The organism is Clostridium sp. FS41, from assembly GCF_000954015.1.
GTDB lineage: Bacteria > Bacillota > Clostridia > Lachnospirales > Lachnospiraceae > Enterocloster > Enterocloster citroniae.
On sequence record NZ_JYHN01000017.1, the window covers coordinates 1 to 100,455 of the forward strand.

Sequence of the window (100,455 nt, forward strand, 5' to 3'; positions counted from 1 at the left end):
CCCCCCCGGAACACAGGTCAATACAGGATTGTGAAAATTATAAAAAAGGCTCTCATCATACAAATAGGGGCAGGATTTTCTCAAATCCTGCCCCAACTGTCGACAAAGAGTCTAATGTCAATATGATAGCTGAAATTTATAACTGATTATAACTGAGGACCTGCGGATACTAATGCTTTTCCTGCTGCATTGCCCTCGTACTTAGCAAAGTTCTTCACAAAACGCTGTGCCAGATCCTGAGCCTTGGTCTCCCACTGGGAAACTTCGCTGTAGGTATCGCGTGGATCAAGGATTGCAGGATCTACGCCTGGAAGCTCGGTAGGAATCTCAAAATTAAAGTATGGAAGCTGCTTTGTAGGTGCCTTGGCAATGGAGCCGTCCAGGATCGCATCAATGATGCCGCGGGTGTCGCGGATGGAGATACGCTTTCCGGTGCCGTTCCAGCCGGTGTTCACAAGGTATGCCTTTGCGCCGCTCTTCTCCATTCTCTTAACAAGCTCCTCTGCATACTTGGTTGGATGCAGTTCCAGGAATGCCTGTCCGAAACAAGCTGAGAAGGTAGGAGTCGGCTCTGTGATCCCACGCTCTGTACCGGCAAGCTTTGCTGTAAAGCCGGACAGGAAGTAATACTGTGTCTGCTCCGGTGTCAGGATGGATACTGGAGGAAGCACGCCGAATGCATCTGCTGACAGGAAGATAACATCCTTTGCAGCAGGAGCAGCGGAAACCGGACGTACGATCTTCTCAATATGGTCGATCGGGTAAGATACACGTGTGTTCTCTGTCACGCTCTTATCATCAAAGTCGATCTTTCCGTCAGCATCAAGGGTAACGTTCTCTAAAAGAGCATTGCGCTTGATCGCATTGTAGATATCGGGCTCAGAATCTTTGTCAAGATTGATAACCTTGGCATAGCATCCGCCCTCAAAGTTAAACACGCCGTTGTCATCCCAGCCGTGCTCATCATCTCCGATGAGAAGACGCTTGGGATCTGTTGAAAGAGTGGTCTTGCCTGTTCCGGAAAGTCCGAAGAAAATAGCGGTATTCTCGCCGTTTAAGTCGGTATTGGCAGAACAGTGCATGGAAGCAATGCCCTTTAACGGCAGGAAGTAGTTCATCATGGAGAACATGCCCTTCTTCATCTCACCGCCGTACCATGTGTTGACAATAACCTGCTCGCGGCTGGTGATATTGAACATGGCGGCTGTCTCTGAATTCAGGCCCAGCTCCTTGTAGTTCTCTACTTTTGCCTTGGAAGCATTGTAAACAACGAAATCCGGCTTAAAGTTCTCCAGCTCCTCAGCGGTTGGCTGGATAAACATATTCTTAACGAAATGAGCCTGCCATGCAACCTCAACAATAAAACGGATTGCCATACGGGTGTCCTTGTTTGCTCCGCAGAATGCGTCTACAACAAACAGTCTTTTGTTGGAAAGTTCTTCCAGAGCGATCTTTTTTACCGTATCCCAGGCTTCCTGGCTGGCCGGATGGTTATCATTCTTATATTCATCAGATGTCCACCATACGGTGTCCTTGGAATTCTCGTCCATGACAATAAACTTGTCCTTAGGTGAACGTCCTGTGTAAATACCGGTCATAACGTTAACGGCACCGAGTTCACTTACCTGTCCCTTCTCATAGCCCTCCAGTTCGGGTTTTGTCTCTTCTTCAAACAACATTTCAAAAGAAGGATTGTAAACAATTTCTGTAGTTCCGGTAATTCCATACTGACTCAAATCAACATTTGCCATCTTTCATTATCCTCTCTTTCATTTTATCGAAATCCTTCTCATTATCTCATTTTGTTAATTAAAAGTCAATATTTAAAAGAGTAAAATCGAAGATAATGTTCGGATATTTATACAATCCCCTTTAACGCACGGCTGAGGACTGTTTTTAGTATCTCCATGTCAATGGGTTTCGCGATATGCGCATTCATCCCCGCATCCAGCGATTCCTGCACATCCTCGGAAAATGCATTGGCTGTCATGGCAATAATGGGTATCTGCCCGGCGTCCTCCCGTTTCATCCTGCGGATGGCCTGGGCGGCCTCATATCCGTTCATCTTGGGCATACGTATGTCCATCAGGACAGCGTCATAGGTGCCAGGGGCCGCGTCCATGAAGGCATTTAATGCCAAAGCCCCGTTCTCCGTCACATCCGAATGCGCCCCCTGCATCTTAAGCAGTTCGCAAAGTATCTCGGCATTGATATCATTGTCTTCAGCGATCAGGAACCTGCGGCCTGCAAATATCTGGTCCGGTGCAGCCACATCATGGCCCGCTCCTGAGGATTCCGTGCCGGCTTCATCCCCGTCCCCATACTCACATTCCAGTTCAACCCTGAATGTAGTGCCCATATGGACCTTGCTCTCAACGGAAATATCCCCTCCCATGAGATCTACCAGTCCCTTGGTAATGCTAAGTCCCAGTCCTGTACCTTCCACCCTCGCCGTATTGCGTGTAAAGGGTTCAAAAATATGGGATAAAAACTCTTCCTTCATACCGATCCCCGTGTCCGACACCGTAAAACGGTAGCGGGCATACCCCTGGGGCCTGACCGGTGTTACTTCCTCTGCCAGGAAATCCACCCTACCCCCTTCCGGAGTAAACTTGACCGCATTGCTGAGAAGGTTTATGAGTATCTGGTTCATACGCAAGCTGTCACCGTAATAATAAGCGTGCTCAATCCCCCTGCTTTGGATGGTAAATGTAAGTCCCGCCGCCTTTGCCTGAGGTTCCATGATGGCGGACAGCTTTTCCAGCAGACCGGACATGGATATCTTCATATGGTTCAGGCTGATCTTAGACTGCTCGATCTTGCTCATGTCAAGGATGTCGTTGATCAGGCTCAAAAGATGGCTGGATGAGACTGATATTTTCTGAAGGCAGTCCTCCACCCTCTCCCGCTCATCCAGATGGGCCTTGGCCAGCATCGTCATGCCCATGATGGCATTCATAGGGGTACGGATATCGTGGCTCATGGTGGAGAGGAAATCACTTTTAGCCTGGCTTGCCTCCCTGGCAACGGACAGAGCCTCCTCAAGGGCGTTCTTCCTTCTGCGCTCCTCTGCCAGCATATCCGTCACATCCGCCCTGACAAGGCACACGGTGCGGTGGTTCTCATCCCCCCACAGCACATTGATCTGCTTATAGCGGATCCCGTCCTCCCCATGGTATGGAAACACAAAATCATACCCACCCGGTTTTAATACGAGCGTCTGCAGAATATATTCCAGGTTAAACTGGTTCAATGCATGATCCCTATCCTCACCAGGATCATACTGCCTTACAAATTTCTCTGTCGCCTTGTCGTAATCGTCAATTTTAAAAGGCGGAAGGTTCTCCAACACGGTCTGGCGTGTATGCATGGTCAGTCGGCCGGTGTACACATCGATGATCCCCACCAGTTCAAAGGTGTATGCCATAATGTTCAGGAATCCCTGCTGCTCCCGCACCGAATCCGTTATATCCGTGCGCACAAGGCAGACTCTGCCCAGGCGAAGGTCTATCTCCGATACTGTCATATTCTTGGTACGGATATCCCGTTTCTCATCCATGATGGAATATGAAAATGTATACGGCCCATCTTTTTCCAGGCGCCTGCGGATCTCACCCGGATCCAGGGAATTAAAAAACTGTTCCCTGTCCTTGGGCACGATCACCTGCCCCAGCATATAGCTGAGATGCCCTGAATGGCATCCTGACCGGCTCGGAAGACAGCTGGAGTTCTCATTACAGGTCAGAACCTTATAGGTGTCCTGCTCCAGGTCCAGGTCTATGACAAAATCGTAGCTGGTCACGGAAAGCTGGTGCAGGATCCTGTCATTGATCACCTGTTCCGTAATGTCCGTCACTGTCAGGATTCCCGTCACATCGCCCGTGTCAGGCGCATCTACCAGATTCACCTTAAACTGTACGTACCGGCCGGTGGTTTCATTGGGCAGCCTGATAAAACACCGGAGTATCTTCTCCGTATCATTCTCCTGGAAGGCTTTCATGGCGGGCGCATTCAGATAAGTATCCAGAAAGAGACGGCGGTCTGCTTCATCTTCCACCAGACCGGCAAGGCCGGTGAAGAAGGTCTCACGGTCATATCCGAAGGATTCCAGAAGATGGGAGTCCGTATGGTCACTGATCTCAATGATCCTGTTACGGGTAATATTGCAGTGGCCCATGACCAGTGCATTGGGATCCGTGGTCCCGTAATGCTGCATCAGCCGTTCCTTAAACTGCGTGCGCAGCTGCTCCTGCTCTTCACGCTCCTTTGTCACATCATGGTAAACCGCATAGAACCGGTTTTCACCGCCCTCACTGCGGAGCATGCTGAGTGTGTTTTTGACCCAGACATAGGTGCCGTCCCCCCGCAGGAGACGGTATACCATCTCAAAGTTGCTTTCACCCTGTTTAATAAACCCTGCTATATCGTCACCCACCTGTTCCCTGTCATCGGGATGGACACCCGACAGGGCATCCTGGCTGTAGAGCGCCCAGGCCTGCTCCAGAGACATACAGGTCAGAGCGGCAAATCCGTCCGACATATATTCAGGAATCATTTTGCCGTCCTTCTCACACCTTACAACGGCAATCCCGCCGGGCAGGTTCTTGATCACGGTCTGGAAATACTCTTCCAGCCGCTCCTTCTCCCTGCGTGTTTTCACCTCCTGGGTCACATCCCGCACATACTTTATATACGCCGGGATCCCATTCCAGTCGCTCTCCTTAAAACGGGTCACGTAAAAGCGGTCTGAGCCCTCCACCCGCATCTCGTGTTCCCGGCCGTCCTCCATATCTGATCCTAAGGTGCAGAACCTGCAGGGACTGTCCTTTCCATGAAGGGCCGCATAACATTTCTGGCCCACACAGTTTTTTGAATCCGTAAAAAGGACTTCATTTTCATTCACATACAGAAGATCATAATTCTCCCTGTCGATCACATAGATGGAATCCGCCATCTCATTGGCAATTGTCTGGAACAGCCGTGTCTCCGCGGACATACCCGTGATCACAAGATAGATCCTTGGGTCTTCATCCAACGGTCCCATATGCCTTCCGCTCATATGGATCCAGACCAGCCGCCCGTCCTTGTGGAGGATGCGGTAAAACACATCCAGCACCATGCCGTTACTGATCGTGTGATCCACAGCGTTTCGGACCCTCTTCTGGTCCGCCTCATAGACAACATCCAGGGCATCTCTCCGGATCAGGGTTTCATACTCATCCCGTGTATAGCCGGCCAGGGCAATGACCCCATCGGAAAGAAAGGATGCTTCATAGACATCCTTTTCTTTCCGGAATATGGCAATGCCTCCGGGAATGGAGTTGATCAGATGGTTCATTTCCATCTGTGTGTTTTTAAGGTCGGAAATGTTGTGGAACACGCAGTGCAGCAAAGGGCATCCCTGGTCTTCGCCGATCCATTTGATCTGTACCCGCACCCATACAATATGCCCGTCCCGATGCTGTTTGCGGAACTCAAATTCATCCACGCCTTTGCTTTGGACCACCTGCAAAGCCCTGGATACCACCATGGCCGTATCCTCTTTATAGGTCATCTCAGCCGCATCCTGCCTGATCATTCCCTGGTATTCTTCCACCGTATAACCGGTTAGTGCCGGAACACCATCTGAAAAATAGACCGTATCAAAGATATCCGACACCCGGTAAATAGCTACACCGCCGGGAATCGCGTTGATGATATCCTCCATCTTCGCCTTGGCGCCGGCCAGTTCCTTTTCCATCCTCACCTGGCTGCTCACATCGTTTAACACCCCGTAGAGCATAAGTTCCCCGCTGTCCTTCTGTTTTGCGGAACCCTCCAGCCGGATCCACTGGTAATCATTTTCCCTGTGATGGAACAGACGGAAAGTATGGGTAAACCTGCCTTTGCTTTGGATCAGCTTGGCCAGCTTTTCCTTCAGGATGCCGGCATCCTCAGGATGGACCCTGTCCCAGTCCAGCATCCGTCCCGAATCCGGACGTTTTTTGCCGGAGCAGCCCAGGATCTCATAAAAAGCAGGGTTGCAGTATCCGGGCAGTATCTGCCCCTCCTTGATCTGACAGATACAAAGACCGCAGGGAAAGCTGTCAAACGCAGTTCCCATATAGCCTTCACAAAAAGAGGTGCCCTCCATTGTCATTACCGCCCTTCTTTTAATCTTGCCCTAAGCTCGTCCACCCGCAAAAACTCTGTTTGAACGATCTGATACAGTGCCCCATAATCCACAGACGCTGTTCCCGCACGCAGAGGCTCCACAACAGCGCAGACCGCGTGAAAAAGAGGTGTCAGCCCCATGTTTCCCACAACCCCTTTCAGCGTATGGGCAGCGGAAAAAGCCTCCTCATAGTCCTGCTTCTCAAGGGCTTCCCCCAGCTTCTCAAGGTTATCATCCTTAAACAGCATGTCCAGGAACTTCATATACATGGCCTCATTTCCCATAAACCTTGCCATGGTGGAGTGGTAATCCGCCCCGTAGGCCTCAAACATTTCCCTGAATCCCCCCATTGTCATGCCTCCTTTCCAAAAATAAAGTCGTACAGAGTCTGGAACAGCCGATCCGGCTCAATGGGTTTTGCCAGATGGGCATCCATGCCCGCCGCCTTACTCTTCTCTATATCATCATCAAACGCATTGGCTGTCATGGCAATAATGGGGATCTCCCCGGCATCCCCGTTGCTCAGATGGCGTATGTTCCTGGCCGTGGTCAGTCCATCCATCAGCGGCATTCTGATATCCATCAGTATGGCATCATAATACCCTTCCGGCGACTTGCTGAACAGCTCCAGGGCCCGCAATCCGTTCTCAGCCGTATCCACCTTAAATCCCTTATCCTCCAGCAGCATCACGGCCACTTCCGTGTTGATCATATTGTCCTCTGCCAGCAGCACGCGTTTGCCTGTAAAGTCGTACTCCGATGACTCAGGCTGGCGGTCCTGTTCTTCCTTTTCCCCCCAGGGCCCTGGTAAAGGCTGATATCAGCGATGACTTGAACATGGGCTTGCTCATCAGCAGGTTCACTCCTGCCAGCTTTGCCTCGTGTTCAATGGTGACCCAGTCATAAGCTGTCATGATGATAATGGTCACATCCGGTCCCACAATACCCCGTATGCGGCGTGCCGTCTCAATCCCATCCATCTCCGGCATTTTCCAGTCTATGAGAATCATGTCAAAATATTTCCCATCGGTCCACAGATCACTTACACGTTTCACCGCCTTGCGCCCGCTGTCCACCCACTCCGCCTTGACCCCCATCTCCTCCAGGGTTACAATGGCGCTCTCACACACAGCCACGTCATCATCCACCACCAGGGTTTTCAGATGGGAGAAGTTATAGGTGGTCTTCTTTTTATTGTGGCGCAGCTTTTCTTCCTCCGTAATGCCCAGTTTCACATCCACCGTAAACTCAGTGCCGATTCCTTTGATGGAGCGCACAGTGATCTTTCCGTCCATCATATCCACAATGTTTTTAGAGATAGCCAGCCCCAGCCCGGTACCTCCGTACGGCGCTGTGGTGCCTGTGGATTCCTGTGAAAAAGGCTCGAAGATATGGGGAAGGAACTCCTCGCTCATACCCACTCCTGTGTCGTTTACAATGAACCGCAAAACAGCGTCATTTTTCGTTCTTCTGTGCAGCGCGGCAGACAGCGTAACCTTTCCGCCTTCATTGGTAAACTTAATGGCGTTGCTCAGGATATTAATCAGCACCTGCTGCAGCTTCATGGCATCGCCAATATAGTAATCATCCAGCACCGGGTCCAGGATGCATTCATAGTCCACTCCCCTGGCAGCGGCCTGGGCATAGCAGATGGAATTGATGCCGTTAAGGAATTCATCCGTGGGGATCTTCTCGCTCTTTAACAGCATTTTCCCGCTCTCGATCCGGCTCATATCCAGGATATCATTGATCAGGGAAAGCAGGAATCTGGAAGATATTCCGATCTTGGAGATGCAGTCCTCCACCTGTTCATCATCCCCAATGGACCTGGCCGCTATGGTACTCATGCCGATAATGGCGTTCATAGGCGTCCTTATCTCATGGCTCATCCTGGACAGGAAATCAGATTTAGCTGCATTGGCCTGTTCCGCGGCAACCAGCGCCGCTGCCAGGTCCTCCTTCTGCCGCTGCTCCTTGCGGACCACGTCCGTCACATCTGTGCGCACTACCCCAACCCGCCCTAAGTCCTGGTTAATATAAAACACCTTAAACCGCTTGATCCTCTGGACTCCGTGTTCATCCCTCATCTCCACAATAAAATTGTACATATCATGAAGAGCCAGCTGCCTTTGCATATAACCGAAATCCATCTTTTCCAGGTATTCGTTCCCGGCCTCCTGGTCCATATACCGGCTGGCCACATTGCGGATCTCCTCCTGGAAATATCCCTGCCTCGCCACGGTTGCCTTCTGGCTGCCGCAAAAGGATATGGGGTGGTGTGTGCCTTTATGGATATCGATCTCAGTTATGATATCATAATCCAGCTCCGCAATCTTATAGAGGAGCTGCTCCTGAAGTTTTTTCTCAGTGATATCAAAGGTGTAGAAAAATGCAATGATATCCCCTGTTCCAGGATTCAGGCATACCCTGAAGCTGGTATTGCTCCAAAAGGCCCCGCCATCCCTGCCTCTGCGCAGGAAATCAAAATGATAATCTGTTTTGCCCGAAGCAAAATCCGACAGCACCTTTTCTCTGCGCATGGCGCGCAGGATATCCTGTCCGTACTTGGCATCCACAGCGGAGGCCGACAGATTCTCAATGGTCTGTTCATAGGTATCCCCCACCTTGGCAATGGATGCCTCGGCTGTGGACAGATAACTCTCCAGATAATTCCTGGTAATATTGATCCTTCCCTGGATCAGTCCACCCTCTGTGGACAGCTCCGCAAAATAAGTCAGTTCATTCTCATACAGTTCCCTGACCCGCTCCTGCACCTGCTTCTCATCCGTGATGTCCACAAACACACAGTAAAAATACTGTTCTCCGTCTTCCCCGGTGAACAGCTGCGCTTTGATCGATATCCATTTTACACCGCCGTCCTTGCACACCAGGCGGTTTTCGTTGCGGATGGTATTCCCGTGCTCCAGCTGGGAGCGCAGCTTTCCCTCCATCACCGCCAGATCCTCCGGCCAGATGACCGCAGACATGCGGTTTCCCATGGCTGCAAATTCCTGACGGGTGTATCCTATAAAGTCAAACAATCCATCATTGGCATCAATGACGGAAAAATCAGCATCAAACCGGCAGCGGAATACGGCTCCCGGAATATTATTATAGATGTGGAGTATCTCCTTCTGTGCCTGCTTCTGGGCTGTAATATCGCTGCATACCGATGTGATGGCAGGCCGGTCGTCCTCTGAAACAGTCTTATGCCCTACATCATGGACCCAGATATAGGATCCGTCCTTTTTGCACATCCTGTATTCCACCGCATACTCTTCCCCTATGTCCAGCTGCTCTGCCATCAGCTGCTCCACCATGGCCCGGTCCTCAGGATGGATACAGTTTGCAAACTGTCCGCGGATCGCGTCCGTAAATTCCTTCTCATCCCCGTATCCCAGATATTCCAGCATCCTGCGGTTAATGAAATAAAAGGGGAACCCGTCCCCCACATAATACCCCAGCATACCGCCTGCAAATGCCTCGTTAAGAAGTTCCTGCCGCTGTCTGGCAATATTTTCCATCACCAGGGTCTGGGGATAGTGTTCCCCTTTTCCCTGGCTGCTGCTGGGTTCTGAAAAGTTCAGATCACAGACCAGCCACCGGCCCTTTTGCTGTTTTAACACAAAAAAGCAGCGCAGATGCCAGGCATATACGGAGTTCTTCAGGCTGAAGGCTGCTGACATGACATATACGTTTTCCCCCAGCTGCTGCTCATTAAGAACCGAAAAATCCACCTGGAAGGGTTCCGGTATCTCCCTTATATCCTCCCTCAGGTATCGGGCCATATCCTCCCTGCCATCCGCATACTCCTGTTCGCCGGTTCCCACAAAGTGTATGTCATCTGCCAGGAACTCCTCGGCCAGCCCCGCATCCCTCAGTTCAAACCAGCAGCGGCAGAACTGCCGGATCGTCTGATTCCCACTGTTCGGATTACTCATACTGTTTCCTCTTTCCACAAGCCGCAGCTCTCCTTGTTTGTATTTTTCTCAGAAGCTTCCGGTTTCCTGCGTTTTGACTGTTCCTGCAGCCGCGTGCCGGGCTGTGTCAGCGCCACGCCGGCAGATGCATAAAACAATACGCTGCGCTGTATCCGTTTGGACAGGCTCTGCATCAGGTGGGGTTTGCATATAAAATCATCCGCCCCCAGTTCCAATGCCATGTTTTCCAGTTCCGGGTTGGACAGGGCCGTGGTTATGATGGGAAGGTTCCACAATTCCTTGTCCCGCTGGATGGTTTTCAGCACCTGAAAACCATCTGTATCCGGAAGTGTTATGCTTAAAACAATTGCCGCTATCCCCCTGTGGTTCTTTATGTATTCCAGGGTATCATCACAGGTGGCGGTCCCCACCACCTGGTAATGCCCCTTGAATGCCTGTTGCACAGACTCCCGATAAACCGGGTCCTCGTCCGCCACCAGCAGCACGGGCAGTTCCTCCCCGGAGCAAGTCTCCTCCTCCGGTATCTGAAGCCCGCTTTCCTTATGAGCGGCCAGAAGGGCCTCAAAATCCTTGCAGGGCATGGGCCTTGCAAAGTAATATCCCTGTACAAAATCACATCCCAGCTCACTGAGCCTGAGCAGCTGTTCCTTGGTCTCCACGCCTTCCGCCACCACTCCCAGGTCCATCCAGCGCGCCAGGTTGATGATAAACTGAAGGATTCCCTGGCTCTTGGGCTTGGCCATCTCGTTATGGATAAATTTGATGTCCAGCTTCAGGATATCGATGGGCATGTCATTGAGCATATTCAGGGAGGAGTATCCGCTTCCGAAATCATCCATCTCAATAACAAAGCCCTGTTCGCGCAAAAGGGTCACTGTATCGATGATCTGCTTTGGGTTTTCCGTATAAGCGCTCTCTGTGATCTCCAGATGAAGGCGGGAAGGGGAAAGTCCGTATCGTTCAACGATCTGGATCAGGGTGGACACAAGGTCCTCATTGTAAATATCCGCCCTGGAAACATTCACAGACACGGATATGGGATAATATCCCCGGTCATCCCAGGAACGGATGGCGGCACAGGCCTTATCCCACACAAACTGGTCCAGTTTTGTGATAAAACCATTCTTCTCAAACAGAGGGATAAACTCTGCCGGGGATAAAAAGCCCCACTCCGGGTGGATCCACCGGACCAGCGCCTCCGCTCCTATAAGGTTCTCATCCCTGATCCTGTACTTTGGCTGGAGATAGACCAGGAATTGGTTCCGGGCCAGGGCCGTCTCCATGCTGTCCGTAATGGCCTGTTCCCTCAGCAGCTGGTTGCGCAGGGTATCGTCATAGATCGCAAAAAACTTGCCGTACTGGCCTTTGACGCTCCTGGCAGCCAGAAGGGCCCTGTCGCACATCTGCTCCACGGAAACCATGCGGTCCTCCACATAGTAGATGCCCCATTTCATCACAATGTTGTGGACCTCCAGCAGCTCATTGGTCTGGATATTGGCTTCCATGAACATATCGTTGGTATACTCCCATTTGTGCTCTATCATGCAGGCAAACTGGTCTGAATTCAGGCGGCCGCAGATTCCCCTGCCGCCCAGATTCTCCTCGTATGCCTTTCCAATCCCGCACAGCAGGCGGTCGCCTGTCTTCACTCCAAACACATCATTAATCAGCTTGAAATTCTCAATATCGGAACAAACAATGTCATAGTGGGTATCAGGGTTTCGCAGCAGGACGTTTCTCACCTGCTCATAGAAAAACTCCTTGCTGTACAGTCCGGTCAGCCGGTCATACTGCATCAGGTTGATCATGGCGGCTGTTTCCCGCAGCCGGATAATACCTGCCACGCGGTGCAGGATGATCTGAGGCTTATAAGGTTTAGCCACAAAATCCGTTGCCCCATGGGACAAAGCGGCAACCTCATCCGACTCGGCGTCATTTTGTGTTGTTACAATAACGGGAATGGAGGAATAAGCGGGATCTGCTTTCATGATTGAGAGAAAGGTGTAGCCATCCATAACCGGCATGATAATATCCAATAAAATAAGGGAAATCCCTTCTCCGTACTGTTTTAATATATCAAGGGCCTCCTGGCCGTTTTCCGCCTCCACAACATCATAATCTTCGGACAGAATCTGGCACAACAGGCTTCGGTTGAGCATATTGTCTTCCACAACCAAAATCTTTTTTCGTGAAAACATAGCTTTACTCCTCTTCTTTAGGATGAAAATACTGGCAAATATACTATTTATTCTATCATAGCAGGCTGAAAAACTCAATGATTCCTTTTGTTTCCGATCAGGGACAATGCCTATCTGTAAAAAGTGCCTGCCCGGGAAGGAAACTCCGGGCAGGCACTGATTAAAAGATGGATGGAGCCATTCTGTTTTTTATTCTACCGGTTAGCCAGCTCCTCCGTTATCTCCTCCCAGGAGATTCCCCTGTCAGCCATAAGCACCATCATATGGTAGAGAAAATCCGATATCTCATACTTGATCTCCTCAGGGTTGGGATTCTTGGCCGCTATGATGATCTCAGTGGCCTCCTCCCCCAGTTTTTTGAGGATCTTGTCAATACCTTTGTCAAAGAGATAATTGGTGTAGGATCCCTCCTTCGGATGTTCCTTCCGGTCCAGGATCACACCGTACACATCCTCAAACACCTTTAAGGGGTTTGTCTCCTTGTATTCCTTTTCAGCCAGGGTGGTAAAGAAACAGGTCCTGCTTCCCGTGTGGCAGGCGCCGCCGATCTGCTTGACCGTGGCCAGGATCGTGTCATTGTCACAGTCCAGCTTCAGGGATTTCACATACTGGAAATGTCCGCTGGTCTCTCCCTTCAGCCACAGTTTCTGCCGGCTTCTGCTGAAATATGTCATCTTTCCCGTGGCAAGGGTGGCCTCATAGGATTCCTCGTTCATATACGCCATCATCAGCACTTCCGAGCTTTTATGATCCTGCACGATCACAGGAACCAGCCCATCGCTGTTCAGCTTAAAATCCTTCCACGCCACCGTGCTCTCAAAGGTATCTGTCTCAATACCGGCTCCCTTGAGCATCTGCTTCATCTCCATGCAGGTATCCATGGATTCCTCTTCCAGGGTGAGGATGGCCCCCTTGACCAGAGGGCAGCCAAAATGGATCTTAAGTTCCCCCGCCATGTCCTGGACAGACTGGTGGCCTCCGCAAAAGATCAGGGCTTCATGCCCGCTCTCCCCAATCTCCCCCAACTCCTGAAGGGAAGGTACCTGGGCCGAGGTTTTAAGGATCATCACCGAGGCGCCCAGCTGCGCATATTCCTCCGCCTGGGGAATATATGTAATATCCGGAAGGTATGCATAGATCTTCTCGCTGCCGAAACGGTCCGCAGCCTCCTTCATCATGTCCACATTGTCCTCCCGGCTCACATCCAGGAATACGGCGCTGGCTCCGGCGTAGAGATACTTCTTTACGTCCTCCAGCCTTCTCACACGGCCTCCTGCCAGGATCGGTTCATCCACGGTTCTGGCAGTCTCCTTTATCAGACCGATCACCGCCTCGTGATCCTCATCATTCTCAGAATGATCATAGAGCAGCACCTGGTCGGCCCCGTTGTCACAGCCGGTCCTTGCCAGGTCCGTAAGGGGTTTCCCATATTCCGCCTGTCCGTTCCAGGAATAAGCCTTTCCTTCCTTTATGCCAAATCCCAATATCAGCTTCTTATAATCTGTCATTTGAGTATCTCCTAGTTTTCGTAGAGTCTGACTGCTTCCTTCAGGTCGATTCTGTTTTCGTAAAGAGCTTTTCCAATAATGGCTCCCCTGATCCCTGCCTCATGCAGATCCTGAAGGTCCTTCATACAGGATACCCCGCCGGAGGCTATGATGTCAAGTCCCGTATCCTCTGTCAGCTGCCTGGTTGCCTCCACATTGGGACCTGACAGCATACCGTCCCTGGATATATCCGTATATACAATATGCCGGACTCCAAATTCCTTCATCTTTATGCAGAGATCCCGGGCGGTTACGGCGCTGACCTTTTCCCAGCCCTCCACCGCCACCATGCCGTCCCTGGCATCCACGCCAGCCACAATGGCATCCTCCCCGAACTTTTCCACCATGTCCTTTAGGAATTCCGGATGGGTAGCCGCCTTGGTTCCAATGATTACGCGCCTTACCCCCAGGTCCAGCATACTGCGCACCGCCTCCTCCGAACGGATGCCTCCTCCGATTTCAATAGGGATGGTTACGCTGTCCACGATCTTCTGAATGGCCTTTGCATTGACCGAGTGCCCTGCCAGCGCTCCGTCCAGGTCCACCAGATGCAAAAAGGTGCCTCCCTGAGCCTGCCACCAGGCGGCCACCTTCCATGGCGCATCGGAATACACGGTAATATCCTTAAACCCGCCCTGCCTTAAGCGTACACACTGTCCGTCCTTCATGTCAATTGCCGGATATAGCTGCATATGAATCTCCTCTTTCCTCTTCTTTTAAACGGATCTTAAGATCCTGATTCAACTTTTCCAAATATTGCCCAGTCCTTCTGCCGCCGGCCGCAATATGGGCGTAGCCATCCTCTGTGACAATAATCACAAGCCCTCCTGTATTCTCCACCCTGCTGATCCTGGTGTAAGGGATCACATCAAATGCATAAGCCGCAGTTATGACAAAATGCTCCGTCAGGTAAATGCCTGCTCCCTTTGCATATTCCTCTGTGCAGGCCAGTTCCCGGTCCGCTGCCAGAAGTTCACCGCCCCTTCCTGAAAGCCGCCTTCTCTGGGCGCCCAGACGCCTGAAATACAAGATCATGTAAATGCCCCCGGCAGCGGCCATAAGAAACGGCAATACATAAAACAGGATTGCACGGGGATACTGCTCCAAATACGTTCTTGGAACCGTGTCCAGGTAATATCCGCCCACAATTTCCGACAGGTCCTCCATTGTAATGGGAATCTGTGATTCCGACCACAGCCGGCTGTAGGATTCCCTGGCATATCCCAGAAGTTCCGGCACCACAGGCTCCCCATATCCGTACACGGCCACGGCCGGGGGCTGCTTGGCCCCGGCGTCCCCATATGTATACTCCATAAGGGCCATCAGTTCTTTTGGAAGTTCTCCCCTTACGGAAATGATGTAGGGGCGGAACATAAAATCAAAGCCGAAATAATAGTCATCCGCCTTCTTCACATGTTCCGCAAAGCTGTCTGTCAGGTACTGGAGTTTTACATAGCTGTATCCCGCCGGTTGGTCAGATTGAAAGGGTACCGGCTGGTTTAACTCTTCCCTGTACCTCTCCCTTAGATCCCCATCCAAAAGAAGGCAGGCCAGGGCAGAAGACAATCCCAGGATGAGGAGCACTGCGCCAGCCAAAAGTCTTATATCCCTGTATCTCAGATGATTCATTTTCCTGGATAGGGAAGGTATCCCCGTTCCCTGTTTTCCCAATTCCATCCCTCCCCCAAAGCCCATCCAAGCAGTACTCATATGCATGCGGACGGTACTCATATGTAAGCAAACGGTACTCTGGTGCGGGCGAACGCCCGGTCCCTCCTACAAGCTGCCCTTGGTGGACAGCACGCCTGTCAGTCTGGGTTCCGCCGCAACCGCCCCGTCCAGGGCCTTTGCAAAAGCCTTAAAGGCCGCTTCAATGATATGGTGGTTGTTCATCCCCGACAGCTGCTTAACATGCAGGTTCATCTCAGCCGCATAGGACACCGCATAAAAAAATTCCCGCACCATCTCTGTCTCCAGGTCCCCCACCTTTTCCCTGTCCAGGTTCAGGTCATAGACCAGATAAGGTCTTTTACACAGGTCCAGGGCGCACAGCACCAGGGATTCATCCATGGGAAGGATCTGGTAACCGTAGCGCACAATTCCTTTTTTGTCCCCCACCGCCTGCCGGATGGCCTGGCCCAGCACGATTCCGGTATCCTCTACGGTGTGGTGGGTGTCCACCTCCAGATCCCCCTCCACGGTCACGGACAGGTCAAAGAACCCGTGCCGCGCAAAACTGTTTAACATATGGTCAAAAAACCCGATCCCTGTGTGAATGTCCCCTGTTCCGCTTCCGTCCAGGTTCAGGGTCATATGGATCTTTGTCTCATTTGTATTCCTTACGATCTCAGCTATCCTATCCATGTCTTCTGTCTCCTCTTAAGGATATTTGCCCTCAGCGGACAAGGGGGGACACACGCCCCTTGTCCGCTGAGGGTATGGTCACTCAAAACGCACCCGTACGGAGTTGGCATGGGCCGTCAGATGTTCGGCCTCTGCAAAAAGTTCAATCTCCTTATGTGCTTTTTCCAGGGCTTCCCTGGAATAGTAGATGATGCTGGATTTCTTGATAAAATCATCCACTCCCAGGGGTGAAAAGAACTTGGCCGTACCATTGGTGGGCAGGATGTGGTTGGGACCTGCAAAATAATCCCCCAGCGGCTCGGAACTGTATTCACCGATAAAGATGGCGCCTGCATTCTGAATCTTTGTCATGACCTCAAACGGATTCCTGGTCACGATCTCCAGGTGCTCCGGCGCAATACTGTTGGATGCCTCCACTGCCTTTTCCATGGATTCCGCCACCAAAATATATCCGTAATTGTCCAGGGACTTGCTGATGATCTCACTTCTGGGAAGCACCTTTAAGAATCCCTCCACCTCCAGGGACACCTTCTTGGCCAGATCCATGCTGGTGGTCACCAGGATAGCGCTGGCCAGTTCATCGTGTTCTGCCTGGCTTAATAGGTCCGCTGCAACAAACCGCGGGTTGGCGCTGTCGTCCGCGATCACCAGGATCTCGCTGGGTCCCGCAATGCTATCAATGCTCACATGGCCGTATACCGCCTTTTTGGCCAGGGCAACGAAGATATTGCCCGGTCCAACGATCTTATTCACCCTTGGGATGGACTGGGTCCCGAAGGCCAGGGCTGCAACTGCCTGGGCGCCTCCCACCTTGTACACCTGGGTGGCACCGGCCAGATGGGCGGCTGTCAGGGTCACAGGGTTCACCTTTCCATCCTTACCCGGAGGTGTCACCATAACGATCTGTTTCACTCCCGCCACTTCCGCAGGAATGATGTTCATCAGCACGGAAGACGGATAGGCGGCTTTTCCGCCAGGCACATATACGCCCACGCTTTCCAGGGCGGTCACCTTCTGGCCCAGGATGGTCCCGTCAGGCTTTGCGTCAAACCAGCTGTTCCTTTTCTGCTTTTCATGATAACTGCGGATATTCTCCATGGACTGTTTCATCACGTCCAACAGCCCTGCATCCACCTGCTCCATGGCTTCCTGTATCTCCGCCTCCGTCACCCGGATACCGGAAGCGTCCAGATAAGCATGGTCAAACTTTGCCGTGTACTCAAACACGGCTTCGTCCCTGCGGTTTCTCACATCATTAACAATGGCTTCCACGGTTTGGGTATAGCTGTCATAATTGTTGGGATCCCTTTTTAACATATCCGCCAGGATATTTTCCATGGATCGATCATCTAAGGTTATGATTCTCATTCTGCTTTCTCCTCCTTATGAGCGCATGAATCCTTCAGTATGGCCTGGAAATCCTTGATTATCCTTGTAATGCGCTCATTCTCCGTCTTCATGCTCACCTGGTTCACCACCATGCGGGCGGACAGGCTGCACACTTCCTCCAACACTGCCAGGCCGTTTTCACGCAGGGTTGAGCCGGTCTCCACAATGTCCACGATCACCTCGGACAGCCCTACAATGGGGGCCAGTTCAATGGAGCCCCCCAGCTTGATGATCTCCACGGTCTGATACTTCTGGTTGTAGAAATAATCCTTTGCTATATTAGGGTACTTGGTGGCAACCCGGATCAGCTCGTGGTGCTTCAGGCTCTCCCTGGCCGACTCGGGACCGCATACGCACATCCTGCATTTCCCCACTCCCAGGTCCATGACCTCGTAGAGCTTGCGGCCCTCCTCCAGTATGGTGTCCTTTCCCACAATGCCGATATCGGCGGCTCCGTACTCCACATAGGTGGGCACGTCACTGGCCTTGGCCAGGAAAAACCGGATCCCCAGCTCTTCATTTACAAATATCAGCTTCCTGGAATCCTTATCCTTCATCTCATCACAGGAAATGCCGATCTCCTCAAATAATTCCATGGCCTTCCTGGCCAGTCTGCCTTTTGCTAACGCTACCGTTAAATATCTCATCTGTTCTCACCAGTCCTTACATTCATCAATCCCGTGTCACTCATACGCGGAAACAGGAATCTCATCCGCGCTGTGGTTCACCATGTCCATGGCCGTGACCACCAGGCCCTCCCCCTTTAAATACAGGAGGTTTCTCATATGCCGCTGTGCTGCCATGGCCTTATAATCCTCGATCTCCTTGTCCGGGCGCCGCTTCATGGACTGGACAGCCAGACCCTTGTCCTTAAAGTACCTGCCCAGCCGTATGGCATTGTCCCTGGCGGACGCCTCGTAGAGGATCACGGTATTCACCAGCGTCACCGGGGTGTCGATCTGCTGTCTGGACAGGGCTGCCATAAGCTGGTCCACCACAATGACAAATCCCACGGCCGGGGTATCCTTTCCAAACTGCACCAGCAGTTTGTCATAGCGCCCGCCTGTGACGATATAATCACCTGTCCCATATGTATATGCTTTGAAAATGATCCCCGTGTAGTAATGGTATTTGCTGAGCATACCCAGGTCATACGTCACATAACCGGCCAGCCCATAGCTTTCCAGAATGTGGTGCACCTGCTCCAGCCGTTCAATGGCGGCCAGGGCGCATGGGTTGGCTGTCAGTTTCTTTGCCTCCATGATCTGCTCCAGGGAGCCAAACAATTCCGGGAGTTTTAAGAACACCTGCTTTAATCCCGGGTCGATCCCCTGGTTCTTTAACAGCTCCTCCACCCCAAAATCGTTCTTGTTTTCAATGAGCTGATTCAGCTCCTCCTCCACATCCCCGTTTAACCCGGCTTCCTCCAGAAGGCTTCTGTAGAATGCCACCTGGCCCAGCTCCACCTGAAACTCCTTTAATCCGGCCGCTTTCAGGCTGTCTATGACCATGGCGATCATCTCCGCATCTCCGTCCGCGGAGTCATCTCCGATCAGCTCCACCCCGGTCTCCGCCCGCTCTTTCAGCCGTCCCTGGTAGCTGCTGTTGTTCTTAAAGGTCCGTTCCAGATAACAGAGCCGCAGGGGCATGGTATCATCCATAAAATATTTGGCCACACACCTTGCCACTGCCGGAGTCATATCCGGCCGCAGCACCAGGGTACTGTTGTCCCGGTCAAAAAACTTAAACATCTCACGGTCGGAAACACTTCCCCTGTCCTTGCTGAATATGTCAAAATATTCAAAACTCGGGGTCTGGATATGCTCATATCCATAGAGATAGAATGTATTCAATATCTTATCCTGTACTGCCAGCTTCTTTCTGCATTCCGCATTGTAGCTGTCCCTCACACCCTCCGGTGTGTGGATCAAACGGTTATTTCCTGCCATAATGATTCATCCTTTTTTATTGATATTGTGTTTTTACTTCTATGTAGTAAAGTGCTAATTCGGTAACGTGATTGTTCCATTATAGGGGATAATGGAGTGATTGTCAATATTTCATTTTTGTCTTCCGTAGAATATGATCATGCTCAGCTGTGCCTGGGAATCTCCCATGTTCCAGTAGCCATGGGGCACATCCGCCTTAAACCGTATGGAATCCCCCTCAGACAGCTCCCAGCGCCGACCATTGGCCTCAATCCCCACATTTCCCCGGAACACTGTGATAAATTCTTCCGTTCCCGCCAGATGGGGCTGGGCACAGAGCTTCCCCTCCGGCTCTATGACGATCCTGTACGTCTCAAACATTTTCCTGTCATCAAAGGGGAATATGGGATAATTCACATACCCTCCCCCGTCTTCCCGGATGGGGAGGATGTCCTGTTCCCGCACCACGGTCATCTCCTCCATACTGGTTTCAATGAGGGAGGAAAATGAAACCTTATAGCCATTGGCAATTTTCCAAAGCACGGAAATGGTAGGATTTACATCCCCCTTCTCAATTTGGGCCAGCATGCTTCTGGACACTCCGGTAACCCCGGCAGCCCCGTCCAGGGTCAGCTTTTTCTCCTCCCTCAGGCGCTTGATGTTCCGGCCTACTTCCAGATTAATATTAATATCCATAAACTCCTCCAAACAGTCTTTTTGCTTGACATTATGTTGGACTAATAGTACAATATAGTAGATTCCAATATATTGGACGGTATGTCTTATTATAGTATACTTTTATTTCCAATTCAGGTCAATCATTATGTAAAATGTATGTTCAAAATCTCCTGGTACTCAGATTTGCGAGATGATTTTCTGTCAGCCGCAGAGATGGGTGCAGGTGAGACTCCAAGCGTACACCAAATGGACAGGAGGAAAAACAGATGGAATTCAGATGTTCCCAAAGTACGGAGATCGATAGGTGCTGGGAGATCATACAGGAAGCGCGTCAATACCTGAAGGATCAGGGGATCGACCAGTGGCAGAACGAATATCCCGACAGGAATTCGGTGGCCGGGGATGTGATGAAAGGAAACGGATATGTCATAACGGAGAACGGCCGTATCATAGGTTACGCATGTATTTCCTTTGACAAGGAAGAATGTTATGAGACCCTGAGAGGAACCTGGAAAAGCATTCAGCCCTACGGTGTCATCCACAGGCTGGCCATTGGCAATTCACACAAGGGAAAGGGCCTGGGATCCCTTATGCTGCACCGGGCGGAAGAGCTGTGCAGGTCCAGGGGAATCCACAGCATCAAGATCGACACGGACCAGGACAATGGCGCCATGAGACATCTGCTGGAAAAGAACGGATATGAATACTGCGGCGTGGTCACCTTTGACAACAGTGATAAGATCGCCTTTGAAAAGCTGATCTGATCCATTAAACATGGCAAAGACCCGGTCCGGGAACATCAGTTTCTCCGGTCCAGGTCTTTTTGGATCTCCTCCAAATAGTGCACCAGCATATCCCTGTAGGTACGTATCCGCCACTGTTTGTCCACTTCATCATATGTAAAGCTTTTTCGCCCTCCCGCCTCCATCCGTTCCCAGAAAGCAAGCACCTGGTCAAAGGGAAGATAATACATCTCATTCATTCCCGTGTAGTACAGGATGATGAAGGAGATCCCTCCCTGTTCCTCAAACTCCTTCATGAACTGGATCTGGTGGGGGTGTATGTTCTGAAGGGGAAATGTCTTTGCCGCGCATTCCTTGGCGTCAAAACACACCGGGATCCCCTGCACGGTGCCGATATAGTCCACCGTACTCTTTTGGTCAAAGTACGCCAGGGTAATGTGCCTGCTCGCCTTGTCTATCTCAATGGGGGTAATGGGAGTGGGTATCTTCTGGATCAGCGCCAGATGCTTTTCCCTGTAGCTGTCATTGGTATGATTGATCAGATCCTCCAGGGTAGACCCCCTCAATCCCCTTGTATTCCATGTTCCCATGCTGCATGTTCCTTTCCGTCTGTTTCTGGAACAAGTATATCAGAACATCTGTTTTTTCACAAGTCCGGCACCATATAGTTTTCTTTCACCTTAACTCCCAGCCTTTGTTACAGGCTTACCCGTCTGCACAAACTGTTCCCACTGCTCTTTACTTCCCGCAAACACGTTCAGATCAATAAATTTCTCCTGACCGGAATATCCCTTAAGCCTTCCCCTATTTGCGTACTGCCAGAACGTCCACTCTCTGTCGGTCTTAGGTCTGCGGACCACATTGCGGATCCAGAGGGGATACGCTTCAAATCCGCCTTCCAGGTACATTTCATAGGTTTCCTCCGTAGCGTAGATGACCGGAGTCACTCCATAATGCTCCCCCAACATCTCCAGCATGAGTTCCAACTGTTCTGCCGCCTGGCTGACAGGGGGAGGATTGGATCTCTTATCCCCGTAAAACTCAAAATCCACCACAGGCGGAAGCATTCCTTCCCGCTTTCCCACGGTCTGGATAAAATTCTGTGCCTGACTCTCTGCCGGGCTGTCAAAACTGAAAAAATGGTAAGCGCCTGTATACAGACCTGTCCTGGCCGACTCCTCCCAGTTTTCCTCAAAGCGCGGATCCCTATGGCGGCTCCCCTCCGTGGCCTTTATATACGCAAAGGAAATGTCCTGGGCGCTGAGCACGGACCAGTCAATATCCCCCTGGTAGTGGGACACATCAACTCCGCGTACCGAATAAGTTCCGGCCCCGGGGCGGTTGAGGAGAAACCATCCGTTCATCACCCCATAATAAAAAATACCGCCGCACACCGACAGGACCACTGCCACGCAGAGAATAGACCGCAGGTATCCGGCCCCTTTCCCTGCCCATGTGCTATGGCTACCATTCTTTTGTTCCATCCTGTCTCTCCCCATACGATCTCTCCCCCTACTGCCCTTTTACATCCACGATCCTTACATACCGTCTTAATGGGTATTCTCCGTCATGGGCCTCTTCCATTGACACAGCCGACACACTGCCTGCCCCTGTAATACGAGTCACCCCGCATCCGGCCAATCCTGCCCAATAGGAGTGATATACTGCATGGCGATCCTGTTTTCCGGATGGACGTCACACAAATAGATGACGGCCAGGAACAGCCACTCCAGCGGCTTCATAAGTATATAAACACAGTCAGCTCCAAAGGATGTCCTGATATGGCGGGCCAGGGGAAATCCGTATCTGTCATAGACATGCCGGACCGCGCCGTGGAACCCGGGCGCACGTTCCATTATGATCTGCTCAAAGGCATTTGCAATACAGAGCTGTCTGTTGACAATAACACGATGGCCATGACGGACGCCCATGCGGACGGGATGGACCACCTTTGGATGGCCTCCTGCCGCCACCGTGCACAGATAGTGTTCGTCATACATCACATTGGGAGGGGAGACCTTCTGGGACAGATTCCACTGGCTGGTCTGTGTCCACGCCTGAATGACGCTGTCCGGCTTTTGTCCGAATAAAGTGAGGAGCATGATCAGGATCCCCAGCAGGGGCAGCATAAAAAGCAGGGCCAGCCATGGCCAGTTTCCGGAATTCTGCAGCACGGCCTCAAAGCGTCCCGCGACTTCCGGACTTCCTGCCGTTCCATTATTCGGCTTTCCTGCCATCTCTTCCCCTTTTCCCTTCTCTCCTCTCCCCTCCGTACGGCCCGGATTCAGTTCCTGCCACTGCAGCAGCAAACGCCGGATCACTTTTACGGCAATGAGGACACAGTTTACAGGAAACAGGTACAGGTAGATCCCTCCCCTGCCCGCCACGCAGGTCTGTATGGTCCACATCACACACATCAGGCATCCGATGTACATGGCTGACATGGAAAGTACGGTCACAAGGGGAGGCAGTTCCTTTAACGGGATCATGCGAAGGATCATATATCCAAGGATCCCCACTCCGGACAGCACTGCTATGGTTGGAAATGTCCAGGTGGCAATGGGTGTATGGAACTGGCCATTGTACAGCACCTCAGGCCAGTCCGCAAATACGATCTCCGTAACTTCCGAGATATACAGCCAGCTTAGCAGAAAACCGGCCAATATGGTGGCAATTTCCGTCAATGCACTGATGGACCGCTGAAAGGGACTCAGAGTCTTTTTGACCATAAAATATAGATTGCACACGGTTAACAGCAGGGGGTAGACTAAGGAAACCAGCAGGATCAGAACCATAAACAACGCCATATATCCTTCCGTCAGCCGGTTGGGCCCAAACGGCCCTCTTATAAACAGTAATGGGCATCCCAGTACCATCATGATGAGAAGCACCACCACAGGAGCCAGGACAATGCTTAACAGGGTATGCATTTTCACAAAAACCAATAAACGTTTCATACCAAAATCCTCCTCATATGGCTTCAGTATATTGTGACCCAGGTTTCAAGTCAATGGAAGATCTGGCAAATTAAGGATATATTCAGAAAATTGAAAATATTGCACACAAACGATCTGCTATAAACCAGGAGCCGGCTTCCGTTTGGAAGCCGGCTCCTCTGGATATACTTATGATCACTTCTTAACAGGAAAGAATATCTCCGTCTCCCACTCCTCAGGCGGCAGGTTATGGAAATGATTTTTGACATAGATCTCGTAGGGCATTCCATCCGGCCGGTATCCGTTGGCGTTGATCCATGATACAATGGCGCCGTAAGCATCGGGAAGCCCTGAATATGCTCCTTTGTGAACGGTGGCGGCACAGAAACGCTTTGGCATGATGCAGTCCGCCTTATCCCTTTCCGTGATACCCACGGCAAGCTCTATATCGCTGTAGGCCGGATCAAACTCCTGGTCATGGTAGATTGCCATTGTTATGCCGTTGGCGGTGAGATGTTCCCTGGCGATCTTTTCATACAGTTTCCCGTAATAGTTTCCGAATTCCTCCACCGACATATTCTGCCTGCTGGTTACCAGCACCTGTTCCTCTGTTTCTTTGACCTGGATTTCATAGTTATTCTGATAGCTCATAATGTCACCTGTCCTTTCAAACTCTTCCAGATGGATTCCCATTTCCCTGACCGTAACGGAAAGATAGTTCATCTGCTGCTCCAGCCGGAATTTCTGTTTCCTCAGCTGCCCCAAAAGACTCCCGGCATCCTTTGTGTCCAGCAAGCCCTGAATGTCGGTAAGGGAAAATCCGTACCGCTTCAGCCGTCCGATCAAAAGCATGGTACTGATCTGACTGTCCTCATAATACCGGTATCCATTGGCCTCATCTGTTTTCCTTGGCCTTAAAAGACCGATCTTTTCATAATGGCGCAGCGTTTTTACACTTACCCCGCATATCTTTGACATCTGTCCTATGGTCAGCATTTCCCTGTTCCTCCATCTGTTTTTATTCATCTGATCCGGATCTGAACCAAGTATAATCCCATCCCTAAGGGCAGGGTCAAGAGGTTTTTTTAATCCATAAACGTCAGCTTCAGAATGCACCCTTGTCAAAGCAGAACACCGCAATATTATACCACATAACAGAAAAAGGACTTCCGCTTTCCGCGAAAATCCTAATGATTTCTGTTGTTTTTACGCTTATTCCTCGGACTGGAATCTGAGAGCCTGCTCTGCGATCAGGTCCTTATCCTCAAAATAGTTGATCTTCATGGCCCTCTTCATCTCCGCCAGTGTCCCGGCTGCCTTTGCCTGGGCTTTCCTGCTCCCCTCTTCCAGGATACGGTATACGGCAGGAATATCCTTTGCAAACTCCTTACGGCGTTCACGGATGGGGCGCAGCTCGTCCTGAAGCACGTTGTTTAAAAACTTCTTGACCTTTACATCCCCAAGACCGCCTCTCATATAATGGGCCTTCAGCTCATCCAGGTTCTTGTAATCCGGAAGATACTCTGCGAAATGCTCATCGCGGCAGAACGCATCCAGGTAAACAAACACAGGATTTCCTTCCACCTGGCCCGGATCCTCCACGCGCAGATGGTTGGGGTCGGTGAACATGGACATGATCTTCTTCTTCACATCCGCCTCGGAATCAGCCAGGTAAATGCAGTTGCCCAGGGATTTGCTCATCTTGGCCTTGCCGTCAGTGCCCGGAAGGCGCAGACATGCCTTGTTGTCAGGAAGCAGGATATCCGGCTCCACCAGATTACCTCCGTAAACAGTATTAAACTTGTGCACGATCTCCCTGGTCTGCTCAATCATTGGAGCCTGGTCCTCGCCCACCGGAACCGTAGTTGCCTTGAAGGCAGTGATGTCGGCTGCCTGGCTGATGGGATAGGTGAAAAATCCCACCGGGATGCTGGCCTCAAAATTACGCATCTGGATCTCAGACTTAACCGTGGGATTGCGCTGAAGGCGGGATACGGTCACCAGATCCATGTAATAGAAGGTCATCTCACACAATTCCGGTATCTGGGACTGGATAAACAGCACGGACTTGGACGGGTCCAGTCCGCATGCCAGATAATCCAGGGCCACTTCTATGATGTTCTGACGCACCTTTTCAGGGTTGTCCGCATTATCTGTCAAAGCCTGCGCATCGGCTATCATAATATAAATCTCATCAAACTCTCCCGAGTTCTGAAGCTCCACCCTGCGCTTCAGTGAACCCACATAATGTCCTACGTGAAGCCGTCCTGTGGGGCGGTCGCCTGTAAGTATAATTTTTCCCATTCCAAAAATCCTCTCATTCCATTCTTTTTGGTACGCACACATTTTGTCGCTTGTATTATCATAACCCGAACAGGAGCTCCTGTCAAGAATCACCAAATGATCCTTTTTCTGCCTTTTTAAAGCTTCCCTGTTGGTGTGACGGCAATCCCTTCCCCCTTTAAAACCCTGGCAAACTGACCGGGAAGAGGTGCGATGAATTCCCTTCCCCCAAGATAGTCAAGTGGCGCCGGAAGTTCCTTTGGAAGTTCCAGCCTCCAGGAGTGAAGCAGCTGGGACCGGACTTTGTATTTCTTTTTCATGTCATCATTTACCTGTCTGCTTCCATACTTGTAGTCACCTGCAATAGGATGTCCCATTGATGACAGATGGGCGCGTATCTGATGGCTGCGCCCGGTGATCAATGTCACCCTCAACAGGGTAAACCTGTCGTTTCCGGCCAGGGGAAGATACTCCGTCATGATCGGCACACTGTCCTCCACCTCCAGAGGGTAGATGGATACGGTATTGGTCTCCTCATTCTTTTTCAGGAACCCGGTGATCAGCTGCTTGCCCTCCACCTTTCCGGACACAAGGCACTGGTAATATTTGTGTATGCTCCTGTCCTTAAACACCTCATTCATGATCTGAAGCCCTGCCAGGGATTTTCCCGCCACCACCAGGCCGCTGGTATTGCGGTCCAGGCGGTTGCAGATGGAAGGCTTAAAGGTCCGCAGCTGGCTTATGGGCAGACCCCCTGAATCGATCAGGTAATTCAGGATATATTCATTCAGGGACATATCCCCTTCCTTTGCCTTTTGGGAAAGCATACCCGAAGGCTTGTTCACCACCAGGATATGGCTGTCTTCATAGACAATATCCAGGTTCCCGGAACTGTTTTTTTTAGTATCCGGTAAGGCTCGGCCCGGGGTTCCAAACAAAGGACCGGACAGGGCCGAGCCCTGAAACTTGCTTATGGTCTCATCCGAGAGGAACAGCTGTATCTCATCCCCCTCTGCCAGATGTTCGGAGCCGTCACATTTCTTTCCGTTTAAAGTAATGTTCTTTTTGCGCATCATTTTATAGAGAAAACCTTTTCCGGCCTGATCCAGGTATTTGGCAAGAAGCTTATCCATGCGCTGTCCGGCTTCATTGGGTGTCACTGTCAGTGTCTGCATATGTGATGTCTCCTTTATCTTTTGCAGTCCTTTACTTTGGAATTGATCACATCCATCAGCATCAGGATAAACCGGTGGGGAAAGACCTTGCAAAGCAGATCAAATGCCTTCATGGTCAATCCATATACGGAAATGTCCCTCCCCGCCACGCTGTCCCGGATCGCCTTGGCCACCACCCGTCTGGGATTAGCCATGACCAGGCGCTTGTACAGAGGTATCTCGCCTGTCGTCTCAGCGATATCAAAGAATTCGGTCTTTACCGGGCCGGGGCATACTGCCGTCACATAGATATTCCTGGATTTCAGTTCCTGGTGCAGGGCCCTGCTGTAGCTGAGCACAAAGGATTTGGTCGCCGCATAAATGGCAAAACCGGGCTGTGGAAGAAAAGCTGCCGAGGACGCAAACTGGATGATCCTGCTGTTGCAGGTCATATAGGGCAGGACCATCCGCGTCACCGCGCACAGGGCCTCACAATTCAGGCGCACCATATCACGTTCGTCTGTGAGGCTCAATTCATCCACCGCGCCGATCTTTCCAAACCCGGCGGCATTTACCAGGAATTTCACCTGGGGCATTTTCTCCTCAAGGGTGCGTTCCAGTATGCCCAGGTCCCTGTCCTTTGTAAGGTCCAGGGCAAATTTGCGCAAAGGCGCTCCCACCTGACGGTCCAATTCCTCCAGGCGCTCCATTCTCCTGGCAATGATCCAGATCTCATCAAACCCGTTGAAATGCTCCCATAGCTGAATAATCATTTCCCTGCCCATTCCGGAGGATGCCCCGGTTATTACAGCAATTTTCATTTTATCAGGATCCTTTCTTTTTATGAACGTTACGAATGGCTTTCTTTGGCCGTTTCACGCCCTGACGGCTCCCCTGACCGGCAGAGGCTTTAACAGGTTGTCCGTTTCTGTCCCTTAGGGGCTGTGCGTTCCTTGGCCTTATTAGGCATTTTTTGTCAAACCCGATCAGGTCTGTCCTTCCCGCGCTGCGCAGTGCTTCCGCCACCAGGTCGTAATTCTTGGGATTGCGGTACTGGATCAGTGCGCGCTGCATGGCCTTTTCATGGGGATTCACCGGCACATATACCGGCTCCATGGTCCTGCAGTCGTAGCCCGTATAATACATGCAGGTGGAAATGGTGGAGGGCGTGGGATAAAAATCCTGCACCTGTTCCGGCATGTAACCCAAATCCCTGAGATACTCTGCCAGCTGCACCGCCTCCTTCATGGAAGAACCGGGATGGGATGACATGAGATAGGGAACCAGATACTGCTCCTTGCCCAGCCTTCCGTTCATCTCCTTGTATTCCCGTGCAAACTGCCGGTACACATCATTCTTTGGCTTTCCCATCATCTTAAGCACCCTGTCTGCCACATGTTCAGGCGCCACTTTTAACTGGCCGCTGACATGGAACTCACAGAGTTCCCGGAGGAACTTCCTGCTGGGATCAGCCAGCACATAGTCAAACCGGATGCCGGAGCGGATAAACACCTTTTTCACCTTTGGCAGGGCCCGCAGCTTCCTGAGAAGGGAAATATAATCCGTGTGGTCCGCTTTCAGGTTTTTACAGGGCTCCGGGAACAGGCACTGCCGGTTGGGGCATGCGCCTGCCGTCATCTGCTTGTCACAGGCCGGAAAACGGAAATCCGCAGTGGGGCCGCCCACATCATGGATATACCCTTTAAAATCAGGCTCCTCTATGAGAAGCTTTGCCTCATCCAGAAGGGATTCATGGCTTCTGGCCTGGATGATCCTTCCCTGGTGAAAGGTCAGGGCGCAGAAGCTGCAGGCGCCAAAGCAGCCCCTGTTGCTGATCAGGCTGAATTTGATCTCCCGTATAGCGGGCACGCCTCCCAGCTCCTCATAGGATGGATGATAATTCCTCATATAGGGAAGATTATAGACATCATCCATCTCTTCCCGGCTCAACGGCTTGGCCGGCGGATTCTGGACCACATACACCTTTCCCTCATATGGTTCCACCAGACGTTTTCCGGAAAATGGGTCCGTATTGCTGTACTGCACATAAAAGCTTTTGGCATATTCCTTTTTATCCAATAACAGCTGGGTGTAATCCGGCAGCAGTTTATAGTCGTACACTGACTCCAGGCTCTTTGTCTTATAGACCGTGCCGTCAATAAAGGTGATATCTTTTACATCGATCCCGCTGTCCAGGGCATCTGCGATCTCCACAATGGAGCGCTCCCCCATTCCGTAGGAAATGATGTCCGCCTTGGAATCCAGAAGCACGGAGCGTTTCAGTTTGCCCGACCAGTAATCATAATGGGCCAGGCGGCGCAGGCTGGCTTCAATCCCTCCAATGATGATCGGCGCATCCTTGTACACGGACCGGATCAGGTTACAGTAAACCACCACCGCATAGTCCGGCCTCTTTCCCATAATGCCGCCCGGGGTATAGGAATCCTCTTTCCTGCGCTTCTTGGACACGGAATAATGGTTCACCATGGAATCCATGTTCCCTGCCGATACCAGGAATCCCAGTCTGGGACGTCCCAGTATCTCAATGCTCTTTTTATCCTTCCAGTCCGGCTGGGCAATGATCCCCACCTTATATCCATGGGCTTCTAGCATCCTGGATATGATAGCTGTGCCAAAGGACGGGTGATCCACGTAGGCGTCACCTGATACATACACAAAATCACATTGCTTCCATCCCCGGATGCTCATGTCATGCCGGTTCATAGGTAAATAATCATTTTTCATCCTGCCGCTCCATCCAATAATTCGTAATAATCCTTAATATAGTAATCCGCCAGCTGCCGTTTTTCTTCCCTCATATCCTGGGAAAATGCATCTTCCACTGCAAACACGGTCATTCCCGCGTTCTTGCCCGCCTGGATTCCCGCAGGCACATCCTCAAATACCACACAGTCTGAGGGCTTCACATGGAGCCGGTCCGCCACACTCAGATAGATATCCGGGGCCGGTTTGCCTGCCGCCACCTCGCAGGCCGTGGTCACCACCTTAAAATACCTGCGTATATCCAATGAATCCAAGACCGCGTCCACCATGGCCCTGCCATTGCTGGTGGCAATGCCGGCCACGATCCCATTCATGCTTATATAATCTAAGAATGCCCTTGCCCCCGGTTTTAAAGGCACCTCATTCTTGTATTTTTCAATGGACATCTGTACCCACGCTTCCTTGATCTGTTCCAGGGAGTCCTCCAGACTGAAGCGCTTTTTAAAATAAGCCGCTGTCTCGGAAAAGCTCATGCCCTCAATCTCCTTCTGCAGATCCTCCGGGCACTCCAGATCGAATCTTGCAAGATACTCCACATCAATGGCTTTCCACATCCACATGGAATCCACCAGTGTGCCGTCCAGATCAAATATCACTGCTTTTTTCTGGTTTAACTTCATTTTTTCCATTTCCTCTTTAACTAATCAGACTTTTTCTGGTTCCTGCAATCCTTAAGGCTCCGTATCTCTTCCTCGCTCAGCGGCCGGTACTCCCCCGGCTCCAGATCCGGATCCAGGCGCAAGGGCCCCATGGATAGGCGTTTCAAATAAACCACCTGACATCCCAGAGCTTCAAACATCCGCTTTACCTGATGGAATTTTCCCTCCCGGATTGTGAGAAGGACCTCCTGGCCCTTGTCTTCCCCCGCGTATTCAAACTTCGCGGGCAAGGTCCTGGTCCCATCTTCCAACAAAATCCCCTCCTCCAGGCGTTTAGCCGCGTCCTTTGGAAGGGTTCCCGATAAGCGGGCCATATAGACCTTGTCCACATGCTTTTTGGGGGAGAGCAGATTATGGGCCATCTCTCCGTCATTGGTGATCAGGAGAAGCCCCTCCGTATCCACATCCAATCGTCCCACTGGAAAAAGATCCTGCCTCAAAGCATCCCCGATCAGCCCAACCACTGTCTCGTAATGGTTGTCCGTCCTGGCGGACACCACCCCCTGGGGTTTATTTAACATATAATATTCCATTTTTGCATATCCCACCAATGCTCCGTCCACTGTCACCTGATCCGCGTCCGGGCATATCTTTAAGTCCGTGGCCTTTGCCACCTGTCCGTTTACCTGGATACGCCCCCTTTTTGCCATGTCCTTGATCTGGCTGCGGGTACCATGGCCCATCTCTCCCAGAAACTTGTCCAGGCGCATCACACCGGATTTCTGTCTGTTTTTATCTGCCATCTATTTCACCATTCCTCCTGCTTCCGCCTTGCAGCGCTCCAAAATCCTTACTGCCAGCGCCAGCCGGGATAATATTTATTCTTCAGGCTCATACCCGTGCCTTTGGCCCAGCCCATGGGATGATCCCCCATGGAGACAAGGCACCATCCCTTTAGCGGCCCTTCCTCCCGGGTCAGGGTAAGGGTCTCCCCTTTCAGATAGCGCAGTACCCTGTCATCTTCCGGTTCCAGGCGGATTGTGGTTTTAAACTGGCCCGCTCTGAGAGCCATGGCCAGGGCCTGTGAAGGCTCAAATCTCCCTTTTTTCACTTCCCCCAGCAGCAGGCCGGTGCGCAAAAACCTAAGAGGCAGGTTCCACTCCAGCCCTTTGGGAAGGTAGTAAACACTGTCCTGATGTATCCTGATCCGGCTGTGGTCAAAGGTTACGGAAATGGATTCCAGAAAATCCATCAGTTCCTCCTGATGCTTTAACATGCCGGGGATTTCCCTTGTCCGGCGGGGTGAAGCCGTTTCCCCGTCCTTCTTTCGCAGCAATGCCAGAAAATGTCCCTCTCCCTTTACGCGGTGGGGAAACAGCCTCATACACCCATCCAGCCCTATTCCATTGACAGCTCCCGGAACCCGGGACAGATCCAGGGCGCACAGTTCCATCTGCGGATATTGGTCCAGGATATACTCAATGTTCTCCTCATCCTCGGTTCTGGAAAAAGTGCAGGTGGAGTAGAGAAGCATTCCTCCAGGCTTTAACATATCCACCGCCTGACAGGCGATCTGACGCTGCAGCGGTGCATAGTAGGATGGGCCATGGACGGTCCAGTCCTTTACCATGTCTTCCTCCCTGCGGAACATTCCCTCCCCGGAGCAGGGGGCATCCACCAGAATCTTATCAAAAAATCCCCTCCATACCAGGGCCAGTTTTTCCGGGCTCTCGCTGGTCACACAAATATTAGGGATTCCGGCCAGTTCCAGGTTCTTAAGAAGAGCCCTGGCCCTGGAATAACTGATATCATTGGACACCAGAAGTCCCTGGCCCATAAGCCTGGCCCCCAGCTCCGTGCTTTTACCGCCCGGCGCCGCACACAGATCCAGCACCCTGTCTCCCGGCTCCACAGGAAGCATGGCTGCCGGGGTCATGGCACTTGGCTCCTGGAGATAATAAAGCCCGCAGTAATAGGCCGGATGCTTGGAAGGCCTGACGCTTTCCTTTGTCCCATCCTCCTGGCCATAGTAAAACCCTTTGCCTGTCCAGGGCACGGGTTCCATTGTCCAGGGCACCATGGCCTTCAGTTCCTCCGGGCCGATCTTCAGGGTATTGGCCCTAAGTCCGGGTTTCCAGTTCTCCTCAAAGCTTTTCACGTAATCATTGTATTCATCTCCCAAGAGTTCCTTCATTTCTGCCAGGAACCTCTCCGGGAGATTGCTTATATCTGTCATCTTCTCTTCCTCATCCATTGCTTCTTCCGTCTTTGTGTGACATTGTACCACAGTTCCCCTGTTTGCGCCACCGTATCCCTGCGGAACCTGCCCAATGAGCCTAGAGTGTGTTTGAAAATTGCTTTCTGACATCTGCGCGTCACAGTTTGTGGGGGATTCGGGCCAAATGAAGGCGGCGTAGTGGGCTACGCTAACTGAATTTGGCCCAAATAACCCGCGATATGGGGCGTGCAGATGGCGGGAATGAATTTTCAAACACGCTCTAGTATGTAAAAATCAGTCTGCGCTTTTCCAGGTATTTTAAGATCCAAAATGGATTCACACTCATTTCTTCATTGTGGTCCGTCTTTATATAGATCCCCAGATGCAGATGGACGTCAAAATTCCCGGTGGTCCCTTCCGTCTTTCCGTATCCCGTGTCTCCCATATAACCTAACAGTTCACCTGCTTTGACCTGGTCCCCCTCCTGAAAATCCCTTGCGTAATCATAGAGATGGGCGTAGTACAGATACGCCCCTCCCGGACATCTTATTCCAATGCGCCATCCGCCCATTTCCAGCCATCCGATCCGCTCCACCACCCCATCGCTCATACTCACCACCGGATAATATCCTCTTGGCATCTTGGAACCCATGATATCACAACCCTCGTGATGTCTCTGGTTCCGGCTCTCCCCATCTGTCCCGTAGCTGCGCCCCTGCATCCAGCCATCCTCAAAAACCACGTCCGGCGTCTGTTCATTTAAAGCTTTGGGAATCGGAAAATACTTCAGATCCCCCAATACGGTTTCATATGCATGTTTCATTTTCCTGTAATCCGCTGGCCTTGCGGCCAGAAGGAGACGGTTACTGCAGGATGTGTCCTCCACCCTGGTCAGGTCATAGTCGTGTTCGATCATGAGCGTGGTAAGGGTATCGTAATCAATGGTTTTCTGACCAGCCATTACATTTCCCAGCTTCATGGACCTGAAATCATCGCTTTCCCAGGTATAGGGCCCCAACTGGTAGTAATCCGGATTCATAATCAGATAATTGGTAATGGAACACTGGAACACGGCCAGGATCAAAATAAGAATCAAAGGCATAGCCCGCCACCCTTTACAATATATTGTATAAATCATTGTATTCAGGTGCTTATGAAAAAATCCATAAAGGGCATACTGTCCGTTCTGTGCCTGCTCATGCTGCTGTTTAATCCCGGACTTGCACTGGAAGGTGCCAGGCAGGGTATCATGCTTTGGGGAAACGTGGTCCTTCCCACTCTGCTGCCTTTTATGATATGCTCCGGCGTCATTGTTGCCATGGATGCCATCCATATACTGACAGGCCCGTTCAGGCCCATCCTGTCCGGCATACTGAAGCTGTCCGGGCAGGGGAGCTATGTGCTCATGAGCGGCCTCTTATGCGGCTATCCCATGGGGGCCAAGACCACCAGCGACTTCCTGGACAGCGGCCGTATCACACCGGAGGAAGGAAAATATCTTCTGGCCATCAGCAATCATCCCAGCCCCATGTTTGTGCTGGGATATGTGATCGCACAGATCCGGGTGATTCCGGGTATCTCTCAGGGCTGTCCCCTTTGGGCAGTGGCAGCGGCCCTGTATCTGCCGGTCATCCCCATATCCATATTAGCCAGAAACTGCTATCATTACAAGAGGAAAGATTACCCTGTATCGGATAAGAAGGATTCCGGGGAGTATCCCTTTTCCTTTGACGAACACATGATGGGCTGCTTTGAGACCATGACAAAGATAGGCGGTTATATCATGCTTTTCTCCATCCTTGCCCTTTACCTGACCGTATTTCCCTTTCAGACACCGCCGCTGGTCCGGCCCGCCCTTTTGGGAGCCGTGGAGATCACCACCGGCATACAGGCCATTGCCCAGTCCGTCCCCGGCATGACCGGCGCTCTGCTCATCATCGGCTCCGCCGCCTTTGGAGGCTGCTCCGGTATTTTCCAGACAAAGAGCGTATTAAAAAATGCCGGACTTTCCATCCGGCACTATATGCTGTGGAAACTGATGCACAGCGGATTATCCTGTATTCTGTTCTATGTACTGGTCATGCGCTGATCCGGCTACATCTGGTTCTGTTCCTGCTCCGGCTGCTGGATCTCCTGTTCTTCCTGACGGACGATCCCGCCTGAAAGTTCATTGCGGTTGGAGGATACGATATCATAACTGGACTGCATGGACGCCATGAACGCATCAAAACGCCCCTTTGCACCCTCCATACTGTGGTTGATGATGGTCTGAAGACTGCGCAGCATGTCGTCCGTGTATTGGATGGAGCTCTGACGGATGCCGTTGGCGTCATTCACCGCCGCATCCACAATGGCCTGAGCCTGGTAATTGGCCTGCTGCACCACTTCATCCGCATGGGCATATGCCCGCTGCATGATCTCGTGCTCATTGATCATCTCCGATGTCTGTTCGCTGGCCTGGGCCACCATGGAATCCGCCTGCTTCTTGGCATCCTCCAGCATGGCGTCCGCCTGGGCCTGGGCTTCGCCCAAAATGGTATCCTGCTGGCTGATGATCTTCTGGTACTTTTTGATCTCATCCGGGATCCTAAGACGCAGTTCTACCAGCAGTTCCTCCAGCTCTTCCTTATTCACAATGATCTTGCTGTTGGATAATGCCTGGAATTTACAACTGTCAATATATTCTTCAATCTCGCTGATCAACTGCTCAATTCTACTCATCATATTACTCTTCTCCTTATCCTGATAAAGGCAATATCCGCCCGGCTATGCCCGGCGTCTTTCCTCCAGCTTCTCCCTTACCCTGTCAGCAATGACCGGATGGAGGAATTCACTGATCTCTCCGTCATATTCTGCAATCTCTTTTACAATACTGGAACTCAAATAGGAATACTTTAAGTTCGTGGTCAAAAATATAGTATCAATCTCAGGCGCTATCACCCGGTTGGTCTGTGCCATCTGAAGTTCATATTCAAAATCCGTAATGGCGCGCAGTCCCCTTACCACAATGCCTGCGCCGCTCTGGCGTACAAAATCAATCAATAATCCTTCAAAAGACTGTATCTCCACATTCGGCAGGGACGCAGTCACTTCCTTTAACATATTAACACGTTCCGTGTCAGAAAACAACGGGGATTTTGCCTTATTGTTCAATACCCCGATGATCAACTTGTCAAACATTTTTGCCGTGCGTTCAATGATATCATAATGTCCCAATGTGACCGGGTCAAAGCTGCCCGGATATACCGCTGTCTTCATCTACTCTCCCCTGCCTGCAAACACATGCTTGTTGGTTTTGTACTCTTTGCTTTTTATCATATGGTAGCCATAATCCTTAAGCCAGTCAAACTCCGTTTCCCTGGATGCTTCTATTATAAAAACCGTATCCTCCGTAACCATGGCGGAATGGGCCAGGTATTCCAGCACCAGACGTTCATGTCCATGGCCGTAGGGCGGATCCATAAACACCATGTCAAATTTGTAATTTCGCCCTTCCAGCTTCTTAAGGCCTGCCAGCACGTCACAATTCATGACCAATGCCCTGTCTTCCAGCTTGGTTCTCTCAAGGTTCTCCCTGATACACTCTATGGCCTTTGGATTATTCTCAATCATCACCGCCATGGCTGCTCCACGGCTTAAAGCCTCTATCCCTATGGCGCCGCTGCCGGAAAAGAGGTCCAGGAACTTACAGTCCCCTATCTGGGGCTGCAGCATGTTGAACAATGTTTCTTTCGTTCTATCAGTGGTAGGTCTTGTATCCATTCCCTCCACTGTTTTTAAAAGCAGCCTTCTGGCGCTGCCTGCGATCACTCTCATTCATAACTCCCATTAACTGCTGCTTTCCAGTCACAGCAAATTTCATACCAAACAAGTATAATATGAAAATCAGAGATACACAAGGGGTTTTAGGCATTTTTTAACATTTTTTCCTTAATTAGAGCTGGGAAGTCCCTTGGCGATCCTGCCGGTAAATTCAGCAATATTCATGGTCTGCATGTAAATCTTTCCCGGGCCTGTAAGCTTGGTAAGGAACAGTCCCTCTCCCCCGAACAGGATATTCTTGACTCCCTTGATGGTCTCTATCTCGTAGGATACCGTTGGTTCAAAAGCAAACACATTACCTGTGTCCACCTTGATCACCTCGCCCGGCGCCAGTGTCCGCTCGATCACATCCCCGTCCACTTCCAAAAACGCCATGCCGCTGCCCTTAAGCTGCTGAAGGATAAAACCCTCCCCGCCAAAAAATCCGGCTGAAAGCTTTTTGGTAAGCACCGTGCTCACCTCCACTGTGGGCTGTGCGCAGAGAAATGCCCCCTTCTGGCAGATCAGGCTGGTTTTTCCCATGTCAACAGGCAGTATTTTTCCCGGCACCGTGGATGCAAATGCAATGAAGCAGTCCGGCCTGCTGGCTGTGTAGGTTGCCATAAACAGGGATTCCCCTGTAAACATCCTTCCAATTCCTTTCATCAGTCCGCCTTTTATGTTGGAATCCAATGCCAGTCCATCGCTCATCCATGCCATGCCTCCGGATTGTGTATACATTGCTTCCCCTGTCTGCAGCCTTACCTCCACTGCAGGCAATGTCTCTCCCAAAATCCTGTAGTCCATCTCTCATCCTCCTTTGTGATCGTATTTCAGTATAGCACAAGTGATTGAGGATTTCTTTACATATATCTTAATAATCGTTTCACTCTGTCATCGGCTTCCCTGAACCATCTGTCCTGGGGATTGACGGACAGTACAAAACGGATCTTGCCTGACAGGGACATCAGATATCTGGTCTCCCCGTCCTTTCCCATGTCCAGGTATGTTCTTTCATTCCTGCGCTTTAAATGTTCCTGTACCCCATATTTCAGGCAATAATGGACGTCCCGCCTGAGTTCCCTGCGGTAGGAGGAGGGAACCTGGAGCTTTTCATTGACCACGATCCCGGTCACTGTCTGCCGCTCCTGCCTGGTAAGGACCTTTGTCTTGGACCGGTTCAATTCAAACCCCATGGCGCCCAAAAAACCGTTTGCCTTGTTCATAACCTCGGATACATCAAAATCCCCTGAAAATGTCATGTCATCACAGTAACGGCTGTATATGACTTCCCGCTGCCCGCACCAGGCAGCCATGTATCTGTCAAAGGGTCTCATCACAAGGTTTGAGACAGCCGCCGAAGCCGGCGAACCCTGGGGAAGCCGGTCGTTATAACAGCAAAGGGAAGTCAAAAGAACCCCCACGGGCTCGGGGAAATACTGTCTTCCAAATGCCCTTTGCCCCACCATGGGAAATGTAATACTTCCAAAAAAGTCTTTGATATCCAGCTTTAACACCACCTCATGACCCAAATGGACCATTGCATTCCCTCGAATGGAGGCGCCCTTGTGGTAAGCGGTTGCACAGCAGGGGATCTCATAGCCTTCCAGGATATGGTGAAGGATATTCCTTTGAATGGTTTTCAACAAAGGGTCCGGCGCCATGACCCGCCGCACCCCGCCTCCCTTTTTGGGAATCTTAAGACAGGTGTAATGCTGTTCTGTGTGATTGCTGACAGCGTACAGACAGGAGATGATCCGTTCATCGGTCCACTCCTCCCCCTCCAGCAGAGAAAAAGACAGGATCATTTCCCGGCAGTGCCTGGGGGTACAGTGTTTCCATAAATCTGTATCATACATATTGAAACCTCGTATCATCCGCGGCAATTATATTGATCGCCGGTATCATCTGTGGCAGTTCATTTTATGCAGCATAAAACAGCAGGGATCATACGAAAAAGGATACCGTAAGATGCGCAGATGTACAAGCCCCAGGCGTGTGCACATGAAATGTGCGGTTGTACCTCGGAGCAGATTGCGGTCTTGTGGCCCTGCTATGACATGTCCATGACAGCGACTCGCTGCCCGGCCGGTCCCGCTGTGGTACCGGAAACACTATGATCCACTGCTGCTTTATGATTGTTTATTCTACCACACATGTTTCCCGGTTGCAAGATAACACGCCCAAACTCCGTGCCAGGCCCCACACACCGCCTACTATTGTTCCTATTGCAGACTCTTTCCTCCCTTTTGCAGGCTCCTGGCCGCAAATCCGCCTGCCATCCGGTAGTATGTTTTTTTAGGAAGTAAGTCCGCCAATGCCTTTATGAATTTCCCCGTCCTGTCAGGTATACAGACGACTTTTCCTTTTGCAAAGCTTTCCATGGCTTCCCTCACCACGTCTTCCGGCCTGCGAAAAGCAAACATCCCCTTTCTGCTCTTATCCACCTTCATACCCGCGCTCTCATGGAAATCCGAGTCAATAAAACCCGGACACACTGCCTGGACATGGATACCATATCCAGCCAGTTCCATGTGAAGCCCTTCAGTCAATGTGACGATAAAGCGTTTTGTGGCCGCATAGACCACATTTTTAGGCACCACTGCAAATGCCCCGTCCGATGAAACATTAATGATCCTCCCCCTCCCTTCTCTTTTCATCCCCCCCCAGGACATGATGGGTGATCCTGGCAACCGCAGTGGTCTGCAAATAGATCAGCCGTTTAATATCCGCCGCATCCGTGTCGGCAAATTCCGTGCACAGGCCAAATCCCGCATTATTCACCAGTACATCAATCGCCTTTCCCTCCAATTGATTTAACAGCTCACTGACCCCTGTCTCCTCTGCCAGATCCGCCAGTATGACGATCACCTTGCATCCATATGTATTTCTTATTTCATCTGCTCTCCTTTCAATGACCTCCTTCCTTCTTCCCGTGATTATTAAGTGATACCCTTCCCCTGCAAACCATTTTGCATAGGCCAGCCCCAGGCCGCTGGTCGCTCCTGTGATCAGTGCATATTGTTCCATAATAGTACCTCCTTGTATGGATCGTTAATGAATGAACTTTGTTCATTCATTATTTGAAAGAAATCCCGCCTTGGCGGGGTCTGTGACAATAAAAACTATGACTCCACAAGACTCTCTCTTATGGGTTCAGGACTTTTGCATATATTCGCCTAATACAAGCCACTTTTTCCCGAGATGAAAACCCATCGTTTTCAATAACCGGTGCTGCACCGAACAGCAGATAGGACGCGGTCAGGGATAGATTCTCCACTTTCACCATTCCTTTGTCCCTCATTCTCCCAAGCCTGCTTTCCAGATATGGGCATATGGCCTCGCACAGCCGGATGGACAGCAGCATCTGAAGGTGGCGGTTTTCCTTTTTATGAAAAAAATGATGATACCGTTCCCTGCCGTCCATGCCAAGGAATAACTGCTCCAAGCTGTCCAGGAACTGCTCCAGGGATTCTTCCGTTTTGCCTTGGTCCTCTTCCAGCGCACGGATCATGGGCAGAGTGATCTCTTTTACATACTGCTCGACCACCGTGTCATATAAAACGTGTTTGGACTCAAAATACCGGTAGCACAATCCCGGCACCACATTCATAGCCGCCGCAATATCTCTCATGGTAGCTGCCTCATACCCTTTTTCCATAAAAACCTTCATGGCCGTATCCAATATCTCCTGCCTTCTCACCTCCGGTTCCTTCGATACCCTGGCTGTTTTTCTCTCCATTGTAAACTCCCTCTCTTCTATATAGATAGCTGTGGATTTCCGCCTGTCATTTCTCCCTAAGGATAACACTTTGTCCACCGCTTGCAATGAACATTGTTCACTCGTTTTGTACTCTGCATTCCTTTCCACGCACATTTACCGCGCTGCTTTCCGAACCTGTCTTATATTTACATGAGCCTTCAACCATAATAAGAAGGACTTCATATTTAATTTTAATTGACTCCCATTTTTTAACAAATTACGAAAAACCTTCTAGTGTATTATTTCTGAATCATCACATAATAGGATTGTAGCACAAAACAAGCCATGAACAACTCAAACAAAGTCATGGCAAATAAATTACAAGGAGGCGTTTTATTATGTCTAACAATTCTAACAGAACAAACGTACCAGAAGCAAAGGAAGCAATGGACAAATTCAAGATGGAGGTTGCTAACGAAATCGGCGTACCGTTAACCAACGGATACAACGGCAACCTGACTTCTGCACAGAATGGTTCCGTAGGCGGCTATATGGTTAAGAAGATGATCGAGTCTTACGAGCGTCAGCTGGCAGGTAAATAAATCCTCCGATACTGAAGGGTTTGTGAAATAAGTTCTCTTCATTGCTGACAACAGCAGAAGATCCCCAGGCTATGTTTTCACATGGTCTGGGGATTTTCATTGATACGAGCACGTAAGCGGCCGCAGTCCGGCCGCTTACGTGCGAATCATGCCAGGCTTGGCGAGGTCTTTTCGGACCTTGTACTTTGTATTTTCTAAAATCTTTTATTCTACGATCACAACCCTGCCAATCCGCTCTTTCTCCGCCTTCTCATCATCCGCATATCCAAGAGCTGCCATTCCATAAACCACATGGCCCTGGGGAATGCCAAGGGATGAAAGCACCTGGCGTACAGCGGGGTCATCACAGATTCCCTGCAGCTGGTTGATCCATACAGAACCGATTCCCATGGAATGGGCTGCCAGGAAAATATTTTCCATCGCACACGCATTATCTTCCCTTCCAAACGGGCTCTCCCTGTCATTGGACGGAATCACAAGAACTTCCGGCTGGTACATATCATAACCTTCCCGGTTAAGGACTGTCCTGATCACTGAAGCCAGTTCCTGGATCTTTTCCCTGTTTTTGACCACCGTGAACTGCCAGGTCTGCTTTCCCATGCCGCTGGGCGCATGCAGGGCTGCCTGGATCACCTGCTGCAGGTCTTCATCCGGAATGGGTTTGTTTAAGAATTTCCTTGTGCTTCTCCTGGTAAGTATGGTATTCATTGTCTCATTCATTTTGTAACTCTCCTTTCACAGCGTTTGCATATATATTAAAGGTTCAGTTTTTCATAATTGGCGCCCAGGTAATCCTCTATTTTCCGTTTCAATTCCCTGTGCTCATCCAGTTCCAGGAGCGGATCTGCATCCAGCAGGTCATTCACTTCCTCCGAAACCCTTTTCAGTATATTGGCATCTGTAAAAATATCCGCCAGCTTAAATTCCATATCACCGCTCTGCCTCATGCCGAATATATCGCCCGGTCCACGAAGCTTTAAATCTTCCGATGCGATATAAAACCCATCATTGGATCGGTTCAATATATCCAGACGCTCCCCGGTGCTTTCATCATGGGAGCAGTTCACCATGATACAGTAGGACTGTGCCTTGCCGCGCCCCACCCGGCCTCTCAGCTGATGAAGCTGGGCAAGACCAAAGCGTTCCGCATTTTCAATCATCATAACCGTTGCATTGGGAACATTTACCCCCACCTCAATGACGGTGGTGGAGACCAGCACATGGATCTCTCCTGCCGCAAACCGTTCCATGACCGCATTTTTTTCCTTTGCCTTCATCTTGCCGTGAAGATGCTCCACCACAATGGAAGGAGGCAGTTCTTTTCTCAGAGTCTTCGCATAGTCCAGCACATTCTCCGCCTCGATCATCTCGCTGGCCTCCACCATGGGACAGATCACATAAGCCTGATGGCCCTCCTCCACCTGTTTCTGGATAAAGGAATATGCCTTGGGGCGGTATCCTGCGTCCACCACACAGTTTTTAATGGATTGGCGGCCGGCCGGAAGTTCATCAATCACAGATATGTCCAGATCACCGTAGATGATAATAGCCAGGGTTCTGGGGATCGGTGTGGCGCTCATAACCAGCACATGGGGTTCATTTCCTTTGCCGCTTAGCATTTCCCGCTGTCCCACTCCAAACCTGTGCTGCTCATCCGTGATCACAAGGGCCAGATTGTCATAGATCACCTTTTCCTGTATCAGCGCATGGGTTCCGATGATAATATCCGCCTCATGGTTTGCTATCTTTTCATAGGCCAGACGTTTTTCCTTTGCTGTCATGGATCCTGTTACCAACACGGGAACCTTAGAAATGCCCTGTTCCTCAAACAGCGCGGTCATGGATTCCAGATGCTGCCTGGCCAGCACTTCCGTGGGTACCATAAGGGCGCCCTGGTATCCATTATATGCAGCCTGCAAAAGGGCCAGAATGGCGATAATGGTCTTACCGGAACCAACATCCCCCTGAATCAGGCGGTTCATGACAAGGCCGCTCTCCATATCCCTATACACTTCCTCCAGGGCGCGCTCCTGAGCGCCGGTCAGAGCGTAGGGAAGTTTGGCCTTCAGGCCACTTACCTCCCTTGCCCGCTCCATGGTATAGGCGGAACGCTTGTCCTCCCTGTGTTCCTTCAGTCTTCTGACTCCCACCAGGAACATAAAGAATTCATCAAACACCAGGCGCTTCCTGGCAAATAAAAGTTCTGTCTGGTCCGCAGGAAAATGGATATGCTCCAGGGCATAATTAATTTCCGCAAGCTCATATTTTCTTCTGAGCCCGGCAGGCATATACTCCCGCTCCATCTTCCTTACTTCAAGGGCCTGCTGCTCGGCCCTGACAATGGTTTTATTGCTCAGTCCCCTGGTCTGCCCGTATACCGGCTGCATGGAGTGGACCACTGCCTCATATGCCTCAGGCGAAAACACCTCGGGCTGTTCCATGACCAGGCGTCCCCGCTTCTTTACCACCCTGCCCCGGAATACATATGTTTCCCCGGACTTCAGGTTAGCCCGCATATAGGGCATATTAAACCAGGTCACCTGCAGGGAGCCGGTCAGGTCCCTGAGCTGCACCGACACGATCTGCATATGGTTCAGGCGCAGCAGGTCCGCGCTTTTGACCAATACCGATTCCACCGCCATTACGGTCTGTTCCTTCAGCTGGCCAATGGGGACCGGCGCTTCATAGGCGTCATAAGCCCTTGGGTAGTAGGTAAGCAGATCATCAATGGTGAAAATGCCCAGCTTTTCAAATAATTTTCCTGTCTTTTCGCCAATCCCCTTTAATGAGTGGATCGGCTGTGAGTTTAACATTTAATCCATAAACCTCCTGAAGTAACCTTAGCGTGAAGCCTCCAGGGCATTCAGCCCCAGCTTGATGCATCCCATAATACCCTGGTCATCATTCAGGCTGGCCGGAACAATATAATTCTCCATGTCCTGCAGTTCCTTTGTGTTAATATAACCGTTCAGCTGCTCCAGCACCTTTTCCCGGATCATGGGGAACAGCTGCATCTGATGCATGACACCTCCGCCCAATATGATCTTCTGGGGTGAAAGTAAAAGGATGTAGTCCACCAGAGACTGGGCAATATAGTAACTCTCCAGCTCCCAGGCCTCCTTATTGTCCACCAGGTCCACTGCCTTTTTGCCCCATCTTTTTTCAATGGAGGGACCGCTTGCAAAGCCCTCCAGACAGTTCTTGTGATACGGGCAGATGCCTCCCTCCGGATCCTCAGGATGGCGTACCAGAAAAACATGTCCGCCCTCGGGGTGCAGCATACCGTGGAGAAGGCCTCCGTTTACCCAGGCGCCCACACCAACACCGGTTCCTATGGTAATATAGATCACGCTGTCCAGCCCTTTGGCGCATCCATAGGTCACTTCTCCCAGGCAGGATCCATTCACATCCGTATCCAGCCCCACCGGTACCTTCAGCGCATCCCTCAGGCCGCCGATCAGGTCCTTATGGCGCCATGCCAGCTTGGGCGTGTCCAGAATATAACCAAAGGTTTCCGATTTTGTATTCACATCCACTGGTCCAAATGCGCCCACGCCCAATGCTGCGATCTCTTTATCCTTAAAATATTCAATTAGTTTTGGAATCGTCTCCTCAGGTGTGGTGGTGGGAATGGAAATCTGCTCCAGTATGGTCCCGTCTTCCGTTCCAATGGCACACACCATCTTTGTTCCGCCTGCTTCCAATGCTCCAATTAACATATGTGCTCCCCTTTCATAAACAATACTCGATTCTTGCATTATACAATCTTTTCCTGATTTTGACTAGAGTGTGTTTGAAAATTGCTTTCCGGCAGCTGTGTGTCACCCTTGGCTGGAACTATCATTCCAATGCTGCCACCACTGCCCCATAATCCCCAATCCGATCCCCCAGCGCAGCGGGCACAATGGTACAGGCGGCAAGGGACTCAGGTAAGGCTTCCTTTCTAAGTTCCTTTTCCATCTCCTCTCTCATCAGCTTCCCTGACCTGGCAAATATGCTCCCCACCACAATCCGCTCCGGGTTAAGGATATCAATGAGGACTGCAAGGCCGCGGCCAAAGTATCTTCCTGAACATCCATAGACCTGAAGGGCATCCTCCATGCCGCACTCCGCCGCCTCTGCCACATCCTTTGCCGTAATGAAATCCAGCCCCTTTTTCCCTGAATAAGACACGTTTTTCCCCTCTTTAAGGGCTTCAGCAGCCATTCGTCTCGCCAGCTGCGCGATTCCTCCGCCGCTGCAAAACCCTTCAAAGCTTCCCGCTTTCCCATACCCCACCGGTCCATCCTGATCCAGCCGGATATGCCCTGCTTCCCCAGCCATGCCGCAGGCCCCCTGGTACAGCCTGCCGTTTAGGATCAGCCCAGCCCCCAGCCCTGTTCCAAAGGTCAGGAATATCATATGGCGGCAGCCCTGTCCCGCCCCGTATCTCCACTCGGCCAGTGCGCACGCATCTGCATCATTCTTAAGCCTTGCCGGCATTCCCAGTTTTTGTTCCATGTATTCCGTGATGGGAACCTCATCCCAGCCCGGAAGATTTGGCGGAGAAAGTATCACTCCACTGCCGCTGTCCAACGGACCGCCGCAGGAAATACCGATCACACAATCGTCCGGCAGGATGCCGTGGCGTTTCACCATCTCCCCTCCACGCAGGGCAAGGATACCCAGTACCTCTTGCCAGCTTCCCTTTGTGGGAACCGCGCACCGCTCCAAAAACTCAATTCCATCCGTTTTCTTTCTGCCAGTCCTTGCCAGAAGGACTGCTGATTTAGTTCCGCCTATATCCATTCCCAGTATATAGTTGTCTCTCTCAATGTTATCGCTTTCCATGTTATCTCCCATCAGTATGGTCTTTTATCCATACGGCCGCAAACCAATTTCCGTCAAGTAAAAAGCAGCTGCCGTATCCTCTAAAGGGCACAGCAGCTGCCTACATCGCGGTGATGTCATGTATGATCTTTTCTTACCGCCTGTCTGAATCTCCTGATCCGAGTCCGTTTCAAAGAACCATCAGCTCTTTCTGCGTCCCAACACGCGCAGCAGATAGATAAACAGGTTGATGAAATCCAAATACAGCTGAAGCGCTGCGAAAATGGATGCTTTGGCAGCCATCTCCGGCACCTGGCCGTAATATGCATGGTATGCCTGGATCTTCTTGGTGTCATATGCCGTAAAGATCAGGAACAGGAAAATCCCGATCATGGATACCGTTGTCTCAAAGGCGCTGAGGTCAATAAACATGGCCAGCAGCCAGAAGAACACCAGGAAGATCAGACCGCCCATCATAAACGGACGGATCTTTGCAAAGTTGATATTGCCAAACCAGCCGATCAATGCCATGATCCCGAAAAATACAGATGTGATACCAAACACGGTCCACAGAATGGTCAGGTCAAATACGATCAGGTACGCACAGAATACGATTCCGTTAAGAGCCGCATACAGGAAGAACAGGGCTCTGGCCATGCCAACGGACATCTTCTCGATCCTGGCTGAAAGGAATATCACTACGCCCAGCTCTGCAGCCAGCAGGATATAATGCCAGTAAGGGATCGCATACACATAAGCGATGGCCCTTGTCATATATCCCCCCACGGCTACCACAAACGTGATCAGAAGGCCCGCAAACATCCAGCCAAAGGTTTTAGCAGTGTAATGTCCCAGGGATTCTCCTTCTACCTGTACTTCATAAGACCGGTTCATCATTTCTTCATTCATACGTCATCTCTCCTTTATTTTTAAATTGCATAAGCGAATAATACCATTACCAAACCAATGATATAGACCACAAGGGCTATTACCATGGCAATAGTGCCAAGTATCACAGCTGCCCTGGCAATGTTATTCTTGGAAGAATTCCTGGCTTTCTGGCCAAAGGAAATGCCCAGGCCGCCAAACAGAATCCCCAGAATAGGCACCAAGAGCCCCATCACGATTCCCAGTATGGACAGGACCATGGATGGCACTGCATATTTTCCGTGGTCCACCACCGTTACGGTGACCACATGGTCCCCCGGCTGCTCCTGTCCCTGAGGAAGGGGCTGGTGGAGAAGGCTTATGAGTTCTTCCAGGCTTTCCCTGAACATCTTTTTGGGCAGGGCTCCCATAAAGCCCTTAAGCGGGTTCTCCCTGTGCTTTCCGATCCATGCCTCCAGGTGCAGGCTGCCGCCGGAATACTCATATCGTATAAAGCGGGCCGAGAGCAGGAATCCATCCCCCTCCTGCCACACCTCTTCACCTTTATGGGTCTTCTTTTTAAAACCATTCTTATTCAAATAATCTTCCATCAGAAATTGGACAAATTCCTGAGGCTGATTCAATCTCTCATCCCGAACCCATCGCGCCATGTCTTATGTTCTCCCTCAATCTCTTTTGTCTGCAGACCCCTGCCTACTCGGCAGAAATCATATAATAATAGATAGGCTGACCTCCGTACTGGAGTTCGATCTCCTTATCAGGATACAGCTGTGCCGCCCGGTGTATCAGGCTTTCTGCCGCGTTTTGAGGCACATCACATCCGTAATACACGGTAACCAGTTCGGAATCCTGATCCAGCATGGCGTCCAGCGCATCCATTGCAACGCTCTCAACCGACTTTCCTGCCGCCAGCATACCCTGGTCCCCAATGGCCATGATGTCCCCTTCTTCTATGTCCATGCCGTCTATCTTAGTGGTACGCACCGCATAGGTGATCTGGGCTGTTTTTACATTGAGCATTTCCTCAGTCATATTGTTCAGGTTTTCCTCTGCCGACAGGTCCGGCATAAAGTTCACCAGTGCGGTGATCCCCTGTGGCACGGTCCTGGAAGGGATGACAATGATGTTCTTATCTTCTGTCAGATCCCTGGCCTGCTGGGCCGCCATAATAATGTTCTTATTATTTGGAAGGATAAAAATATTCTCAGCATTCACCTTGTCAATGGCATTGAGCATATCCTCGGTGCTGGGATTCATGGTCTGGCCGCCCTCAATCAGGTAGTCGGCCCCGATTCCCTTAAAGATCTCGCTGAGCCCGTCACCGCTGGACACTGCGATAAAACCGTACTCTTTGCGTTCTTCCGGCTCCGCCTGTGTGTCTGCCAGATTCTGCGCAGCCTGCTCCCTGGCCATCCTCTCAGAATCCTTGATGACCCGTTCCTGGTGCTCCTCCCTCATATTATCAACCTTCATGCGGGACAGGGAACCAAAGGTCAATGCCTTCTCAAAAGCAAGGCCCGGATGGTTGGTGTGCACATGAACCTTTACGATCTCGTCATCCGACACCACCACCAGGGAATCCCCGATGGATTCCAGGTATGCTTTCAATTCAGTCTCATCCTGATCCGAGTATTCCTTTTCCAGGTTAATGATAAATTCCGTGCAGTACCCAAACTTGATATCAGCAGTATCAATGTCTGATCTGGACGCTGCTGCCCGGGGGGGTTCTTCTCTCTGTTCCGGTTCCGTATTCAGCGACAGGTCCACCGTCTTTCCCAAAAGGCCGTCCACTGCACCCTTTACCACCTGCATCAGGCCCTGGCCGCCGGAATCCACCACGCCCGCCTGCTTTAGTACAGGGAGCATCTCCGGAGTCTGGCTCAGTACGTAGTCACCGTGTTCGATGATCACCCTTGCAAATTCTTCTATATCATCTGTCTGGGAAGCCATCTCCAGGGCCTTATCCGACATGCCTTTGGCAACCGTCAGGATCGTACCCTCTTTTGGCTTCATAACAGCCTTATACGCTGTCTCCGTGCCTCTCACCATAGCATTGGCCAGGGTGGTGGTATCTATCTCCGTGACTGATTTGATCTCCTTTGTAAATCCTCTAAGGAGCTGAGACAGGATAACGCCTGAGTTACCTCTTGCCCCCCTCAGTGATCCGGATGAAATAGCCTTTGCAAGCTGGTCCATGGTGGGATTATCAAGCTCCGCCACTTCCCTGGCTGCCGCCATGATCGTAAGTGTCATATTAGTTCCCGTATCCCCGTCAGGGACAGGGAATACATTCAGTTCATTGATCCAGTCTTTCTTAGCCTCCAGGCCCTTTGCTCCTGCCAGGAACGCGTTCTTTAGCATTCCGGCATCAATCGTACTTATACCCACAAGTTACTTCCTCCTAATCAATCACTCTCACACCTTCCACAAAGATGTTGATCTTCTCAACCTCCATGCCGGTGAATTCTTCTACTCTATATTTCACGCTTTCGATTAAGTTGTCAGATACTGCGGATATGCTGACCCCATAGGATACGATTACATGAAAATCAAAGGATATCCTGTTATCATTAATAACCACATTTATACCATGAGTCAGGCTCTCTCTTTTCAACAGTTTGACCAGCCCGTCTTTCATGCTGACTGCCGCCATACCGACAATGCCAAAACACTCTACCGCGATGGTTCCTGCATATAAAGCAATCACGTCCGGGTTGATCTGTATTTCACCCATCTTATTGCTGATTCTTCCCTTCATACACATGCCTCCAATCTTTACATTGAGCATATAAGCGTCTGTTCTTTGGACGTTTATATGCGAAAGTACCCCGCCATACTCAGCCGGTTTTTTAGGCATTTGTATTGCGAAGATTCCTTTACTAGAGACAGTATACACTATTTTCTGAAAAAAAGAAATAAATTTTTGTTTTTTCACTTGCAAATTTTATCAGATTCTGGTATCATACATTTGTTGTGGATTTTTCTAAAACATAAGAATCCAAGTAACGTGCTAAGGAGGTGCAATAGTATGGCTAAGTGTGTAATCTGTGAAAAGGCAGCTCATTTCGGTAACAAAGTGAGCCATTCCCATAGAAGATCCAACAAGATGTGGAAAGCGAACGTTAAGTCTGTTAAAGTCAAGGTAAACGGTGGGACCCAGAGAATGTACGTATGTACTTCCTGCTTACGTTCCGGCCTTGTAGAAAGAGCTTAATGAAACAGAATTCAAGTCACGGATGAAGACATTGCGAAGCTTATGACAGCTTTGGCAATGTCTTCTTTTTTGTTTTATTTTATTTCAATCAAAACATCCTAAAGAGCCACCGGGCCGCTGTCCTCCAGCAGCCTGATGGCTCCATGTTCTTCTTTTTATTCCTCTTCGATTCGCTCTATCAACAGCAAAAAAGATTATATCCCAATACAAGACAGCCGATAACGAACAGGAAGGTAAAGATTGTCTCCGGAATAAAGAGCAGAACTGCCATCCCCAGTCCGAAGCAGAACAGCATAAGTCCGCATATTCTTTTCATATCTAATCATATCCCCCATTCTGCAACAAGCTATACTTCATCATATGCAGAATTTCAGGATTCATTACCATCAATCCTTTGACAGTTCCTGCAAAATTCCTGCCGAGAAGCAGGGCGCATCTTTGGCAGCATCCACATCCAGCAAAACCCCAAAAGCATCCAGCAGCACATCAATACATGGGGTTGCCACCCCAAACATCCGCCCCAGACGGGCAATGGGCGCAATCCCAAAAGGAATATCCTCTTCCAGGTATCTGTGTTTTATGGACCTTGGTCCTTTGCCTGATACGTATGCCTGGTTATTCTTGATTGCCTCAAACAGTGTATCGTACTTGTTCGGCCAAAAGCTGTTAATGATCTCCAGGCAGCTTTTGGGTTTCACTCCTGCTGCCCGGGCCACATCACAGCGTTCCCTGTCCGCCTTTTCCACTACCCCCAGAACCTTTTTGGTGGCAGCGTCACCGTAAAAGGAATAGTCCTCCCCATTTTCCATCCTTGTGATATTAAACAGGGTGACGGGAACGTGCATAACCGGATTGGAAGAATTGATGGACGTGCTGATCACATTTTCTTCCGGCACAAGCTGGGGAAACAGCTGCTTAAGCCTGCCGCACATTGCAGAGGTCTCAGATGCAGGAACCGCGGCAGCACCGATCTCTTTCTTGATGCTTTTAACATGGCATGCCCCCTCAGCATAGTCTGCCAGAAAAAGCATGCTGCCCGTTTCCCCAATGGTGATCTGATGGGATTTCCATACATTTCCCAGTTCCTGATAGAATTCGTAGGCTCCCCAGTTCCCGTTAAATATCAATATGTCCTGTCCCGGCCGCAGGCATCCCTTCATCTGCCGGGCCACGTCACGGTGCCCTGACGCCAGGGTCATAACAAGGACCAGCTGTGCATGCTCCAGCCCCTGCGCCAGGTCATCTGTTGTTTCCGGGCAGTAGTGTCCCATGCAGCAGCCTGTGATTTCCATCCCATGCTCCCGGATTTCATTTACACGGTCCCTGCTGCGCCCCCACATGGTTACATGTACTCCTTTGTCCATAAGATAGGCAGCAGCGGCCCTGGCGGTTCTTCCCAGTCCGATAATGGTAACGGTTTCGATCCTCTGCATTATTATTTTATCCTCCTTTTCCTGACTTGTTGTATTTACAGACCGTGAGCTGCCACAGAGGCTGCCAGCAGGTTCTTTTCCGAGGTATCCAGTTCAATGCGGCAGCCCGGCGTCAGCATAAGGCTCCTTCGCCCAATTGTAAACGAATGGCAAGAGGGTGTCTGCAAACTTTGACCACTTTGACCAACTTTTCTCCCTCTCATGGCTGCAGACCAAAAAACAGCGTGACACTTAACCTGCCACGCTGCGCCTGTTTACGCCCATCCTATAGATCCACATGCTCGGTCTTTCCGGTGTCATAGGCAGCAGCCGTATCCTTAGCCGCCTGCACGGTCTCCTCCGACACAACCGGTTTGCCGCCCATAAACTTATTGATAAAATCAGGAGCCATATCGATCACCTTGGTGATGGCATCCTGGTTCTTTACATTTACCAGCTTAGTGACCCCGTTCTGGATCACCAGCACGGCGCTTGGACTCATCTTGGCGCTCATACCGCCGCCGCCCTTTTGCTTCTGCTTGCTTCCTTCCGCAAATGCTCCGGCCGCCATTCCGCAGGTTACGTCAATGAGTGGGACAATAATGGTCTCTCCAACCTGCACAGGTTCCCCCACCACGGTCTTTGTGGTGACAAACTGGTCCATGCCCTTGAATAATGTCTCTATTGTAGATGTGAACTGATTCTCTGCCATAGTATGTCCTCTTCTCTTTTATTTTATAAAACCGCGGATCATCCTGCGGGTATGTTTATCCAGATAAACCTGAAACGCCAGCCACAAAACCACGGCCAGCCGTATCCGTCCCCTGAAGCTTCCCTCTGCATCCAGTACTTTTTCATCAAACACAGGGCGCACGGTCAGCTGCTTATGGTAAAAAGGGTAGATCAGGCTCACTGCCTGAAGCACCTGGCCTGTGGTATACGGGTCATCGAAGCCAAAGGTAAGGGTTCCCTTTCCTTTTACCGGCCATATATGGGCTATAAGACGTCTGGTCTGCCTAAAAAGAAGTTTGATGGATGCCTGGTTCTTTTCATCCTCCAACCACTGTTTTTTATCCTGTACAAAGGCCTGTATCCCTTTTAGCTTACCACAAAATCCGGCAAAAGAAAACTTAAGTTTCTCCCACAAGCCCTTTATCCCGGCTGCTATGCGCTCCTGCAATGACCGGAGTTTACCAAAGATCCCGCCTGACTGATCCCGGGTCGGTGTGTCTTTTGTCACATCATCCCCCGGCGTGTCATTCCCTGACGTGTCATCCCCTTTATGACCGTCCCCACTGGAGATAGCCCCAGAAGATCCATCCCCAAGTTCTGTTCCGTCCGGACTGTCCGATGGTTTGGAAGCCCTCTCCCGGGCCGCTTTCCTGTATCTGGCCTCATCCTCCTGGAGTTCGTCATACAGGCTCTGTTCCTCGTCCCCCATCAAATCCTCTGCGCCATGCTCCACTGCTTCTGCCACGCCGCGTTTCCGCTCTTTCAGCAGGTCAAAGCCAAAGACCTTAAAGATCATCTTAAGACCGCCCTCTCTTGTGTAAAGGGCCCGAAATGACAGGATATGCAGAAACCAGCCGGCTCTCAGCACGCCCTCCGGCTTTCCATGCCAGGCGCCCTCCAGCTTATAGCGCACCGGGACAAACAAAACCACCAGCAGGACAAAGAGCAGGAGCCCCAGGATCACCAGCAGGATGATTCCGATTATTTTCAATATCATAAGCAGAATATGAATCATTGTGCCTCCTCGCAATGAGCACTTTCCCCGGACGCAGCCTTCCCGTCCCCATCGTCCAGGCAGCGCATAAAGGCATTCCAGTCAAAGGTCCCTGTGAGACGGAACATATCGTCCACCATGGTACGCACCACCTCAGCCGCTTCACCGTATCCGCTGGCCACCCCCAGGACCAGAAACTTATCCTCCTCCCGCTCCTCCTTTTTCAAAAGCAGCACAGGACGTATGTCAAGTATATGATTCCCACTCTCAGGAAGAGTAATCACATAAGTGTCCGGCATTACCTTTCCCTCCCGGATCCCTCTAAGGACATTAGGCCTGTTTTTCATGGCCCTGTCCCCCATATACAAATGCTTCCACCAGCGCATAAATCCACTCCCTGCCTTACTGCGTTTCATCCATCAGACCACAGTTTTTTACTCTTCCATCATATCGCCGATCAGCTTCATGGTAACGGCTTTCTCCATTTCATCCGTACAGCTTACAAGACTGTTTTTTACATATTCCCGCACCTCATCCAGAGATTCAAAGAAAACAGGAAGGCAGGAAAGGACCTTGGCCATAATGGCCCGGACCAGCACTTTAGGCTGGCCTTCAAAGGAACGTGCCAGTTCCTCAAAAAGGAGATCCAATTCCCCTTTGAGCACAGCGCTGTCCACGGTTTGATCCGCCTCCGGCCCGGAGGGATTCAGGGACATAAAGGAACTGCCTGACAAAAGCAGCTCCACCTGGTACAGTTTTTTTGCATCCCCTTCCTGCTTTTTCATCTCCTGCAGTTCCCGGGCGCAAAGTCCGTCCTGCATCCACTGCTCAAAATATGTTTCCTGCTTTCCCTCAAGATGTGGCAGGCTGTCCGTCACGGTTTCCGGGATCGGCTGGTTCTTTCCCTCCTCAAACAGAGAAAGAACAGTGGAAAGTATGGCGTTCAGGCGCTGCTCCTCGGATACCTCCATCATGGCGCAGTCCCTGGATATAAGAAGCACATACAGGTCATTTACCAATTCCATAAGCAGCATAAGCCGGGCAGTGTCCTCCATCAGGATTCTGCCCGCGTCCGTCATCTGCTGGGTGAGATGGCGGAACTGTTCCGGCTCCATCCCCTTGTAGTCGGCCCCCTTAAATTCCTCCAAAATGGAGTGGAGCTGTTCATACCCGGTCACCATGTCCTTTGGGGTATTTAACAATGCCTCGGAGCGCAGGATATAGATCATATCCTTTAAGCCCTCCCTGCTTCCCCCTTTATAGACGGACATGCCTTCCTCCACCAGGGAAAAAAACTTATGCTTTGTCATGCGCACAGGAAGCTGGCCCAAAACAAGGCGGATCCGTTCATTGATGGTCATGGCCTCATCCGTTTCCGTGATATAGTCCATGATGCGCTGCGTCATATCATCCTCATGGGCTGCCCCTGCCTCCGCTCCCAGAAGCTGGGGCGCATAACGGCCTTCCAGACGGTTCAGCACATATTCATATGCCTGGAATACATCCGTATATGCCGTGGCCGCCTCCATCTCGCAGGTCACCCGGTTTCTCAGTTCCTCCAGGCGGTCCACATCATGGTTTCCATCCAGGAACCCCTTTAAAAGAGCATGAAAACAAGTCCCCAGAGGAGCCAGCCGGCCGCCTAACAGCGAATCCTCAAGCGATGTCTCGTAGTACATATAATAATTCAGGGCCAGCCGCGTATAGGAGTAATTGCAGGCCGCTGACAGCTGTCTTTTGATTCTTCTTGATTCCAAAATTCAAACGCCTCCGTGATTTATATTATCTGGATGCCTCATGATCCAGTATGCACAGGCGCACCAGGTCCAGGGCTTTCATCATGGATTGTTCCCGTATCTTATCCCTGTTGCCCTTAAAATGATATTCCCTCACAGCCACATTTCCCTGTATGCAGCATGCCATATATACCAGGCCCACCGGTTTCCTGTCCGTGCCTCCCTCAGGGCCTGCAAGGCCGGTGATGGCAACACACACATCAGTGCCGCTGGCGGCAGCGCCCCCTGAGGCCATCTCCTTTGCGGTCTCTTCGCTGACCGCTCCGTAAGTTCTCAGCGTGTCCTCCTTCACTCCCAGCAGTCCCATCTTGGCTTCATTGGAGTAGGTGACCATTCCCTGCATAAATACTTGGGAAACTCCGGATACGTTTACCAGCTTTGCAGCCACCATTCCCCCTGTGCATGATTCAGCCGTGGAAATGGTAAGGCGGTGTTTCTTAAGGAGTTCCACCACCGCTGTCTCCAGGTTCACGTGTTCATCCGTGGTGTAGATCTTTTCTTTAAACCTGTCCTTGACTTCCTCCAGCACAGGCTCAATCAGCCGGCCGGCCTCTTCCTCCGTGGCGCCCCTGGCAGTGATGCGCAGGTGTACCTCCGCCGTCTTGGCATAAGTTGCAATGGTAGGATTCGTCTGACTGTCGATCAGGTCCAGAATCCTTTCCTCCACCTGGCTCTCCCCGCACCCGCATATTTTTACCATCCTGGATACCAGAACAGACTGCTGGCGCCCGGACAGCCATGGAAATACCTGCTGTTCAAACATGGGGTACAGTTCTCCCGGCGGTCCGGGAAGGAGGATGGCGGCCTTGCCGTCCTTTTCCAGTATCAGTCCCGGCGCCATGCCGTTGCCGTTGTCCAGCACCAGGGCGCCGGAGGGCACGGTGGCCATCTTCCAGTTGTTATCCGGTATTTCCCTGTATATGTTATGTTCAAAAAATGCTTCAAGATGTTTTCTGGTATGAAGATCCTCCACCAGTTCCATGCCCATGACATCTGCGCACACTTCCTTGGTCAGATCATCCTCCGTGGGGCCCAGTCCGCCTGTAAGTATGATGATGTCGGAACGCCCCAGGGCTGTCTTGACAACCTCCTTCATACGTCCGTAATTATCTCCCACCGTCACCTGGTAATACATGTCCAGACCAAGCATGGCACATTTTTCTGCCAGAAACTGGGTATTACTGTTCACAATATTGCCCATCAGCAGTTCCGTACCCACGGAAATCAGCTCTACCGTCATCCTACATGCCCCCCTCTGTAAGGATCTTATAATTCTTTGCCACATAATCCACCAGTGAAATGATGGTCAGGGCCACGGCTATGACCACAGTGATATTGGTCACCATGCCCAGGGCAGGGATATTAAAAATAAGCAGGATAACAGCGATCATCTGAAAGGTAGTCTTAAACTTCCCCCAGTAGCTGGCAGCTATGACCACCCCGTTATCCGCGGCCACCAGACGGAACCCGCTGATAATGAACTCACGGCTGATGATAATGATCACGACCCAGGCCGGAAGCTGTCCCAGCTCAATAAGGCAGATCAGGGCGGAACAGACCAGCAGTTTATCTGCCAAAGGGTCCATGAATTTGCCGAAATTAGTCACCAGATTGTATTTCCTGGCAATCTTGCCGTCAAACAGGTCCGTAAGACTGGCTACAATAAACAGGACATTTGCTACAATACGCATGGTATAGTTATCGCCATGGTCAAACAGCAATGCGGCTACAAAAAAAGGAATCATACACACTCTTATAATCGTCAGTTTATTGGGCAGATTCATCATACACCTCTCCTATCAGATCATATTCAGCGGCTCCTGTCACCTTTACCCTTACAAAGTCGCCGGACATCAGTTCCACACCGTTTCCCGCCTGACCGGACCGGGAAACCGTATCTGTACTCACAAATATCATTCCGTCCACATTAGGTGCATCCATGTAAGTCCTTCCCACATAGACCGGCTCATCCACCACTTTGCCCTCGATCAGGACCGTCAGCACCTGCCCCACCATATTTTCACAGTGCTCAAAGGCAATGTCCTGCTGCAGTTCCATCAGTTCGCCCCTGCGCTCCTCCTTCAGCTCCTGAGGCACCTGGTCCGGATAGGAATAGGCTGGCGTATCCTCCTCTGCGGAGTAGGTAAATACACCCAAACGCTCAAACTCCATCTCATTGACAAAGTCCATCAGTTCCTCATGGTCGCTCTCCGTCTCTCCCGGGAACCCGGAGATCAGGGTGGTCCTGAGAGCGATATCCGGCACGGCACGGCGAAGGCTGCCTATCCGCTCGGTCAGCTCTGCCCGGTTGGTCTTGCGGCCCATGCGCTTTAAGATCCGGTCGCTGGCATGCTGGATGGGGATATCCAGGTAATGGCACACCTTTTCCTCGGTCCGTATGGCCTCGATCAGCTCGTCCGTAATTTCCTCCGGATAACAGTACTGGATCCGGATCCACTGGATGCCCGGGATCTTTCCAAGCTCATGGAGAAGCCTTGGAAGGGATTTCTCACCATAGATATCCTTTCCGTATAGAGTTGTCTCCTGGGCCACCAGGATCAGTTCCTTTACCCCGTCCCTGGCCAGCTGGGATGCCTCCTCCACCAGTTCTTCTATGGGTACGCTGCGGTAAGGTCCTCTGAGATAAGGGATGATGCAGTAGGTGCAGCGCTTATCACATCCTTCAGAAATCTTTAAAAATGCATAATATCCTCCGGTGGTCACCACGCGCTTGGCCTTGGCGTCAGGCAGTTCCTCCAGTCCATGGAAACAGGCAATATGAGTATTATCTTCCCCTTCCAGGACCTGCTCCAGCACTTTGGCTATCTCCTCATAGGAAGTGGTTCCCAAAATGGCGTCCACCTCCGGTATCTCGTCAAGGATCTCCTGCTTATATCTCTGAGCCAGGCAGCCCGCCACGATCAGCGCCCTGCACCGCCCCTCCTCCCTGTACCGGGCCATTTCCAGGATCGTGTTGACGCTCTCCTCCTTGGCATCCCCGATAAAGCAGCATGTATTGACAAGGATCACATCCGCCTCAGTCTCATCATCTGTAAAGGTAAGGCCCAGGCCGTTTAACAGCCCCAGCATTTTCTCCGTATCCACAAGGTTCTTGTCGCATCCCAGGGATACACAAAATAATTTTATGTTTTCCATATATAAAATTTACTCCTAATAAACATTTAAGCCATCCCTGTCTTAGGGCATGTCTGAAATCCTCTTTCCGCCAAAGGTGTGTCACACTTGGGGAACGGATGTTCAAACAGGCTCCAGCGCAGCACCGGGCATGACCCTGTCTGCTGCACTGTACAGGAGACGGCTTATGATTTTATGCGTTCTGGTTCTGGTCCTGATCTTCCTCTGACACTTCTTCCTCTTCAGGAAGGATCTTTACCTTCTGATGATACAGTTCATCAATAGCAATGGATAAGGGCTTCTTCCCTGCCGCACCGGCCACCATGGGGTCCTCCCCTCCGATGATCTGTCTGGCCCTTCTGGAGGCTGCTATCACGATGGAATAGCGGCTCTGTACAACCGGCTGCTCTCCCGGCTCGATATCGCTGTTTACTACGTCAATTAAATCTGTGTATGATGGATGTAACATATTACATTCCCCTTTCAGTTTTTATATTTGATCACCTGTCATCCAGGTGGTAGAGATCCTCCCGCATCCTGCTGAGGAAATCCAGATGGTAAGATGTCTTGCTGTGCTGAAGCTGGATCAGCTGATGCATCTGCTCCACACAGGGCTGGATCTCATCATTGATCAGCAGATAGTCGTATGCCTCCATGCCTGCCGCTTCCTCAGCCGCGCGGCGCAGCCTTGCATTGATCACCTCTATGGTCTCTGTTCCTCTCCCTACCAGGCGGCGGCGCAGTTCCTCCGCGCTGGGCGGTGTCACAAACAAAAGCAGGGCGTCAGGGAAGCGTTTCTTCACCTTCAGCGCGCCCTGGATCTCGATCTCCAGGATCACGTCCTTGCCCTCGGACATCTTCTTGTCAACGTACTCCTTGGGAGTCCCGTAGTAATGGTTCACATACTGGGCATACTCCACCAGTTTGTTCTCCTCTATCATCTGTTGGAAATGCTCCCTGGATACAAAGAAATAATCCTCCCCATCCCTCTCGCCTTCCCTTGGCTGTCTTGTGGTAGCTGATACAGACAGCGCATAGTTGTCATACTGCTTCAGCAGTTCCTTCATAAGTGTTCCCTTGCCTGCACCGGAAAACCCGGATACAACCACTAATATTCCCTGATGGCTCATGGTATACTCCCCTGACTTTTCAATGTTCTGATGGTATCAGCCTATTCAATATTCTGTATCTGCTCCCTGACTTTCTCAATCTCGGTCTTCAGAGCAATTGCCTTGTCCGAAATGGAGAGATCCGTGGATTTAGACAGGATGGTATTGGCTTCCCGGTTCATCTCCTGGGCGATGAAATCCAGCTTGCGGCCAATGCTTTCCCCGCTTAAGAGTTCCTGCTTTGTATTTTCAATATGACTTCTGAGACGAACGGTCTCCTCGTCCACGCAGATCTTATCCGCAAAGATTGTAACTTCAGCCGCAATCCTTCCCTCGTCAATGGCCGTTGTGCTTAACAGGTCCTGCACCTTTGACTCCAGCTTGGCCCGGTACTCCCCAAGTATCTGGGGCGAACGCTCCTCAATGTAGTCCACCAGACCGGTCATGTAATCCAGTTTTCCTAACAGGTCTTTCTTTAAATGCTCACCCTCCGCTTCCCTGGACCGGACGAACATTTCAGCCGCCTCCTCAAGGGCAACGGACAGGATCTCCCAAAGATGCTCCTCATCATCCGGAACCTGCTCCATGGAGAAGACCTCCGGAAACTTGGCAAGTGTGGAGACCTTGACGTCATTTTGTATGTCAAATTCTTCTGCCATCCTGTTGAAATAGTCCATATATTCAGCTGCCAGCGCCCGGTTATACTTAAGGCACAGGTTGCCCTCTGTATAATCCTCGTAATTGATGAACAGGTCAACCTTTCCTCTCTGGATATATTTCTTAAGAAGGGTCCTGATCGAAGCTTCAAAATAATTGAACTTCTTTGGCATCTTAATACTCAGATCCAGATATCTGTGATTCACGGCCTTCATTTCGACAGAAATCTTATATTCATCGGTTATATTCTCGCACCTGCCGAAACCAGTCATGCTTTTTAACATAACGAGTGCCTCTCTTTCGCTTTTATCCATAGTTAGATAGTATTATAATTCATCTGGGGATTCAAGTCAACCAGTGTATTGTAAGAAAAATTCTTGCCCTTTTCTTATGCCCCATTTTATGATATCCTTATAATCAATGGCCATGGCCATGGACAGGCTCTTTTTTACCGGGCCTTCCTGCCAAAACAGGCCTGACAGGAGTGTGTATTTATGGCATTTGACGGTATTACCATAGCCAGCCTGGTACATGAGTTTAAGAACACCCTGGAGGGAGGACGCATCTCCAAGATCGCCCAGCCCGAAAAGGACGAACTGCTCATTGCCATTAAAAATAACAAGGAGAATTACAGGCTTCAGATTTCCGCCAGCGCAAGCCTTCCCCTGATCTATCTCACGGCAGGGAACAAACCCAGTCCCATGACGGCCCCGGGCTTTTGCATGCTGCTGCGAAAGCACATCGGCAGCGCAAGGATCGTAACGGTCAGCCAGCCCGGCCTGGAACGCATCATCCAGTTTGAACTGGAGCACCTGGATGAAATGGGGGACCTTTGCAGGAAAAAACTGATCGTAGAGATCATGGGAAAGCACAGCAACATTATTTTCTGCAAAGAAGACCAAACCATTATCGACAGCATCAAGCATGTGTCCGCCCAGGTAAGTTCGGTTCGTGAAGTCCTTCCCGGAAGGGCCTACTTTATCCCCCAGACCATGGCAAAGGAAGACCCTCTCACCATCTCTGCCCAGGATTTTGCCCGCGCTATCGGCGCCGCGCCCATGACCGTACAAAAAGCCCTTTACAACCGTCTTACAGGCATCAGCCCCATCATGGCGGAGGAGATATGCCATCTGGCATCCATTGATTCAGACCAATCCGCCAATGAGCTTACCGAGACTGAGATGATCCACCTGCACCGCACCTTCAGCCTGGTGATGGAGGATGTACGTGACGGTCATTTTTCCCCGACCATCATATATGATGCCGATGGACCTGTGGAGTATGGGGCATTTCCCCTGACCTGCTATGAGGGGGCACAGTACCGCATGGAGACCATCCCCTCCATCAGCAATCTTTTGGAGAACTACTATTCCTCCCGCGACATGGTCACCAGGATCCGCCAGAAATCCTCAGATCTGCGCCGGATTGTCCAGACCGCGCTGGAGCGCAATTACAAGAAATACGACCTGCAGCTCAAGCAGCTGAAGGACACGGAAAAAAAGGAAAAATACCGAATTTACGGAGAACTGCTCAACACCTATGGTTATGAGCTTGTGGGAGGCGAAACGTCATTTCGCTGCCTCAACTATTACACCAATGAAGAGATCACCATCCCCCTGGATCCCCAGCTTTCAGCCAAGGACAATGCAAAGAAGCATTTTGACAAATACAACAAGCTGAAGCGGACCTATGAAGCCCTCGCCGGCCTGACCCTGGAGACAAAAGCTGAGATCGACCATCTGGAGTCCATCAGCTCCTCCCTGGATATTGCGCGGGGTGAGGACGATCTGGTCCAGATCAAGGAAGAACTGATGGAGTACGGTTATGTAAAGAAGCGCAGGCCCAGCGATAAAAAGCCCAAGGTCACCAGCAGACCCTTCCATTATCTCTCATCAGACGGCTACCACATCTACGTGGGGAAGAACAACTACCAGAATGAGGAACTGACCTTTAAACTGGCCACCGGAAACGACTGGTGGTTCCACGCCAAAGGCATTCCCGGTTCCCATGTGATCGTCAGGTCCGAGGGAAAGGCGGAACTTCCCGACCGTGTCTTTGAGGAAGCCGGCTCCCTGGCCGCCTACTATTCAAAAGGCCGGGACAATGATAAGGTGGAGATCGACTATATCCAGAAGAAGAATATTAAAAAAGTAGCCGGTTCGGCTCCCGGTTTTGTTATATATCATACCAACTATTCCATGGTGGCGGAGCCGGGCTGCAGCCTGAAGGAAATAGAATCATAAAAATGAGGGCGGATGATTCCACAAAACGGAACTCCGCCCTTATGTGCATTTAAACGCGAAAAAAACAGCTGGCCGCCGTGACGGATCACGGTAACCAGCTGATTTCTCTTACACCTAACAAGCTAATCCGGATTACGGATTAGTTGTATTTACGCTTACGAGCAGCTTCAGACTTTTTCTTACGTCTTACGCTTGGCTTCTCGTAATGCTCTCTCTTACGAATTTCCTGCTGAATGCCAGCCTTTGCACAGTTTCTTTTGAATCTGCGTAAAGCACTGTCTAAGCTCTCGTTATCTTTAACAATTACGTTTGACATCGCTCACACCTAACCTCCCTCCAGTTGTGTAATTGTGCATAATACAACTGTTTGGGTATTTTTCGCACTGCTATGATTATAGCATAAAAATACCATACGTCAAGAATAAATTTATAATTCTTACAGTTATTTTGCATTTTTTTGGTGATCGGGGCTATTTTGTCTGTTCCTGAACCACTTCAACGGCCTTCTTAAGGGCATCCTCAATGCCTGCAGGATTCTTTCCTCCTGCCTGAGCCATATTGGGACGGCCGCCGCCACCTCCGCCCACAAGACCGGCAATGGCCTTGATCAGGTTTCCTGCATGGGCGCCCTGCTTCTGGGCACCATCGGTTGCGGTTGCCATCAGGTTCACCTTGCCGTCCTGTTCAGACGCAATTACAACCACACCCTCGCCTAATTTATCCTTTAACTGGTCGCCCAGGCCACGCAGGCCGTTCATATCCACTCCCGCCACTCTGGAAGCCAGAACCTTAACCCCGTTTACTTCCCTTACCTGGCTCATTACATCTCCCAGGGAGTCCTTAGCCAGTTTGCTCTTTAACTTCTCGTTCTCAGCGTGAAGGGACTTGATCTCATCCAGCAGGGCCTCTATCTTGGTAGTGAGAGAAGCGGGGGTTGTCTTAGCGGTCCTGGCCGCCTCATGAAGCTCGGCCTCAACCTCCTCATAATGCTTCATCAGCCCCTCTGAGGTAAGGGCCTCAATACGCCTTACTCCAGCGGCAATGCCTGTCTCTGAGAGGATCTTAAACGAGGCAATGTTGCTGGTATTGGCAACATGGGTGCCGCCGCAAAGTTCGGTGGAGAAATCACCCATCTCAACTACACGCACACTGTCACCGTACTTCTCGCCGAACAGGGCCATGGCGCCTGTCTTTTTGGCTTCCTCCAGGGTCATGATCTCGGTCATGACAGGGAGGGCAGCCTGGATCTCCTCATTGACCAGGTCTTCCACTTTCTTGATCTCTTCAGCAGTCATGGCTGAGAAATGTGTAAAGTCGAAACGGAGCCTGCCTGCATCCACATAGGAACCAGCCTGCTCCACGTGGCCTCCCAGAACGATCCGCAAAGCCTTCTGGAGAAGGTGGGTCGCACTGTGGTTCTTACAGATAAGGGCGCGGTTCTTTTCGCAGACCGACAGGGTGACTGCATCATCCACCTGGAACATTCCCTTTGTCATAACGCCCACATGGCCCACTTTGCCGCCCTGCAGATGAATGGTATCCTCCACCTTAAACGCTCCGTCCGGGCTGGTGATCACACCCACATCGCCCTGCTGTCCGCCCATAGTGCCGTAGAAAGGAGTCTGATCCACAATAATGGTCCCCTTCTGTCCATCGGTGAGGGCCTGGACCAGCTCGTCCTCCGTGGTCAGGACCGAAATCCTGGAATCAGCAGTCAGCTTGTCATAGCCGATAAACTCTGTTGTGATCGCCGGATCGATGGACTGATAGACAGTCACATCAGCTCCCATATAGTTGGTAGTCTTGCGGGCTTTTCTGGCCTTATCCTTCTGCTCTTTCATAGAGGCAGTAAATCCGTCCTCATCCACCCCGTATCCCTTTTCCTCCAGGATCTCCTTTGTCAGGTCCAGCGGGAAGCCATAGGTGTCGTATAATTTGAATGCGTTGGCGCCGGACAAGGTTGTTCCCCCGCCGCTTTGCATCTCCTCTTCCATCTCCCCCAGGATCATAAGTCCCTGGTCAATGGTCTTATTGAACTTGTCCTCTTCCTCGGAGAGCACCTTAAAGATCATGGCCTGCTTCTCCTCCAGTTCAGGATATCCATCTTTGCAAAGTTCTATTACGGTTCCGGACAGGTCCGCCAGGAACTTTCCTTCAATCCCCAGTTTTCTCCCATGGCGTGCGGCACGGCGCAGAAGGCGGCGCAGCACATAACCTCTGCCCTCGTTGGAAGGCATGATACCATCGGAAATCATAAAGGTGCAGGATTTAACATGATCTGCCACAATACGCAGGGATACGTCCGTCTCATGGTCCTTCTGGTACTGTGTATGAGCCAGTTCGCAGACGCGGTCCAGCAGAGCCTTATTGGTATCCACTGTAAACAGGGAGTCCACGCCCTGGACCACAACAGCCAGGCGCTCCAGTCCCATGCCTGTATCAATGTTCTTATGCTCCAATTCCGTATAATTCCCATGTCCGTCATTGTCAAACTGGGTGAATACATTATTCCACACTTCAATGTAGCGGTCGCAGTCGCAGCCCACCGTACATCCGGGCTTACCGCATCCATAAGCCTCACCCCTGTCATAGTAGACCTCTGAACAGGGACCGCAGGGGCCTGAACCATGCTCCCAAAAGTTGTCCTCCTTACCGAATTTAAATATGCGCTCAGCAGGAATACCAATCTCCTTGTTCCAGATCTCAAAGGCTTCATCATCATCCAGATACACGCTGGGATACAGCCTGTCAGGATCCAGTCCCACCACATCGGTCAGGAACTCCCAGGTCCACCGGATCGCCTCGTGCTTAAAGTAATCCCCAAAGGAAAAGTTGCCCAGCATCTCAAAAAAGGTGCCGTGCCGTGCCGTCTTGCCAATATTCTCAATATCACCGGTACGGATACACTTCTGGCAGGTGGTCACCCGATTTCTGGGCGGAATCTCCTGTCCGGTAAAATATGGCTTTAAGGGGGCCATACCTGAATTGATCAGAAGCAGACTGTTATCATTATGCGGGACCAGGGAAAAGCTCTTCATTGCAAGATGTCCCTTACTCTCAAAGAATTCAAGGAACATCCGGCGGAGCTCATTCACGCCGCGGTACTGTGGTTCTTTCACTTTATCTTCCTCCATATCATAACATCATAAATTACATAACCGTCATTTTACCATATTGGCATATATTTATCAAGACTCACTTAACAAAATAAGCGGGAAAACCAACGAATTTTCATTGATTTTCCCGCTGTTTACCAGCTTCATCCTATCTGGTTGGATCTGCGTTCCCTATGCCTACTGGCCCGACACTGAGGTGGACGCTTCTTCCTTGGGAGCGGTCTTCACTCCGTTTGCATCCTCATACCGCCCGGCCAGCTCATATGCCCTGTCCCTTGTAAGACTTACCAGGGTGGCCGCGTATCCGATGCCCTCCACTGATACGCTGTTCTTTCCTGAACTCTCCGCCGCTTTGGCATCCCTGCTTTTCATCCAATCCTGCTGCTCTGCCGCCAGTTTGGCAGCCTCCTCATCGCCCAGAGACTCAAGAAGTGAATTATAGATGGTGTTCATCTCGCTTTCCCACATCTTCAGTTCTGTCTCGGCTGATGTTTTGATAGAGTAGACATTGGAATCTGTTTCCTGCTCCCGCATCTTCTGGATCTGGGTATCCAGGTCCATAAGGCGCTGCTTGTAATCAACCATCCGATACGACCTGATCTCCCCGTTTTTGGCTCCTGTAAGAGGCGATATGGGTACTGCCTCCACCGGGACATCATCATCTGAATATATCTGGGCAGCTTCTGCTTCTGCCGCCTCTGTTGAAGCGCCTGTCTCATCAGATGCAGCCATGGTTTCATCTGCGTGGGACTCCTCCATTCCATCGGCCGCAGCCGCCGGTGCTGCGCCGGGTCCCGGGGGGGCCGATGCAGCCGAGCTTAAGCTCCTTTCAGACGGAACGGCTTTCTCTGCAGCCGTTCCTCCCGCAGCCGCCCCTGGAGCCGCTCCTCCTTCCGCCGCCCTATCCTGTACTTCAGGAGCAGACGCAGGGTTGGGTGCTCCTGCAGGGATATCACCTGCCGATGCTGCTGCCTCCATTGTTACTGATGCCTGGTTTTTCACATAATATTTGGTGTAATGGGTAACACCAGTGCCTATGACCAGAATGCAGCCAATCACAATCCATATTCGTTTATCTTTCATAGTCACACTTCCCTGCCATTGTCTTGTAATAACATTATCACAAAAAATCGGGAAATGGAATATGCAGACAAAAGGAGTAATAGATTGTAAGAGATATGTAAGAAACTCCGGATCACGGTCCGGAGTTATCTGTCTGTATCGGCCTTTCCCTCAGCGCCGGGGCATAGCCCCAGGTATGTTGAGAAAAATCAATTTTCAAGACCCTCGTCTATCATTAGTCCGCTGCCGTCAGCTGCCGAAGTTGCCAGCTGGTCACAGCGCTCATTCTGCGGATGGCCTGCATGTCCTTTGACCCAGATGAATTCCACACGGTGCGGTTCCTTTGCCTTTAAAAGCCGCTTCCACAGGTCAATATTTTTCACCGGACCACTTTTCCCCCGGTTCCACCCCTTTGCGATCCAGCTGTCGATCCACCTCTGGTTAAACGCATCGGTCAGATACTTGGAATCGGAATACAGCTGTACCTCACAGGGCCTGTTAAGCGCTTCCAGCCCCACAATGGCGGCCATCAGCTCCATCCTGTTGTTGGTGGTGCGCACATAACCGCCGGACATGGTCTTCTCATGAAGCTGTCCTTTGCTGTCTGTGAAATGCAGGACTGTCCCATAACCTCCCGGGCCGTCAGGATTGCCTCGGGCCGAACCATCCGTATATATCTGTACTTTACTCATGTATCAATGTCTCCTGTCTGTACTGTCTTTACCTGTCCCATTTATTACAAAGGGCCAGTATCTGTTCTGTAAAATGAACCAGGTCTTTATTTGTGCCGCCCTGATTACGGCTGATCACATCCATAAGAAGCCTGCCCGCATCCACAAGGCGCGTATACACGCCGGTTGCCTTACGTTTTGCTGCTGTTTCTTTTTCGATCAGCACAGGTTCTGCCTCCTTGATCCAGCATCCCCTGATCAGGTCATACTGGGAACCGGAGTAGGGTGCCCTGGCAGCCAGCTTCAGCTGGGTGTTAAGAACATCTGCAAACGAAGTGCAGGACTCCTCGTCCCCGTGGACTACAAATACATAGCCAGGTCGTTTCTCAAAAGATGAGATCCAGGTGATCAGTCCGTCCCTGTCCGCATGGCCGCTGATGCCGTCCATGGTTTCAATATGAGCCCTGACATCAATCTCCTCGCCAAAGATCTTCACCGTCTGGGCGCCGTCCTGAAGCACCCGGCCAAGGGTACCTTCCGCCTGGTAACCTGCAAACACAATGGAACACTCCTGTCTCCACAGGTTGTGCTTGAGATGGTGGCGGACGCGTCCCGCATCACACATGCCGGCAGCAGATATAATCACCTTAGGCGTCATGTCAAAGTTGATGTTTTTGGATTCTTCACTGGTGATGGAGAGCTTCAGTCCCGGAAAATCAATGGGGTTGATTCCGCGTTCCACCAATGCCTTGGTTTCCGCATCATAACACTCCATCATATTCTCCTTAAACACATGGGTGGCCTCCACTGCCAGGGGACTGTCCACATAAACTTCAAACCCGTCATGCCCCTGGATCAGCTTCTCATCTTTGATGTGGCGGATGAGATACAGCAATTCCTGGGTACGCCCCACTGCAAATGCGGGGATCACGACATTGCCGCTGCGGTCCAGTGTTTCCTGGATGATACGGGCCAGGCTTTCCACATGGTTGACATCCTTTTTGTGGTAGCGGTTGCCATAAGTGGATTCCATGACCACATAATCCGCTTCACTAATATATTGGGGATCCCTGATCAAAGGCTTGTTCTTGTTGCCGATATCACCGGAAAACACGATCTTTTTTGTCTTTTTGTCCTCCGTTGCCCAGATCTCAATGGAGGCAGAGCCCAGCAGATGGCCCACGTCTGTAAACCGCAGGGTCAGGTCGTTATTGAGTTTAAACTCCTGGCCGTAAGCCACTCCCTCAAAATGTTTCAGGACGCTTTCCGCATCCTCCATTGTATAGAGCGCTTCCACCTCCACGCGGCCGGCTCTGCGGGCCTTGCGGTTCTTCCACTCAGCCTCCATCTCCTGTATGTGGGCGCTGTCCTTTAACATGATATTACAGAGATTCACGGTTGCATAAGTGGCGATCACCTGTCCTCTGAACCCCCTGGCATAGATCCAGGGCAGCATGCCTGCATGGTCGATATGGGCATGGGTCAGGAATACATAGTCGATCTCACGGTAGCTCACAGGCAATTCCGCGTTCTGATAGACATTGTTTCCCTGTTCCATGCCACAGTCAATTAATACCTTTGACGCCCCAACCTCCAGGAAATGGCAGCTCCCTGTCACCTCATGATCCGCCCCGATAAATGTTAGTTTCATCTGCATTCTCCCCTCTGCGTACTATATAGTCTTACTCCGCGAATATTCTGTCAATTCTTGGTACAGTATACCATATTCTCAATAAGAATGCAAATAGTATCGTTATATTTACACAATTTTCTGTGAAATGTCATGCTTTCAACATTTCCCTGGGCCAATGTTGATTTCATATGATGATGCATATCATTCCGCCATTGCTGTCATTGATGATCTTCTGGAGAGTGTCCTGAAGCTTTAACTGGCAGTCCTCTGTCATCTGGGAAACCTTTGCCTGGATCCCGTCTTCCACGATCTGCTCAATGGATTTTCCAAAAATATTGGTGTTCCAGATCCCGTCATCGCTCTCCCTTGCATTTTCCTTAATATATGTAATCAGATCCTGGGCCTGCTGTTCGCTGCCCACAATGGGGGCGATCTCCGTCTCAATGTGAGCTTTGATCAGGTTGATGGACGGCGCCTCAGCCTTCATTTTCACCCCATATTTATTGCCGTGTTTGATTACCTGCGGCTCATCCAGGACAATCTCTGAGCGCTCCGGGGTTACAACACCATAGCCCTTTAACCGCACCTGGGTCAGGGCATTCTGTACCTTCTCATACTCCTTCTGCATGTTGGCCAGGCTGCTGAGTGTCTGCATCAGCTGATATTCACCCTCAATGGGCAGGCCTACATAATCGCTGAGGATCTGGTAATAGTAGCTGTCATCCATATCCACCTGCACGGCCACGCGGCCGTCCGCCATCTGCATATTTTTTACATTCATAGAGCGGATGGTATCGGTGCGCTGTTCAGCCAGTTCACCCGCAACATCCTTCATATGGCTTACCTTCTGGATCACTCCCTTGGCAGCCTGAATGACCTGGGCCTTCAGCCAATGGGTAGCCGGCAGGATTTCCAGCCACTTTGGAATATGGAAATCCATTTCCGTTACCGGAAATTCCTTCAGCACCTTTTCCAGAATATGGAATACATCATCTTTTTTCAGCTGTTCACAGTTTACCGGAAGCACCGATACGCCATAACCTTCCGACATCTCTCTGGCCAGTTTGGCTGTCTCATCGGAATATGGTTTCATGGAATTGAGAAGGACTACAAACGGTTTTCCCAGCTTTTTAAGTTCATCAATGGTCTGCTTTTCAGCCGCCATGTACCCGGGTCGTTTGATCTCGCCAATGGAGCCGTCTGTGGTCACCACGATCCCTATGGTGGAGTGGTCGTTGATGACTTTTCTGGTGCCTAATTCCGCTGCCTGTGTAAAGGGAATGTCGTAGTCAAACCATGGTGTTTTCACCAGGCGTTCCTCTCCGTTCTCCACATGGCCCGCGGCACCTTCCACCATAAATCCCACACAGTCAATTAATCTCACCTTGGCTTCAATGCCGTCCGCAAGACTGATCTTAGCCGCCTCTTTGGGAATAAATTTGGGTTCCGTTGTCATGATGGTCTTTCCGGCAGCACTCTGGGGAAGTTCATCCCGGCTTAGATTACGCAGGTTATCATCCTCCATGGCAGGAAGCACCAGCAGTTCCATGAACCGCTTAATGAAGGTAGATTTACCTGTCCGGACCGGCCCTACTACGCCTATGTAAATTTCTCCGCCTGTTCTCGCTTGAATATCCTTGTATACATTAAAATTGTCCATAAATATACCCCCTTGCTATGCTTTTATAATATATGCGCTGTGAATCAGGGGTATGATAAAGAATTATTGCTTAATATTAATAAAATGGGATTACCCTCAGTGGGCAGGGGAACCTTTGAATAATTATATGAAACAACGGATAAAACCAAAAATAGAACAAAGATTAGATAGATATCTGAACTCCAACCCGCTGTAAACTGCGGGCTGATTATGCACTTTTCTTTTCCAGGGCTTCCACCCTTCTCTCTACTTCCTGTATCATCTGCAGGAGAAGTGTCTGGTTGACATTATCCAGCTTCTTGATCCTGTAATACTCTGTCAGTTCATCCAATCTGCTGCGCATATCGTCCAACTGGGACTGCAGATTCATGTGCACCCGGTCCAATTCACCAAGGATCAGGTTCTCTGAAGCGGCAAAACGCAGATCCAAACGTATATCCCAGTCTAAAGACAGCTCCTCTATACGATTATTAAACTGCTTCTCCTGCTCTGCAAAACGTGCATCAATACGCTTCTCCTGCTCTGCAAAACGTGCATCAATGCGCTTCTCCTGCTCTGTAAAACGTGCATCAATGCGCTTCTCCTGCTCTGCAAAACGTGTATCAATGCGTACATCCATGCGTTCCTCAGAAGCCGAAATCTCTTCCTTCATAATAATACGGATCATCTCTAAATCCCTTTTATCAAGCATCTCTTCCCTCCTTTCCGAAGAGTTTACGCTCGGAGTCTCCGAGAGTAAACAAGAATATAAAACACCCGGGTGAAAATCCAGGTGTTCTGATCGTTAAGTTACTGTCTCGATCACAGGCGGTAATCTATATATAGCATATATGGCGGTCAATTTCAATATCCGAAAACGGACTCCCCAAACTTTTTAAAAAATGGGGTAAAATAAACTTTATTCATCTGCAGTGTTTTTCCCGAAATACAAAAACAGGAACCGGTCTTGATCCGGTCCCCGTTCCCCCGTCAGGTCCCATATCTTTACATGTTACTCGCTGAGATATGCTTTCTTTACCTGATCATTATTCATAAGTTCCCCGGCATCCCCGCTGAGGGCGATATTGCCTGTCTCCAGAACATATGCCTGGTTGGCGATGGAGAGGGCCTTCTTCGCATTCTGTTCCACTAAAAGCACAGTAGTCCCGTCCCCGTTGATCTTCTGGATGATATCAAAGATCTCGTTTACGTAAATGGGTGAGAGTCCCATGGAGGGCTCATCCATTACAATCATCCTGGGATGGCTCATAAGGGCACGTCCCATTGCAAGCATCTGCTGCTCGCCGCCGGAAAGGGTTCCGGCCAGCTGATTCTTCCGCTCCTCCAAACGTGGGAAACGGCTGTAGATCATTTTAAGGGTGCTGTCTATCTCTTCCTTGTCTTTCCTGGTGTAAGCTCCCATCTTTAGGTTCTGAAGAACCGTAAGGGTTGCAAACACTCTCCTGCCCTCCGGCACATGGGCAATTCCCATATTGACCAGTTTATATCCGGGAACCTTGGTTATATCCGTTCCCTCGTAAATGATCTTTCCTGATTTTGCGCTGATCAGACCGGTAATGGTGTGCAGGGTGGTGGTCTTTCCTGCCCCATTGGCACCGATAAGCGCTACGATCTCTCCCTGGTTTACATCAAAGGAGATTCCCTTTATGGCCTGGATCACACCATAGTATACTTCCAGGTTTCTGACTTCAAGCATAGCCATAATAACCTCTCCTCCTATTCACCAAGATACGCTTTTACTACTTCCGGATTGTGCAGGACCATGCCGGTCTCACCCTGGCAAAGGACCTGGCCAAAGTTCAGTACGGTCAGTTCTTCACAGATTCCGCTTACCAGCTTCATATCGTGTTCAATGAGAAGGATCGTCATATCAAAATTGTCCCGCACAAAACGGATGGTTTCCATAAGCTCTGCTGTCTCGTTGGGATTCATACCTGCCGCAGGCTCGTCCAAAAGAAGCAGTTTGGGTTTTGTGGCAAGCGCCCTGGCTATCTCCAGCTTTCTCTGCTTGCCGTATGGCAGGTTGGATGCCTTGTAATCACATTCATGATCCAGCCCGAATACTTGTAACAGCTCCATGGCCTTTTCATCCATCTGCTTCTCTGTCTTATAATACCTTGGCAATCTGAAGATACCGGCCGCCGTGGAGTATTTGTAGTGATTGTGCAGTCCCGCCTTTACATTGTCCAGCACGGACAGATCCTTAAACAGACGGATATTCTGGAACGTCCTTGCAATCCCTGCCTGATTGATCTCCGTGGTCTTTCTTCCCGTTACATTGACGCCGTCCAGCTCTATGCTTCCTGCATCCGGCTTATATACGCCCGTAAGCAGATTGAAGATCGTGGTCTTTCCGGCGCCGTTAGGCCCGATCAGGCCATAGAGCTGCCCTTTATCAATACTGATCTGGAAATTGTCAACTGCCTTAAGTCCGCCAAAGGAAATGCTTAAATTCTTTACTTCAAGTAATGCCATGTTATGCCGCCTCCTTTGCCGGATTCTTATCTTTCCTGCTGAACTTCTCTGCCACACGCTCACGCATGGTCACAAACTGCGGCGCGGAGTTAAAGAGCATGGCAAGGATCAGCACCACAGCATACATGAGCATACGGTAGTTGCTGAGTCCCCTGAGCATTTCCGGAAGAAGGTAGAGGATAACGGTTGCGATCACCGATCCCCGGATACTTCCAATGCCTCCCAGAACCACATACACTAGGATCATAATGGACATGTTGTATCCAAAGTTCTTGGGCAGCGCTGTCAGGGTGGTCAGGTTGTGGGCGTACAGTACGCCCGCCACACCGGCCAGACCTGCGGAAACAGAGAAAGCCAGCAGCTTATATTTTGTGATATTGATACCAATGGACTCTGCTGCGATCCGGTTGTCGCGGATCGCCATGATGGCGCGTCCCGCTCTGGAATTCACCAGATTGATCACTATAAACAGGGTGACCAGAACCAGGATCACTCCAATGGTAAAGGTAGCGGTCTGGGGCGTTCCTGTAATTCCCTGGGCCCCCTTGATCAGCACTTCGCCGCCCTCCTCCAGGTTCAGGGACATGGAATCCTTAAAGGAAATATGAAATCCTGCCGTGTCACGTCCCAGATAAACGGCGTTTACCAGGTTCTTGATGATCTCGCCGAATGCCAGGGTTACAATGGCCAGATAATCGCCTCTCAGGCGCAGTACCGGAATACCGATCAGTATGCCGAAGGCTGCTGCTGTGACAGCCCCGATGATAATGGCGATCACCATTCCCAGGGTGGGGTCAATAACCCCCTTCATACACTTGGAAAACAGGGCGCCTGCAAATGCGCCCACGCACATAAATCCTGCATGGCCCAGGCTCAGTTCACCCAGGATACCAACAGTCAGGTTCAGGGAAACAGCCATGATCACATAGATACAGAAGGGAACTAAAAGTCCCTTCATCAGGCTGGACACATGGCCTGTACCCACCAGGATCTGCATGATGACATAGGCTGCCGCCACCATTCCGTAAGTGATCATATTATTGATAAATGTTTTACGCTTTGCGTTACTCTTCATACCGGCACCTACACTTTCTCATTAATCTTCTTGCCCAGAATACCGGTGGGCTTTACAAGCAGCACAATGATCAGCACAGAGAACACGATGGCGTCCGACATCTGTGAGGATATGTATGCTTTTGCAAGGATCTCGATTACACCCAGGAGGATCCCGCCAATAAATGCACCGGGAATAGAGCCGATGCCGCCGAACACAGCAGCAACAAAGGCTTTGATGCCCGGCATGGAACCGGTATAGGGAGTCAGGGACGGGTAAGCCGAGCACAGGAGCACGCCTGCAACGGCAGCCAGTGCGGAGCCGATCGCAAACGTAAGGGCAATGGTGCCGTTGACATTGATCCCCATCAGGGTAGCTGCCCCACGGTCCTCCGAAACAGCCAGCATGGCCTGCCCTGCCTTGGATTTGTTGATAAATGTGGTCAGACCGATCATAATAACGATACAGGAAAGAATGGTGACAATGGTCTCCCCTGTGATCGTCATCTGTCCGCCCGCCAGTTTGATGGCCGGAATAGTAACAACAGATGTAAATGACTTCGTATCCGCGCCAAATATAAGCAGTGCCACATTCTGCAGCAGATAACTGACACCAATGGCCGTGATAAGTACTGCAAGAGGAGAGGCGCCGCGCAGGGGCTTATAAGCGATCCGCTCAATGGTCATACCCAGCAGCGTACAGGCCAGAACTGCCACCAGTACCCCTACCATGGGAGGAAATCCCATGGTGCTGACCGTGACAAATACCACGTAGCTGCCAATCATAATAACATCGCCATGAGCGAAGTTCAGCATTTTGGCGATCCCATAAACCATTGTATACCCAAGAGCTATAATGGCATATACACTGCCCAGGCTGACGCCGTTGATCAAATAGTTAATAAAGCCCATACCTACACCTCTTTGTCTGAAGTCTTTTTTATTTTACCACTATGAAGCGGCAGAATACTGAAATTAATATATCACAGAAACTTACTATAAACAAGAGGGTTGTCATCGAGACAACCCTCTGTTGGGTTTCGCATTATGATCTGCAATCGCTGCAATTACATTGCTGTGTAAGCTCCGTCCACAACCTTAACAGCCTTAGGTGCCTTATGAGGCTCGCCGTCCTCTGTCCAGGTCATACCCTCGCCGGTCAGTCCATCCAGCTTGATGTTCAGCATAGAGGTCTTAAGTGCATCACAGATAGCGCTTGCATCCATATCAGATGTCACGCCTGCATCTTCCATTGCTGCCTTGATGGCGTAGATCGCATCATAGGCATCAGCTGCAAACTGTACAGGAACTTCATTGTATGCATCCTTGTAGCTCTTTACAAAGTTAACGGTCAAATCATCGGAAGCATCCGCTGCAAATGGTGTAAGAAGCATCAGGCCCTCTGCCAGCTTGGTGTCAAAGTTCTGAACCTGAAGGATACCGTCCATACCATCGCATCCAAAGAACTGAGGAGCAAATCCTGTCTTGTCAGCCTGCTGTAAGATCAGGGAAGCCTCTGTATAGTAGATAGGCAGGAATACCAGCTCGGCGCCTGCATCCTTTGCCTTCTGTAACTGTGTGGAGAAATCCTTGTTGCTGTCAGCGGTAAATGCTTCTGCTGCAACGATCTCAAGACCCTGGTTTTTGGATTCTTCAGCAAACTTCTCATAGATACCGCTGGAATATACATCAGAACTGTCATAGATAACAGCGATCTTGGAAGCCAGCTTGTTCTCACCAATGTACTTGGCGGAAGCTGCACCCTGATCCGGATCGGAGAAGCAGATACGGAATACGTTGGGGTTTGCCGCACACTCTACAGCAGAACCGGATGGTGTGATCTGGAACATGTTGTCAGAGGCCGTCTTATCAGCAACCGCAATACAGGGAGCAGAGGTAACGGTTCCCATAAGAGCCTGCATACCCCAGTCTTTTAACGTATTATAGGCATTGACAGATTTCTCTGCGTCATGCTCATCATCTTCAAATTTAAACTCAACCTGAGCACCGTTAATTCCGCCTGCGGCATTGATCTCATCCACTGCCAGCTGGGCACCGCGCTGAACAGCCAGGCCGTATACTGCAGCACCGCCGGTAGTCGGCCCAATTCCGCCGATCTTGATCACGCCGCCGGCTGCTTCTGTGGTTTCTGCCGCCTCACCTGCCGCTGTGGTTTCCCCTGCCGCACTTGACTCAGCAGCCGGTGCTGCTGTGGTTGTTTCTGCTGTCTTGGAGCCTCCGCACGCTGTCAGGGAAGCTGCCATGGCCACTGCCAGGCCAAGACTAAATAATCTCTTCTTCATAAATGTTTCCTCCTCTTGCTTTTCCTTACGTTCCACGATCCATAGCATCGCTGTATTATCATGGACTTTCTATGTAAAGCTTTCTATATTATAGGTAGTCCGGAAGAGATTGTCAACCTTTTCATGAAAATATTAAGTCGATTTTAGGGATTTGCAGAAAAATTATCCTAAAATTTGCTGTATTTCCTCAAAATGAACCAATTTTTAGGGGAGGGGACCATATTCAGGCCTTCCCTCCCCTGCTATCCCAGGAAAATATGTTTGTTTTCACTCTCTGATCTTACTCTTCTTCCCATTCCAATCCGGAGTTTTCAATCCGCTTATCCCTGAGCATCAGCTCCAGCACCGCCTCCTTGGCTGGCATACCCCCAAACAGGATGGCATTGACCTGCTCCACAATGGGCATGGAAACATGGTGCTGCCGAGACAGGGCCAGTGCTGCCTTGGCGGAATATACTCCTTCCACCACCATATTCACCTCAGCCATGGCTTCCTCCATGGTGTAACCTTTGCCAATGAGGATACCGGCACGCCGGTTACGGCTGTGCATGCTGGCACAGGTAACGATCAGGTCCCCGATTCCCGTAAGACCTGCAAATGTCTCCATCCTGCCTCCCATATCCGTGCCCAGACGTGATATCTCCGCAATCCCCCTGGTGATCAGGGCCGCCTTTGTATTATCCCCGTAGCCCAGACCGTCAGCCATGCCGGATGCCAGAGCGATCACGTTCTTTAAAGCTCCGCCCAGTTCAATTCCCAGAATGTCAGGGCTGGTATAAACGCGGAACACCTGGCTCATGAATATACCCTGCACAAACTCCGCCACATGTTTTTTGTGGGCGCCTGCAACACAGGTGGTGGGAAGCCCCTTGCTGACCTCCTCCGCATGGCTGGGTCCTGAAAGCACTGTAACCTCAGCCTCCGGCAGTTCTTCCTCAATGATCTGCGACAATGTCATAAGGGTATTCTCTTCGATCCCCTTTGCCACATTTGTAATAACCTGGCCTTTCTTGATATATGGTTTCATCTTCTGCGCCGTGCCGCGCACAAAGACTGAGGGCACTGCCAGGATGAGAAGATCCCTGTCCTCCATTGCTTCCTTCAGATCTTCTGTGAATCCGATGGATTCCGGAATATGCAGATCCGGCAGATTCCTGTGAGTGTGTGTTTTCTTAAGTTCCCTCACTTCCTCCGGTATCGCCGACCAGATGATCACCTGATGTCCGTTGCCGCTCAGCAGTACAGCCAGCGCGGTTCCCCATGTACCTGCTCCAATTACACCAATTGATGCCATAACTTCACCGTCCATTTTCAGTTATTTATTTCTTTTTTGCGCCTACTTTATTCTCCTTGCCCTGCACCAGCCTTACAATATTAGCCCTGTGCCTCCAGAAGGCCATGGCGGCGATCACTGCGGAGATACCATAAAATTCCGGTCTGGCCGCAGCAGACAGTCCGTAGGCTCCCATCTGTCCCATCACCACATTCCAGACCACTAAAATGGTGGATACAATAAGAGATCCCAGGGATACATACCTGGTCACAGCCACGACCAGGACAAATGCCGCCAGGCACAGCAGCATCAGCCTCCAGTCCAGGGAGGTGACAATTCCTGCAGTTGCCGCAATTCCCTTACCGCCTTTGAAATTCAGATAAAACGGGAAGTTATGTCCCAGTATGACTCCGAATCCGGCGTATAGAATCCACACATAAAGATAATCCGGCTGGCTTCCAAACAGGATCCTTACCAGAAAACAGGGGATCACTGTCTTAAAAAAGTCTCCCAGAAATACAATGAGTCCCGCCCTCACTCCCATCACCCTCAGGGCATTGGTGCTTCCGGAGTTTCCGCTTCCGTGCTGGCGGATATCGATCCCCTTATACTTGCCATAAAGATAACCGGTCTGAAAAAGTCCAAACACATATCCCATAACTAAACATATGATACGTTCCATTCCTTTATCCCCCCTTGTCTGGCTTACTGCTCTTTTGCCTTGCGTTCCCGGGTAATAAACTTTAGGGAAGTTCCCTTGAATCCAAAGGCATTCCTGATCTGGTTCTCCAGGTATCTGGTATAGGAAAAATGCATCAGTTCCTTGTCATTCACAAAGATCACGAATGTGGGCGGTTTCACAGCCACCTGGGTCATATAGTAAATCTTAAGTCTTTTTCCCTTGTCTGACGGCGGCTGCTGCATGGCAACTGCCTCCGTCATGATCTCATTGAGTACTCCTGTAGCCACGCGCAGTGTCTGATTCTGACGCACCGCATCAATCAGCTCAAACAGCTTTGGAAGGCGCTGTCCTGTCTGGGCGGAAACAAAAATGTATTCCGCATAGGGCATAAAGGATAATGTATTCTTTATCTTATTGGTGTACTCGTAAATGGTCTTATCCGTCTTTTCAATGGCATCCCACTTATTCACCGCCACGATCACACCCTTGCCCCGCTCGTGGGCAATCCCTGCGATCTTGGCGTCCTGCTCCGTCACGCCCTCGGTGGCATCAATGACAATCACCACAATATCAGCCCGTTCCACGGCCGTAACCGTACGGATGATGCTGTACCGCTCCAGTTCTTCCTTGATTTTATTCTTGCGGCGCAGTCCTGCCGTATCAATAAACACATAGGGGGTGCCGTTGTGAATGATCTCCGTGTCCACCGCATCCCGGGTGGTGCCGGCAATGTCGCTTACAATCACCCGGTTTTCTCCCAGCAGCTTATTAATAATGGAAGATTTACCCACATTAGGCTTGCCCACCACCGCTATACGCGGACGGTCATCATCTTCCTCCTCCGCCTGCGTACCGTCAAAGTGCTTTGCCACCTCATCCAGCAGATCGCCGATCCCCAGGCGCGAAGCAGCCGATACCGGTACAGGGTCACCGATCCCCAGGTTATAGAATTCAAAGACATCATTGCCAAACTTGGCCACGCTGTCCACCTTGTTCACGGCCAGCACCACAGGCTTATGGGACTTGCGCAGCATGTCCGCCACCTTTGCATCGGAATCCACCAGACCCTGGCGCACATCCACGATAAAAATGATCACATCCGCAGTGGAAATGGCTATCTCCGCCTGCTCCCTCATCTGGGAAAGGATGACATCCCTGGCGTCAGGCTCGATCCCCCCTGTGTCGATCAGTGTAAAGTTCATATCCAGCCAGTTACAGTCAGCATAGATTCTGTCCCTGGTCACTCCCGGTGTGTCTTTTACAATGGAGATGGTATCTCCTGCTATCACATTAAACAACGTGGACTTGCCCACATTGGGCCTTCCCACGATTGCAACCACTGGTTTGCTCATCTTATTTCCTCTCTTTCAATCTGCCTGTATCTGCTTTTTTATCCGGCTTTCTTTTATCTGCCCTGCCTATATCTGCTTGCGCACGATCCGGTATTCATCCCCGGACTGATAATAAGGGCACTGGTACATGGTATTACTCAGAAAGCGTCCCATCTCATCCTCATCCAGATTCACTTCACAGATATAGTAGTCATTTTCCTCATCATATACGTAATTCCCACAGCACTCGCAGCTGGTCCTCACTGTCTTCCTGCCAGACTCCATCCGGTTCATACCCCTCATATCTATATTCTGCACCGGCACGCCTTCCATGCACGCCTTCTGCGCCTGCCCGTTTTCAGGATGAAACAATACCTGCGCAAAGTCATATCCGCTTGATTTTACTATACGTGCCCTTACTTGTAAAGCATTTTCTGAATCCGCACCAATCCCATCAGTATATAACTTATATAATAACAATATTGCCCTTTTTTGTAAATGGCAAGTTCTTTTTCTGAAAATATTTTGTATTTTTTGAAGAAATACCCGCAACCCCTTGACCGGGCCAAATAAAAAATGGTATAAATCATATGTGGTATTTTGACAACATACGAGTATTAGTATTTATTTACTTATTTAACAAAGGAGCACAGCTATCATGGCTAACAATTATGTATTCAACGATTCCCTTCCTGTTGCGCCGCTAAAAATCGCTGCACTGGAAAGCTGTCAGGAACTGGCATCCAAGGTAAATGACCATGTTGTACAGTTTAGACGCAATGATATGGAAGAGCTTATGCGCCGCAAGGAGGATCTGCATTACCGCGGTTATGACGTGGATTCCTACCTTCTTCCCTGCAGCTGCCCAAGATTCGGCACAGGAGAAGGAAAGGCCGTTATCGGTGAATCCGTCCGCGGTACCGATGTCTTTGTGATGGTGGATGTGATGAACTACAGCATTCCCTACATGGTCAGCGGCTATACCAACCACATGTCACCGGATGACCATTTCCAGGATTTAAAACGGGTGATCGGTGCCTGTGTATCCACAGCCCACAGGGTAAATGTGATCATGCCTTTCTTATACGAAAGCCGTCAGCACAAGCGCAGCAAGCGCGAATCCCTGGACTGCGCCATGGGGCTTGAAGAGCTGGCAGCCATGGGAGTGGAGAACATCATCACCTTTGATGCCCATGACCCACGCGTGCAGAATGCCATCCCCCTTATCGGCTTTGACAATTTCATGCCTACTTATCAGTTTGTGAAGAGTCTCTTTGCACATGACTCCAGCATCCAGATTGACAAAGAGCACCTGATGATCATCAGCCCTGACGAGGGAGCCATGAACCGGGCCGTGTACCTGGCCAACAACCTGGGCGTGGATATGGGTATGTTTTACAAGCGCCGTGATTATTCCCAGATTATTAACGGACGCAACCCTATTGTGGCCCATGAATTCCTTGGTGCCTCCGTGGAAGGAAAGACTGTCCTGATCATTGACGACATGATCTCTTCCGGTGAGAGCATGCTGGATACCTGTAAGGAATTGAAGGAGCGCAAAGCAGGCAAGGTCATTGTATGCTGTACCTTCGGCCTCTTTACCAACGGCCTTGAGAAGTTTGACGAATTCTATACCCAGGGCTACCTGGACTATGTGATTACCACCAACCTGAATTACCGCAACCAGGAACTGTTAAAGAGGGAATGGTATCTGGAAGCTGACATGAGCAAGTATATGGCGGCTATCATCAACGCCCTGAACCATGACCGCTCCATCAGCGCATCTCTCTCCCCAACGGAGAAGATCCAGAAGCTGGTGCAGAAATACCAAAACGGCGGATATGAGTATTTCCAGAAATTAGTATAAGACAGGCTTTTCTCCCTGCCTGTTAGGGCTTTCCAAAAAGAGCACAACCCGTTCCCCATGGAGTGGATTGTGCTTTTTAATATCATGGGAAATTCCTCTGGAATTCCCTATGGTATAAAAAACGGTCCGCGGGGACCGGCCCGGTATGGCCGCTCCTGAACGGCAGCCCGCACACAATGGCCCTCAACGGATCACCGGAGGCACAAAAAGGCGGCCAGGTTCCCCCGCTCCTCTCCCACCCTGCGGTGGGAAAACAGATAGTCGCTGTTGCACATGGTGCAGATATTGGTGGTATGTATTTGTTCCTTTGGAACACCGGCTTCCCTGAAAATGATCTCATTGGCCTTCCACAGATCCATCTGGTATTTGCCCGGTTTTCCGTTGAAGCAAAAGAGATCCTGCCAATGTGTTTTGTCAAAGGCAGCCTTAAACTCCTCCGCCACCTCCTCACCTACTTCAAAGCATTCCCGGCAGATGCTGGGGCCAATGCAGACCACCAGATCTTCAGCCCTTGTTCCGTATGCCTCCTTCATGGCGTCAATGGTGACCCGGCCCATCCTCTTTACAGTGCCCCTCCACCCGGAGTGGCTGAGGCCAATGGCGCGGTTTCTTGTGTCCACCAGATATAAAGGCACACAATCCGCGTAAAAGGTCACCAGGGTGATGCCCGGTATATTGGTGATCAGGCCGTCCACATCCCTGTAGTCCCGTTCCCGTATAACGCCTTTCCCCTCGTCTTCCTCCGTCACCCTGCGCACATTTACGGTATGTGTCTGATAAGAGACAACCATCCTGTCCCGCTCCACCTCCAGGGCATCGGCCATTCTTGTGAAATTCTCCAGGACATGGGAGGGATCGTCCTTTCTGCTGTAGGAAAAATTCATGGTGGCAAATTTTCCTTTGCTGGCCCCCCCCCCCCAGACGGGTGGAGAACCCATTCATGACCATTTTGGTGTGTTCCAATGCCTTAAAAGAAAGAAAGGGCACACCGCCCTGCTCACAGGTAATAAATATATCATTGCTGTTTTTATAGTTCCATTTGATCGCCATCGATTATCTCCTTACAAAGCATATCTAAAATGCATCCTGGACCAGCTCGACCCGTTCTCCCAGGATCCCCACCACATCAAATCGGCAGGCACAATCCTCAGCAAAACCGTGGCTGTACATATAATGGGCGGCAGCCTGGCGGATACGCCTCTGCTTTCTCTTATCCACTGCCTCAAGAGGGCCGCCCATGCGGCCGTCTGTCCGGTACTTGACTTCCACGAATACCAGGCAGGGGCCCTGGGTACAGATCAGGTCCACCTCCCCCTGTCTGCAGCGGTAATTCCGCTCCAGGACGCGGTATCCTTTTTTCTGTAAATAAACAGCTGCCAGTTCTTCATAGCAGCTGCCTACTTCCCGTTTATTCATCTTCCTGCTCCACAAAATTCCTGATAAATGATCTTCTGTGAATGGGACATGGTCCCAGTTCCCTGATCGCCTGGATATGGGCCGCGGTCCCGTAGCCCTTGTGCTTTGCAAACCCGTAGCCCGGGAACATTTCCTCGTATTCCGCCATCATATGGTCCCTTGTAACCTTGGCCAGGACGCTGGCAGCTGCGATGGAAAGACTTTTTGCATCCCCTTTTATGATGGGCACCTGCTTCATAGGAAGGCCCGGTATGGTGACCGCGTCATTGAGAAGCACATCCGGTGTTACGCCAAGCCGGCCCACAGCATCCCTCATGGCTTCATAGGTGGCCTGTAGGATATTGATCTCATCGATCCTGGCAGGGGACACAATCCCCACGCTCCAGGCTGCCGCCTTTTCCTTGATCTCCTCAAACAACTCCTCCCTCCGCTTTTCAGAAAGCTTTTTGGAATCGTTCAGGTACAGGATCCGGCAGTCCTTTGGGAGGATCACCGCGCCTGCCGCCACCGGACCTGCCAGCGGCCCTCTTCCCGCCTCGTCAATGCCGCATACATAGGCATAAGCTTCATATTCTTTTTCATACTGGGTCATGGCTTCCAGCCTGGCCAGTTCCTTCTCCAGTCTCTCTCCCTTTAGTACTCTTGCAGCCACAGTTATCCTCTCCTTATTCCCCGGGCTGTTCCAGGGTTACACGCCCCAGTTTCCCTGCCCGGAAATCATCCAGTAAAAGGGCTGATGCCCTTGCCACATCCAGCTCCCCGCCCTTCATCAGGCATGAGCGCGCTCTTGCAATGTCCTCCAGGATGGCGGCCGGCTCCTTATCCTCTGTCTCCAGGTCAAACCGGTTTAAAAGGGTTCCGGGATACTGCTCCTTCAATATGCGGATACACTGTCCGGCCAGTTCATCCTTGTTAAGGATCTGGTCATTGATGGAGCCGATGAGAGCCAGCTTAAGCCCCACGCTCTGGTCATCAAATCTAGGCCAGAGGATACCCGGGGTGTCCAAAAGCTCCAGGGTCTTGTTCAGGCGGATCCACTGATTTCCCTTTGTCACACCTGGCTTGTTGCCTGTTTTGGCACATGCCTTGCCTGCAAAGGAATTGATGAATGTGGATTTGCCCACATTGGGGATCCCCACCACCATGGTACGGATGGGGCGGTTTAAGATGCCCCGCTTCCTGTCGCGCTCGATCTTGTCCCTGCATGCCTGCTGCACCACGCCCTGCACCTGCTTTAAGGTTCCCTTATTCCTGGCATCGATCTTTACCACATGAATACCCTTTGCCTCAAACCAGGCTGCCCACTGGGCGTTCAGGCGCTCATCCGCCAGGTCTGATTTGTTGAGAAGCACCATCCTTGCCTTGCCTGCCGCCAGACTGTCAATGTCCGGATTACGGCTGGAAAGGGGCACTCTGGCATCCACCAGTTCGATCACCAGGTCAATCAGCTTTATATCCTCTTTCATGGCCCGTTTGGCCTTGGTCATATGACCGGGATACCATTGTATATTCATACCTTGTTAACTCCTGTTCTTATATGCTTCCTGTTCCTATATGTCTCCTGCTTTTGGTTATAGCTTCTATTTTGAACGGATCAGATCCAGTTTGAGTAAGGGATAGATGCGGAACCAGACCTTACCCTGTATCTGCTCTCTTTTTACATTTCCAATGTTGGAAAAGCGGCTGTCCTCACTGCTGTCCCGGTTATCGCCCAACAGGAAGTATTCGTCCTCCTCCAGCTGGATCGGCGTGTCGGCACGGCCGGCCAGGGAGACCTGCTCCAGTCCGTCCGGGGCCTCCAGCAGCTCACCGTCAATAAATACATAGCCGCCCTTGATCTGCACGGTCTCCCCCGGAAGCCCGATGACCCGCTTTACATTCTTTTTCCGGTCCTCACGTTCAAAGACCACGATATCAAACCGTTCCGGCTTTCCCACGTCATAGGCAAGGCGGTTTACCAGCACCACGTCATCGGCTGCCAGCACCGGCTGCATGGAATTGCCCGACACAAGGACCTGGGCACAAAAGCCATATACCAGAAACCAGGCAAGGGCCAGCACGATCACCACATTTACAACCCAGTGCACAATCCGGCGCAGCCAGGCCGTATCTTCATTTACATAAAACTCCATGGACCACACCCATTTCTCCCACTGTTGCCAGCGCTGCAAAAGAATAAGAAAGGGACAATTTTCATTGTCCCTTGTTCCCGTTTCAACTACCTGATTATTTAACTGATTCTTTAACCTTGGCAGCCTTACCAACCCTGTCTCTTAAGTAGTTCAGCTTAGCACGTCTTACTTTACCCTTACGAACAACTTCTACGTTGTCAACGCTGGGAGAATGTAATGGCCAGGTTTTCTCAACGCCGATACCATTGGAATTCTTCCTTACGGTAAATGTCTCTCTTGCTCCGCCGTTCTGTCTTTTAATAACAGTTCCCTCGAAAATCTGGATTCTCTCGCGGTTACCCTCTTTGATCTTGTTGTATACCTTTACGGTATCGCCAACGCAGAATGCGGGTACGGTTTCTTTCAGCTGAGCTGCTTCAATGTTCTTAATAATGTCGTTCATCGTGTGAACCTCCTTCATCTATTGGATGTTCTTAATACCATGTGCGGTAAATCAAATTCACTGCCTTTCAGTAACAGAGGACCATCTATTTCTTGTCACAACATCTGATTCTATCATATATTGTCCCAAAATGCAAGCTTTTTATCGATCAATCTTCTTCTTTTTCGCTGTGGGAATGGAGGTAAAGATGAATTTTGTCAATGCGGTTTTTATCCACCTGCTCCACCACCAGGCGCACTCCGTCACACTCCACTTCCTCTCCCTGGGCGGGAAGGTGCTCCAGCTTGTCAATGATCAGACCTCCCACGGAATCATAATCCTCAGAGGCCAGCTCCAATCCCAGCTTGTGGTTTAGGTCATCCAGCTTCATGGCTCCTTCCACCAGATACTGGTCCTCCCCCAGGGCAACCAGCTCGTCCTCCTCATCCTCATCATACTCATCCCTGATGTCCCCTACGATCTCCTCCAGAATATCCTCCAGGGTGATCAGGCCGGCCGTTGCGCCGTACTCATCCAGGACAATGACAATGTTGTTGGAGGTTCCCCTCATCTCCACCATGAGTTCGGACAATTTTTTGGATTCAAAGGTATAAAGAGGCTGCCGCAGATGGTCGCCTATGGAAAAATGCTTCCTGTCCTCGATCAGCAGCATGTCCTTGATATTGATAATGCCCACCACGTTGTCCGTGGTCTCCTCGTATACGGGCAGGCGGGTGTAGCGCTCCTGGCGGAACACCTCCAGCAGTTCGTCAAAGCCTGCATTCACATTGATGAACGTCATATCAATCCTGGGAACCATAATATCCTTGGCCACAGAATCGCCCAGATCAAACACATTGTTTATCATTTCTTTTTCTTCCGACTCAATGACGCCCTTTTCATGGCCCACCTCCACTATGGTGCGCAGCTCGTCCTCCGTCATGTCATCTCCCCGCTTGTTGGGATCCACGTTGAGGAGCTTCAGTACGCCAAAGGACATCCAGTTCACCGCTGCGATCACCGGTGTGAGAAGGACCATCAGGATATAGATCACATGACCGAACCTGAGGGCATTCTTCTCCGCCTCCAGGGTGGCGATGGTCTTGGGGGTGATCTCACCAAAGATCAGGATCAAAAGGGTCAGGATTCCTGTGGCCGCACCGGCCGCCCTGCTTCCGAACACCTCCGTGGCCAGTACGGTCAGCATGGAGGATGCGGAAAGGTTGACCACGTTGTTGCCGATCAGTATGGCACTGAGCATCTTGCCCTGATCTTCCCCCAGCTTCATGACCCACACGGCAGATTGATTGCCCGACTCTGCCAGGTTCCTGATGCGGATCTTATTAACCGTGGTCAGGGCTGTCTCCGAAGATGAGAAAAAGGCGGAGAGCCCCAGTAAAATAATGATAACAATTAAGCGTATGGCGATCGTGTCACCAGATAGGTCCAAAATTATCAACTCCTGTTTCGTTTGCGTATTTTCATGAAATTGTACAATATTCTGAGGATTCTGTCAACGCCGTGCTTGCGTTGTACTGGATTTTATAACCGGATATCATTTGTGTTTCAGCCATTTGATCTTTAAACTACACACTTTATAAAAGCTTTTCACATCCTCCAGGGTGCATTCCCCGGAAGCCAGCAGCTTCTTTGCCGCCGCCATGGCCCGGCGTTTGATCCGGGGAGCTGCTTCCCCGCTTCCCGCGGACTCCGCATAGCTTTCCAGGATCTCCTCCAGCTGCCCGATGCCGCCCTCTCCCTGCCCCAGGGAATCCAGATATTTGTGCTCCTTTAGGGTCAGTCTGGCTCCGGCAAGCAGGTCCGGGCGGCGCTCCAGGGTGCGTTTGATGGACTGCTGCCTGCGCCACTCTTCAATATTCTTGTGATGTCCGCTTAAGAGCACTTCGGGAACAGCCATGCCCCGGAACACCTCCGGCCTGGTGTACTGCGGATATTCCAGCAGATTGTCGTGAAAGGACTCCTCCTCTGCTGACACCTCATTGTTCAGCACGCCCGGCACCAGCCTGGAGATGCAGTCTATCATTACCATGGCAGGAAGTTCTCCGCCCGTGAGCACAAAGTCCCCCACAGAGAGATGATCCGTGACGATCAGCTCCAGCGCCCTCTCGTCAATGCCCTCATAGTGACCGCACAGGAACACCAGGTCCTCCTCCTTTGCCAGTTCCTCGGCAATGGACTGGTTGAATACCCTGCCCTGGGGCGTCATGTAGAGGACCCTGGGTTTTTTACCGGTCCGCGCGCAAAGGTCTTCATATGCCTCGCACACAGGCCCGGGCTGCATCACCATACCGGCCCCGCCTCCGTAAGGCGCATCATCCACATGCCTGTGTTTATCCCTGGAATAGGCCCTGATATCAATGGCCTCCACCGATATGGCCCCGCTGTCCATGGCCCGGCCCGTAATGCTGGTTCCAAGCCCGTCCATGACCATATCCGGAAACAATGTCAATATATGGAAATTCATCTTTTCTCCTATTATCCTTTTATTTAGTTATCTTTCCACCGGTTCTTCAGTTTCGTCTGGAGCCGGTACAAGGTGTTCAGGGCATCAATGGGCGTCATGGTGGACAGTTCCAGGCAGTCCAGCTCCCTGACAATGTCGTCATCCTTTACCGTATCAAAGAAGGTGAGCTGCTGCATATCCACCTCGTCTGGCTTGGGAACCGCCTTGTGCTGGGTAATGTTGGAGCTGATCTCCGCGATCTCCTTGGCCCTGGCCGTGATGTCGGCATCGCTGAGTTCCTCTGCGATCTCCTTGGCCCTGGCAATGACTGAATCAGGTACACCTGCCAGTTTGGCCACCTGGATGCCGTAGCTTTTATCAGCCCCGCCCCGGACGATCTTTCGCAGGAACACGATATCATCCCCCTGCTCCTTCACCGCAATACAGTAGTTTTTCACCCCCGCAATGGTGCCCTCCAGCTCCGTAAGCTCATGGTAATGGGTTGCGAACAGTGTCTTGGCTCCCAGAAGCTTTGTACTGCTGATGTGTTCGATCACAGCCCACGCAATGGACAGGCCGTCAAAGGTGCTGGTTCCCCTTCCGATCTCGTCCAGGACCAGCAGGCTGTTCCTTGTGGCATTGCGCAGGATATTGGCCACCTCGGTCATTTCCACCATAAAGGTGCTTTGCCCGCTGGCCAGGTCATCGGAGGCGCCCACCCTGGTAAAGATCCTGTCGCAGATTCCGATGTCCGCCTCCTGGGCAGGCACAAAGCTGCCCAGCTGGGCCATGAGCACGATCAGGGCCACCTGGCGCATATAGGTGGATTTACCCGCCATGTTGGGGCCTGTGATGACGGACAGACGGTTCTTGCCATTGTCCAGGAAGGTATCGTTGGCCACAAACAGGTCATCCCGCATCATCTGCTCCACCACGGGATGGCGGCCGTTTTTGATCTGGATCACGCCCTTCTCGTTGATCATGGGCTTTACATAATTCCGGCGCGTGCTCACCACGGACAGGGAGCAGAACACATCCACTCCCGCAATGGCCTTTGCCGTCTTCTGGATGCGGATCACCTGGGCCGCAATGCTGTCCCTCACCTGACAGAACAGGTCATATTCCAGGGAGACCAGCTTGTCCTCGGCTCCCATGATAATGTCCTCCAGATGCTTTAGCTCATCTGTGGTAAAACGCTCCGCATTGGTCAGTGTCTGCTTGCGCACAAAGTAATCCGGCACCTGGTCCTTAAAGGAATTGGTAACCTCAAAATAGTAGCCGAACACCTTGTTGAATTTTACCTTCAGGGTCTTGATCCCTGTTTTTTCCTTTTCCTTTGACTCCAGCTCTGCCAGCCAGTTCTTGCCCTCTGTCTTGGCCTGGCGCAGCTTGTCCGCCTCCTCGTTATAGCCGTCCTTGATGATGCCGCCCTCGCGGACCGTTACAGGCGGATCCTCCAGGATCGCCTCCCCGATCAGCTCATAAATATCCTGGAGGCTGTCCAGTTCCTCTGCCAGGCTTCTTAACAGTTCTCCGGTAAACTCTCCCAGGATCCGCTTGATGTGTGGAAGCATTTCCAGGGAACTTTTAAATGCAATCAGATCCCTTGGGTTGGCCGTCTTATAACTGATACGCCCGATCAGGCGTTCCAGATCATAGATGGGATTGAGGTACTCGCAGATCTCCTCCCGGGAAATATAATTCATATTCAGCTCTTCCACTGCTTCCTGCCGTTTCATGATCTCGTCCTTATGGATCAGGGGCTGTTCAATGTAACTTCTCAGAAGGCGCGCCCCCATGGCTGTCTTGGTCTTGTCCAGGACCCAGAGCAGGGTTCCCCGCTTCTGCTTTTCCCGCATGGTCTCCACCAGCTCCAGGTTTCTCCTGGTAGAGGTGTCAATGACCATAAACTGCCCTGTGGAATAGGGGGTGATGGTGGTAATGTGTTCCAGGGTATTTTTCTGGGTTTCATACATATACTGCATCACTGCCCCTGCCGCAATGATCCCCGTACCGTAATCGGTGAGTCCCAGACCGCTTAAATGACCCACACGGAAATGCTCCCGCAGCACCCTGCGGCAGGACTCATCACCGAAGAATCGGCTGTCCAACGCTGATATGACCACATGATAGCGGTTCTTAAGCTCTTCCAGATCCACGCCGGACATATAAAAAGCATTGTTACAGATGATCTCGGAAGGGGAAAACTTGTTGATCTCATCAAACAGCTCCCGGTCCGAATCCACTTCGGTTACCATAAAGTCCCCGGTGGTGATGTCCGCAGTGGAAATGCCGTAAATGCCGTCCATGCAGACGATTCCCATGAGATAGTTGTTCTTAGTCTCATCCAGGGCCTGCACACTGGTGATGGTCCCGGGGGTAACCACGCGGATCACTTCCCGCTTCACAAGCCCCTTTGCAAGCTTGGGATCCTCCACCTGTTCCGCTATGGCCACCTTATATCCCTTCTGGACCAGACGGTACAGGTAAGACTCCACTGCATGATAGGGCACGCCGCACATGGGAGCGCGCTCATCAAGGCCGCAGTCTTTTCCGGTCAGGGTGATCTCCAGCTCCTTTGAAACCGTCAGGGCGTCCTCGAAAAACATCTCATAGAAATCCCCCAGACGGTAAAACAGGATGCAGTCCGGATATTCTTTTTTAGTCTCTACGTAATGCTGCATCATGGGTGATAATTGTGACTGTACCAAAATTATGTCCTCTCTTCTCTCGTATCGTTGGATGCAGGTTGACGGTGTATCACCTACATTCTTTTTCCCATGTAATAAAATCCTTTGCTCTCTTCCAGATATACGGGTACCAGCTGTCCTATGAGGGACGAGTCCCCGGGGAAATGCACCACCGTGTTGTTGGACAGCCGTCCTGTGACCAGATCCGGGGAGTGGTCATCGACCTCCTCCACCAGCACCTCCTGCACGGTATGGACGTCCCTGCTGCACATCCTGGCGGAAATATCCTGCACCTCCTTAAGCAGGCGGTCAAAGCGGTCTTTAATCTCCTCATGGGGGATCTGATCCTCCATGGACGCTGCCGGGGTTCCGGTCCGTTTGGAGTAGATAAAGGTAAATGCGCTGTCAAACTCCACCCGGCGCACCACATCCAGGGTTTCCTGGAAATCCTCCTCCGTCTCTCCCGGGAACCCCACTATGATATCTGTTGTCAGGGAAATGCCCGGAACCGCTTTCTTGATCCGGCCGGCCAGTTCAACAAACTGCTCCTTTGTGTAGACACGGTTCATTTTCTTAAGGATCCTGCTGCTTCCCGACTGCAAAGGCAGGTGCAGATGGCGGCAGATCTTATCCGACTGCGCCATGACCTGGATCAGCTCCTCTGACAGGTCCTTGGGATGGGAGGTCATGAATCGGATCCTGCGGATGCCCTCGATCTGCTCCACTTCCCTTAAAAGCTGTGCAAATGTCATGGGCGTGTCCAGATTCTTGCCGTAGGAGTTTACATTCTGTCCCAAAAGCATGACTTCCACCACGCCCTCGGAAGCCATTTTACTGATCTCCTTTACGATCTCCTCCGGCTTCCTGCTGCGTTCCCGCCCCCGAACATAGGGAACAATGCAGTAGCTGCAGAAATTATTGCAGCCAAACATGATATTGACGCCGGATTTAAAAGGATATTTTCGCTCCACCGGCAGATCCTCCACGATCTGGTCCGTGTCCTCCCACACATCCACAACCATTTGGTGCTTGTGGGCTTTGCCGGAGCCTCCCCTCCGGCTCTCATCTTCCTTTTTGCGGCTGTCCAGACAGACGGACACCAGCTCTGCCAGCTTAAATATATTGTGGGTTCCAAAGATCAGGTCCACGTAGCGGTAGCTCTTCTTTATCTTGTCCACCACTTCCTTTTCCTGCATCATGCAGCCGCACAGGGCGATCATCATCTGGGGATGTTTTTTCTTGTAGGCTCCCAGCTGTCCCAGACGCCCGTAGACCCGCAGGTTTGCATTTTCACGCACCGTACATGTATTGTAGAGGACAAAATCAGCCTCCTCCGATTCCACGGCCTTGTACCCTATGGTTTCCAGGATCCCCAAAAGCTTCTCCGAATCCCTGGCATTCATCTGGCACCCAAAGGTGTTGATGCAGCAGGTCAGGGGCCGTCCCAGACGGTCCGAAAGCTCTCCCACCTGTGATCTGGCCCGTTCCATAAAGTACTGCTGGCGTTCCGGCTCCATGTCCGGGGGCATTATGTCTTTGTCTTTTATTGTAGTTCTGGATTCTTCCATCAATCTGCTCCTCACTGTTTCTTCCTGTATACATATGGAAAACAGCCGTTTTCCATATGGTGTAACACGCAAGCAGGCTGGACCGCATGGTCCAGCCAATTATAATTATTAACAGTATGAATTTTATATTAAAATACCATAGAAGTCAATCCGGGTTTTTAAAAGCTTTTCTCATCTTCCCGTTCCAGCCGTATGGTCACGGTCTGATCATCGATCTCCGGCCTGGGGGTATGGATATGGATGCAGGCTGTTCCCTGCGTCCCGCCGGCACGGGTCCGGACCCAGAAAGCCGCGCATCCTCCCAGGGACGGGATCAGGGGCGGACCGATCAGCTCAATGTCACCTTCCACAGACACACTGACCACCTGGGGATGATGATACAGCCGGTTTCCGTACTCATCCGCAAAAGTGCAGACCACCCGGGTCTCATCCACCTGGTCGTTATAGAGGACCGCGTCATCCACCTCGACCATCAGCCTGGCCAGCCTTGGGTTGTCGGAGTACCGTCTCTCCGCCACTGCCTCATCTCCCACATAGCCCACGATCCTGGCCCCGGTCCATCTGTGCTGCCAGAACTCGCCGTTCTCAGTCACCAGCACCGGAGGATGGGCAAGGCCCGGAAATTTAACACTGGGATAATAGGTCCTTGTTATATCATTGGACAGGGTTACCTCAATATAGTCGCAGTTTGTCAGCACATAAAAGGGGACCGGCTCACAGCGCTCTCCCCTTCCCACCATGGAACAGGGAACCAGGACCGCCTCCTCCTTGGGGGATTTCTGGCTTGCATACAGCCATGCCGCCCACTTGGGCACGCGGAACATATCCAGTACCCCATGGTAACAGATCTTATTAAGGGAATTGTGGTCATTATGGGTGTTGTAGTCAAACATACACCACCCAAGACCTCCCAGGTATTGGTCTGAAGTCATGATCTTGCTCATGGCCCTTGCATGGCGGATTGCAAACTCTTCCTGCCGTTCTTCCGAGTCAAAGGGCTTAGTGGGAAGGACCGCCCCCGTATGCTCGCTCACCAGATAAGGCACCCGTTTTGTACTGCCCGTGGCCTGGTGGGCGCTCAGCAGCATATGCTCTCCCTGGTCGTCCTCGCTGTAATCATTATAACTGTATATATCCTCGATCAAATGGCTGCCTGTTTCCCAGCGCACCCCGGTGGTCGGCCTGGAAGGGTCCATGGCCTTGCAGCGCCGGTTGGTCTCCCGGTACAGCTCGTCATGATCCGTTGTCTCGTTCAGACGCGTCCCCCATATCACAATGCCGGGATGGTTATAGTGTCCCAGCACCATATTTTCCAGATCCTGGAATACCACCTTTTTAAATTCCTCGTCACCCACATAGCCCCAGCCGGGAATTTCCTCAAAAACCATAAGCCCCAATTCATCGCACCGGTCCAGGAAATACCTGGACTGCATATAGTGGGAACAGCGCACCATGTTAAGGCCCATGAATTTTTTCAGCAGCCAGGCATCCTTTTCCTGGGCCCGCCTTCCCATGGCATATCCCACATAGGGATAAGACTGGTGGCGGTTCAGCCCCATCAGCTTGATCCGTTCTCCGTTCAGGTAAAATCCATCCGGCTCCACACGGATGGTCCGAAATCCGATCCGCGCCCGGAATCCGTCCACCTGCCGTCCATCCTCATCCTGTAATGTAACACTGGCCTCATAAAGCTGCGGGTCATCCGGCTGCCACAGCTTTACCGTCCCCACATCACCGGGTTCCAGTAAAATGCTTCCGGTATCCGGCGCAGCCCATATCCGCTGCCGCTTTTCCCACACCAGGGTTCCGTCCTTACGGAGGGACGCCACGGCCCACAGTTCCCGCTCATGGCCATGGCTTTTGATCAGAAGCTCCGGTTCCATCACCGCATGGTCATGATCCAGGGTGTAGCGGAATAATACCTGCTTCAGATATGTTTCCTCCTGGATATACAGGGTAACATCCCTGTATATCCCGCCGTAGATCAGGAAATCCACGGTGGAACCATTGGGCGGTATATCCTCTCTCTCATGGGAGTCCACCCGAAGGACCATCCTGTTCTCCCCCGGTTTTACATACTCCGTAATATCAAACAGCGCCATGGAGTACGCCCCCTTATGGCTGCCCGCCCTGCGTCCATTGATATATAGATCGTAGCAGGCGGAGACTCCCTCAAATGAAACCAGGGCGCGTTTTCCCTCCAGCCCCGGAAGGCTGAAGCTGCGGATATATGTGGATATCATGCAGGTCATGGTCTGATCAAAACAGTCATAGGGAATCTCCTTCACCGTATGGGGTACATTGACCAGCTGGCCTTCTTCATCCTTACCGCCTGTTATGTATTCTTCCTTAAAACCCTCTTTGAATCTCCATCCCAGGTTTAAATTGCAGTATTTCTGCATTCTATCTTCCCTCACTTTACATTTTATAAACTGCTATGATTTAATTGCCCCCGCCGTGATATCCGCCGTAAACTGCCGGCTGAACAGCAGGAATATGATAAACAGCGGCAGGGTGGCCAGAAGCACGCCGCACATGACCATACCGTAATCCGTGCTGTTGTAAGCTCCCTGCAGCTGTGCCAGGGCCACCTGAAGAGTATTTCTGCTGGAATCATTGGTCACGATCAGCGGCCACAGGTAATCGTTCCAGCTGTCCATGAATATATAGATACATAAGAACGCGCAGCCCGGTATCATAATGGGCAGCCCCACGTGCAGGAACAGGCCAAAGGTGCCGCACCCATCGATCCTGGCGGAGTTGATCAGGTCATCATGTATGGACCCGGTACAGTACTGGTTCATCCAGAAGATGCCGAATGCCGGGATCAGTCCGGGAAGGATCAGCGCCTTAAAGGTGGAGAGCCAGCCCAGCTTGTTCATGATGATCAGCTGTGGGATCAGGTTGAGCTGGGGCGGTATCATCATGGTCACCAGACACAGTGCAAATAAAAATCTCCTTCCGGGAAATTGAAACTTTGCAAAATAAAAGGATGCCAGGGAACAGAAAAACACGCCTCCCACGGTCTTGCATACGGCCACAACAAATGTGTTGAACATGGCCCTTCCAAACTGGATGGAATTTAAAAGATTCGTCATATTGGTCATGAACTGCCCGCCAAAGACCATGACCGGAGGAAACCGCATGAATGCCGCGGAACTGTTGGTGGCCATGACCGCCAGCCAGTAAAAGGGGAACAGGGATATGACGGCTCCCAGGCCGATGAATCCGTATAAAAGAATGCCGGATACCACTTTATTCATTTTCATGTTAATCCACCTCCCGCCTGGTAATCATCCAGTTGATCAGGGAACAGAAGCCGATGATCACAACCAGAGCCCAGGAAATAGCTGAACCGTAGCCAAACTGACGGTTGCCGAATGCCTGGTTGTACAGGTAAAGGACCACGGTCATACCGCTCTTGCCGATCCCTCCCGCCGTGCCCACTAACATCTGGGCTTCCGCAAACAGCTGCCATCCTCCAATGGTGGAGGTGATCACCACAAACTGGATCACCGGATTCAGCAGCGGCACCGTGATATACCGGAAGATCTGGAAGGTGGATGCCCCGTCCAGGCTGGCAGCCTCATACAGAGAGCTGGGTATCTTCTGCAGTCCGGCCAGCAGGATAATGGCGTTATAGCCGGTCCACCTCCATATGACAATGGCCGCAATGGCCACGTGCACGCCCCAGGTCAGGGACATCCACTGCACCGGGTCAAATCCCAGGCGGCTGATCAAAAAGTTCAGGATTCCATATTTATTGCCGAATATGTTGGCGAATACAATGGCGATCGCCACCGTTGAGGTGATGTTGGGAAGGTAGTATACGGTACGGAAAAAATTCTTTCCCTTTAAAAACGCGCCGTTCAGCAAAAAGGCCAGGACAACAGCCAGGATGACCATGGGAATGGTGGACAGCACCCATATGATCAGCGTATTTTTAATGGACAGCAGGAAGGTGCTGTCCTGTAAAAGATGCTGGAAATAAAAAAGTCCTACAAACTTTTTCTCTCCCACTCCTCCCCATTTGTGGAATGAAAGAAAAAAAGAATAGAAAATAGGAAAGATCCAGAATATTGCATAGATCAAAAAGAAAGGGCTGATCAGCAGGTATATCATCCTGTTTTTATAGATGTCGTGGAGTAATCCCCGTACCCTGTCCCCGGGCGGGCCTCCCTGTGGTTTCTTCCTTTTTTTCATTGATTGTTTTCCTCCATGGCCTGCCCGTTTGCAGGTCAGCTTATAACCTGGGGCAAAACCCAATAATGGGCCACTTTAAAAGCGGCCCATACCAGCAGTTTATTTCATGTATTCCAGATCGTAAATCTCCTTTGCCTCTTTTACCGCATCTGCCAACGCCTCTTCAGGATCCTTATCCTGGTCCTGGACCAGTAAAAGCTGCTGCTCAAAGGCGGACTGGTAGGAACTGTAATTCGGAGGATAATAATAGTCGCTGATCTCCTTGGCGGCCTTAATAAAGTACTCATTTACCACCTGATTCCCGAAAAACTCCTCCTCATACATCAGGGCCGGATCATCCAGGGCCGAGATCAGGGACGGGAACAGACCCAGCTGTTCCAGGGATTTCACCTGATTCTCCGTGTTGGTCATCCAGGTCAGAACCTTGTATGCTGTTTCCACATTTTTACAATCTTTTGTAATCCCAATGGAGGAACCGCCTACATTTCCGGCTCCTCCCGGCGCGGTGGTCACTCTCCACTGGCCTGCCGTATCCGGCGCCGCGTCCTGGAGCTCCGGTTTCATCCACACGGCTCCCACAAATGCAGCCACGTCCCCGTTGTTCAGGGATGCCGCCCACTCGGAGGACCACTCGGTGTCACCGCCGTACACATACGGCTTTCCTTCCACCGCTGTCATGAACGCCTCCCTGATATGATCCTGGTCGGCTATGAAATTCCCCTGTTCATCGATCATGTGCTGAGACTGCTGTCCCAATGCAGCCACAAACAGATGGCCCATGAAATCAAACATCTTCACATCCGGAGTTGCCGCCTGCAGCTTCTCGGCTGCCGCATATGCATCCTCCCAGGTGGACATGGCGGCCGCCACATCAGCCGGCTCCGCGGGAAGCCCTGCCTCCTCAAACAGGCCGGCGTTATAGAACATGCAGGTGGGGCCGATATCCATGGGAAGGGCGATCAGCTTTCCGTCAACAGTCTCTGCACGTTTCCATTTCCACTCCACATACTGGTCTTCAATTTCCTTTGCATTGCAGGGGGCGTCATAAAGGTTCACAAACATATCCGGATACTGGAGAAGATTGGCGATCCAGTCATCCATTGGAAGCAGGTCCGGCAGTTCCCCGCCGCTTGCAATGGTGGTGTTGATCTTCTCCTCTATATCATCGGCAGAGAACAGCTCCGCCTTGATGGTAACTCCCGGGAACTGCTCCGATACCTGCGCGATCAGATCTTCCCTTATGCTGTTCTTCCAATACCACATGGTCAGTACTACTTCATCTGATCCACTCTCTGTTCCTTCCGGCGCTGCCTGGGATGCCGTCTCCTTTCCAGAATCCGCGCTGCCTGCCGGATCCGCACTGTTTCCTGAACCGGAGCATCCGGCCAGTGAAGACATCACCATGGCTGCGGCCAAAAGGGCTGCCATTGATCTTTTTAACATAATATCCCATCCTCCTTTGTTGTAAACTAAAAACAAAAACACTCAATATTGTAGCAATTTATAACGGCATCTGCAAATCGTAAATTCAGGCTGAGGATAAATACATTAAAAATAGTAATTTATTTCTGTCAAAGGTGCCCGTTCCTGTCCCATGTGGGAAATAAATTTATATATTTATTTTTTCGCAGTGGGTAGACACATAAATTTCCCAAAATAAATTACCATTTATAATACTGGAAAAGTGTCTTTTCCGCGTTATATTTCATATTTTCCCCTTTATTCTTCCATTTATGATGAGCAAAAAATTTTACTATTTTTTCGCACTTTCATGTGGTACAATAATTAGAATTAATATTGGCATCTCAGGAGGGAGATTTTCGTGCAGGCATGTAAGGTCCATATCAATACCGCAAAAATGGTTTCTATTTTAAATCCAATATCCAAACTATTAAAAACACCTGTGCTTTTTTATGCAACAGAATCCAAACAGTGGTTTGGAGCCTCGAAACGAAACCTTCCCTTCTGCTACATGATGGAGCGCAGCCCTGTGACCAACGCGTTCTGTACCCATTGCGACCAGCAGGCCGATGAACAATGCGCCCGGCAGAAGAATGCATATGCGTACCACTGCCACGCCGGTCTGATCGAGGTCGCATGTCCGGTATACATTGACAACACCTATGTGGGATTTCTGATCATTGGGCAGTTTCGCACCAAAAAGGCCGGGCTGGAAAAGGAATATGCCAGAAAGCTGGCTTTGTTATGTGAAACAGAGCCGGATACCCTTTATAAAAAATATTATTCCCAGCCTCTCATCGGAGCCGAAGCAGTGGATGGGATAAAGCTGATCGCCGGAATGATCCGCAGCCGTCTTCTGGAGGAAAAGGTCTTTTCCCTGGAATACCACGAAGTCATCAAAAAGGTGGAAAACTATATTAACCAGAACATCTGCTCTCCTCTTCCCCTAAAGGGCATTGCCCAGCATGTTTTTATGAGCTCCGCTTACTTAAGCACCACCTACAAAAATGTGACAGGTAAAAATATCACGGACTATATCCAGGAGCGCCGCGTATCCGCGGCCTGCTTTCTGATCCGCACCACCTCAAAATCCATTTCAAAAGTGGCACAGGAAACCGGATTTTCCGATGCCAATTATTTTACCAAGGTTTTTAAGAAAAAAACGGGAATGACGCCCAGGGAATACCGTCAGCGGTGGAAAGACGGGGATATTGAAGAGTAGGGACCTTACATATCACAGGACCGTAATGCCTTTGTCATTCCGGTCCTCTTTGCCTTGTCGATCCCGCCCCCCATGTGTGGCAGAGCCTGGTTTAAGAACGCGGCCCGCATAACGGAGTCCTCCCCGTATCTTTCCCTGATCTCGTCAATGGCAGCGTCCAGCCTGGAATATTTCTCATAGCTGTCCATGTCAAACATATTGTACTGATATCCGCTGTGGCGGGTGACCCGGCTGGTGTGCACCCCCATCTGGCGGATGGGTGAACGGTTCCACAAGCTGTCAAATACCCGGCAGGCCGCACGGTAGATCTCAAGGGTGGTGTCCGTGGCTGAGATCAGGGTGGTCTGCCGGGAACAGTGGATAAAATCCCGGTCAGTGATGGATATGGCCACACAGGCCGCCTTCATCCCATCCGCCCTCAGCCTGGCGCACACGGTCTCGGTCAGTGAAAGAATGACCTGACGGGCGGCGGCTGCATCCGTCACATCCGAGGGAACGGTCATGGAGTTTCCGTACCCCTTGTTTTCCGGAAGTTCTTTGAGAAAAGGTGAGGTGTCCCGTCCATTGGCATAATTCCAGATAAATTCCCCGTGTTTTTTTAAATGCCGGATGATCAGCTCCGGGTCGGAGACAGCCAGCTCCCCAATAGTCCTGATCCCCAGGCTTATCAGCTTTTGTCTGGTGGCCCGTCCCACCCAGAACAAGTCGCCGATGGGCAGGGGCCACATCTTTTTCTGTATCTCCTCCCGGAACAGGGTGTGCACCCTGTCGGGTTTTTGAAATTCCGATGCCATCTTAGCCAGCAGCTTATGGTCGGACACCCCGATATTGACCGTAAAACCCAGGGTGTTTCGGATCTCCTCCCGGAGCTGGTGCGCGAAAACCACTGGATTCCCCCACAGGGACATGGTTCCCTTCATAAGGCAGAATGCCTCATCAATGCTGTATTGGTGCACATAAGGGGAATACTGTCTCAGAAGCCTGATCAGGGCCTTGGAACATTCCACATACAGTTCATAATCAGGGGGCAGGATCACCAGCTCCGGACACTTGCGCCTTGCCTCATAAAGGGATTCCCCTGTACTGACTCCGTACTTTTTAGCAGGTCCTGATTTTGCCAGCACAATCCCATGCCTCTCCTTTTCATTCCCTCCGATCGCGGAGGGAATGGTACGAAGATCCAGGCCGCTTCCTTTGATATGGATCTCGTGGGCCGCAGTCCAGCTGAGGAACGCACTGTTCACATCCACATGATACCATATTTCTTCTATCTCTCCTTCTGTTTTCATCCTTTCCTCCGTTTAAAACTCGTGTACTCTCGGACTCTCCCGGTTCCTATGTCAGGGTCTGGAAAAATGACCACTTGTGGGTGGATACCCGGTATCTCAGCTCAATGAGCTTTCTCTGGCCTTCAGCCGCCGCCCAGCAGATAAAGCTGATATAGTCCATACCACAGTACTTTTCCTCCCTGGAGGATACCACCTCCTCAATCTTAACTGTGATGATCCCATGTTCTTCATTCTCATACCGGAACCACAACGGCGTCATATCCCCCAGGGTACTGCAGGCCCCAAACAGCTGTATGGGTATGTTCAATGCAGCCACCGCTCTCACCTCCTGTTGTTTTTAATATATAAGAACATATGTTCTTTTTCAAGTGGTAATTCCTGGTATTTACAAATTGGAACTTAAATGTAATTATAAATTCCAGAATGCAAGAGTAAATTCTATATTTCTGGAA

General features: G+C 50.9%; 89 protein-coding genes and 3 pseudogenes. 7 read left to right on the forward strand and 85 right to left on the reverse strand.

The window, feature by feature from the left end:
• Window positions 1-146: 146 nt before the first annotated feature.
• The 13 genes and pseudogenes from pckA to CLFS41_RS02120 all read right to left on the reverse strand — a co-directional run bounded on the left by pckA (window position 147) and on the right by CLFS41_RS02120 (window position 20,217).
• Window positions 147-1,751 carry a phosphoenolpyruvate carboxykinase (ATP) gene (pckA, locus tag CLFS41_RS02060; protein ID WP_007864450.1) on the reverse strand — a complete coding sequence of 535 codons (1,605 nt, stop codon included), beginning with the start codon at window positions 1,749-1,751 and terminating at the stop codon, window positions 147-149.
• 107 nt (window positions 1,752-1,858) lie between these two features.
• Window positions 1,859-6,139: a PAS domain-containing protein gene (locus CLFS41_RS02065; RefSeq protein WP_045091315.1), complete on the reverse strand. Its 4,281-nt coding sequence runs from the start codon at window positions 6,137-6,139 to the stop codon at window positions 1,859-1,861.
• Complete coding sequence (locus tag CLFS41_RS02070; protein WP_045091316.1) at window positions 6,139-6,504, reverse strand: Hpt domain-containing protein; 366 nt, start codon at window positions 6,502-6,504, stop codon at window positions 6,139-6,141. The genes CLFS41_RS02065 and CLFS41_RS02070 overlap by 1 nt, the downstream gene beginning before the upstream one ends.
• 2 nt (window positions 6,505-6,506) lie before the next feature.
• Window positions 6,507-10,095 (reverse strand): annotated as a pseudogene (locus tag CLFS41_RS02075) (response regulator).
• Window positions 10,092-12,293, reverse strand: a complete 2,202-nt coding sequence (locus tag CLFS41_RS02080; RefSeq protein WP_045091317.1) for an EAL domain-containing protein — start codon at window positions 12,291-12,293, stop codon at window positions 10,092-10,094. Before CLFS41_RS02080 ends, CLFS41_RS02075 begins: the two are co-directional and overlap by 4 nt.
• Before the next feature lie 194 nt (window positions 12,294-12,487).
• On the reverse strand, window positions 12,488-13,801 hold the full coding sequence (hisIE, locus tag CLFS41_RS02085; RefSeq protein WP_007864439.1) for a bifunctional phosphoribosyl-AMP cyclohydrolase/phosphoribosyl-ATP diphosphatase HisIE: 1,314 nt from the start codon (window positions 13,799-13,801) through the stop codon (window positions 12,488-12,490).
• Between the two features lie 11 nt (window positions 13,802-13,812).
• Window positions 13,813-14,532: a 1-(5-phosphoribosyl)-5-[(5-phosphoribosylamino)methylideneamino]imidazole-4-carboxamide isomerase gene (hisA, locus tag CLFS41_RS02090; protein WP_007864434.1), complete on the reverse strand. Its 720-nt coding sequence runs from the start codon at window positions 14,530-14,532 to the stop codon at window positions 13,813-13,815.
• Window positions 14,510-15,511 carry a hypothetical protein gene (locus tag CLFS41_RS02095; protein WP_347467318.1) on the reverse strand — a complete coding sequence of 334 codons (1,002 nt, stop codon included), beginning with the start codon at window positions 15,509-15,511 and terminating at the stop codon, window positions 14,510-14,512. The genes hisA and CLFS41_RS02095 overlap by 23 nt, the downstream gene beginning before the upstream one ends.
• 105 nt (window positions 15,512-15,616) lie before the next feature.
• A complete protein-coding gene (gene hisB / locus CLFS41_RS02100; protein WP_007864412.1) occupies window positions 15,617-16,204 on the reverse strand; it encodes an imidazoleglycerol-phosphate dehydratase HisB in 588 nt (195 codons plus the stop codon).
• A gap of 78 nt (window positions 16,205-16,282) precedes the next feature.
• Window positions 16,283-17,572: a histidinol dehydrogenase gene (hisD, locus tag CLFS41_RS02105; protein ID WP_007864409.1), complete on the reverse strand. Its 1,290-nt coding sequence runs from the start codon at window positions 17,570-17,572 to the stop codon at window positions 16,283-16,285.
• Window positions 17,569-18,240, reverse strand: coding sequence for an ATP phosphoribosyltransferase (gene hisG, locus CLFS41_RS02110; RefSeq protein ID WP_007864406.1), 672 nt, complete (start codon window positions 18,238-18,240; stop codon window positions 17,569-17,571). The genes hisD and hisG overlap by 4 nt, the downstream gene beginning before the upstream one ends.
• Before the next feature lie 36 nt (window positions 18,241-18,276).
• Window positions 18,277-19,542, reverse strand: coding sequence for an ATP phosphoribosyltransferase regulatory subunit (gene hisZ, locus CLFS41_RS02115; RefSeq protein ID WP_007864403.1), 1,266 nt, complete (start codon window positions 19,540-19,542; stop codon window positions 18,277-18,279).
• A 111-nt stretch (window positions 19,543-19,653) separates the two neighbouring features.
• Window positions 19,654-20,217: an XRE family transcriptional regulator gene (locus CLFS41_RS02120; protein WP_007864400.1), complete on the reverse strand. Its 564-nt coding sequence runs from the start codon at window positions 20,215-20,217 to the stop codon at window positions 19,654-19,656.
• A 248-nt stretch (window positions 20,218-20,465) separates the two neighbouring features.
• Here CLFS41_RS02120 and CLFS41_RS02125 point away from each other — a divergent pair, with 248 nt between their 5' ends.
• Window positions 20,466-20,963, forward strand: coding sequence for a GNAT family N-acetyltransferase (locus CLFS41_RS02125; RefSeq protein ID WP_007864397.1), 498 nt, complete (start codon window positions 20,466-20,468; stop codon window positions 20,961-20,963).
• Window positions 20,964-20,998: 35 nt separating this feature from the next.
• Here CLFS41_RS02125 and CLFS41_RS02130 read toward each other — a convergent pair whose 3' ends face one another.
• The 12 genes from CLFS41_RS02130 to CLFS41_RS02185 all read right to left on the reverse strand — a co-directional run bounded on the left by CLFS41_RS02130 (window position 20,999) and on the right by CLFS41_RS02185 (window position 34,018).
• Window positions 20,999-21,532, reverse strand: coding sequence for a Holliday junction resolvase RecU (locus CLFS41_RS02130; protein WP_007864394.1), 534 nt, complete (start codon window positions 21,530-21,532; stop codon window positions 20,999-21,001).
• 90 nt (window positions 21,533-21,622) lie between these two features.
• Window positions 21,623-22,441 carry a GH25 family lysozyme gene (locus CLFS41_RS02135; RefSeq protein ID WP_152648997.1) on the reverse strand — a complete coding sequence of 273 codons (819 nt, stop codon included), beginning with the start codon at window positions 22,439-22,441 and terminating at the stop codon, window positions 21,623-21,625.
• 123 nt (window positions 22,442-22,564) lie between these two features.
• The gene (locus CLFS41_RS02140; protein WP_052665583.1) at window positions 22,565-23,899 is read right to left on the reverse strand and encodes a DUF6688 family protein; all 1,335 of its coding nucleotides are present in this window, start codon (window positions 23,897-23,899) and stop codon (window positions 22,565-22,567) included.
• A gap of 174 nt (window positions 23,900-24,073) precedes the next feature.
• Window positions 24,074-24,874 carry a MerR family transcriptional regulator gene (locus CLFS41_RS02145; protein WP_045091319.1) on the reverse strand — a complete coding sequence of 267 codons (801 nt, stop codon included), beginning with the start codon at window positions 24,872-24,874 and terminating at the stop codon, window positions 24,074-24,076.
• A 216-nt stretch (window positions 24,875-25,090) separates the two neighbouring features.
• On the reverse strand, window positions 25,091-26,182 hold the full coding sequence (trpS, locus tag CLFS41_RS02150; RefSeq protein WP_045091349.1) for a tryptophan--tRNA ligase: 1,092 nt from the start codon (window positions 26,180-26,182) through the stop codon (window positions 25,091-25,093).
• A gap of 116 nt (window positions 26,183-26,298) precedes the next feature.
• Window positions 26,299-27,336 carry an RluA family pseudouridine synthase gene (locus tag CLFS41_RS02155; protein ID WP_045091320.1) on the reverse strand — a complete coding sequence of 346 codons (1,038 nt, stop codon included), beginning with the start codon at window positions 27,334-27,336 and terminating at the stop codon, window positions 26,299-26,301.
• A gap of 14 nt (window positions 27,337-27,350) precedes the next feature.
• Window positions 27,351-28,136 carry an SDR family NAD(P)-dependent oxidoreductase gene (locus CLFS41_RS02160; protein ID WP_007864372.1) on the reverse strand — a complete coding sequence of 262 codons (786 nt, stop codon included), beginning with the start codon at window positions 28,134-28,136 and terminating at the stop codon, window positions 27,351-27,353.
• 4 nt (window positions 28,137-28,140) lie between these two features.
• The gene (locus CLFS41_RS02165; protein WP_045091321.1) at window positions 28,141-30,060 is read right to left on the reverse strand and encodes a YgiQ family radical SAM protein; all 1,920 of its coding nucleotides are present in this window, start codon (window positions 30,058-30,060) and stop codon (window positions 28,141-28,143) included.
• Window positions 30,057-30,719, reverse strand: coding sequence for an HAD family phosphatase (locus tag CLFS41_RS02170; RefSeq protein ID WP_007864365.1), 663 nt, complete (start codon window positions 30,717-30,719; stop codon window positions 30,057-30,059). The genes CLFS41_RS02165 and CLFS41_RS02170 overlap by 4 nt, the downstream gene beginning before the upstream one ends.
• A 20-nt stretch (window positions 30,720-30,739) precedes the next feature.
• Window positions 30,740-31,501: a pseudouridine synthase gene (locus CLFS41_RS02175; RefSeq protein ID WP_045091322.1), complete on the reverse strand. Its 762-nt coding sequence runs from the start codon at window positions 31,499-31,501 to the stop codon at window positions 30,740-30,742.
• A 47-nt stretch (window positions 31,502-31,548) separates the two neighbouring features.
• Window positions 31,549-32,934, reverse strand: a complete 1,386-nt coding sequence (locus tag CLFS41_RS02180) for an RsmB/NOP family class I SAM-dependent RNA methyltransferase (protein WP_045091350.1) — start codon at window positions 32,932-32,934, stop codon at window positions 31,549-31,551.
• A 262-nt stretch (window positions 32,935-33,196) separates the two neighbouring features.
• On the reverse strand, window positions 33,197-34,018 hold the full coding sequence (locus CLFS41_RS02185) for a M23 family metallopeptidase (RefSeq protein WP_045091323.1): 822 nt from the start codon (window positions 34,016-34,018) through the stop codon (window positions 33,197-33,199).
• 51 nt (window positions 34,019-34,069) lie between these two features.
• Between CLFS41_RS02185 and CLFS41_RS02190 the strand changes: the two genes are divergently transcribed.
• The gene (locus tag CLFS41_RS02190; RefSeq protein ID WP_045091324.1) at window positions 34,070-35,005 is read left to right on the forward strand and encodes a nucleoside recognition protein; all 936 of its coding nucleotides are present in this window, start codon (window positions 34,070-34,072) and stop codon (window positions 35,003-35,005) included.
• Window positions 35,006-35,010: 5 nt separating this feature from the next.
• Here CLFS41_RS02190 and CLFS41_RS02195 read toward each other — a convergent pair whose 3' ends face one another.
• The 8 genes from CLFS41_RS02195 to CLFS41_RS02225 form a co-directional block, all read right to left on the reverse strand.
• Window positions 35,011-35,637, reverse strand: a complete 627-nt coding sequence (locus tag CLFS41_RS02195; protein WP_347467365.1) for a vacuolar family H+-ATPase subunit H — start codon at window positions 35,635-35,637, stop codon at window positions 35,011-35,013.
• Between the two features lie 45 nt (window positions 35,638-35,682).
• Window positions 35,683-36,174, reverse strand: coding sequence for a pantetheine-phosphate adenylyltransferase (coaD, locus tag CLFS41_RS02200; protein ID WP_007864346.1), 492 nt, complete (start codon window positions 36,172-36,174; stop codon window positions 35,683-35,685).
• Window positions 36,175-36,732 (reverse strand): 16S rRNA (guanine(966)-N(2))-methyltransferase RsmD, encoded by a 558-nt coding sequence (rsmD, locus tag CLFS41_RS02205; protein ID WP_007864344.1) that lies wholly within the window; start codon window positions 36,730-36,732, stop codon window positions 36,175-36,177.
• A gap of 114 nt (window positions 36,733-36,846) precedes the next feature.
• On the reverse strand, window positions 36,847-37,524 hold the full coding sequence (locus CLFS41_RS02210; protein ID WP_007864342.1) for a TIGR00266 family protein: 678 nt from the start codon (window positions 37,522-37,524) through the stop codon (window positions 36,847-36,849).
• 56 nt (window positions 37,525-37,580) lie between these two features.
• Window positions 37,581-38,576, reverse strand: coding sequence for a reverse transcriptase family protein (locus CLFS41_RS02215; RefSeq protein WP_007864340.1), 996 nt, complete (start codon window positions 38,574-38,576; stop codon window positions 37,581-37,583).
• 366 nt (window positions 38,577-38,942) lie between these two features.
• Window positions 38,943-39,377: an SDR family NAD(P)-dependent oxidoreductase gene (locus CLFS41_RS30950; RefSeq protein ID WP_278279990.1), complete on the reverse strand. Its 435-nt coding sequence runs from the start codon at window positions 39,375-39,377 to the stop codon at window positions 38,943-38,945.
• Window positions 39,346-39,747, reverse strand: coding sequence for an SDR family NAD(P)-dependent oxidoreductase (locus CLFS41_RS30955; RefSeq protein ID WP_278279991.1), 402 nt, complete (start codon window positions 39,745-39,747; stop codon window positions 39,346-39,348). Before CLFS41_RS30955 ends, CLFS41_RS30950 begins: the two co-directional genes overlap by 32 nt.
• Before the next feature lie 118 nt (window positions 39,748-39,865).
• A complete protein-coding gene (locus tag CLFS41_RS02225; RefSeq protein WP_045091351.1) occupies window positions 39,866-40,459 on the reverse strand; it encodes a TetR/AcrR family transcriptional regulator in 594 nt (197 codons plus the stop codon).
• Window positions 40,460-40,815: 356 nt separating this feature from the next.
• On the opposite strand from CLFS41_RS02225, the gene CLFS41_RS02230 reads away from it, so the two are divergent.
• Window positions 40,816-41,022, forward strand: coding sequence for an alpha/beta-type small acid-soluble spore protein (locus CLFS41_RS02230; RefSeq protein ID WP_347467368.1), 207 nt, complete (start codon window positions 40,816-40,818; stop codon window positions 41,020-41,022).
• Window positions 41,023-41,226: 204 nt separating this feature from the next.
• On the opposite strand, the gene CLFS41_RS02235 is transcribed toward CLFS41_RS02230, so the two are convergent.
• The 8 genes from CLFS41_RS02235 to CLFS41_RS02270 all read right to left on the reverse strand — a co-directional run bounded on the left by CLFS41_RS02235 (window position 41,227) and on the right by CLFS41_RS02270 (window position 49,477).
• Window positions 41,227-41,742 (reverse strand): nitroreductase family protein, encoded by a 516-nt coding sequence (locus CLFS41_RS02235; protein WP_007864330.1) that lies wholly within the window; start codon window positions 41,740-41,742, stop codon window positions 41,227-41,229.
• A gap of 35 nt (window positions 41,743-41,777) precedes the next feature.
• Window positions 41,778-43,835, reverse strand: a complete 2,058-nt coding sequence (gene recG / locus CLFS41_RS02240) for an ATP-dependent DNA helicase RecG (RefSeq protein ID WP_007864329.1) — start codon at window positions 43,833-43,835, stop codon at window positions 41,778-41,780.
• A gap of 27 nt (window positions 43,836-43,862) precedes the next feature.
• Window positions 43,863-44,741 (reverse strand): ROK family protein, encoded by an 879-nt coding sequence (locus CLFS41_RS02245; RefSeq protein ID WP_007864328.1) that lies wholly within the window; start codon window positions 44,739-44,741, stop codon window positions 43,863-43,865.
• 121 nt (window positions 44,742-44,862) lie between these two features.
• A complete protein-coding gene (locus tag CLFS41_RS02250; protein WP_045091325.1) occupies window positions 44,863-45,852 on the reverse strand; it encodes an ROK family protein in 990 nt (329 codons plus the stop codon).
• Between the two features lie 180 nt (window positions 45,853-46,032).
• On the reverse strand, window positions 46,033-46,740 hold the full coding sequence (locus CLFS41_RS02255; RefSeq protein ID WP_007864326.1) for a Bax inhibitor-1/YccA family protein: 708 nt from the start codon (window positions 46,738-46,740) through the stop codon (window positions 46,033-46,035).
• 20 nt (window positions 46,741-46,760) lie between these two features.
• Complete coding sequence (locus CLFS41_RS02260; RefSeq protein ID WP_045091326.1) at window positions 46,761-47,369, reverse strand: DUF4190 domain-containing protein; 609 nt, start codon at window positions 47,367-47,369, stop codon at window positions 46,761-46,763.
• Window positions 47,370-47,412: 43 nt separating this feature from the next.
• Entirely contained in the window at window positions 47,413-49,107 is a 1,695-nt protein-coding gene (locus CLFS41_RS02265; protein WP_007864324.1) for a DAK2 domain-containing protein, read from the reverse strand.
• A gap of 13 nt (window positions 49,108-49,120) precedes the next feature.
• A complete protein-coding gene (locus CLFS41_RS02270) occupies window positions 49,121-49,477 on the reverse strand; it encodes an Asp23/Gls24 family envelope stress response protein (RefSeq protein ID WP_007864323.1) in 357 nt (118 codons plus the stop codon).
• 270 nt (window positions 49,478-49,747) lie between these two features.
• On the opposite strand from CLFS41_RS02270, the gene rpmB reads away from it, so the two are divergent.
• Window positions 49,748-49,933, forward strand: a complete 186-nt coding sequence (gene rpmB / locus CLFS41_RS02275; protein WP_007864321.1) for a 50S ribosomal protein L28 — start codon at window positions 49,748-49,750, stop codon at window positions 49,931-49,933.
• Between the two features lie 178 nt (window positions 49,934-50,111).
• On the opposite strand, the gene CLFS41_RS30360 is transcribed toward rpmB, so the two are convergent.
• The 12 genes from CLFS41_RS30360 to CLFS41_RS02330 all read right to left on the reverse strand — a co-directional run bounded on the left by CLFS41_RS30360 (window position 50,112) and on the right by CLFS41_RS02330 (window position 60,052).
• Window positions 50,112-50,249, reverse strand: coding sequence for a hypothetical protein (locus CLFS41_RS30360; protein ID WP_166436606.1), 138 nt, complete (start codon window positions 50,247-50,249; stop codon window positions 50,112-50,114).
• Between the two features lie 70 nt (window positions 50,250-50,319).
• Window positions 50,320-51,366: an NAD/NADP octopine/nopaline dehydrogenase family protein gene (locus CLFS41_RS02280; RefSeq protein ID WP_045091327.1), complete on the reverse strand. Its 1,047-nt coding sequence runs from the start codon at window positions 51,364-51,366 to the stop codon at window positions 50,320-50,322.
• Window positions 51,367-51,631: 265 nt separating this feature from the next.
• Window positions 51,632-52,057 (reverse strand): GerW family sporulation protein, encoded by a 426-nt coding sequence (locus CLFS41_RS02285; RefSeq protein WP_045091328.1) that lies wholly within the window; start codon window positions 52,055-52,057, stop codon window positions 51,632-51,634.
• Between the two features lie 18 nt (window positions 52,058-52,075).
• Entirely contained in the window at window positions 52,076-53,092 is a 1,017-nt protein-coding gene (locus CLFS41_RS02290) for a DUF2953 domain-containing protein (protein ID WP_045091329.1), read from the reverse strand.
• Window positions 53,089-53,487, reverse strand: a complete 399-nt coding sequence (locus CLFS41_RS02295; protein WP_227161294.1) for a hypothetical protein — start codon at window positions 53,485-53,487, stop codon at window positions 53,089-53,091. Before CLFS41_RS02295 ends, CLFS41_RS02290 begins: the two co-directional genes overlap by 4 nt.
• An 18-nt stretch (window positions 53,488-53,505) precedes the next feature.
• Complete coding sequence (locus CLFS41_RS02300) at window positions 53,506-54,828, reverse strand: hypothetical protein (RefSeq protein ID WP_045091331.1); 1,323 nt, start codon at window positions 54,826-54,828, stop codon at window positions 53,506-53,508.
• A gap of 25 nt (window positions 54,829-54,853) precedes the next feature.
• Entirely contained in the window at window positions 54,854-56,107 is a 1,254-nt protein-coding gene (locus CLFS41_RS02305) for a competence/damage-inducible protein A (RefSeq protein ID WP_045091332.1), read from the reverse strand.
• A gap of 1 nt (window position 56,108) precedes the next feature.
• Entirely contained in the window at window positions 56,109-56,651 is a 543-nt protein-coding gene (pgsA, locus tag CLFS41_RS02310) for a CDP-diacylglycerol--glycerol-3-phosphate 3-phosphatidyltransferase (RefSeq protein ID WP_045091333.1), read from the reverse strand.
• Entirely contained in the window at window positions 56,635-58,014 is a 1,380-nt protein-coding gene (gene rimO, locus CLFS41_RS02315; protein WP_040416807.1) for a 30S ribosomal protein S12 methylthiotransferase RimO, read from the reverse strand. The genes pgsA and rimO overlap by 17 nt, the downstream gene beginning before the upstream one ends.
• A gap of 181 nt (window positions 58,015-58,195) precedes the next feature.
• The gene (gene rpoZ, locus CLFS41_RS02320; RefSeq protein ID WP_045091334.1) at window positions 58,196-58,471 is read right to left on the reverse strand and encodes a DNA-directed RNA polymerase subunit omega; all 276 of its coding nucleotides are present in this window, start codon (window positions 58,469-58,471) and stop codon (window positions 58,196-58,198) included.
• A 31-nt stretch (window positions 58,472-58,502) separates the two neighbouring features.
• Window positions 58,503-59,132, reverse strand: coding sequence for a guanylate kinase (gene gmk / locus CLFS41_RS02325; RefSeq protein WP_007864277.1), 630 nt, complete (start codon window positions 59,130-59,132; stop codon window positions 58,503-58,505).
• 41 nt (window positions 59,133-59,173) lie between these two features.
• Window positions 59,174-60,052 (reverse strand): YicC/YloC family endoribonuclease, encoded by an 879-nt coding sequence (locus tag CLFS41_RS02330; protein WP_045091335.1) that lies wholly within the window; start codon window positions 60,050-60,052, stop codon window positions 59,174-59,176.
• 210 nt (window positions 60,053-60,262) lie between these two features.
• On the opposite strand from CLFS41_RS02330, the gene CLFS41_RS02335 reads away from it, so the two are divergent.
• A complete protein-coding gene (locus tag CLFS41_RS02335) occupies window positions 60,263-62,011 on the forward strand; it encodes an NFACT RNA binding domain-containing protein (protein ID WP_045091336.1) in 1,749 nt (582 codons plus the stop codon).
• A 139-nt stretch (window positions 62,012-62,150) separates the two neighbouring features.
• On the opposite strand, the gene rpsU is transcribed toward CLFS41_RS02335, so the two are convergent.
• From rpsU to CLFS41_RS02415, 16 genes are all read right to left on the reverse strand, one after another.
• A complete protein-coding gene (rpsU, locus tag CLFS41_RS02340; RefSeq protein ID WP_003504099.1) occupies window positions 62,151-62,327 on the reverse strand; it encodes a 30S ribosomal protein S21 in 177 nt (58 codons plus the stop codon).
• Window positions 62,328-62,481: 154 nt separating this feature from the next.
• Window positions 62,482-65,130, reverse strand: a complete 2,649-nt coding sequence (gene alaS, locus CLFS41_RS02345) for an alanine--tRNA ligase (protein ID WP_007864270.1) — start codon at window positions 65,128-65,130, stop codon at window positions 62,482-62,484.
• Between the two features lie 174 nt (window positions 65,131-65,304).
• Entirely contained in the window at window positions 65,305-66,210 is a 906-nt protein-coding gene (locus CLFS41_RS02350) for a lysozyme inhibitor LprI family protein (protein WP_045091337.1), read from the reverse strand.
• Between the two features lie 188 nt (window positions 66,211-66,398).
• Window positions 66,399-66,881 (reverse strand): ribonuclease HI, encoded by a 483-nt coding sequence (gene rnhA, locus CLFS41_RS02355; protein ID WP_007864266.1) that lies wholly within the window; start codon window positions 66,879-66,881, stop codon window positions 66,399-66,401.
• A gap of 28 nt (window positions 66,882-66,909) precedes the next feature.
• Complete coding sequence (locus CLFS41_RS02360) at window positions 66,910-68,511, reverse strand: MBL fold metallo-hydrolase (RefSeq protein WP_347467348.1); 1,602 nt, start codon at window positions 68,509-68,511, stop codon at window positions 66,910-66,912.
• Window positions 68,512-68,677: 166 nt separating this feature from the next.
• Window positions 68,678-70,153 (reverse strand): stage IV sporulation protein A, encoded by a 1,476-nt coding sequence (gene spoIVA / locus CLFS41_RS02365; protein WP_007864249.1) that lies wholly within the window; start codon window positions 70,151-70,153, stop codon window positions 68,678-68,680.
• Window positions 70,154-70,361: 208 nt separating this feature from the next.
• Complete coding sequence (locus tag CLFS41_RS02370) at window positions 70,362-70,844, reverse strand: hypothetical protein (RefSeq protein WP_045091339.1); 483 nt, start codon at window positions 70,842-70,844, stop codon at window positions 70,362-70,364.
• Window positions 70,845-71,144: 300 nt separating this feature from the next.
• On the reverse strand, window positions 71,145-71,855 hold the full coding sequence (locus tag CLFS41_RS02375; protein WP_007864241.1) for an ABC transporter ATP-binding protein: 711 nt from the start codon (window positions 71,853-71,855) through the stop codon (window positions 71,145-71,147).
• A 14-nt stretch (window positions 71,856-71,869) separates the two neighbouring features.
• The gene (locus CLFS41_RS02380) at window positions 71,870-72,628 is read right to left on the reverse strand and encodes an ABC transporter ATP-binding protein (protein ID WP_045091340.1); all 759 of its coding nucleotides are present in this window, start codon (window positions 72,626-72,628) and stop codon (window positions 71,870-71,872) included.
• 1 nt (window position 72,629) lies between these two features.
• Window positions 72,630-73,703: a branched-chain amino acid ABC transporter permease gene (locus tag CLFS41_RS02385; protein WP_007864235.1), complete on the reverse strand. Its 1,074-nt coding sequence runs from the start codon at window positions 73,701-73,703 to the stop codon at window positions 72,630-72,632.
• A gap of 8 nt (window positions 73,704-73,711) precedes the next feature.
• On the reverse strand, window positions 73,712-74,593 hold the full coding sequence (locus tag CLFS41_RS02390; RefSeq protein WP_007864232.1) for a branched-chain amino acid ABC transporter permease: 882 nt from the start codon (window positions 74,591-74,593) through the stop codon (window positions 73,712-73,714).
• Window positions 74,594-74,748: 155 nt separating this feature from the next.
• On the reverse strand, window positions 74,749-75,984 hold the full coding sequence (locus tag CLFS41_RS02395) for an ABC transporter substrate-binding protein (RefSeq protein WP_007864223.1): 1,236 nt from the start codon (window positions 75,982-75,984) through the stop codon (window positions 74,749-74,751).
• A gap of 280 nt (window positions 75,985-76,264) precedes the next feature.
• Entirely contained in the window at window positions 76,265-77,278 is a 1,014-nt protein-coding gene (locus CLFS41_RS02400; protein ID WP_007864222.1) for an NAD(P)H-dependent glycerol-3-phosphate dehydrogenase, read from the reverse strand.
• Between the two features lie 25 nt (window positions 77,279-77,303).
• Window positions 77,304-77,939: a glycerol-3-phosphate 1-O-acyltransferase PlsY gene (gene plsY, locus CLFS41_RS02405; protein ID WP_007864221.1), complete on the reverse strand. Its 636-nt coding sequence runs from the start codon at window positions 77,937-77,939 to the stop codon at window positions 77,304-77,306.
• Window positions 77,940-77,962: 23 nt separating this feature from the next.
• On the reverse strand, window positions 77,963-79,291 hold the full coding sequence (gene der / locus CLFS41_RS02410) for a ribosome biogenesis GTPase Der (RefSeq protein ID WP_007864220.1): 1,329 nt from the start codon (window positions 79,289-79,291) through the stop codon (window positions 77,963-77,965).
• 66 nt (window positions 79,292-79,357) lie between these two features.
• On the reverse strand, window positions 79,358-79,555 hold the full coding sequence (locus CLFS41_RS02415) for a DUF6472 family protein (protein ID WP_040416804.1): 198 nt from the start codon (window positions 79,553-79,555) through the stop codon (window positions 79,358-79,360).
• Window positions 79,556-79,928: 373 nt separating this feature from the next.
• Here CLFS41_RS02415 and CLFS41_RS02420 point away from each other — a divergent pair, with 373 nt between their 5' ends.
• Entirely contained in the window at window positions 79,929-81,137 is a 1,209-nt protein-coding gene (locus CLFS41_RS02420) for a ribose-phosphate pyrophosphokinase (protein WP_007864217.1), read from the forward strand.
• A gap of 191 nt (window positions 81,138-81,328) precedes the next feature.
• On the opposite strand, the pseudogene pgeF reads toward CLFS41_RS02420, so the two are convergent.
• The 14 genes and pseudogenes from pgeF to CLFS41_RS02490 all read right to left on the reverse strand — a co-directional run bounded on the left by pgeF (window position 81,329) and on the right by CLFS41_RS02490 (window position 97,474).
• Window positions 81,329-82,187: pseudogene (gene pgeF / locus CLFS41_RS02425) on the reverse strand (peptidoglycan editing factor PgeF).
• A 24-nt stretch (window positions 82,188-82,211) separates the two neighbouring features.
• Entirely contained in the window at window positions 82,212-82,553 is a 342-nt protein-coding gene (locus CLFS41_RS02430; RefSeq protein ID WP_007864213.1) for a YraN family protein, read from the reverse strand.
• Window positions 82,546-83,205 (reverse strand): ribonuclease HII, encoded by a 660-nt coding sequence (locus CLFS41_RS02435; RefSeq protein WP_045091341.1) that lies wholly within the window; start codon window positions 83,203-83,205, stop codon window positions 82,546-82,548. Before CLFS41_RS02435 ends, CLFS41_RS02430 begins: the two co-directional genes overlap by 8 nt.
• A 13-nt stretch (window positions 83,206-83,218) precedes the next feature.
• Complete coding sequence (ylqF, locus tag CLFS41_RS02440; protein WP_007864197.1) at window positions 83,219-84,067, reverse strand: ribosome biogenesis GTPase YlqF; 849 nt, start codon at window positions 84,065-84,067, stop codon at window positions 83,219-83,221.
• 66 nt (window positions 84,068-84,133) lie between these two features.
• Window positions 84,134-84,685, reverse strand: a complete 552-nt coding sequence (gene lepB, locus CLFS41_RS02445; RefSeq protein ID WP_040416738.1) for a signal peptidase I — start codon at window positions 84,683-84,685, stop codon at window positions 84,134-84,136.
• Between the two features lie 94 nt (window positions 84,686-84,779).
• A complete protein-coding gene (gene rplS / locus CLFS41_RS02450; RefSeq protein WP_007864195.1) occupies window positions 84,780-85,127 on the reverse strand; it encodes a 50S ribosomal protein L19 in 348 nt (115 codons plus the stop codon).
• A gap of 148 nt (window positions 85,128-85,275) precedes the next feature.
• Window positions 85,276-86,565, reverse strand: coding sequence for a hemolysin family protein (locus CLFS41_RS02455; RefSeq protein ID WP_347467357.1), 1,290 nt, complete (start codon window positions 86,563-86,565; stop codon window positions 85,276-85,278).
• Window positions 86,566-86,871: 306 nt separating this feature from the next.
• Window positions 86,872-87,591 (reverse strand): annotated as a pseudogene (trmD, locus tag CLFS41_RS02460) (tRNA (guanosine(37)-N1)-methyltransferase TrmD); the annotation flags it as partial.
• Between the two features lie 23 nt (window positions 87,592-87,614).
• Window positions 87,615-90,257 (reverse strand): DNA mismatch repair protein MutS, encoded by a 2,643-nt coding sequence (gene mutS, locus CLFS41_RS02465; RefSeq protein WP_045091343.1) that lies wholly within the window; start codon window positions 90,255-90,257, stop codon window positions 87,615-87,617.
• A 77-nt stretch (window positions 90,258-90,334) separates the two neighbouring features.
• Window positions 90,335-91,828: a tRNA (N6-isopentenyl adenosine(37)-C2)-methylthiotransferase MiaB gene (gene miaB, locus CLFS41_RS02470; protein ID WP_045091344.1), complete on the reverse strand. Its 1,494-nt coding sequence runs from the start codon at window positions 91,826-91,828 to the stop codon at window positions 90,335-90,337.
• A 158-nt stretch (window positions 91,829-91,986) separates the two neighbouring features.
• Complete coding sequence (locus CLFS41_RS02475) at window positions 91,987-94,230, reverse strand: glycoside hydrolase family 2 TIM barrel-domain containing protein (protein WP_045091345.1); 2,244 nt, start codon at window positions 94,228-94,230, stop codon at window positions 91,987-91,989.
• Between the two features lie 33 nt (window positions 94,231-94,263).
• The gene (locus tag CLFS41_RS02480; protein ID WP_007864189.1) at window positions 94,264-95,097 is read right to left on the reverse strand and encodes a carbohydrate ABC transporter permease; all 834 of its coding nucleotides are present in this window, start codon (window positions 95,095-95,097) and stop codon (window positions 94,264-94,266) included.
• A gap of 1 nt (window position 95,098) precedes the next feature.
• Entirely contained in the window at window positions 95,099-96,031 is a 933-nt protein-coding gene (locus tag CLFS41_RS02485) for a sugar ABC transporter permease (RefSeq protein ID WP_007864187.1), read from the reverse strand.
• Between the two features lie 99 nt (window positions 96,032-96,130).
• Complete coding sequence (locus tag CLFS41_RS02490; RefSeq protein WP_045091346.1) at window positions 96,131-97,474, reverse strand: extracellular solute-binding protein; 1,344 nt, start codon at window positions 97,472-97,474, stop codon at window positions 96,131-96,133.
• A gap of 379 nt (window positions 97,475-97,853) precedes the next feature.
• Here CLFS41_RS02490 and CLFS41_RS02495 point away from each other — a divergent pair, with 379 nt between their 5' ends.
• Window positions 97,854-98,714 carry a PocR ligand-binding domain-containing protein gene (locus tag CLFS41_RS02495; RefSeq protein WP_007864183.1) on the forward strand — a complete coding sequence of 287 codons (861 nt, stop codon included), beginning with the start codon at window positions 97,854-97,856 and terminating at the stop codon, window positions 98,712-98,714.
• A 5-nt stretch (window positions 98,715-98,719) separates the two neighbouring features.
• On the opposite strand, the gene CLFS41_RS02500 is transcribed toward CLFS41_RS02495, so the two are convergent.
• Both CLFS41_RS02500 and CLFS41_RS02505 read right to left on the reverse strand, forming a co-directional pair.
• The gene (locus CLFS41_RS02500; RefSeq protein ID WP_007864182.1) at window positions 98,720-100,003 is read right to left on the reverse strand and encodes a DNA polymerase IV; all 1,284 of its coding nucleotides are present in this window, start codon (window positions 100,001-100,003) and stop codon (window positions 98,720-98,722) included.
• Between the two features lie 46 nt (window positions 100,004-100,049).
• Window positions 100,050-100,319: a hypothetical protein gene (locus CLFS41_RS02505; RefSeq protein WP_007864179.1), complete on the reverse strand. Its 270-nt coding sequence runs from the start codon at window positions 100,317-100,319 to the stop codon at window positions 100,050-100,052.
• Window positions 100,320-100,455: the final 136 nt, after the last annotated feature.

What these genes read in the sequence shown, in the direction of transcription:
- pckA (WP_007864450.1), bottom strand. Translation starts at nt 1,751, where the DNA reads ATGGCAAATGTTGATTTGAGTCAGTATGGAATTACCGGAACTACAGAA.
- CLFS41_RS02065 (WP_045091315.1), bottom strand. Translation starts at nt 6,139, where the DNA reads ATGACAATGGAGGGCACCTCTTTTTGTGAAGGCTATATGGGAACTGCG.
- CLFS41_RS02070 (WP_045091316.1), bottom strand. Translation starts at nt 6,504, where the DNA reads ATGGGGGGATTCAGGGAAATGTTTGAGGCCTACGGGGCGGATTACCAC.
- CLFS41_RS02080 (WP_045091317.1), bottom strand. Translation starts at nt 12,293, where the DNA reads ATGTTTTCACGAAAAAAGATTTTGGTTGTGGAAGACAATATGCTCAAC.
- hisIE (WP_007864439.1), bottom strand. Translation starts at nt 13,801, where the DNA reads ATGACAGATTATAAGAAGCTGATATTGGGATTTGGCATAAAGGAAGGA.
- hisA (WP_007864434.1), bottom strand. Translation starts at nt 14,532, where the DNA reads ATGCAGCTATATCCGGCAATTGACATGAAGGACGGACAGTGTGTACGC.
- hisB (WP_007864412.1), bottom strand. Translation starts at nt 16,204, where the DNA reads ATGGATAGGATAGCTGAGATCGTAAGGAATACAAATGAGACAAAGATC.
- hisD (WP_007864409.1), bottom strand. Translation starts at nt 17,572, where the DNA reads ATGAGAATCATAACCTTAGATGATCGATCCATGGAAAATATCCTGGCG.
- hisG (WP_007864406.1), bottom strand. Translation starts at nt 18,240, where the DNA reads ATGAGATATTTAACGGTAGCGTTAGCAAAAGGCAGACTGGCCAGGAAG.
- hisZ (WP_007864403.1), bottom strand. Translation starts at nt 19,542, where the DNA reads ATGGCAGGAAATAACCGTTTGATCCACACACCGGAGGGTGTGAGGGAC.
- CLFS41_RS02120 (WP_007864400.1), bottom strand. Translation starts at nt 20,217, where the DNA reads ATGGATATTAATATTAATCTGGAAGTAGGCCGGAACATCAAGCGCCTG.
- CLFS41_RS02125 (WP_007864397.1), top strand. Translation starts at nt 20,466, where the DNA reads ATGGAATTCAGATGTTCCCAAAGTACGGAGATCGATAGGTGCTGGGAG.
- CLFS41_RS02130 (WP_007864394.1), bottom strand. Translation starts at nt 21,532, where the DNA reads ATGGGAACATGGAATACAAGGGGATTGAGGGGGTCTACCCTGGAGGAT.
- CLFS41_RS02135 (WP_152648997.1), bottom strand. Translation starts at nt 22,441, where the DNA reads ATGGGGAGAGACAGGATGGAACAAAAGAATGGTAGCCATAGCACATGG.
- CLFS41_RS02140 (WP_052665583.1), bottom strand. Translation starts at nt 23,899, where the DNA reads ATGAAACGTTTATTGGTTTTTGTGAAAATGCATACCCTGTTAAGCATT.
- CLFS41_RS02145 (WP_045091319.1), bottom strand. Translation starts at nt 24,874, where the DNA reads ATGCTGACCATAGGACAGATGTCAAAGATATGCGGGGTAAGTGTAAAA.
- trpS (WP_045091349.1), bottom strand. Translation starts at nt 26,182, where the DNA reads ATGGGAAAAATTATACTTACAGGCGACCGCCCCACAGGACGGCTTCAC.
- CLFS41_RS02155 (WP_045091320.1), bottom strand. Translation starts at nt 27,336, where the DNA reads ATGCAGACACTGACAGTGACACCCAATGAAGCCGGACAGCGCATGGAT.
- CLFS41_RS02160 (WP_007864372.1), bottom strand. Translation starts at nt 28,136, where the DNA reads ATGAAAATTGCTGTAATAACCGGGGCATCCTCCGGAATGGGCAGGGAA.
- CLFS41_RS02165 (WP_045091321.1), bottom strand. Translation starts at nt 30,060, where the DNA reads ATGAAAAATGATTATTTACCTATGAACCGGCATGACATGAGCATCCGG.
- CLFS41_RS02170 (WP_007864365.1), bottom strand. Translation starts at nt 30,719, where the DNA reads ATGAAGTTAAACCAGAAAAAAGCAGTGATATTTGATCTGGACGGCACA.
- CLFS41_RS02175 (WP_045091322.1), bottom strand. Translation starts at nt 31,501, where the DNA reads ATGGCAGATAAAAACAGACAGAAATCCGGTGTGATGCGCCTGGACAAG.
- CLFS41_RS02180 (WP_045091350.1), bottom strand. Translation starts at nt 32,934, where the DNA reads ATGACAGATATAAGCAATCTCCCGGAGAGGTTCCTGGCAGAAATGAAG.
- CLFS41_RS02185 (WP_045091323.1), bottom strand. Translation starts at nt 34,018, where the DNA reads ATGCCTTTGATTCTTATTTTGATCCTGGCCGTGTTCCAGTGTTCCATT.
- CLFS41_RS02190 (WP_045091324.1), top strand. Translation starts at nt 34,070, where the DNA reads ATGAAAAAATCCATAAAGGGCATACTGTCCGTTCTGTGCCTGCTCATG.
- CLFS41_RS02195 (WP_347467365.1), bottom strand. Translation starts at nt 35,637, where the DNA reads ATGAGTAGAATTGAGCAGTTGATCAGCGAGATTGAAGAATATATTGAC.
- coaD (WP_007864346.1), bottom strand. Translation starts at nt 36,174, where the DNA reads ATGAAGACAGCGGTATATCCGGGCAGCTTTGACCCGGTCACATTGGGA.
- rsmD (WP_007864344.1), bottom strand. Translation starts at nt 36,732, where the DNA reads ATGAGAGTGATCGCAGGCAGCGCCAGAAGGCTGCTTTTAAAAACAGTG.
- CLFS41_RS02210 (WP_007864342.1), bottom strand. Translation starts at nt 37,524, where the DNA reads ATGGACTACAGGATTTTGGGAGAGACATTGCCTGCAGTGGAGGTAAGG.
- CLFS41_RS02215 (WP_007864340.1), bottom strand. Translation starts at nt 38,576, where the DNA reads ATGTATGATACAGATTTATGGAAACACTGTACCCCCAGGCACTGCCGG.
- CLFS41_RS30950 (WP_278279990.1), bottom strand. Translation starts at nt 39,377, where the DNA reads ATGAAAAGAGAAGGGAGGGGGAGGATCATTAATGTTTCATCGGACGGG.
- CLFS41_RS30955 (WP_278279991.1), bottom strand. Translation starts at nt 39,747, where the DNA reads ATGGAACAATATGCACTGATCACAGGAGCGACCAGCGGCCTGGGGCTG.
- CLFS41_RS02225 (WP_045091351.1), bottom strand. Translation starts at nt 40,459, where the DNA reads ATGGAGAGAAAAACAGCCAGGGTATCGAAGGAACCGGAGGTGAGAAGG.
- CLFS41_RS02235 (WP_007864330.1), bottom strand. Translation starts at nt 41,742, where the DNA reads ATGAATGAGACAATGAATACCATACTTACCAGGAGAAGCACAAGGAAA.
- recG (WP_007864329.1), bottom strand. Translation starts at nt 43,835, where the DNA reads ATGTTAAACTCACAGCCGATCCACTCATTAAAGGGGATTGGCGAAAAG.
- CLFS41_RS02245 (WP_007864328.1), bottom strand. Translation starts at nt 44,741, where the DNA reads ATGTTAATTGGAGCATTGGAAGCAGGCGGAACAAAGATGGTGTGTGCC.
- CLFS41_RS02250 (WP_045091325.1), bottom strand. Translation starts at nt 45,852, where the DNA reads ATGGAAAGCGATAACATTGAGAGAGACAACTATATACTGGGAATGGAT.
- CLFS41_RS02255 (WP_007864326.1), bottom strand. Translation starts at nt 46,740, where the DNA reads ATGAATGAAGAAATGATGAACCGGTCTTATGAAGTACAGGTAGAAGGA.
- CLFS41_RS02260 (WP_045091326.1), bottom strand. Translation starts at nt 47,369, where the DNA reads ATGGCGCGATGGGTTCGGGATGAGAGATTGAATCAGCCTCAGGAATTT.
- CLFS41_RS02270 (WP_007864323.1), bottom strand. Translation starts at nt 49,477, where the DNA reads ATGAAGGGAAGAATCAGCAATAAGATGGGTGAAATACAGATCAACCCG.
- rpmB (WP_007864321.1), top strand. Translation starts at nt 49,748, where the DNA reads ATGGCTAAGTGTGTAATCTGTGAAAAGGCAGCTCATTTCGGTAACAAA.
- CLFS41_RS30360 (WP_166436606.1), bottom strand. Translation starts at nt 50,249, where the DNA reads ATGAAAAGAATATGCGGACTTATGCTGTTCTGCTTCGGACTGGGGATG.
- CLFS41_RS02280 (WP_045091327.1), bottom strand. Translation starts at nt 51,366, where the DNA reads ATGCAGAGGATCGAAACCGTTACCATTATCGGACTGGGAAGAACCGCC.
- CLFS41_RS02285 (WP_045091328.1), bottom strand. Translation starts at nt 52,057, where the DNA reads ATGGCAGAGAATCAGTTCACATCTACAATAGAGACATTATTCAAGGGC.
- CLFS41_RS02290 (WP_045091329.1), bottom strand. Translation starts at nt 53,092, where the DNA reads ATGATTCATATTCTGCTTATGATATTGAAAATAATCGGAATCATCCTG.
- CLFS41_RS02295 (WP_227161294.1), bottom strand. Translation starts at nt 53,487, where the DNA reads ATGAAACGCAGTAAGGCAGGGAGTGGATTTATGCGCTGGTGGAAGCAT.
- CLFS41_RS02305 (WP_045091332.1), bottom strand. Translation starts at nt 56,107, where the DNA reads ATGACGGTAGAGCTGATTTCCGTGGGTACGGAACTGCTGATGGGCAAT.
- pgsA (WP_045091333.1), bottom strand. Translation starts at nt 56,651, where the DNA reads ATGAATCTGCCCAATAAACTGACGATTATAAGAGTGTGTATGATTCCT.
- rpoZ (WP_045091334.1), bottom strand. Translation starts at nt 58,471, where the DNA reads ATGTTACATCCATCATACACAGATTTAATTGACGTAGTAAACAGCGAT.
- gmk (WP_007864277.1), bottom strand. Translation starts at nt 59,132, where the DNA reads ATGAGCCATCAGGGAATATTAGTGGTTGTATCCGGGTTTTCCGGTGCA.
- CLFS41_RS02330 (WP_045091335.1), bottom strand. Translation starts at nt 60,052, where the DNA reads ATGTTAAAAAGCATGACTGGTTTCGGCAGGTGCGAGAATATAACCGAT.
- CLFS41_RS02335 (WP_045091336.1), top strand. Translation starts at nt 60,263, where the DNA reads ATGGCATTTGACGGTATTACCATAGCCAGCCTGGTACATGAGTTTAAG.
- rpsU (WP_003504099.1), bottom strand. Translation starts at nt 62,327, where the DNA reads ATGTCAAACGTAATTGTTAAAGATAACGAGAGCTTAGACAGTGCTTTA.
- CLFS41_RS02350 (WP_045091337.1), bottom strand. Translation starts at nt 66,210, where the DNA reads ATGAAAGATAAACGAATATGGATTGTGATTGGCTGCATTCTGGTCATA.
- rnhA (WP_007864266.1), bottom strand. Translation starts at nt 66,881, where the DNA reads ATGAGTAAAGTACAGATATATACGGATGGTTCGGCCCGAGGCAATCCT.
- CLFS41_RS02360 (WP_347467348.1), bottom strand. Translation starts at nt 68,511, where the DNA reads ATGAAACTAACATTTATCGGGGCGGATCATGAGGTGACAGGGAGCTGC.
- spoIVA (WP_007864249.1), bottom strand. Translation starts at nt 70,153, where the DNA reads ATGGACAATTTTAATGTATACAAGGATATTCAAGCGAGAACAGGCGGA.
- CLFS41_RS02370 (WP_045091339.1), bottom strand. Translation starts at nt 70,844, where the DNA reads ATGCTTGATAAAAGGGATTTAGAGATGATCCGTATTATTATGAAGGAA.
- CLFS41_RS02375 (WP_007864241.1), bottom strand. Translation starts at nt 71,855, where the DNA reads ATGGCTATGCTTGAAGTCAGAAACCTGGAAGTATACTATGGTGTGATC.
- CLFS41_RS02380 (WP_045091340.1), bottom strand. Translation starts at nt 72,628, where the DNA reads ATGGCATTACTTGAAGTAAAGAATTTAAGCATTTCCTTTGGCGGACTT.
- CLFS41_RS02385 (WP_007864235.1), bottom strand. Translation starts at nt 73,703, where the DNA reads ATGAAGAGTAACGCAAAGCGTAAAACATTTATCAATAATATGATCACT.
- CLFS41_RS02390 (WP_007864232.1), bottom strand. Translation starts at nt 74,593, where the DNA reads ATGGGCTTTATTAACTATTTGATCAACGGCGTCAGCCTGGGCAGTGTA.
- CLFS41_RS02395 (WP_007864223.1), bottom strand. Translation starts at nt 75,984, where the DNA reads ATGAAGAAGAGATTATTTAGTCTTGGCCTGGCAGTGGCCATGGCAGCT.
- CLFS41_RS02400 (WP_007864222.1), bottom strand. Translation starts at nt 77,278, where the DNA reads ATGGCATCAATTGGTGTAATTGGAGCAGGTACATGGGGAACCGCGCTG.
- plsY (WP_007864221.1), bottom strand. Translation starts at nt 77,939, where the DNA reads ATGGAACGTATCATATGTTTAGTTATGGGATATGTGTTTGGACTTTTT.
- der (WP_007864220.1), bottom strand. Translation starts at nt 79,291, where the DNA reads ATGAGCAAACCAGTGGTTGCAATCGTGGGAAGGCCCAATGTGGGCAAG.
- CLFS41_RS02415 (WP_040416804.1), bottom strand. Translation starts at nt 79,555, where the DNA reads ATGGAGTCTGGCAGGAAGACAGTGAGGACCAGCTGCGAGTGCTGTGGG.
- CLFS41_RS02420 (WP_007864217.1), top strand. Translation starts at nt 79,929, where the DNA reads ATGGCTAACAATTATGTATTCAACGATTCCCTTCCTGTTGCGCCGCTA.
- CLFS41_RS02430 (WP_007864213.1), bottom strand. Translation starts at nt 82,553, where the DNA reads ATGAATAAACGGGAAGTAGGCAGCTGCTATGAAGAACTGGCAGCTGTT.
- ylqF (WP_007864197.1), bottom strand. Translation starts at nt 84,067, where the DNA reads ATGAATATACAATGGTATCCCGGTCATATGACCAAGGCCAAACGGGCC.
- lepB (WP_040416738.1), bottom strand. Translation starts at nt 84,685, where the DNA reads ATGGAGTTTTATGTAAATGAAGATACGGCCTGGCTGCGCCGGATTGTG.
- rplS (WP_007864195.1), bottom strand. Translation starts at nt 85,127, where the DNA reads ATGAACGACATTATTAAGAACATTGAAGCAGCTCAGCTGAAAGAAACC.
- mutS (WP_045091343.1), bottom strand. Translation starts at nt 90,257, where the DNA reads ATGATGCAGCATTACGTAGAGACTAAAAAAGAATATCCGGACTGCATC.
- miaB (WP_045091344.1), bottom strand. Translation starts at nt 91,828, where the DNA reads ATGGAAGAATCCAGAACTACAATAAAAGACAAAGACATAATGCCCCCG.
- CLFS41_RS02475 (WP_045091345.1), bottom strand. Translation starts at nt 94,230, where the DNA reads ATGCAGAAATACTGCAATTTAAACCTGGGATGGAGATTCAAAGAGGGT.
- CLFS41_RS02480 (WP_007864189.1), bottom strand. Translation starts at nt 95,097, where the DNA reads ATGAAAATGAATAAAGTGGTATCCGGCATTCTTTTATACGGATTCATC.
- CLFS41_RS02485 (WP_007864187.1), bottom strand. Translation starts at nt 96,031, where the DNA reads ATGAAAAAAAGGAAGAAACCACAGGGAGGCCCGCCCGGGGACAGGGTA.
- CLFS41_RS02490 (WP_045091346.1), bottom strand. Translation starts at nt 97,474, where the DNA reads ATGTTAAAAAGATCAATGGCAGCCCTTTTGGCCGCAGCCATGGTGATG.
- CLFS41_RS02500 (WP_007864182.1), bottom strand. Translation starts at nt 100,003, where the DNA reads ATGAAAACAGAAGGAGAGATAGAAGAAATATGGTATCATGTGGATGTG.